Raw genomic sequence first — 109838 nt, 5'->3', positions numbered from 1 at the left:
CCCGCTGCAATCGGGCATGGTGGACGACTTCATCAACCGTAAGCACGGTCGCGCCGAACTCGCGTACCCGCACTCGGACTACCAGTACGACGGCCTCAAGCCGGTATTGGCGCCGACTTACGGCATCATCCTGTATCAGGAACAGGTGATGCAGATTGCCCAGGTCATGGCCGGTTACACCCTCGGCGGCGCGGACATGCTGCGTCGAGCCATGGGTAAGAAAAAACCCGAAGAAATGGCCAAGCAGCGCGGCGGTTTCATTGAAGGTTGCGCCACCAATAATATCGACGCCGACCTTGCCGGTAACATTTTCGACCTGGTAGAAAAATTCGCCGGTTACGGTTTCAACAAATCCCACTCCGCTGCCTACGGCCTGGTGTCGTACCAGACCGCGTGGCTGAAAGCCCACTATCCGGCGCCGTTCATGGCCGCGGTACTGTCGGCGGATATGCACAACACCGACAAGGTCGTGACCTTGATCGAAGAAGTGCGGACCATGAAGCTGCGCCTCGACGCGCCGGACGTGAACACCTCGGAGTTCAAGTTCACGGTGAACGACGAAGGCCGCATCATTTACGGCCTGGGCGCGATCAAGGGCGTGGGCGAAGGCCCGGTCGAAGCGATTACCGAGGCGCGGCAAGACGGGCCGTTCAAGGACCTGTTCGATTTTTGCGCGCGGGTCGACCTCAAGCGTATCAACAAACGCACCCTCGACGGCTTGATCCGCAGTGGTGCCCTGGACCGCCTTGGCCCGTATTTCCACGATGAGCAGAAAGCCTATCAGGCCAACATCGACCGCAACCGCGCGGTGTTGTTGACGGCCATGGAAGAGGCGATCAAGGCGGCCGAACAAACCGCTCGTACCCACGACAGTGGGCATGCCGATCTGTTTGGCGGTCTGTTCGTGGAAGAAGACGCCGACGTCTACGCCAATCACCGCAAGGCCAAGGAGCTGACCCTCAAGGAACGTCTGAAAGGCGAGAAAGACACCTTGGGCCTGTACCTCACCGGCCACCCGATCGACGAATACGAAGGCGAGATCCGTCGCTTCGCCCGTCAGCGCATCATCGACCTGAAGCCGGCTCGCGATACTCAGACGGTCGCGGGCATGATCATCGCCCTGCGAGTGATGAAGAACAAAAAGGGCGACAAGATGGGCTTCATCACTCTCGACGACCGCTCCGGGCGGATCGAAGCCTCGTTGTTCGCCGATGCGTTCCATTCCGCGCAGTCGCTGTTGCAGACCGATGCGATGGTGGTGGTCGAAGGCGAAGTCAGCAACGACGACTTCTCCGGTGGCCTGCGGTTGCGGGTCAAGCGGGTGATGAGCATGGAAGATGCGCGCACCAACCTGGCCGAAAGCCTGCGCCTGAAGTTGCATGCCAAGGACCTCAAGGGCGATCAGCTACGCTGGTTGGGTGAGTTGTTGAAGCGTCATCGCGGTGCGTGCCCGATCACCATGGACTACACCAGCCCCGATGCGAAGGCCTTGTTGCAGTTTGGCGAGACCTGGCGGATCGACCCGGCGGATGCCTTGATTCAAGCTCTGCGTGACCAGTTCGGGCGAGACAACGTCTTCCTCCAATACCGTTGACGGTCAGGCGCCATTCCTTACCATGGGAACGCGCCTGATCCCGACCCGAATTTTTAATCTCGACCTGAACGCGCCTGTCCCTTAAGGTAGGGCGCGAATAGACAACCGGCCGGCCCAAGCTCTCTTGGACGCGACCCTAGACGGACGCCTATGAACCCGAATTTTCTAGATTTCGAACAGCCGATCGCCGACCTGCAAGCCAAGATCGAAGAGTTGCGCTTGGTCGGTAATGACAATTCGCTGAATATCGGCGATGAGATCTCCCGCCTACAGGACAAGAGCAGCACGCTGACCGAAGACATCTTCGGCAAGCTGACCAGCTGGCAGATCGCGCGTCTGGCGCGTCACCCGAAACGTCCGTACACCCTGGACTACATCGAACACATCTTTACCGAGTTCGATGAGCTGCACGGCGACCGTCACTTCTCCGACGACGCTGCCATCGTTGGCGGTGTTGCCCGTCTGGACGATAAGCCGGTGATGGTTATCGGTCACCAGAAAGGCCGTGAAGTGCGCGAGAAGGTTCGCCGCAACTTCGGCATGCCGCGTCCTGAGGGCTACCGCAAGGCGTGTCGCCTGATGGAAATGGCCGAGCGTTTCAAAATGCCGATCCTGACCTTCATCGACACCCCGGGCGCTTACCCTGGCATCGACGCCGAAGAGCGCAACCAGAGCGAAGCGATTGCCTGGAACCTGCGCGTCATGGCTCGCCTGAAAACCCCAATCATCGCCACCGTGATCGGTGAGGGTGGTTCCGGTGGTGCGCTGGCAATCGGCGTTTGCGATCAGCTGAACATGTTGCAATATTCGACCTACGCGGTGATTTCGCCGGAAGGTTGCGCCTCGATTCTGTGGAAAACTTCCGAGAAAGCTCCGGATGCCGCTGAAGCGATGGGCATCACTGCCGAGCGTCTGAAGGGCCTGGGCATTGTCGATAAAGTGATCGGCGAGCCGTTGGGTGGCGCTCATCGTGATCCGGCCGCTGCCGCTGCCTCGATCCGCGCCGAGCTGAGCTCGCAACTGGCGATGCTGAAGAAGTTCGACAACGACGCGCTGCTGGCCCGTCGTTACGAGCGTCTGATGAGCTACGGTCTCTGATCTGCGGCTGACTTTTGCCCTGGGTTGCCAATCAAAAGATCGCAGCCTTCGGCAGCGCCTACATTTATCACCTGTAGGAGCTGCCGCAGGCTGCGGTCTTGGCATTCTTGTTGGCAGAGGTGTTTTAAATGATTGCCCATTCAAACAGTGGCAATGATCTGCAAACCAGGCTTTTCAAGGCGCTTGCGCCTTGGCGCAACGCCACAACCTGGCGCATCGCCTTCTCCGGTGGTCTCGACTCCACCGTCCTGCTGCACCTTCTTGCACATTTCGCAAAAACCGAATCCTTGCCGGCGTTGACCGCCATTCATGTCCACCACGGCCTGCAGGCTGCGGCTGATGCGTGGCCGGAGCATTGTCAGTCGGTCTGTGATGCGTTGGGTGTGCCGTTGGAGGTTGTGCGTGTTCAGGTTGAGCGCGGCGCGAGTCTTGAGCGTGCGGCGCGGGATGCGCGTTATGGCGCCTTCATCGCGGCGACTCACGCCGGTGAAGTGCTGCTCACTGGGCAGCACCGTGACGATCAAGCGGAAACCCTGTTGTTTCGGCTGATGCGCGGGGCAGGGGTGAGAGGCTTGTCGGGAATGCCGAGCGAGCGTCCTCTGGGGCGGGGGCATCTGTTGCGACCGTTGCTGGATGTCACACGCGCCGAGCTTGAGGCCTACGCCACTGAGCATCAGTTGAGCTGGATCGAAGATCCGTCGAATCAGGACCGACAGTTCTCGCGCAATTACCTGCGTCATCAGGTGTTCCCCGTGTTGACCGCGCGCTGGCCGCAAGCTGTGGCGACCATGGCTCGCAGCGCTGCGCATCTGAGTGAAGCGCAGGGGTTGCTCGACGACCTGGCGCAAATTGATCTGGCCCAGGCCGGTACCGTCAGTGATTTCGATTGGCTGGGGTTGCCGTCGCTGGAGTTGGCGCCCCTGGAAAATCTCTCTGATGCACGCCAGCGCAATGCGCTGAGTCATTGGCTCAAACCGCTGACATCTTTGCCGGACAGTGACCATTGGTCGGGTTGGCAGGATTTGCGCGATGCGACTGTCGATGCTCGTCCGGTCTGGCGATTGGCGGGGGGCGAACTGCATCGCGCTGGTGGGCGTCTCTGGTGGTTGTCGGGTGGATGGTTGCGCACTCCGCCATCCCCGGTGTCCTGGGCTGACCCCTCGGTATTGCTGACGTTGCCGGATAATGGTGTGCTCACGCTCACCGGTCAGATCCCCGATGGCCCGTTGCAGATCCGCTATCGTGAGGGCGGCGAAGTCATGAATTTGCCCGATCGCGGTCACCGTGACTTGAAGCGTTTGCTCAACGAAAGCGGCGTGCCGGGCTTCGTCCGTGGCAGATTGCCGCTGGTCTACAGGGACGAGCAATTGCTGGCGGTGGCGAACCTGCGGGGGCTAAATGGCAGTGAGCGCAGTGGCTGGTATTTGCATTGGCAGCCGTCGATCGAAGATCAAGGTTTGAGCTGAAAGGGGCTTTCCGGTAGACTACGCTCCCTTCTTGATACAACTTCTGTGGATTCGCCTGAATCGCAGCAGTTGCCGATTACCAAGCAGTCTTTGCTGGGCGATTCCAAAAAATGTGTAGCGAGCAACCTACCGGTGTTTCATCTTCCGGTCTGTCCCAACGCGGCGGTTTTTTTGAAAGGTGCACTGTGATTAATGCAGGTGATCGGGGGCTTCGGCCTTCCTTCGCTTTCCCCGGCGGCTCGGACCGCTTTAACGCAGACTTCTAGGGTTTTTCATGACGCGCTACATATTCGTCACGGGCGGTGTTGTTTCTTCATTGGGGAAAGGCATTGCCTCGGCTTCATTGGCGGCCATCCTGGAGGCGCGGGGACTTAAGGTCACCATGCTGAAGCTGGACCCGTACATCAACGTTGACCCGGGCACCATGAGCCCGTTCCAGCACGGTGAAGTGTTCGTCACCCATGACGGCGCCGAGACCGACCTGGACCTGGGCCACTACGAGCGGTTCATCCGCACGACCATGACCCAGAACAACAACTTCACCACTGGCCGTGTCTACGAACACGTCCTGCGCAAAGAGCGCCGTGGTGATTACCTGGGCGCAACCATTCAGGTGATCCCGCACATCACCGACGAAATCAAGCGCCGGATCATCAAGGGCGCCGGCGATGCCGACGTGGCCATGGTCGAGATCGGTGGCACCGTGGGTGACATCGAGTCGCAACCGTTCCTCGAGGCGATCCGTCAATTGCGTTTCGAAGTCGGCGCCAAGCGCGCGATGCTGATGCACCTGACACTGGTGCCGTACATCGCCACTGCCGGCGAAACCAAAACCAAGCCAACCCAGCACTCGGTCAAGGAACTGCGTTCCATCGGCCTGCAGCCTGACGTGCTGGTGTGCCGCTCCGATCACCCGATCGACATTTCTTCGCGTCGCAAGATCGCGCAGTTCACCAACGTTGAAGAACGTGCGGTGATTGCACTGGAAGACGCCGACACCATCTACAAGATCCCGGGCATTCTGCACTCCCAGGGCCTGGATGACTTCGTCGTCGAGCGTTTCGGCCTGCAATGCGACAGCGCCGATCTGTCCGAGTGGGAAGCGGTGGTTGACGCCAAGCTGAACCCGGAGCACGAAGTCACCATCGCCATGGTCGGCAAATACATGGAACTGCTGGACGCCTACAAGTCGCTGATTGAAGCGATGAGTCACGCCGGTATCAGCAACCGCACCAAGGTCAATCTGCGCTACATCGATTCCGAAGACATCGAAAACCAGGGCACTGCTCTGCTGGAAGGCGTCGACGCGATTCTGGTACCGGGCGGCTTCGGTCTGCGTGGTGTTGAAGGCAAGATCACTGCCGTTCAATACGCTCGCGAAAACAAGGTTCCATACCTGGGCATCTGCCTGGGCATGCAAGTGGCCGTTATCGAGTTCGCTCGTAACGTCATGGGCTGGAAAGATGCCAACTCCACTGAGTTCGATCGCACCAGCGGTCACCCGGTGGTAGGTCTGATCACCGAGTGGGAAGATGCCACCGGCGCCGTCGAAACCCGTACCGAATCGTCCGATCTGGGCGGCACCATGCGCCTTGGCGCTCAGGACTGCCTGCTTGAGCCAGGTTCCCTGGTGCACGATTGCTACGCCAAGGATGTGATCGTCGAGCGTCACCGTCATCGCTACGAAGTGAACAACAACCTGCTGCCGCAAATCATCGAGGCCGGCCTGAAAATCTCCGGTCGTTCCGGTGATGGCGCGCTGGTTGAAGTGGTTGAAGCACCGGATCACCCATGGTTCGTCGCTTGCCAGTTCCACCCAGAGTTCACCTCGACGCCACGCGACGGTCACCCGTTGTTCAGCGGTTTCGTTAAAGCCGCTTTGGCTCAACACCAGAAGAAGGCGTAAACCTGATGGCGCAGAAGATTATCCGAGTAGGCAATATCGAGATTGCCAACGACAAGCCAATGGTGCTGTTCGGTGGCATGAACGTGCTGGAAAGCCGTGACATGGCGATGCAGGTCTGTGAAGAGTACGTAAAGGTCACCGAAAAGCTCGGTATCCCTTACGTGTTCAAGGCCAGTTTCGACAAGGCGAACCGTTCTTCTGTGACCTCTTACCGTGGCCCTGGCCTGGAAGAGGGCATGCGGATTTTCCAGGACATCAAGCAAGCCTTTGGCGTACCGATCATCACCGACGTCCACGAGCCTGATCAGGCTGCGGTCGTCGCTGAAGTCTGCGACATCATCCAGTTGCCGGCCTTCCTGTCGCGCCAGACCGACCTCGTGGTCGCGATGGCCAAGACCGGCGCGGTGATCAACATCAAGAAAGCCCAGTTCCTCGCGCCCCAGGAAATGAAACACATCCTGAACAAATGCGTGGAAGCCGGTAACGATCAGTTGATTCTCTGCGAGCGTGGTTCGAGCTTCGGTTACAACAATCTCGTGGTCGACATGCTCGGCTTCGGCATCATGAAGCAGTTCGAGTACCCGGTGTTCTTCGACGTGACCCACGCGCTGCAAATGCCCGGCGGTCGCTCCGATTCCGCCGGCGGTCGTCGTGCCCAGGTCACTGACCTGGCCAAGGCCGGCATGAGCCAGTCGCTGGCCGGGCTGTTCCTCGAAGCCCACCCGGACCCGGACAACGCCAAATGCGACGGCCCTTGCGCCCTGCGTCTGGACAAACTGGAGCCATTCCTGGCCCAGCTCAAAGCACTGGACGAACTGGTGAAGAGTTTTCCGACGGTAGAAACCGCGTAAACCTCAATTCTCCGGTAAAGTACCGCACGGTTTAATTGCTCAGGCCCTCGGGCTTGAGCCTTATCGTCCGCAAGCCTGCCCGTTGTCTGTCACTTGCCGACGATAAAAGATTTCCTTCAGCTGCGTCGTTTTCGTCAACTTTGGAGTGTTTACAACAATGGCAAAAATCGTCGACATCAAAGGTCGTGAAGTTCTCGACTCCCGTGGCAATCCCACTGTGGAAGCAGACGTGCTTCTCGATAACGGCATCATCGGCAGCGCTTGCGCGCCATCCGGTGCTTCCACTGGCTCGCGTGAAGCGCTCGAGCTGCGTGATGGCGACAAGAGCCGTTATCTGGGCAAAGGCGTGCTCAAGGCCGTAGCCAACATCAACGGTCCGATCCGCGACCTGTTGCTGGGCAAAGACCCAAGCGACCAGAAAGCGCTGGATCACGCGATGATCAAGCTCGATGGCACTGAAAACAAAGCAACCCTGGGCGCCAACGCAATCCTCGCCGTTTCCCTGGCCGCGGCCAAGGCAGCAGCACAGGACCAGGACCTGCCGCTGTACGCTCACATTGCCAACCTGAACGGTACCCCGGGTGTCTACTCGATGCCGGTTCCGATGATGAACATCATCAACGGTGGCGAACACGCCGATAACAACGTCGACATCCAGGAATTCATGGTTCAGCCGGTTGGCGCCAAGTCTTTCTCGGAAGGCCTGCGCATGGGCACCGAGATTTTCCATCACCTCAAAGCCGTTCTGAAGGCTCGTGGCCTGAGCACTGCCGTTGGTGACGAAGGTGGTTTCGCGCCGAACCTGGCTTCCAACGAAGACGCTTTGAAAGTGATCTCCGAAGCGGTGGCCAACGCCGGTTACAAGCTGGGCACCGATGTGACCCTGGCCCTGGACTGCGCGGCCAGCGAATTCTATGAAGATGGCAAGTACAACCTGTCCGGCGAAGGCCAGGTGTTCACTGCTGAAGGTTTCGCCGACTACCTGAAAGGTCTGACCGAGCGTTACCCGATCATCTCCATCGAAGACGGTCTGGACGAGTCCGACTGGGCTGGCTGGAAAATCCTCACCGACAAGATCGGCGAGAAGACTCAGCTGGTAGGCGACGACCTGTTCGTGACCAACACCAAGATCCTGAAAGAAGGCATCGACAAAAAGATCGCCAACTCGATCCTGATCAAGTTCAACCAAATCGGTACCCTGACAGAAACCCTGGAAGCCATCCAGATGGCCAAGGCCGCTGGTTACACCGCCGTGATCTCGCACCGCTCCGGCGAAACCGAAGATTCGACCATTGCCGACCTGGCCGTGGGCACCTCGGCTGGCCAGATCAAGACCGGTTCGCTGTGCCGTTCCGACCGCGTTTCCAAGTACAACCAACTGCTGCGTATCGAAGAGCAGTTGAATGGCAAAGCCAAGTACAACGGCCGTAGCGAATTCCGCGGCTGAGTGGTAAACGATAAAAAGACACCGGATTGTGTCGGAAAAATCGCGACAGCGACGGATTTGCCACTAATCTGATGCCTTAAGAGCACAAGCCTGGTTCTTCCAGGCTTCGTGCTATCAGAAGCTTCAAAGTTTGGCATGGCTGTCTTTTTTCACTGGATACCTGATATTCGATGCGCAGTCCCAATTGGTTGTTCCTCGTCTTGCTCTTGCTGCTGGCCGGCCTGCAGTATCGCCTGTGGGTGGGTAATGGCAGTCTGGCGCAAGTGGCCGAGCTGAAGCAGCAGATTGCGGATCAACACGCCGAGAACGAGGCGTTGCTGGAGCGCAATCGGGTGATGGACGCCGAAGTCAGTGAGTTGAAAAAGGGCATGGAGACCGTTGAAGAACGGGCTCGCCATGAGTTGGGCATGGTCAAGGATGGTGAAACCCTTTACCAGTTGGCCCAATGATTGAGTCGTTACCGGCCTTCTGGGCCGTGATTCCTGCCGCGGGCGTCGGTGCCCGTATGGCCGCGGACCGTCCCAAGCAATACTTGCAACTGGGCGGGCGCACTATTCTCGAACACAGCCTTGGCTGTTTCCTCGATCATCCTGCCCTGAAGGGGTTGGTGGTCAGTCTTGCCATCGACGATCCTTACTGGCCGAACCTGGCCTGTGCTGCCGATCCGCGTATTCAGCGGGTTGAAGGTGGCGCCGAGCGTTCCGGATCAGTGCTCAACGCCTTGCTGCATCTGCATGCCCAGGGCGCTGACGATGAGGATTGGGTGTTGGTTCACGATGCCGCGCGACCGAATCTGGCGCGCGATGATCTTGATAAATTGCTCAGTGAACTGGCTGACGACCCGGTGGGCGGCCTATTGGCGGTGCCTGCGCGCGACACCCTCAAACGGGTCGACAAGCACGGGCGTGTGCTGGAAACGGTGGATCGCAGTGTGATCTGGCAGGCTTATACACCGCAGATGTTTCGCCTTGGAGCATTGCATCGGGCGCTGGCGGACAGCCTGGTGGCGGATGCTGTCATCACCGATGAAGCCTCGGCGATGGAGTGGGCAGGTATGGCACCCCGTTTGATCGAAGGTCGATCCGATAACATCAAAGTCACTCGCCCCGAAGACCTTGAGTGGTTGCGCCAGCGCTGGGCGAACCGCCGTTAAAAGATCGCCGCCTATGCAGGCTGTGATCTTTTCTCTTAAACCCGATATTCCGGCCGTTCGGCCAACCCTTCCTTCAAATAATCCACTAACTTGCGTACTTTCGGTGACAGATGCCGCTGCTGTGGATAAAGCGCCCAAACCGCTGTGTTCGGTGGTTGGTGGGCTTCCAGCAGCGAGATCAATTCGCCGTTTTTCAGGTGCTCCAGTACGTAGTAGTCCGGCAACTGACACAACCCAACCCCTTGTAGCGCGGCATCCAGCACCGCCTGCCCACTGTTGCAGCGCCAGTTTCCCTGTACTCGCTGGGAAAATTCCCGCCCGTTCTGTTCCAGTTGCCAGATATCCGAGCTGCCGATGAGGCAGTTGTGGCGACTCAGTTCCGACAAACTGTGTGGGCGACCATACCGTTCCAGGTAGGACGGCGAGGCGCACAGATACATGCGCCGTGGTGCCAAACGAGTCGCGACCAATCTTGAATCCTGCAGGCGGCCGAGGCGGATGGCCAGGTCCAGCCCTTCGTGCACCAGATCGAGCGGGCGGTTGCTCAGTTCGATGTCCACACGCAGTTGTGGATACAGCCCCATGAAGCGAGTCACCAGCGGCACAATGAATCGTTCGCCGTAGGCCACGGCGCAGGTCATGCGCAGCATGCCCTTGGGTTCGCTGGTCAGGTCGCCGACAGCGCGCAACGCTTCTTCGCGGCCGTCCTGCAAACGTTGGCAATGTTGCAGAAAGGTTTGCCCGGCTTCGGTCAGCGTGACCCGGCGGGTGCTGCGATAGAGCAAGCGGGTTTGCAGTCGCTCTTCCAGTCTTACGATTTGGCGACTGATGTGGGAGGAAGACACCCCAAGGCGTTCAGCCGCGGCGGTGAATTGGTTGCACTCTGCGACGGCGACGAACTCGTCGATGCCTTCCCAGCGGTTTTCGGACATCAGGATTATCCCTGCATGGCAATAATGTTTTGCTTTTGTCCCGATTATTCATCGTATGCGGCTGTATTACACTCCCTGTCTCGTTTTTATTCACTGGAGAGTCAGCATGATCAAGTCGCGCGCCGCCGTTGCCTTCGAGGCCAAGAAGCCCCTCGAGATCGTTGAAGTTGATGTCGCCATGCCCAAGGCGGGCGAAGTCCTGCTGCGCGTCGTCGCTTCCGGTGTCTGCCATACCGATGCCTACACCCTCTCGGGCGCGGACCCGGAAGGTATCTTCCCGTCGATCCTGGGCCACGAAGGTGGCGCGGTGGTCGAAGCGATCGGCGAGGGCGTGACCTCGGTTGCGGTGGGCGATCATGTGATCCCGCTGTACACCCCGGAATGCGGCAAGTGCAAATTCTGTCTGTCGGGCAAAACCAACCTCTGCCAGGCGATTCGTGCAACCCAGGGTAAAGGCCTGATGCCGGACGGCACTTCGCGCTTTTCCTACAAGGGCGAAACGATTTTCCACTACATGGGCACCTCGACGTTTTCCGAGTACACCGTGCTGCCGGAAATCTCTGTCGCCAAAATTCCTAAAGAAGCCCCTCTGGAAAAAGTCTGCCTGCTGGGCTGTGGCGTCACCACCGGCATCGGTGCAGTGATCAACACTGCCAAGGTCAAACCGGGTGACACCGTCGCCATCTTCGGTCTGGGCGGCATCGGACTGTCTGCCGTGATCGGCGCGGTCAAAGCCAAGGCTGGCCGGATCATCGCCATCGACATCAACCCGGCCAAGTTCGAAATCGCCAGGCAATTGGGCGCCACCGACTGTGTAAACCCGAAAGACTTCGATCGTCCGATCCAGGAAGTGATCGTCGACATGACCGATGGCGGCGTCGACTTCTCGTTCGAATGCATCGGCAACGTGCAGTTGATGCGTGCCGCACTTGAGTGCTGCCACAAGGGTTGGGGCGAGTCGGTAATCATCGGTGTGGCCGGCGCAGGCCAGGAAATCTCCACCCGTCCATTCCAGTTGGTCACTGGTCGCGTCTGGCGCGGTTCGGCGTTCGGTGGTGTGCGTGGCCGTACCGAGTTGCCAAGCTATGTCGAAATGGCCCAGACCGGCGAGATCCCGCTGGATACCTTCATCACCCACACTATGGGCCTGGAAGATATCAACAAGGCGTTTGACCTGATGCATGAAGGCAAAAGCATCCGTAGCGTCATTCATTTCTGAGGTCGCTTATGAGCCTGGAAAATATCTCCTGCCAGAAAAGCTTCGGCGGCTGGCACAAGCGCTACCGGCACCGCTCCGACGTGCTCGGTTGCGACATGGTGTTTGCCGTGTACCTGCCGCCGCAAGCGGAGCAGGGCGGCAAGCTGCCGGTGCTGTACTGGTTGTCTGGCCTGACCTGCACCGACGAAAACTTCATGCAGAAGGCCGGTGCCATGCGCATGGCCGCCGAGCTGGGGCTGATTATCGTCGCGCCGGACACCAGCCCACGCGGTCCCGAAGTGCCGGGCGATCCGGATGGCGCCTGGGACTTCGGTCTCGGTGCCGGGTTTTATCTCAATGCCACGCAGGAACCGTGGTCGCGGCACTATCGGATGCATGACTATGTCGTGCAGGAATTGCCGGCATTGGTTGAGGCGCATTTCCCGGCATCGGAAAAGCGTGGCATCAGCGGCCACTCCATGGGTGGCCACGGTGCGCTGGTCTGCGCCTTGCGTAATCCGGGGCGTTACCAATCGGTGTCGGCGTTCTCGCCGATCAACAATCCGATCGATTGCCCATGGGGGCAGAAAGCCTTTTCCCGCTACTTGGGTGAAGACCGGTCGAAATGGCGCGAGTGGGATGCCTGTGCATTGATCGCCGAAGCCGACGAGAAACTGCCGCTGCTGGTGGATCAGGGTGATCGCGACGATTTCCTCGCCACCCAGCTCAAACCTGAAGCCCTGCAACAGGCGGCGAAACTTGCTGGTCATCCGCTGACGTTGCGTTTGCAACCCGGCTACGACCACAGTTATTTCTTCATCGCGAGTTTCATCGACGACCACTTGCAGCATCACGCGCGCGCTCTAAGCGCCTAATGTCTGACAAAGCAGGTAGAATCACGCCCTGACAAAAATCGGGGCGTTTTTTTATGCGTATTGGCCACGGCTATGATGTGCACCGTTTCGGTGAAGGCGATTTCATCACGCTGGGCGGTGTGCGGATTGCACACAGCTTCGGGCTGCTTGCCCATTCCGACGGTGATGTCCTGCTGCACGCCTTGAGCGATGCGTTGCTCGGTGCTGCCGCGCTGGGTGATATCGGCAAGCATTTTCCAGACACCGATCCGCAATTCAAGGGCGCCGACAGCCGCGCGCTGTTGCGTCATGTCGTCGCACTGATCCACGCCAAAGGCTGGAAAGTCGGCAACGTCGATAACACCATTGTCGCCCAGGCCCCGAAAATGGCCCCGCATATCGAATCGATGCGCGCGCTGATTGCCGCGGATCTTCAAGTTGAGTTGGATCAAGTGAACGTGAAAGCTACCACCACCGAAAAGCTTGGCTTTGTCGGTCGCGAAGAAGGTATTGCCGTGCACTCCGTTGCCTTGTTGCTGCGCGCATGAACGAAATGCAATTGCTCGGCCCGCGGGCCTATGGTGACGCTCTCGGCAGCGCGGTGCTGAAAGCCACGGCGGAAGATTTCCAGGTCGATGAAGTCCTCGATATTCCCCTGAGCGGCGACGGCGAACACCTGTGGATCTGGGTGGAAAAGCGCGGTCTGAATACCGAAGAAGCGGCACGGCGAATTGCCAAGGCTGCGGGCGTGCCATTGCGTACTGTCAGCTACGCGGGCCTCAAGGACCGTCAGGCGTTGACTCGCCAGTGGTTCAGCGTGCAACTGCCCGGCAAGGCTGATCCAGATCTGTCGGCAGCGGAAAACGACACGCTGAAGATTCTCAAGACCGGTCGGCACAGACGCAAGCTGCAACGCGGTGCCCATTCGGCCAACGGCTTCACGTTGCGCCTGACCCAGTTCGCTGGCGACAAGGCAGCGATCGAAGAGCGTCTGCAACTGATCGCCAGGCAAGGTATTCCCAATTATTTCGGCGCCCAGCGTTTCGGGCATGACGGCGGCAACGTCGTCGACGCCCGTGCCTGGGCAGCGCGCAAGGCCCTGCCGGAACAACGCAATGTGCGTTCGCGCCTGCTCTCCACCGCGCGCAGTTTTCTGTTTAATCAGGTGCTGGCGGCACGTGTCGCCGATGGTACCTGGCAGCGTGCTCAGGTCGGCGATCTGCTGGCGTTCACCGACAGCCGCAGTTTCTTCCCGGCAGGTGAAGCCGAGTGCAGTGACCCGCGTCTGGCGATTCTCGACTTGCACCCGACCGGCCCGCAGTGGGGCGAAGGTGACTCGCCGGCGTCAGGCGCTGTCCATGAACTGGAGCAGGCAATCGCCGCGCGCGAAGCGGACCTGCGCGATTGGTTGATTAACGCCGGAATGAGCCACGAACGTCGCATCCTGCGGCTGCCCATTGGCGGGTTGACGTGGCATTATCCCGAGCCTGACATTCTGCAACTGGAATTCGTCCTCCCGGCCGGATGCTTCGCCACCGTATTGGTGCGTGAACTCGTCGATCTGGTGCCGGTGGGGCAGACGGACAGCCCATGCGTATTCTGATTTCTAACGACGATGGGGTAACCGCACCCGGTCTCGCCGCGCTTTATGCTGCGCTGGCGGATTACACCGAATGCGTGGTTATCGCCCCGGACCAGGACAAAAGCGGCGCCAGCAGCTCGTTGACGCTCGACCGTCCGTTGCACCCGCACACCCTGGCCAATGGCTTTATCAGCCTCAACGGCACACCCACCGACTGCGTGCACCTGGGCCTTAACGGCTTGTTGGAGCTCGAGCCGGACATGGTGGTTTCCGGCATCAACCTGGGCGCCAACCTGGGGGATGACGTGCTGTATTCCGGCACCGTGGCGGCGGCCCTCGAGGGACGTTTCCTTGGGCGTCCTTCGTTTGCCTTTTCGTTCGTCTCACGGCAAGTAGAGAACCTTCCCACAGCCGCTTATTTTGCGCGCAAACTGGTAGAGGCTCACGCGGACCTTGAACTGCCACCGCGCACGGTACTGAACGTGAACGTTCCCAACTTGCCGCTGGAGCACATCCGCGGTATCCAGCTGACCCGCCTCGGCCATCGCGCCCGCGCCGCGGCACCGATGAAAGTAGTCGATCCGCGCGGTAAATCCGGTTACTGGATCGCTGCGGCGGGGGACGCCGAAGATGGCGGCCCGGGCACCGATTTCCATGCGGTGATGCAAGGCTATGTTTCAATCACGCCACTGCAACTGGATCGCACCTTTAATGATGCCTTCAGAAGTCTCGATGGCTGGCTGGAGGGGCTGCGCTAATGGCTCGTGAACAAGACGATATTCTGCACCGCGGCATCGGGATGACCTCCCAGCGGACCCGTGAGCGTCTGATTCAGCGCCTCTATGAAGAAGGGGTGTCCAACGCCAAGGTGCTGGAAGTCATCCGCCGCACACCGCGTCACCTGTTCGTTGATGAGGCGCTGGCCCACCGCGCTTATGAAGATACGGCGCTACCGATTGGCCATAACCAGACCATCTCCCAGCCTTATATGGTGGCGCGCATGAGCGAGCTGCTGCTGGAAGCCGGCCCGTTGGACAAGGTGCTGGAAATCGGTACTGGTTCGGGTTACCAGACAGCGGTGCTGTCGCAACTGGTCGAGCGGGTTTTTTCCGTCGAGCGCATCAAGGTTCTGCAAGATCGAGCCAAGGAGCGCCTGGTGGAGCTGAACCTGCGCAATGTGGTATTTCGTTGGGGCGATGGCTGGGAAGGCTGGCCGGCGCTGGCGCCTTACAATGGCATCATTGTGACCGCCGTGGCCACCGACGTGCCTCAGGCGCTGCTCGATCAATTGGCACCGGGCGGGCGACTGGTGATTCCGGTCGGCTCTGGTGAAGTTCAACAATTGATGCTGATTATCCGTGAAGAACAGGGCTTTTCCAGGCGTGTTCTGGGGGCGGTGCGCTTTGTGCCACTGCTCAACGGGCCGCTGGCCTGAGCATTTGTTTCAACGTGCTGAATTCTCTTCGATTGCCCGGGTCTTACAGCGGCATCGATGGGTTAAACAGAATTCATCGTCAGGCAGCAAACGTGTGCGTGAAGCGAATCCGCTTCATTAAAGGTAAAGCCTGTTCGGCCCGTTATACTTGCGACATTTCGTGCCGAAACACGGCAATTCATATTTTTCAGCCACCACAAAGGGAGCGGCGGGTGAGTCTCACAGTCGTTGCGCAGCGAATGGGTATAACGAGCTTTCAGCGTCTGGTGACTGGTCTTGTCTTGAGTACCTTGCTGGTCGGTTGCTCCAGCACCAAATCGAGTAGCGTGGGAGTTGTCGATCGCAACAATGCGGTCGCTCAGCGTCCAGCCGTAACCACCGGCCAGTACGTGGTTCGACCCAAGGACACGTTGTTTTCCATCGCCTTTCGCTATGGCTGGGACTACAAAGCCCTCGCGGCAAGGAACAACATTCCTACGCCTTACACGATCCATCCGGGTCAGACGATTCGCTTCGACGGTCGCAACGATTCAACGCCGGCAGCGGTGGTGAGTTCGTCCAGTTCCTCGCCTTCATCGTCGAGCAAAACCACGGTAATTCGGCGCCAGGCAAATGGCACAACGACCAGTACAACGGTGCTCGCACCGTCCGTCGCCAGCAAACCGGCACCCGCTCCACTGCCTCCTGCCGGTCCGGCCCCGACGGGCTGGGGGTGGCCTTCTAGTGGCATTCTGATTGGAAAATTCTCTTCAAACGGTAGTTTGAATAAAGGAATTGATATCGCCGGAGATTTGGGACAGCCTGTTTTAGCTGCGTCTGATGGGACGGTGGTATACGCCGGGAGTGGCTTAAGGGGCTACGGCGAATTAGTCATCATCAAACACAGCGATACCTACGTCAGTGCCTACGGTCACAACCGCAGGCTGTTGGTTCGGGAGGGGCAGCAGGTCAAAGTCGGACAGACAATTGCCGAAATGGGGTCAACGGGTACAGACCGGGTGAAACTGCATTTTGAGATTCGCCGACAAGGTAAACCTGTAGATCCGCTGCAGTTCCTGCCACGTCGTTGATTTGTTAGCCAAGCCTGTTCCGTCACGTAGAGGGAACAGGCTCCAGCGTTGCCAGGGATCAAGGCGCCGCTTGAGCTTGAGGTCGAACTCACCAAAGGACTATAACAATGGCTCTCAGTAAAGAAGTGCCGGAGTTTGACATCGACGATGAGGTTCTCCTTATGGAGACCGGCATCGCTATGGATTCGATGTCGAATGATGAAGGGGATGCACCACCTTCCGTTCGTGCCAAATCCAGACACTCCGCTTCGTTAAAGCAACACAAGTACATCGACTACACCCGGGCACTCGATGCCACGCAGCTGTACCTCAACGAAATCGGCTTTTCCCCATTGCTCTCCCCGGAAGAAGAAGTTCATTTTGCGCGCCTGTCGCAAAGTGGTGATCCGGCCGGACGCAAGCGCATGATTGAAAGCAACCTGCGGCTGGTGGTGAAAATCGCCCGGCGTTACGTCAATCGTGGGCTGTCGCTGCTGGACCTGATCGAAGAGGGTAACCTCGGCTTGATCCGGGCAGTGGAAAAGTTCGATCCAGAACGCGGCTTCCGCTTTTCGACCTACGCTACTTGGTGGATTCGTCAGACCATCGAACGCGCGATCATGAATCAGACCCGGACCATCCGGCTACCTATTCATGTGGTCAAAGAGCTCAACGTGTACTTGCGGGCTGCACGGGAGCTGACTCAAAAGCTCGACCATGAACCCTCACCCGAAGAAATTGCCAACCTGCTGGAGAAACCGGTAGGCGAGGTCAAGCGCATGCTTGGCCTGAACGAGCGGGTTTCTTCGGTCGACGTCTCGCTGGGTCCGGATTCGGATAAAACCCTGCTGGACACCCTGACCGACGACCGCCCGACCGATCCATGTGAACTGTTGCAGGATGACGACCTGTCGCAGAGCATCGATCAATGGCTCTCGGAGCTGACCGACAAGCAACGCGAGGTGGTCGTACGCCGCTTCGGCTTGCGAGGTCACGAGAGCAGTACGCTTGAAGATGTCGGCCTGGAAATCGGCCTTACCCGGGAGCGGGTCAGGCAAATCCAGGTTGAAGGCCTCAAGCGTCTTCGGGAGATTCTCGAGAAAAACGGCCTGTCGAGTGAGTCGCTGTTCCAATAAGCCATTCGCTCAACCGTCAACAAAAAGCCCCGACTGGTTCGGGGCTTTTTGTTGTCGGGAAGATGAGAGCTGCGTTGGTATTGGCGCCACCTCAGGTTTGTAGTCTCGTGGTGTAAGTCTTTGCTTACTCTTTCGTAAGTGTTCATTATTTTTACACCCTGGCAGTTGTCTATTCGAAGAGTGCTTTATTTATAAGTTATTGATTTATATGTTTATTTTATTAAGTTAACAGCATATTACAGATGATTTCAGCCATAGAGGCCGATTGCTCTTGGTGGGGAATCCTCTAGTATTTGAACTGTGTCGACGGATAGACACGCCCTTCAAGGAAGAGGGGAACGGACATCGCAGGATGCGATTCATCAGGACGATGAAAAGGAACACATGGAATAGGGAAAAAATGTGGGCGGGTCAAACCGCCCCTTTTTTTTGCCTGCAGAAAAGCAAAAAGGCCCGCAAGGGGCCTTTTCGGGAACGCGAGGGAAATCAGCGTTCGAGGTGTTCGATCTTGCCTGGCTTGCCATCCCATTCAGCGGAATCGGGCAATGGATCTTTCCGTTCAGTGATGTTTGGCCATACCTCGGCCAATTCCATGTTCAGCTGAATGAAGTTTTCCATGCCGGCGGGAACTTCATCTTCAGAGAAGATGGCCACGGCAGGGCATTCTGGTTCGCACAGTGCGCAGTCGATGCACTCATCCGGGTGAATCACCAGGAAGTTCGGGCCTTCGTAAAAGCAGTCCACCGGACAGACTTCTACGCAGTCGGTGTACTTGCACTTGATGCAGTTGTCGGTGACGACGAAGGTCATTTCTAATTTTCTCCTCAGGCGGCGGCAGCGGAGCCCCTTCAGGACGGGGTCGCCAGGTTCGGGAGCGATAGTCTGCAGGCCAGGCTATGAGCCTGCAGCATCCCAAACCGCGCGAGATTCTAACAGCTTGCAGGCAAGTGCGTTAGATCCGTGTCTTTAATGTATAGAGCATTTCCAAAGCCCTGCGCGGTGTCAGGTCATCCAGATCAAGTTTGGCCAGTTCATCCAGCACCGGATGCGGCAGGCTGGCGAACATGTCGCTCTGCTGTGGCGCAACGGATTTGCCTGTGGCCGGCGTCGGCACTTCATGAGGTAGCGCCGTGGATTCCAGCCGGCTCAAGTGTTCACGGGCACGCACGATCACTTCGCTCGGCACCCCGGCCAACTGTGCAACCGCCAGGCCATAGCTCTGACTGGCAGGCCCAGGCAGCACATGGTGCAGGAACACGATGCGTTCGTTGTGCTCGGTGGCATTGAGGTGCACGTTGGCAACTAGCGGTTGGGCTTCCGGCAGCACCGTCAGCTCGAAATAATGAGTGGCGAACAGTGTATAGGCCCGCAGTTGCGCCAGACGCTCGGCCGCGGCCCACGCCAGGGACAGGCCGTCGAAGGTGCTGGTGCCGCGACCGACTTCGTCCATCAGCACCAGGCTGCGCTCGGTGGCGTTGTGCAGGATGTTCGCGGTTTCGCTCATTTCGACCATGAAGGTCGAACGCCCGCCCGCTAGGTCGTCACTGGAACCGATCCGGGTGAAGATCCGGTCGACCAGGGACAATTCGCAACTGGCCGCCGGCACGAAGCTACCGATATGCGCCAGCAGCACGATCAACGCGGTCTGGCGCATGTAGGTGGATTTACCGCCCATGTTCGGACCGGTGATTACCAGCATGCGGGTGCTGTCATCGAGGCTCAGGTCGTTGGCCACGAAGGGGGTGGTGAGTACTTGCTCGACCACCGGGTGACGACCCTGGCTGATGCGCATGCATGGCTCGTTGACGAAGCGCGGGCAGTTCAGGTCCAGATTCAGTGCGCGCTCGGCGAGGTTGCTCAGCACGTCCAGCTCGGCCAGTGCGGCAGCGGTATCCTGCAAGGGCGGCAATTGGGCGATCAGGTCTTCGAGCAGTGCTTCGTAGAGCATCTTCTCGCGCGCCAGGGCGCGGCTCTTGGCCGACAGCGCCTTGTCTTCGAACGCTTTCAGTTCCGGGGTGATGAAGCGCTCGGCGCCCTTGAGAGTCTGGCGACGGATATAGTCGGCGGGTGCCGATTCGGCCTGCTTGCTCGGCAACTCAATGAAGTAACCGTGAATGCGGTTGTAACCGACTTTCAGGTTGGCCAGGCCGGTGCGGGCCTTCTCCCGGGCTTCCAGATCGATCAGGAACTGCCCGGCGTTTTCGCTGAGCGATTGCAGCTCGTCGAGTTCGCTGTCGTAACCGGTTTTCAACACGCCGCCGTCACGGATCACCGCTGGCGGGTTGTCGATGATGGCTTTTTCCAGCAGTGCCGCCAGTTCCGGATAGGTGCTGGTGGTCGTGGCCAGTTGCATGATGTGCGGAGCTTCAAGCTCGGCCATCGCCACCTGCAACTCTGGCAGTGCACCGAGGGCATCGCGCAGGCGCGCCAGGTCACGAGGGCGGGCATTGCGCAGGCCGATCCGCGCCAGAATCCGCTCGATGTCACCGATTTCCTTGAGCTGCGGTTGCAGTCTCTCGAAGCGGTAACGGTCGAGCAGGCAGGTAATGGAAGTCTGACGTGCCAGCAGTACGGTCAGATCCCGCAGAGGCCGGTTCAGCCAGCGGGTCAGCAAACGGCTGCCCATGGCGGTCTGGCAGCGGTCGACCACCGATTGCAACGTGTTGTCGCGACCACCGGCCAGGTTGGTATCCAGTTCCAGGTTGCGACGGCTGGCGCCGTCCAGCACCACGGTGTCGTCCAGGCGTTCATGACGCAGGCTGCGCAAGTGCGGCAGGGCCGTGCGCTGGGTTTCCTTGGCGTAGCTGAGCAGGCAGCCAGCAGCGCCGATGGCCAGGGTCAGGTTCTCGCAACCGAAACCTTTCAGGTCCTGGGTGGAAAACTGCTGGCAAAGACTTTTCAGCGCCGAGTCACGCTCAAAATCCCACGGCGCACGGCGACGTACCCCACGACGTTTCTCCGCCGGCAGGTCTTTCGGCCAGTCGTCCGGGATCATCAGCTCAACCGGGTTGACCCGCTCCAGCTCCGCCAGCAGATTTTCCCAGCCCTTGATCTCCAGCACGGTGAAGTTGCCGCTGGTGATGTCCAGCACCGCCAGACCGAACAGACGCTCGTCACCCAGCACCGCCGCGATCAGGTTGTCCCGACGCTCATCCAGCAGCGCTTCATCGCTGACCGTGCCGGGCGTGATGATCCGCACCACCTGACGATCCACTGGGCCTTTGCTGGTGGCCGGGTCGCCGACCTGCTCACAGATCACCACCGATTCGCCGAGCTTCACCAGTTTCGCCAGGTAACCTTCCGCGGCGTGGTAAGGAATCCCACACATCGGAATCGCCTGACCCGCCGATTGCCCACGAGCCGTCAGGGTGATGTCCAGCAACTTGGCGGCCTTCTTCGCGTCTTCATAGAAGATCTCGTAGAAGTCGCCCATGCGATAGAACATCAGCTGGTCGGGGTGCTGGTTCTTCAGGCGCCAGTATTGCTGCATCATTGGCGTGTGGGAGGACAGATCGGAGACGGCTTTATTCATCGGATATAGGCAAATTCGTTGAAAGGTGTGGGGCAAAGGAGGGGCATCGGCCCGGCTTTTCCGCGATGGGCGCAAGGTTACCATGGGCGGTCCGCCCTACGCAGGCATGAAAGCCTCAAGGCTATTTTTCGTGGGTCTATGCACAAATTATGCAATTTGGCATTTGTCTTCCGAAAAAAGATCAAGCACTATGCGCGTTATGCAAAAACGCAATGTTTCTACCGTCTTAAGAGCGCTGCTCGATCAGCACGGGATCTCCCCCACGGAGCTTCACCGTCGCACCGGCGTGCCTCAATCCACTCTCTCGCGCATCCTCAGCGGGAAAATCGTCGATCCTTCGGATAAACATATCTCGAAGATTGCCGAATACTTTGCTGTGAGCACCGATCAATTGCGGGGCCGTGCGGATGTCGCGCCGGCCGCCAGCGCCGGGCGCGATCAATTGCATTCGGAACTCAAGGACATAAGCCTGTGGGACGACGATACGCCTGTCGATGACGACGAGGTGTCGGTCCCCTTTCTTCGCGAGGTTGAATTGGCTGCTGGATCAGGAAGATTCGTCATCGAAGAGAGCGAGCGCTCTAGCCTGCGCTTCGGCAAGCGCAGCTTGCGCCATAACGGTGTGCAGTTCGACCAGGCCAAATGCGTGACCGTGCGCGGCAACAGCATGTTGCCAGTGCTGCGCGATGGTGCCACGGTGGGGGTGAATGCCGGTAAATGCGGGATTGGCGACATCATCGACGGCGACCTGTACGCCATCAACCACAACGGCCAGTTGCGGGTGAAACAGCTTTATCGCCTGCCGACCGGGATTCGCCTGCGCAGCTTCAATCGCGATGAGCATCCGGACGAGGACTACAGCTTCCAGGAAATCCAGGAAGAGCAAATCGTCATCCTTGGTCACGTCTTCTGGTGGGGCATGTACGCCCGCTAACCTCACCGCTGTCAGATAAAACCCGTCGCCCGACGGGTTTTTTTTCGCCTGCCGAAAACCGCCAACGCCTTTGTCTGTGGGGCTTTCATGCGTCTGTGCATTTTCGATGCATAAATAAATGCATTTATGCATTGACTGTATATGCATCCATGCATATTCTTTGTCTCAAGCCGCTCAACAAAGCGGCTCGAAACGAAGCTCTTTAGTTCCACCACAAAGGCAGCGATGAACCGGCCTCAACGGTTCAGAGGGTTGGCAACTGACCCGGGTGTGCAGCGTAAAGCACCAGAAGCAGTTATCCGGCGGGCAGGGACCGCGGTCGGAAAAACAATTTGAATCGATCCGTACCGTGCCAGTAGCGCCGAAAGATCACGCAAGCGCATTACTGAAAAGCCTGGGCGACCGGGCTTTTTGGAATGCCTGCCTACATCAGGCGTATCAACCCTCATCCGGGACCGTCATCGCAGCAAACCGCTGCGTAATCCATTCATTCGACTCAATAGGTAAAACATGAACGTATTCAACAAAATCATTGGCCCGCTGATGCTGGCCATGGCTCTGTCCGGCGCAGCAGGCAGCGCTACTGCCGCGAACCTCCTGGTCAACGGCAGCTTTGAACAACCGGGTTGCAGCGACAGTTGCGTTCTGGACACGACGGCGAAAGCCAACTTCATCACCGGCTGGACGACCTTTCTGTCGGGCGCCGAATACTTCAACGTGCGCGCCTCGATTCCTGGCTCCGCCGCAGCGGAAGGCGCGGTGATTGTCGATTTGGCTAACAATGTTTATGGCAACGGCGGCGGCATTCAGCAGAACTTCGCCACCGTAGTAGGGGCCAAGTATCGATTGACCTTCAGTCTGGGCAATTCGGTGTACGCCAGCCGATCCGGTGATGGTGTCGTGCAAGTGAAGGTCGCCGGTCAGACCGTTACCTTCAACACGCCAACGGTCAAGGGTAGCGTTGTCGAGTGGAACACTGTGACTTATGACTTCACAGCGACCACGGCCCAAACCACTCTGGCCTTTTCCAATGAGCAGAACCCGTACGTCAACTTCGCTTTCATCGACAACGTGATCGTTGAAAAGCTGTAGTTCTTCATCGATCAAAACCAGGCGGCTCATTTTCGAGAGGCCCATCTCATTGATCCCAAGGAGGCGGGACATGACAAACGAGCAACAAGCGTTGCTGGACATGCCGATCTGGCTCGTCATCCTCCTCGCGGTAGCGGGTGGGGTGTCCGGCGAAATGTGGCGCGCCGACAAGGAGGGCGCCCGTGGCTGGTCACTGCTGCGGCGCCTGGCCTTGCGGTCCGGGGCCTGCATGATCTGCGGCGTCTCGGCGATCATGCTGTTGTACGCCGCGGGCCTGTCGATCTGGGCCGCCGGCGCCTTTGGCTGCCTGACGGCGATGGCCGGGGCGGACGTGGCCATCGGACTTTACGAACGTTGGGCCGCAAAGCGCATCGGCGTCTGTGACGTCCCGCCGCGTCCGGATCAACAATAAAAGGCGGCACAGGAGGGGGTCGCCAACAACGTTGACCCAAACCCAATATACCGAGTTGCAAGCGTATCGCCGCTTACCGCGCAACTGGCCAGAATCTGGCGAGTTTCCCTTGCTTCAACATCGGCCGTCCGCGCCGGAATGGCTCGCAACCCTGCCCCAATAAACGCCCCGCACCGACGGGGCGTTTTCTTATCCACTGATCAACGCCTATAGAGTCGTTGGCTATTAAATAAGGAAGAACCTATGTTTTATTCAAAATCCACAGGCGGTTTTTACGATCCCTCCATTCATACAACGATGCCAAGCGATGTGGTTGAAATCTCGCGTGAGTATTGGCTTGAGCTATTGGACGGACAGTCTAGCGGCAAGATGATTGTCGGGAATGATGAAGGCTATCCGGTGCTGATTGATCCGCCGGGGCCAACGCCTGCCGAACTGGAGGGGTATGAACGTTCATGGCGCAACATGCAGCTTGCGGCCACTGATAGCGTTGTGGCCCGTTATCGTGATGAAGTGGAGCGTTGGCCCACGTTGCTGACTCCGGCGCAATACATTGAGTTGCAGACGTATCGCCGTACGCTTCGTATCTGGCCGGTAGGCGGCGAGTTGCCCCTGAGCGAACACCGGCCATCAGCGCCGGAATGGCTCGCAACCCTGCCCCAATAAACGCCCCGCACCGACGGGGCGTTTTCTTATCCGCTAATCAACACCTACAGCCCCTTCCTAAAACAAAGGGGCTTTTTCGTCTCTGGAGAAAACCAAATGGTAGAACGCCAAACCTACACCGTCCTCGTGCCGTTCCCTGTCTGGCGCGGTCACTGGTCGACCGGAACTTGAATCCAGACCCGTAGCGACCACACCGGTAACGGCGTGGGATTAAGGAGGTTACATGGCACTGGGGTTTACGCCAGCGGTAGAAATCTACGGGGCCAACGCGGCCCTGATCAATCAGCGTCTGATGAGTTGGTAGCGCATCGATGCCGCCGGTATCGAGTGCGATCACTGACCTTGGTGCTCGATCTGGACTTGCCTTGACCCAAGTGCCGACGCCGTCACCTGATCAAAGCCGTAGCCAACATGCTGAACCCTGTGGGAGCGAGCCTGCTCGCGAAGGCGTCAACTCATTCAACACTGATGTCGTCTGACTCACCGCCATCGCGAGCAGGCTCCCACAGGTTTCTGACCGCACCTTCCATACAACTGGAGCGCCCTCATGAAGATCACGCCGATCCTCACGCAGCTGCGTGAGCAATGCCCAACCCTGGCCAATCGTGTGGCCGCGGGCATTGACCTCGCCACCCTGCAAGCCAACAACCCGCTCGCCACACCTTGCGCCTACGTCGTCCCCATCGCCGATGTGGCGAGCAAAAGCGTGGCGCAAAACCTGATGCTGCAACCGATCCGCGACCGCTTCGAAGTCACCCTGGTGCTCGACACCGCGGACGCCGTTGCAGCGCTGGATCAACTGCACGACCTGCGCGCCGAACTGTGGCGCGCACTGGTGGGTTTCAAGCCTGGCAACGACTACAGCGCCATTGCCTACGACGGCGGCGAACTGGTTTCCATCAACAGCAGCCGTGTGCTCTATCGCCTGCGCTTTTTCACCGAATTCCAGCTCGGCCGCAATTTGCCGGGGCAACCGGCGCAGAGCTGGCACGAGCGTGAACTGGACGGCTTGTCGTCCTTTACCGGGGTCACCGTGCGGGTCGATGCGATCGACCCGGCGGACCCCAATCTGCAACGCCCAGGCCCCGACGGACGCCTGGAACTGACTTTCTCTGGAGACGTAACCCCATGAGCAAACGCATCACCGTGCTGCCGGCCCCGGGCCGTGTCGTGCCGGACCCGGAAGCGGGCGATCTGTTGCCCCTCGAGGGCCGTGAAGTGCCGGACAACGCCTGGTGGCGTCGACGTCTGGCCGATGGCGATATCACTACCAAAGCCGTGAAAGCGGCGAAACCACAGGGAGCCAAATAATGGCGATCGGATTCAGCAACATCCCCGCGGACATTCGTGTTCCGCTGTTCTATGCCGAAATGGACAACTCGGCCGCCAATAGCGCGTCGTCGACCATGCGCCGCCTGATCGTCGCTCAGGTCAACGACAACATCGCGCCGGCCGATGTCGGCAAACTGGTGCTGGTGTCCAGCGTGGCGCTGGCCAAAAGCATTGGCGGGCAGGGCTCGATGCTCGCCTCGATGTATGAAACCTGGCGCAAGACTGACCCGATCGGCGAGATCTGGTGCCTGCCGCTGCACAACACTGAAGGCAGCATTGCCAAAGGCGTGCTGACCCTGACCGGTGCGGCGACCCAAAGCGGCATGCTCAACCTGTACGTCGGCGGCGTTCGTGTTCAGGCGGCCATCGTCAACGGTGCCACCGCGGCGCAAGCGGCCACCGCCCTGGCCCTGAAAATCAATGCCAGCGCCGATCTGCCAGTCACTGCGGCGGCGGTCGAAGGCGTGGTCACCCTGAGCGCCAAATGGACTGGCGACAGCGGCAACGACATCAGCCTGCAATTCAATCGACTGGGCAAGAGCAACGGCGAAGAAACCCCAGTCGGCCTGACCTCGGCGATCACCGCCATGACCGGCGGCGCCGGTGTACCGGATCAGGTGGCCGCCGTGGCGGCGCTGGGCGATGAACCGTTCGAGTTCATCTGCATGCCGTGGTCGGATCTGTCTACGCTCAACACTTGGCAAGCGGTGATGGATGACAGCACCGGTCGTTGGTCCTGGGCCAAGCAATTGTTCGGTCACGTCTACAGCGCCAAACGCGGCACCGTCGGCACTCTGGTGGCGGCGGGGCAAGCGCGTAACGACCAGCACATGACCATCCAGGCGCTGGAACCGGGCGTACCGCAACCGTTCTGGGTGCAAGCTGCTGCATTGGCCGCGCGCACTTCGGTGTTCATCTCGGCCGACGCCAGCCGTCCGACCCAAAGCGGCAGCCTGCCAGGTCTCGACCCGGCTCCGGCGAGCGAGCGGTTCACCCTGACCGAGCGTCAGTCGCTGCTCAACTACGGCATCGCCACTGCGTACTACGAAGGCGGCTACGTGCGCATCCAGCGTTCGATCACCACCTATCAGAAGAACGCCTACGGCCAGGCAGATAACTCCTACCTGGACAGCGAAACCATGCACCAGTCGGCGTTCATCGTGCGTCGTCTGCAAAGCGTGATCACCAGCAAATACGGTCGCCACAAACTGGCCTCCGACGGCACCCGTTTCGGCGCCGGCCAGCCAATCGTTACCCCGAGCACCCTTCGCGGTGAGCTGATCGCCCAGTACGCCAAGCTCGAACTGGAAGGCCATGTGGAAAACGCCGAGCTGTTCGCCGAACACCTGATCGTCGAGCGCGACACCCAGGACCCGAGCCGGGTCAACGTGTTGTTCCCGCCGGACTACATCAACGGCCTGCGCGTGTTTGCGCTGCTCAACCAGTTCCGTCTGCAGTACGACGACGCAGCCTGATCGCTGCCTTTGACTGTGTGAATTCGGCCCACCGCGCGTGGGCTTTTTATTTGAAGGGAGAAACACCATGGGTCAACTGATTGCGGGCACCTGCTACGTCAAAGTGGACGGCGCTCAACTGACCATCAACGGTGGCTGCGAAGCACCATTGATGGCCGTTAAACGGGAAACCGTCGTGCCGGGCTTCTACAAGGAAACCGACATTGCGCCGTCGTTCAAAGTGACGGCGCTGCACACCGCAGACTTCCCGCTCAAGCAACTGATCGCAGGCTCCGACATGACCGTCACCTGCGAATTCAGCAACGGCAAAGTCTATGTACTGGCCGGCGCCTACCTGGTGGAAGAGCCGGTATCCAAAGGTGATGACGCCACCATCGAACTGAAATTCGAAGGCATCAAGGGGACCTGGCAATGAGCAACGCCGTGAAGCTTCAAGTTGCGATCGAAGCCCACGGCGAGCCCTTGACCGAGCTCAACCTGCGCCGTCCGACGGTGCAGGAAGTGCGGGCGATCAAGGCGCTGCCGTACAAGATCGACAAGAGCGAAGAGGTCAGCCTCGACATGGACGTCGCGGCCAAATACATCGCCGTGTGCGCCGGCATCCCGCCGTCGTCGGTCAACCAGCTGGATCTGGCCGACCTCAACACGCTGAGTTGGGCGGTCGCGAGTTTTTTCATGAGTGCGGCGTCGGAGCCATCACCGATCTGATCGCAGTCGCCTATGACCTGGCCTGGTTCTGGAAGGTTGACCCCGAACAGATGATGGCCAGGCCACTGGATGTGCTCCGCGAATCGCTGGAGCACGCGCAACGGATCAATGCGATGCAGCAGGTGCAGTGATGGCAGACACACAAACCAAAGAGAAAACCTCGGTGCTGCTCACGGGCATCGATGAACTGTCGCCCAAGCTCGGTGCCCTTCGGGCAAAAGTCGAAGGCTTCAAGAAAAATCTGGAGCAGACTGGCCTCGGCAAACTGGACATCAGCGGCTTGTTCAAGGGCGGTAGCGTGATCACGCCGTTCATGGACGGGATCAAGGCGTCCGACGCGTTCAAAGGCAAATTGACTGAGGTCAGCGAATCGGCCGAAGGCGTTGATTTGCCGAAGGCGCCGGCAAGCGCTACACAAAGCATGAATGTGTTCAGTCGCTCGATGGAGCAGGTATCGATCGCGGCCAACACGGCCTTGCAACCTGCTGTCGCGACCGTAACGGCAGGTCTTCAACCTTTGTTGGTTGGATTTGGCAGCCTGCTCGATGACAACCCGAAATTGGTCGAAGGATTGGCGGCAGGTGCCATCGCATTTTCGGCAATGCAAACGGCTGTGACTGGCGCGACGCAAGTGTTCGATCTGATGAGCATGGTGCTCAAGACCAATCCGATCATGCTGATGGCCATGGGTATCGCCCTGGCGGCTGGTTTGATCATTGCCAACTGGGAACCGATTTCGACGTTTTTCGCCGGGCTCTGGCAAAAGGTTGTCGGTTATTGGGCGCCGATCAGCGGCGTTTTCTCGGCAATTTTTGATCAAGTAAAAGCAGTCGTGAGTGCGGGATTCGATTTCCTTAAAGCGTGGTTTGCCTGGACGCCCTACGGAATGATCCTGAACAACTGGGGGGCCGTTGTCGGTTTGTTTGCGGCGATCTGGGATCTGCTCGTGGCACTGACCGTGCCGGTAAAGGAGAAACTGCGCAGCCTGTTCGACTGGGTGCCGCTGGACGCCATTGCCGCGGCTTGGGATCAGGTGCCTGTCATGTTCTCGGGCTACTGGGAGTCAATCAAGCTTGGAGCGCAGGCGTTCTTTTCCTACCTCAGCGGGCTGTTCACTTGGTCGCCCTTGGACGCACTGAACGAAACATGGGCATCTGTGGTTCAGTTTTTCAGTGAAAAAGCGGAAAAGCTCCGGGCCATTCTGGCGCCCATCCAGGAGATGCTGGGCGGTAGCTTTGGTGGTTTTATCGCCCAAATTACCGGCAAGGTCGAAAGCTTCACCGAGGTGCAACAGAAAACCAATGCTGAAGGCAAGGGTGAGTTTGCGCCGGCGGCGGCGTTCATCAATGCCGCTTCCGAGCAGCCCTCAAACGCGCTGGCGACTCCCGGCAGTTTGCCGCTCAAGTCGTCGATGCGGCCCGGTTCTCTGACCCAAAACTCCAACACCCTGATCCAGCAGAGCGCAGCCAACAACCGCACGCAACTCGAAGGCGGCCTGACCGTGCGCTTCGAAAACGCGCCGGTCGGGCTGCGCACCGATCAACCGCAAACCAATCAACCGGGGCTGGCGCTCAACTCGCGCATCGGCTACCGCTCACTTTCCCTGGGAGGCCTCCAATGAGTTGGCGTGACCGTTTGTTGCCGGCGTCCTTTCGCGGTGTCGGTTTCTGGGTCGATCAGGCGAAAACCCCGGTCGGTAAAAAGGGCCAGTTGCACGAATATCCGCAGCGGGACTTGCCGTTTTTCGAGAGCCTTGGCCAACAGGCGAAGATCCATGATCTGACGGCGTTCATCGTCGGCCCCGATTGCCTGGAGCAGCGCGACAAGCTGCTCAAGGCGCTGGAGCAGGGCAGTGGTGAACTGGTCCATCCATGGCTGGGGCGGCTACAGGTCAAGGTCGGCGAATGCGACATGACCCACACCCGCCAGGACGGCGGGTTGGTGACCTTTGCGCTGAAGTTTTACCCCGATGAACCACTGCCGTTTCCGACGGCCACGATCAGCACGCAGAAGGTGCTACTGGCCAAGGCCGACACCTTGCTGGGCTCGGCGGTGGCGCGTTTCGAACAGGCCATGACCCTGATCAAGGCCGCGCGAATCGGCATCGCCAATCTGCGCAACAGCCTGACCGGGGTGTATGACGTGATCAAGGAACAGCTCAAACCGTTGATCGAGCAATATCGGCAGATCACCGAGCTGGTCAAAGCGGTCAAGGAATTGCCCAAGGAAGTGGCGGCGGAATTCAAGGGTTTACTCGGCGATATCAAATCGCTCAAGGACTTCGCGAAGGAGGGTTATCGTGGCGTGATTGCCGACGTGTCCCAACAGCTCGAAGCCATCCGCAAGGCCGATGCCCCAAAGCTCACCACCGGCAAGGACACCACGGCCGCAGCGCAAGCCATGGCCGATCTGGTGCAGGACACGCTGCTGGTCAAAGTGGCGCAATGGGTCGCCTCGATGCCGGTGGCGTCGACACCGGTGAAACTGTCGTCGACACCATCGCTGGAGCAGCAGGCGGACCTGCCGGTCACCCGGCAGGAAGTGCCGGTCACCGACGATTTGAAAGCGCTGCAAAAGGCGCTTGTCGAGGCGATCAATCCGATGCTGGACAAGGCCAGTCCCGCGCATTATCAGGCCATCGACGATGTGAAGCAGGCGCTGCTTGCGCATCTCAAGGCAGTGGCTTCATCGGGTGTACGACAGGTCAGCAAGTCTTTCCAGGAAAGCCTTCCGGCGCTGGTCGTGGCGTACAAGCAATTTGCCGATGCAACGCGGGTCACCGAAGTGATTCAGCGCAACGGAATTGCCCATCCAGGGTACGCGCCGAACGATGTGAAAGTCTCCGGGAAGTGAACCATGAACGAGATGGATAACCGCGTCACATTGACGGTCGGCGGCCTGGAATACGGTGGCTGGAAAAGCGTGGAAATCACGGCGGATCTGGAGCGTCAGTTCCGCACCTTTAAACTCAACATCACCTGGCAATGGCCGGGGCAGACCGTGGACAAGCGGATCCAGCCCGGTGACGCCTGTGAAGTGCGCATCGGCCAGGACCTGGTGCTGACCGGGTATGTATTCAAGGCGCCGATCAGTTATGACGGGCGGCAGATCAGCCTGAACATCGAAGGCAGTTCCTGCACCCAGGATCTGGTGGATTGCGCCGCGACCAACCGCCCGAACCAATGGCATGAGCAGTCGCTGTTGAGCATCGTCGAAGCGCTGGCGATCACCTACAAGGTCTTTGTGGTCAGTGAAATTCCCGAGACCGCCCGGCTCAGCAGTCACACCATCGTGCCGGGGGAAACGGTGTTTCAATCCATCGACCGCTTGCTGACGTTGTTCCGGGTGTTTTCTACCGATGATGCCCAGGGCCGGCTGGTGCTGGCCCGGCCAGGCAGTGGTGGCCGGGCCAGTGATGCGTTGGAATTGGGCAAAAATATTCTGTCGGCCAACGCGCCGATGGATTACAGCCAGGTGTTCTCCGAATACCGGGTCATCGGTCAGCACAAGGGCACGGACAAGAAGAGCGGGGCGGCGGTCAGTGAGGTTGAATCGGTGTCTGCCGACCTGAGCTACAAGCGTCGGCGAGTCACAGTGATCAACGAAGGCATGCAGATCAATCCCGATCTCGCCTTGCAACGGGCCAACTGGGAAAGCGCCACCCGCGTCGGCAAGGCCAAAACCACCACCTATCAGGTGCAGGGTTGGCGGCAATCGAACGGCGATCTGTGGCGCCATAACACGCAGGTCAGGGTCAAGGATCCGGTGCTGGGATTCGATGACGACATGCTGATTTCCAAGGTGACCTACTCGCTGTCGGCGCAAGGTTCGATCACCACCCTGCAAGTCGCACCGCCGCACACCTTCGATGCCAATCCCGAGCCCCCGAAGAAAACCTGATAGCCCCTTAAAAGGTAGCCCCTTAAAAGGTCGCAGCCTTCGGCCTCGCTCCTCCAAGGAATTCAACATGAGCCTACTGACACGCCTCCTGGCGCGCGGCACTGTCGTGCTCGCCAACTCGGCCACCAAGCTTCAATCGCTGCAAATGCGCCTCACCGCCGGCGAAGTGAACGACAACATGGAGCACTTCGAACCCTACGGTTTCACCAGCAATCCGCTGGCCGGCGCCGAAGGTGTCGCCACGTTTCTGGGCGGTGATCGCTCCCACGCCATCGTGCTAGTGGTCGCCGACCGTCGTTATCGCCTCCAGTCTCTGGCCCCTGGCGAAGTGGCGATCTACACCGACGAAGGCGACAAGATCCACTTCAAGCGCGGGCGGATCATCGACATCGAAACCGCCACCCTGAATATCCGCGCCAGCAGTGCGGTGAACATCGACAGCCCGGTGATCAACCAGACCGGAAAAATCGTCTCCACCGGCGATCAGATTGCCGGTGGCATCAGCCAGATCAAACACGTGCATGGCGGCGTGCAAGCGGGCAACGGCCAGACCGGTGTACCGGCGGGAGGGCAGTGATGTTGATCAGCCAATACCTCCACGCCGCACTGACCCGTTCAGTGCTGATCAGCCTGTTCACCTGGCGCCGTGCCGCCGATGACGATGCCCTCGACGACGAAGAGCGTTTCGGCTGGTGGGGCGACAGCTTTCCTACGGTGGCCGACGACCGCATCGGTTCGCGGCTGTGGCTGTTGCGCCGGGTCAAGCTGACCCGCCAGACCCAGATGGACGCCGAGTTCTACGCCCGCGAAGCCCTGCAATGGCTGATCGACGACGGCCACTGCAGCGCCATCGACATCATCAGCGAACGCCTCGACGCCCAGCGCCTGAACCTGCGCACGGTCCTGACCCTGGCCGATGGCGAACGCCTGGACATCAACCCTGATAACAGTTGGCAGGTGATCTATGCCGTTTGAAACCCCTTCGCTGCCGGTGCTGATCAAGCGCACCCAAAGCGACCTGGCCAGCGATTCGCTGCGCCAGTCCGATGCGCAAGTGCTGGCCCGCACCCTCGGTGGCGCCGCCTACGGCCTGTATGGCTACCTGGACTGGATCGCCGAGCAGATCCTTCCGGACAAGGCGGATGAGTCGACCCTGGAACGGATCGCCGCACTGCGTTTGAACCAGCCGCGCAAATCCGCACAAGCGGCCAGCGGCAGCGTCAGCTTTACCGCCAGCGCCGGTGCCGTGCTGGACGTCGACACCCTGCTGCAATCGAGCGACGGTCGCACCTATAAAGTGACCGCCGCTGGCGCCACCAGCAACGGCCTCAACAGCACCACCATCGCCGCGCTCGAGGCCGGCAGCCTGGGCAATGCCGAGGCCGGCATGACGCTGATTCCGGTACAGCCGATTGCGGGGATCGTCGGCAATAGCTTTACCGTACTGGCGCCGGGGCTCAACGGTGGTGTGGCGCGAGAAAGCCTGGAGTCGCTGCGCTCCCGGGTTATTAGTTCCTATCGCATCATTCCCCATGGCGGCTCGGCGCAAGACTACGAAACCTGGGCGCTGGAATGCCCCGGCGTGACTCGCGCGTGGTGTCTCGGCAGCTACCTTGGTCCTGGCACCGTCGGGCTGTTCATCATGCGCGATAACGACCCGGAACCCGTCCCGACCGCCGCGCAACTGGCCGAAGTTCAGGCTTACATCGAACCGCTGCGCCCGGTTACTGCCGAGTTGCACGTGCTGGCACCAGTGCAAGTGCCTGTCACTTACCGATTGAGCCTGACCCCGGACACCACCGCTGTGCGCACCACTGTCGAGGCGCAACTACGCGATCTGCATAACCGCGAGGCGGGCCTCGGCGACACGTTGCTGCTGACCCACATCGCCGAAGCCATCAGCAGCGCCACCGGCGAAAACGACCACAAACTCTTGTCGCCGATCGCCGATGTAGCAGCAGCCAACAACCAGTTGCTGACCTTTGGAGGTTGCGTATGGCAGGCATAAGAACCGCCGCGCAATACCACACCCAACTGCGCAGCCTGCTGCCCAGCGGCCCAGCCTGGGACCCCGAGCGGGTGCCGGAACTCGAAGATGTCCTTGCAGGCGTCGCCCAGGAACTGGCCCGCCTCGACGCCCGCGCCGCCGACCTGCTCAATGAAATGGACCCGGCCGGTGTCAGCGAGCTGGTGCCTGATTGGGAACGGGTAATGAACCTGCCGGACCCGTGCCTGGGCGCAACCCCTCTGTTCGACGATCGCCGTCTCGCCGTACGCCGGCGACTGCTCGCGGTCGGCAGCCAGACCATCGGCTATTTCGTCGAGATTGCCCGCACCCAAGGCTACCCGAACGCCACCATCACCGAACTCAGGGCGCCGCGTATGGGGCGCTCGCGTTTCGGTGCGGCGCACTTCGGTACCTTGCAGGCGCAGTTCATGTGGACCCTCAACACCGGCGGCCGCCTGCTGCTTGGGCGGCGTTTCGGCGCCAGCTACTGGGGCGAGCGTTTTGGCATGAACCCGGGCAATGCCTTGGAATGCTTGATACACCGCAGCGCACCAGCGCATACGCTGGTTTACATCAATTATGACTAGAGGATAGAAAAGTGGATTATCCAAAGAGTGTGCCCGGCGTTGGGCTAGTGAATGGACAGTTTGTGGATGAGAGCCCGGTCACCGGGACGCCGGGATCTTTGATTCCGTCGACATGGGGCAACGCAATCACGAGCGAGGTGTTGAATGTGATTGCAGCGGCGGGAATGGCACCCAGTGAAGTTGACCTGACGCAGTTACTGAAAGCCATCGGTACCCTTGGCCAATCTGCTGCAAGCAGCTTTGCCATCGACACCGGCACGGCCAATAACTACGTCTGCAACTTCACGCCGGCGATCACCGCCCGCGTCGAAGGCCAGCCCCTGCGCTTCAAGGTCAAGACGGCGAACACTGGTGCCTGCACGATCAACGACGGCCTGGGGGCCGTCGCTATGGTTGGGGGTGCCCATTCAGCCCTTCGAGGTGGCGAGCTGGTCGCCAACGGTGACGCATGGGTGCAGTGGAACACCTCTATCGGCGGAGGCTCATACATCCTGCTGTTCTGCACTGGCGCGGCTGAGCAAATCGCTCCAGCAACGCAAAGCCAGCACGCGGCCCAACTGGGCCAGATAACCGGCAATGTCACCAGTATCAGTGCGGATACCACGCTGACCGCCGCGCAGAGGGGGTTGGTCATTATTGACGCGACGGCGTCTAACCGGACGATCACGCTGCCTACCTCTAACACGGCACTTGGCGTGACTGACTTCATTGTTCGTCGCTTGGATAACACCACCAATACCCTTGTTGTCACTGCGTCAGGGACCGACAAAATCAAATTTCACACCCACCTGAATGCGGCTGGATATTCATTCTTGGTCCTGATGGGGGCGTGCGATTACTGGCATTTGCGCAGTGATGGCGCGGGCAACTGGTGGCCGATAAGTCGTTACGACGGTACTCCGCTGGGTCGGTCGGTACTTGAAACCACGTCCTCGTTTAATCCCGGTGGTTACGGCGCCATGAACGGCGCGCTGTTGACGCGGGCCTCCTTCCCCTGGTTGTGGGACCACGCGCAACAGTCAGGAATGCTGACCACGGAAGCCGCTCGCGCCGGCATGGAGGGTGGATGGACTTCTGGCGACGGTGCCACCACGTTCCGTTGTCCAGATGCCCGGGGTCGATTCCAGCGCCCCGCTGATGAGTCTCTCGGAATTGACCTGAATCGTGCGGCGGGTAGCTCGCAGGCCAGCCAATTCGGATCTCACAACCACTCCCTGCCTGGTGCAGGTACATTTGGCACGACAATGATGGGGGGTGGTACTAACAACTACGCGCAGTGGGTTGCCGGGGCCTCGGGGTACGCCGGAGGTTCTGAGACTCGCCCGATAAACATTGCCTACCCGGGCCGAATTAAATTGATCTGAGGTGTTTTATGTCCATTTACGTGTTTGATGCACTGGGTGTCTTGGTTGGCCCGGTTTCTCTTCCCGAAGTTCCTGGCTTGGGCTGTCAGTTGCCGAGCAATGCCGTCGAGCTGGCCGACTTGTTGCCGACGCCTGATCCGGGCAATGTTTGGGTGCTCGTCAACGCTGCGCCGGTTCAACTCGCCGATCATCGCGGGACGGTGTACAGCGTGACCACCGGCGCAGCGCAGGAGTGGTCCGAGCTTGGCGAGCTCCCCAGCGAATATACGTTGCTCCCTTGTCCCGGTGCTTACTACGTCTGGAGCGGTACTGAGTGGCTGCTTGATGCCGCTGCAGTCGCTCAGGCTCAGTGCAATGCGCTAATGTCGGCGGCCAATCAAGTCACTGCCGGCATGGTTAACGCCTACATTGCCGGGTTGCTCGATGCTGCGGATACGGCGACCTTCGAGGCCTACGCGGCCTACCAGTTAGCGCTGAAAAAGATTGAGCAGCAACCAGGTTACCCAACCACTATTGCGTGGCCGACCTCTCCATAGCCGAGAGCGCAATTCCGATGCCCGCCAAGTGCCGGATTATTTTTTCCCGGAGAAAAGTATGCCCATCACCCAGCAGCAGTTGCTGCAGATCCTCCCGAACGCCGGCCCAGTTGCCGGCGTTTTTGTTCCTGTCCTGAATACAGCCATGGTGCGGTTTCAGATCATCACGGCTAGGCGTATTGCGGCCTTCATCGCGCAGATAGGACATGAGTCCGGACAACTCACCCGCGTCGTTGAGAACTTGAACTACGATGCGCCGGGTCTGATGGCGACGTGGCCAAGCCGGTTCCCGGCTGATTTGGCAGCTGCGCGCGCGCGTCAGCCGGAGAAGATCGCGAACATTGCCTATGCCTCGCGCATGGGTAATGGCAATGCCGCGAGCAGTGATGGGTGGACATATCGCGGTCGCGGCCTGATCCAGATCACCGGCCGAGCAAACTATCAGGAGTGCGGTGATGACCTCGGTATCGACCTTATCGGCAATCCAGATCTCCTGATACAACCGCAGTACGCCGCGCTGTCTGCGGCCTGGTTCTGGGAACTGAACGGTTTGAATGAACTGGCGGACCGCGACCAGTTCAACAGCATCACTCGTCGCATCAACAGTGGGCTTAACGGCCTGCAAGATCGTCTGTTGTTGTGGGCGCGGGCGAGGGCGGTGCTATGCCAGTCCTCGGTCTGAACGGCTGGCGATTGATCGGTCTGCTGGTGCTGGCCGGTTGTTCGGCGGCGCTGGCCTGGCAGTTTCAGGATTGGCGCTACGGCCGGCAACTGGCGGAACAGGCCAGGCTGCACGCCGAGACCCTTAATCAACTGACTTTGGCGACCGCCACCGAGCAACAGGCCGAACAAAACAGGCGTCTGGCCCTGGAACAGCGACTGTCGGCCAGTGAACAAACCCATTATCGAGCGCTTAGCGATGCCGAACGTGATCAAGGTCGCCTGCGCGATCGTCTTGCCTCTGCTGATGTGCGCCTGTCAGTCCTCCTCGATGCCCATGACGCTGCCTCAACCTGTGCAGTGCCAGCCGCCTCCGGCGCCGGCGGCGTGGATCATGGCGCCGCGCGAGCCCGACTTGACCCGGCGCATGCTCAACGAATTATCGCCATCACCGACGCCGGTGACAGCGGATTGATTGCCTTGCAGGCCTGTCAGGCCTATGTCAGGGCTCTCGCTCGCTAACATTTTGATCGATCCTGAACCTTGCAAGTGCGATTCGCTCGTGTACGGTAGGCCTCATTCCGCTCGATCAGGAGAGAGCCGTGAAAGAGATCACTCATCTGGCCGATCTACTCGGCAGACGCTTGCAGCTTCTCAATGCCCACGTCACTGCCGCCGAGTCCTGCACCGGCGGCGGGATCAGCGAGGCGATCACCCGCATTCCGGGGAGTTCGGCGTGGTTCGAGGCCGGTTATGTCACGTACTCCAATCGTCAGAAAACCCAGCAATTGAATGTCCCGGTCGAGTTGTTCGAGACGGTGGGGGCGGTCAGTCGCGAGGTGGTCGAGGCCATGGTCCGAGGCGCACAGGAAAAAAGCCGGGCGCGTTTTGGCGTGGCGGTCAGCGGTGTGGCGGGGCCGGATGGCGGCTCGCCGAACAAGCCCGTGGGGACGGTGTGGCTGGCCTGGGGCATCGGTGAGCAGGTGTTCAGCGAGGTCCAGCACTTTGCCGGTAACCGTGACGAGGTCCGCCGACAAACGGTGAAGGCCGCGCTAGAGGGGCTGCTGCGGCATACCGCTGGAGAAATCTCAAATCAGGGGTAGGCGATCCTGAAACGCTGTGGAATAATACTGGCTACTTATACAGGTGTTGGCCGTCAGGCCTTATTGATTACGTGAGGACTTTAATGGACGACAACAAGAAGAAAGCCTTGGCTGCGGCCCTGGGTCAGATCGAACGTCAATTCGGCAAGGGTGCCGTAATGCGTATGGGCGATCAGGACCGTCAGGCGATCCCGGCCATTTCCACTGGCTCTCTGGGTCTGGACATCGCGCTCGGCATTGGCGGCCTGCCAAAAGGCCGTATCGTTGAAATCTACGGTCCTGAATCCTCCGGTAAAACCACCCTGACATTGTCGGTGATCGCCCAGGCTCAAAAAGCCGGTGCGACCTGCGCATTCGTCGACGCCGAACACGCTCTCGACCCTGAGTACGCCGGCAAACTGGGCGTCAACGTCGACGACCTGCTGGTTTCCCAGCCGGACACCGGCGAGCAGGCCCTGGAAATCACCGACATGCTGGTGCGTTCCAACGCCGTTGACGTGATCATCGTCGACTCCGTGGCCGCTCTGGTACCAAAGGCTGAAATCGAAGGCGAAATGGGCGACATGCACGTGGGCCTGCAAGCCCGTCTGATGTCCCAGGCGCTGCGTAAAATCACCGGTAACATCAAGAACGCCAACTGCCTGGTGATCTTCATCAACCAGATCCGCATGAAAATCGGCGTGATGTTCGGCAGCCCGGAAACCACCACCGGTGGTAACGCGCTGAAGTTCTATGCATCGGTTCGTCTGGACATCCGTCGTACTGGCGCGGTGAAAGAAGGTGATGAAGTCGTCGGTAGTGAAACCCGCGTCAAAGTCGTGAAGAACAAGGTGGCTTCGCCGTTCCGTCAGGCCGAGTTCCAGATTCTTTACGGCAAGGGCATCTACCTCAACGGTGAGATGATCGACCTGGGTGTGCTGCACGGTTTCGTCGAGAAGTCTGGTGCCTGGTATGCCTACAACGGCACCAAGATTGGTCAGGGCAAGGCTAACTCGGCCAAGTTCCTGGCAGACAATCCGGAAGTCGCCGCGGCCCTCGAGAAGCAGCTGCGCGACAAGCTGCTGACCCCGGCACCGGACGTCAAGGCTTCGGCCGTCAGAGAGACCGAAGACGACCTGGCTGACGCTGATATCTGATCGATCCGATGACCGCCGTACTCGATACACTCGTCGCGGTGCGGCGAACCGCAATGGACCTGCTCGCGCGACGCGAGCACGGTCGAGTCGAGCTGACGCGTAAACTGCGTCAGCGCGGCGCCCTCCCTGAAATGATCGACACAGCACTCGACCGCTTGACGGAAGAGGGGCTGTTGTCCGAATCCCGCTACCTCGAAAGCTTCGTTTCCTACCGTGCCCGTTCCGGTTATGGCCCTTTGCGCATTCGCGAAGAGCTGAGCCAGCGTGGCCTGCAACGTACCGACATTGAGCTCGCCTTGCGCGAGAGTGGTATCGATTGGCAGGAACAACTGGAAGACACCTGGCGGCGCAAATTTTCCGGGCATTTACCGATAGACGCCCGAGAACGTGCCAAACAGGGCAGGTTCCTGAGTTATCGGGGATATTCCATGGAAATGATCAGCCGCTTGTTCAGCGGCCGAGGGATGGACGATTGACTGAAACGGCTCGCTATTTCGATAGCGGGCCGTTTTTTTTGCATCACGTTACCTTGGACGGTTCCCGTGTGCGTTGTTGCGCCTGGGGTCTGGACTGGGCCCAGTTTTCCGGCAGGTTGATGTAATCCACCAATTCCCGCAGACGGCCATGATCACGAGCGTTGAAGGTAAAGGACAAGCGCACCAGATGGCTGAACTGCGCTTCGTCGTGCTCCTCGCCGCTGTAGGCATGCTGATGGAAATGATCGCTCAGGCACAGGTCGGCGAATGCCTCCTGCATGTGTTCAAGCGCCCGGTCGCTGAGCTTATGGTTCATGCGAATCACGAACTGATGCTTGAGCCAGCGGCTGGAGTGGAAGTTGCTGTAGAACTGATTGATCTGCTCCACGGCCTCTTCGACGCTGTAGACCAGGCTCAACAGCTTCATGTCGGTCGGCAGGATGTAGCGATTTTCCTCCAGTTGATGGTGAATGAAGTCCAGCGCGCCTTGCCAGAACGTGCCGCCTGGTGCATCCAGTAGCACCACCGGCACCAGCGGGCTTTTGCCGGTCTGGATCAGGGTCAGCACCTCCAGTGCTTCATCCAGAGTACCGAAACCGCCTGGGCACAGGACCAGCGCATCGGCTTCCTTGACGAAGAACAGCTTGCGGGTAAAGAAAAAGTGGAAGGGCAGCAGGTTGGCGCTGCCATTGACCGTGGGATTGGCATGTTGCTCGAAGGGCAGGGTGATATTGAATCCCAGGCTGTGTTCCAGGCCGGCACCTTCATGGGCTGCCGCCATGATGCCGCCACCGGCGCCGGTGATGACCATCATGTCCGAGCGCGCCAGGGCGGCGCCCAGTTCTCGGGCCTGAGCATACAGCGGGTGTTCTATCGGCGTGCGGGCCGAGCCGAAAACGGTAACTTTACGCCGTCCCTTGAACTGCTCCAGCACACGGAAAGCGTGCTCGAGTTCACGCAGGGTTTGCAGGGTGATCTTGGCATTCCAGCGGTTGTGATCTTCCTGAGCCATGCGCAGCACGGTCAGGATCATGTCGCGGTATATCGGGATGTTGGGGCTGTTGGGTGAAACCAGGTTGAGTTGTTCTTCGACCTTGCTGGTGAGGTCGTGGCCGCTTTCTTGAAAATGACGGCTCAGGAGGTCATTCGGTTGGTAAGGCATTCAACTTCTCCTTCTGCACAGAACCCTCGGCCCGACAAAACAATCGTCGGCGCCGCGACACCCCTTGTGTCGCTGTCTGCCCAAGCCCATGCCTGGGCGCTCTACCTGACTCGGTTGCAATCGAGCCATCCATACGGGCTCTGCTTATCCCTTGAATGAAAGAAACGTTCGCACAATAAGACATCGTAATGGGCAGCCCCTTTTCTGCCCTCAAAAAATCAACGTGAACACATTGAATTTAGACCCTCGCGACGATTTTCGCTGGCTTGATCATTGCGCTGCAAAGTCTTTCCTGGCAATCGCTTATTGACGATTTGCAAGGTGCTTTCACCGCTCGTCTGAACGCAAGCCGCCTGTCCTGCGCTCTGATTTACTTAGTTACAGGCGTGACACGACAACTTTGCGTCAGCGGCAGGGCGCGACGTTCAAGCAATTCAGGGATTTATCGCGTGATCAACGGCGATCAATGCATGCAGGGAGGCGGGAAACCATGCCCAGAGTGACTCTGGAGATCGATGCGCAACTGTATCGATTGCTGAAATTATCAGCCGAGACCAATCATTTGAGTCTCGAAGAGGAGTGCTGCCGACGTCTGGAGGGCGGGGAGCGACGTTCGCGCTACTTGCAGGCGTTGTTGGCAGAGCTGCGCGCCGAGGATGAACAGCGGCGCGCCAATGCCAGATAATTATTTCTTCTTCGCGGGTGTCTCTTTCGGGCAGTCCGAGTCCTGGAAGCTGGCGGAGCCGACCGGACGGTTGGTCTTCACCTCGGTGAAGTCGTAACGCATGATCGCGCCCTTGGCCATCAGTTTGCGGAACCCAGGGTTTCTGCATACGGAGGCGCCAAGCTGGAAGTACACCGCTTTGGGATCGGCGCGCATTTTTTCGGCGTGGCTGCTTTGCACGCTCAAATGGTTGATCAGCACTTTTCCTTCGGCAGTGTAGCCCTGATCAAGAATGTCTTCGTTGATCGCCCGTGGAGTGCCAACGCTGCTTTGTACGGCGACGTTTCGCAGCTCTCTGTTCAGATTCTGCTCACTCAAGGAAGCAGCCTGAGCACTGAAGGACGACGCCAGCAAAACGGCAGCGGTGGGAACGATAAGGCGCAGCATGAAACTCTCCTGGTTCAGTGACTGGTGGTTCGACCCGTCACATGACTGTGCGTTCAGTGGCGGCGAATTATAGGGGAGGAGGCCCGGACGGTACAGGCTTGCGCCGGCTGCTCTGATAAACTGCCGCGACTTTTTGTCCTTGCGAGTGTTTTTCGTGTCGATTTTCCATCCCCTGCGGTGCTGCCTGCGATGAACCCTGTCACCCCGCGCTTTGCCGCAAACGCCGTCGCCCGCTTGCGTGATCAGCGAGAGGAGGAGGGCATCAAGCCGATTCAGGCCCGTGGCTGGAGGGCGCCGCGATGCCGTGATTGCCGCGTGATTGAAAGTCATTGTCTGTGTGCCTGGCGCCCGTTGGTCGAGGCCCGCTCGGGCGTGTGCCTGATCATGACCAACAAAGAAGTGTTCAAGCCAAGCAACACCGGTTGGCTGATTGCCGATGTGGTGCGCGATAACCATGCGTTTATCTGGTCGCGTACTGAAGTCGATCAGCAACTGTTGGCGCTGTTGTCCGATCCGCAATGGCAGCCGTATCTGGTCTTTCCGGGCGAATACGTTGAGCCCGAACGCGTCACCAACAGCGTCGAGACCGATAGCACCAAGCGTCCGCTGTTCATTCTGCTGGACGCCACCTGGACCGAAGCCCGGAAGATCTTTCGCAAGAGCCCGTATTTTGATCGCTTGCCGATCTTGAGCCTGCTGCCCGAAAAACTGTCACGTTATCGACTGCGCCGTTCCACCCGTAGCGAACATTTATGCACCGCTGAAGTGGCTGCACTGTGTCTCGATCTGGCCGGTGATACCGAGGCCGCGTCAGCGCTGGACGCTTATTTTGACGTGTTCAGTCAGCATTATCTGGACGCGAAAAACCAACTGGACATGAACCTCGCCACACCGGCCCACGCCGAGCTGATGCCGTTTGTTCATAACGACGTCCCCGCCATGTTCTGATTGTCGCCCATACTGCAAAGAACTGTACCGGTTATGTATCTTGACCACCCCGGTTTCGCTGGGCATGCTTGGCGCCGACTGGGGCGCGGCCATCGTTTGATACGCCGTATTTTTACGTGAATAGCCATGTGATTGGCGTTGAACGTGCCCTGTTGGTGCATCTGCGTGGCTGCACCTGGAGTTGTTTGAAAAACAGGATCATTTGAAAAATGGCCACATACGAAATCCTGATTGCCGATGACCACCCTCTTTTTCGTAGTGCCTTGCATCAAGCATTGACCCTGGGCCTGGGCCCGGATGTCCGGCTGGTGGAAGTGGCGAGCATTGCCGAGCTGGAAAACCGTCTGACCGAAAAGGCCGATTGGGACCTGGTGTTGCTGGACCTGAACATGCCAGGGGCCTACGGTTTTTCCGGGCTGGTGCTGTTGCGCGGTCAGTACCCGCAGATTCCGGTGGTGATGGTGTCGGCTCAGGAAGAAGCGTCGATCATGGTGAAGTCCCGTGAGTTCGGTGCCAGCGGTTTCATTCCCAAGTCCAGTGACTTGAGCGTTATTCAGAAAGCCGTGCGCGCGGTGCTCGATGGTGACGTTTTCTGGCCGCCCCAGGCCTTCGAAGCCGTCAGCGTTTCCGACGAAGCCAAGGCGGCCAGCGAAGGCCTTGCCAGCCTGACGCCCCAGCAGTTCCGGGTGTTGACCATGGTCTGTGAGGGTTTGCTGAACAAGCAGATTGCTTACGAATTGAGCGTGTCCGAAGCGACGATCAAGGCCCACGTCACGGCGATTTTCCGTAAGCTGAATGTACGCACCCGCACTCAGGCGGCGCTGCTGTTGCAACAACTTGAGTCAATTTCGAGCCACTAAGGTGTTATGTATTCACGCTTTTTTGACTTTGCTTACTCTAGCTTTCCCACTCCTTTTTGGTCAGTTGCTTACTCTATGTCACCTTTCAAAGGCCAGACCGGCCTAAAACGCATCCTCAACGCCTCCGGCTATTCCCTGGACGGCCTGCGCGCGGCCTTCACTGGCGAGGCGGCCTTCCGGCAACTGGTGTTGCTCAATGCCGTCCTGATTCCGCTGTCGTTCTTCCTGAATGTCAGCCGTGTCGAGCAGGCGCTGCTGATTGCAGTCTGCCTGTTGGCGTTGATCGTCGAATTGCTCAACTCGGCGGTGGAAGCGGCCATCGACCGTATTTCCCTGGAGCGGCACCCACTGTCCAAGAACGCCAAGGACATGGGCAGTGCTGCTCAACTCGTGGCATTGAGCATGATCGCGCTGGTATGGGCGGTGATCCTGCTTTAAGCGATGGCAGGCAGAACGATCTCGTCGCTGCGCTGAACCCCGGCGGTGAAGGCGCGGCACAGCTCTAGGAATTCGCGCATCGCCGAGGTTTGGTATTTCTGTTTATGCCAGATGAAATAGAACTGCCGCGCCAGGTCCAGATCCGGTGTTTCCACCGGCACCAGGCTGCCACGACGGAACGCATCGCGCAGCGCCAGGCGCGAAATGCAGCCAATCCCCAAACCCGATTCCACCGCGCGCTTGATCGCTTCGGTGTGTTCCAGTTCCAGGCGAATGTTCAGCGCGCTGCGGTGGTGACGCATGGCCTGGTCAAAGGTCAACCGCGTGCCGGAGCCTTGTTCACGCAAGATCCACGCCTCATGACTCAGCTCCTCCATGGTGGCCATACCGCGTTGAGCCAGCGGATGCTGGGGTGCACAGAACACCACCAGTTCATCTTCGACCCAGCTCTGCACTTCGATGTCCGGATGGCTGCAGTCGCCTTCGATTAGACCCAGATCAATTTCATAGTGAGCCACCTGTTGCACGATGTTGGCGGTGTTCTGCACATGCAGCTTCACCTGGCTTTCCGGATGGCGCTGCATGAAGCTGCCGATCAGCAGGGTGGCCAGGTAATTGCCGATGGTCAGGGTCGCGCCGACCGCCAGGGAGCCGAAACCGGACTTGCCGTTGAGCAAGTCTTCGATTTCCTTGGCCTGATCGAGCAGGGCCACCGCTTGCGGCAACAGCTGTTTGCCGAGGGCGTTGAGGCTCAGCCGTTTGCCGGCGCGATCGAACAGCTGACAGCTGCACTGGCGCTCCAGCTCGGTGATCGAGGTGCTCGCCGCCGATTGCGAGAGGTTGAGCAGGCCCGCGGCACGGGATACGCTTTCCTGCTGGGCGACGGCGACGAATACTTGAAGTTGACGGAGAGTAAATCGCATATCGATATAACCGATAACCCTTATCTTAATAATCCATTTAACAGATATTGTCGCTGCCATTAGAATGCGATGCAATTGTGCACATCATTGGCGCAGGCAAAATCTCCAGGAGTCCCACGTACATGAGCAACATGAACCACGAGCGTGTCCTCAGTGTTCATCACTGGAACGACACTCTGTTCAGCTTCAAGTGCACCCGCGATCCGGGCCTGCGCTTCGAGAACGGTCAGTTCGTGATGATCGGCCTGCAACAGCCCAACGGCCGGCCGCTCATGCGCGCTTACTCGATTGCCAGCCCGAACTGGGAAGAGCATCTCGAGTTCTTCAGCATCAAAGTGCCTGATGGCCCGCTGACTTCCCAGTTGCAGCATCTGAAGGAAGGCGACGAGATCATCATCAGCAAGAAGCCTACCGGCACCCTGGTGCTGGATGACTTGAAACCTGGCAAGCATTTGTACCTGCTCAGCACCGGTACCGGTCTGGCGCCGTTCATGAGCGTCATCCAGGACCCGGAAACCTACGAGCGTTTCGAAAAGGTGATCCTGTGCCACGGCGTGCGTTACGTCAACGAAGTCGCTTACCGCGAATTCATCACCGAGCACCTGCCGCAGAACGAGTTCTTCGGCGAGGCCCTGCGTGACAAGTTGATCTACTACCCGACCGTGACCCGCGAGCCGTTCGAAAACGAAGGCCGGCTGACCGACCTGATGCGCAGCGGCAAGCTGTTCAGCGACATCGGTCTGCCACCGATCAACCCGCAGGATGACCGCGCCATGCTGTGCGGCAGCCCGAGCATGCTCGACGAGACCAGCGAAGTGTTGAACAGCTTCGGCCTGACCGTTTCGCCGCGGATGCGCGAGCCGGGTGATTACCTGATCGAGCGTGCGTTCGTCGAGAAGTAAGCACACCGCATCACTGAAAAGCCCCCATTGCCTGTGCAGGCAATGGGGGCTTTTTTATGCCGGACGCAATCGCCTACGCATTGGATACGGGGATGACTTCGAGAACGCGGATAAGCCCGGCTTCCGGGTAATGCCAGCGCACATCCAGATCCCAGAACTGCGCGCCGTATTCGCGCTCAGGCGTAGGAATCTGGTACGCCGGGCGTGGGTCTTGTGCCAGGCATTGCTCGATCAACTCGACCAGGGGCTCGCCAAGCCGCTGAGCGTGGCCGTGGGCCTGTTGCAGGGCTGAGTCCGTCCACTGCACGGGAATCAACAGCGGCGGGGCGCTGGCGATGTCGTTGGACGCCGTGTCGATAATGTCGGCGTAGGGCACGTAGGGTTTGATGTCGAGAACCGGCGTGCCGTCCAGCAAGTCGATGCCGGAGATCCACAGTCGATTGGCTTCGACCTTGTCCAGTTTGACCACCGACTGGCCGATGCCGTTAGGACGATGCGTCGCGCGGGTGGCGAACACGCCCATGGATTTGTTACCGCCCAGGCGCGGCGGGCGGACTTTGAGGCGTGGCTTTTCTTCCAGCGCTTGATGGAACAGGAACAACAGCCACACATGGCTGACCTGCTCCAGCCCCTGCACCGCATCACCCTGATCGAACGGCGCCACCAGTTCCAGCACGCCCCGAGCGGCTGGGGCCAGTTGCGGTTGACGCGGAATGGCGAACTTCTCCTTGAAGCAGGAGCGCACGAAGCCGATGGGGGAAACGCTGTAGGTCATGGTCTGGGGTCGAGGCGGGACAGGAGCTGGGCATGATAATCGATGTGAAGATCAAAAGATCGCAGCCTGCGGCAGCGCCTGCAGGGGAATGCAGCCGGTGTAGGAGCTGCCGAAGGCTGCGATCTTTTAAAGGCTGAAACCACCATCCAAAGGAATGACATTCCCGGTCATATACGCCCCGGCCGTACTCGCCAGGCTGATCGCCAGCGCCGCCATCTCTTCCTCCCGGCCCCAGCGTTTCATCGGAATCAACGCCGTGTCCTCGGCCAGCGCCTGCTCATCGTTGCCGATGTGCTGAGTCATCTTGCTCGGGAAACGTCCCGGTGCGATTACGTTGACGTTGATGTGCTGGCTCACCAGCTCTCGCGCCAGAATCCGCGACAGTTGATGCAGGGCGGCTTTGCTTGGGCCGTAGGCATACGCCTGTTCGCCGAAGGAAGAAATTCCGGCCACCGAGCCAATGTTGATGATCCGTGCCGGATTCACCGCCGAACCGGCCTTGCGCAGCAGCGGCAGACATTGCTGGATGCAGTTGAACACCGAGGTCACGTTGAGCTGCATGACTTTTTCCCAGCCCTTGACCGGGTAACTCTCCAGCGGCGCACCCCAGGTGGTACCGGCATTGTTCACCAGAATATCCAGCTGACCGATCTGTTCGCTCAATTGCGCGGCCAGTTGCTGAACGCCTTCTTCATGAGCCAGGTTGGCGGCCACGGCGTGGCAAACCCCGAAGGCACTCAGCTCATCGGCAGTTTGCTGACAGGCCTCGGCATCCCGGGCGCACACGTACACGATGGCGCCGGCCTCGACATAAGCCTTGGCGATCATTTTGCCGATACCGCGGGTGCCGCCGGTCACCAGAGCGGTGCGGCCTTGCAGAGAGAAGTAGGGATGCATGGCGAGTCCTGAGAGCTGAGGGTCAATACACCCTAGTCGTCAGCCGCCGGATGCGGAGCCACTATTTTTGCGCGGAATGAACATCTATACAGATTGGGCTGCGACCGCTCTTGTAGGAACCGGCTTGCTGGCGATGGCGTTCTCAAGATCGCCATCGCCAGCAAGCCGGCTCCTACAGGGCGCGCGGCGCGATTTACTGCGGGCGCACGCGCAGGGTCAGGCCCTTGAGGAAGTTGCGCAGCAATTGATCGCCGCACGGGCGGTAGTTGGTGTGGCCGAATTTGCGGAACAGCGCACTCAGCTCAGGCTTGGACACCGGGAACTCGGCGGCCTTGAGGATGGCGTGCATGTCGTCTTCCTTCAGTTCGAAGGCGACGCGCAGTTTCTTCAGGATGATGTTGTTGGTCACCGGCACTTCGATCGGCTGCGGCGGACGGCTTTCGTCCTTGCCACGCTTGAAGATCACCAGGCCATCGAGGAAATGCGCCATGACTTCGTCCGGGCAGCGTACGAAACCTTCCTCGTCTTCTTCTTTCTTGTCGAGGTACGTCACCAGGTCTTCCAGAGTGTCGTCCATGCCGCCGAGCTTGATGATCTCGATGACTTTCTTGTCGCTGATGTCGAGCATGTAGCGCACGCTGCGCAGTACGTCGTTATGAATCATGTGTGCAGTCCTGATATTTCGCTGTGGGCGCCGCATGAAGCTGCGGCGCCGAAATGTATGGCGGCGGGAAAAGCCTTAGAACTTCTCTTTGCCGGACAGGTAGCGCCATTGCCCCAAGGGCACTTTGCCGATGGACACGCCGCCGATGCGGATGCGACGGATGGCGACGACCTTCAGGCCGACGGCCTGGCAGAACAGGGCGATCACGCCCGGTTGTGGGTTTTTCATGGCAAAGCGCAGGCGGTTTTCGTTCTGCCAGCTGGCCTTGACCGGCGGCAGTTCCTTGCCCTTGTACGTCAGGCCGTGGTTCAGGCGGTTGAGGCCGTGAGCCACCATGTCGCCTTCGACCTCGACCACATATTCCTGCTCGATCTTGCTGGCATCGGCGGTGAGTTTGCGCAAAATCTTCCAGTCCTGGGTGAACACCAGCAGACCGCTGGCGTTGGCCTGCAGGTCGGCACTGGCGGTCAGGCGCAGGAAGTGGCCCTTGAGCGGACGTTTGCCGTAGCGGTGTTCTTCGCTCAGGGTCGCGGCGCTGAGGGTCGCCATGGCGCTGTCCGCGTCCATGCCCGCCGGGACGTTCATCAGGATGGTCACCGGCTCCGGCGCAGTGGCCTTGGCCTCTGGGTCGAGCTCGACTTTCTGGGTGTCGACCTTGAACTGCGGCTCGTCGATGACTTCACCATCGACGGTGACCCAGCCGCCCTCGATGAACAGCTCAGCCTCCCGACGGGAGCAGCCGACGAGTTCGATGAGGCGTTTGGAGAGACGAATCGGGTCAGTCATGACAGGGCCGTAACAAAAAAGGGGTGGGCATTGTACCTGCTGGGCGCCGGTTAATCGCGAGTCCATTTGCCTCATGTGTTTTTAATGTGGGAGCGAGCAAGCCCGTTCCCACATGGCTCCATGGTGTGTCAGCCATTGCGCGCCAGTTGCTGGCCCTGGCGCAAACGCATATGCAGCAACGGATAAGGCTGCCCCATGCCGTCATGCTCCGAACGACCAATCACCTCGAAGCCCTGCTTGAAGTAAAACCCCAGGGCCTGTGGGTTCTGCTCGTTGACGTCCAGCTCATCGGCGTTCAAGTGCTCCAGGGCGTAGCGCAGCAATTGCTTGCCCAGGCCTTGGCCACGGTGATCGGGGTCGATGAACAGCATTTCGATCTTGCCCGCAGCCACGCCGGCGAACCCGGTGATGCGCTGGCGCGAGTCTTTGGTGCAGATCAGCATGACGGCGTCGAGGTAGCGGGTCAGGACCAGGTTCTTCAGCAGTTCAATGTAACTGTCGGGCAGAAAGTCATGGGTGGCGCGCACCGAGGCTTCCCACACTTGGGTGAGTTCTTCGTAGTCGCTCTGTTTCGGTGTGTGAATGACCGAGTGTTGGCGCATGGCCGCTTGCTCCTTCTGTTAAGAGCCGTTCCCGTAAGGCTGCGAGTTTTTTCTCCCACAAAACGATAGACGTAAAAAAGCCCCGCATCTCGTCGAGAGAGCGGGGCTTTTTTTATTTTTTGCGTTTAGATCTGTTCAGCCCACAGGTCGTATTCGTCGGCGTCGGTCACTTTGCACCAGACCTTGTCGCCCGGCTTCAGGTTGCTGCCGTTGTCGATGAACACGTTGCCGTCGATTTCCGGGGCATCGAAGAAGCAGCGGCCGACCGCGCCTTGCTCGTCGACTTCATCGACCAGCACTTCGATCTCACGGCCGATGCGCATTTGCAGGCGTGCCGAGCTGATGGCCTGCTGGTGCGCCATGAAACGCTCCCAGCGGTCTTGCTTGACGTCGTCCGGAACGATCTCAAGGTCCAGATCGTTGGCCGGTGCGCCTTCGACCGGCGAGTACTGGAAGCAGCCGACGCGGTCCAGTTGGGCTTCGGTCAGCCAGTTCAGCAGGTATTGGAAGTCTTCTTCGGTTTCGCCGGGGAAGCCGACGATGAAGGTCGAGCGGATGATCAGGTCCGGGCAGATTTCGCGCCAGTTCTTGATCCGCGCCAGGGTCTTGTCTTCGAAGGCCGGGCGTTTCATCGCTTTGAGGACTTTCGGGCTGGCGTGCTGGAACGGGATGTCCAGATACGGCAGGATTTTCCCGGCGGCCATCAGCGGGATCAGCTCGTCGACGTGCGGGTATGGGTAAACGTAGTGCAGGCGCACCCAGACACCGAGGGTGCTCAGGGCTTCGCAGAGTTCGGTCATGCGGGTTTTCACCGGCGCGCCGTTCCAGAAACCGGTGCGGTATTTCACGTCGACGCCGTAGGCGCTGGTGTCCTGGGAAATCACCAGCAGCTCTTTGACGCCGGACTTGACCAGGCGCTGGGCCTCGTCGAGCACGTCACCGACCGGGCGGCTGACCAGTTTGCCGCGCATCGACGGGATGATGCAGAAGCTGCAGCTGTGGTTGCAGCCTTCGGAAATCTTCAGGTAGGCGTAGTGGCGCGGGGTCAGTTTGATCCCTTGCGGCGGCACCAGGTCGATCAGCGGGTTGTGATCCTGACGCGGCGGCACGACGTCGTGCACGGCGTTGACCACTTGCTCGTACTGCTGCGGACCGGTCACGGCCAGCACACTCGGGTGCACGTTACGGATATTGCCTTCTTCGATGCCCATGCAGCCGGTCACGATGACCTTGCCGTTTTCCTTGATGGCTTCGCCGATCACTTCCAGGGACTCAGCCTTGGCCGAGTCGATGAAGCCGCAGGTGTTGACCACCACGACGTCGGCGTCCTGATAAGTGGACACAACGTCATAGCCTTCCATGCGCAGCTGGGTAAGGATGCGCTCGGAGTCGACCAGTGCTTTCGGGCAACCCAGGGATACGAAGCCAACCTTTGGATTGGCCGGCGCAGGAGTGGTGGACATGTCTAACCTCGGTATTTGTGACGCCTCCAGCCGATGACGGCAAGGCGACAGACGGGCGCTATGTTGCACCCTCTGGTCAAAAAGTGCGCAATTCTAACGATGGGCGGCGCACTTGACCAGCTTTATGCAGGGAAATACGACGAGTGCTGCGCTATGCTTCGCGCCGTTACGCTTTACCGATTTTTTACAGTCAATAAATCGTCTGTAACAACAAGTAAAACAGTGCATGCTGCACCACAAATCATAGTGCTTCTTCGAAGAAGCCCGGATCTGAGTAGTAGGAGTGATGGATGGGGCAGGCAAGTAGTCAGGCGATAGCCGGCGGACATTCGGCGGCCAAGCCGATCGGCATGCTGGTTGCGGCGGTCGGAGTGGTGTACGGCGACATCGGCACGAGCCCGTTGTACACCCTCAAAGAAGTGTTTTCCGGTGGCTATGGCGTGCCCGTCAACCATGATGGCGTGCTGGGTATTCTGGCGCTGATCTTCTGGTCGTTGGTCTGGGTCGTGTCAATCAAATACATGCTGTTCGTGCTGCGCGCCGACAACCAGGGCGAGGGCGGGATCATGGCCTTGACCGCGCTGGCGCGACGAGCGGCGGGAGGGCACGCAAAATTACGCACGCTGCTGGTGGTCTGCGGGCTGATCGGCGCGGCGCTGTTCTACGGCGACAGCATGATCACCCCGGCGATTTCCGTGCTGTCGGCGATTGAAGGGCTGGGGTTGGCTTTCGAAGGCATCGACCATTGGGTGGTGCCACTGTCGCTGGTGGTGCTGGTGGCACTGTTTCTGATTCAGAGTCACGGCACGGCGCGGATCGGCATTCTGTTCGGGCCGATCATGGTCACCTGGTTTCTGGTGCTCGGCGCGCTGGGCGTGTATGGCATCAGCCAGCACCCGGAAGTGTTGCAAGCGATAAACCCGGCGTGGGGCGTACGCTTCTTCATGGACCACCCAGGCATGGGCGTTACGATTCTTGGCGCCGTGGTGCTGGCATTGACCGGCGCCGAGGCTCTGTACGCGGACATGGGCCACTTCGGTCGCAAGCCCATTGCTCGGGCCTGGTTCATTCTGGTGCTGCCCGCACTGGTACTGAACTACTTCGGTCAGGGCGCCTTGCTGCTCGGTGATCCGGAAGCCGCCCGCAACCCGTTCTATTTGTTGGCGCCAAGCTGGGCACTGATCCCGTTGGTGGCGTTGTCGACCATGGCCACGGTGATTGCCTCGCAAGCGGTCATCTCCGGTGCCTTCTCCCTGACCCGTCAAGCGATCCAGCTCGGCTACATTCCGCGCATGCGTATTCGGCACACTTCCAGTGCCGAGCAAGGGCAGATTTATATCGGCGCGGTGAACTGGGCGCTGATGGTCGGCGTAATCCTGCTGGTCCTGGGCTTCGAGTCCTCCGGCGCCCTGGCCTCGGCCTACGGCGTGGCGGTGACCGGGACCATGCTGATGACCACGATTCTGGTGTCGGCGGTGATGCTGCTGCTATGGAAATGGCCTCCGGTTCTCGCGGTTCCGGTGTTGCTCGGCTTCCTGTTGGTAGACGGTTTGTACTTCGCCGCCAACGTGCCGAAAATCGTCCAGGGCGGTGCGTTCCCGGTGATCGCCGGTATCGCACTGTTCGTGCTGATGACCACCTGGAAGCGCGGCAAGCAACTGCTGGTGGATCGCCTGGACGAAGGCGGGCTGCCGCTGCCGATCTTCATCAGCAGTATCCGCGTGCAACCGCCACATCGGGTCCAGGGCACCGCTGTGTTCCTTACCGCTCGCCCGGATGCCGTGCCCCACGCGCTGTTGCACAACCTGCTGCATAACCAGGTGCTGCACGAGCAAGTGGTGTTGCTGACAGTGGTGTACGAAGACATCCCGCGCGTCCCGCCGCAACGACGTTTCGAGGTCGATTCCTACGGCGAAGGCTTCTTCCGGGTAATCCTGCACTTCGGTTTCACCGACGAGCCGGACGTGCCGCAAGCGCTGAAGCTGTGTCATCTCGATAACCTGGACTTCAGCCCGATGCGCACCACTTACTTCCTCAGCCGCGAGACGGTCATCGCCTCCAAGCTCGAAGGCATGGCCCGCTGGCGCGAGGCGTTGTTCGCCTTCATGCTGAAGAACGCTAACGGCAACCTGCGCTTCTTCAATCTGCCGCTGAACCGGGTGATTGAACTGGGTACCCAGGTCGAGATGTAAGCCCCATGAAAAAGCCCCCGTTGCCATGAAGGTCGCGGGGGCTTTTTTGTGTCTGTGCCTTTACTTGCTTTCAGGCCGCTCTTCTTCAGATTCGGTCTTTGTTCGGGCAGGTCGCGGGGTCAGCACCTTCACCACATCATCAATCACCGCCTTACTCATCGCCGTCAAATAATGCGCGGCCCAGGCGTGGCGGTCGGTGTCTTTTGGGTAGGCTGCATCCTCGGTAAATGATCTCGCGAGGAACAGCAGGTCGGAGGCTTGTGACAAGGCATCAACGATGGGGACGCCAGCGCGGACGTTGAATAGCGCCTGATCCGAGCAGTAGATGAGCGGGGTGAAGCCGATGGTTTTTAGTTCTGAGGGGGCGGGCGAATCTGTTTTGTTCATGTCTAACTCCTTAACCCGAGGGAGCGGCCACGTTCGTTTCCAAGCGAATGGGTGGCAGCTGTGCGCAGGTTGGAAAACCGGGAGCTAAGGAACCGGCACGCCCGAAGGCGTCCCACGCACAGCCGCCATAACAGGATCGCAGCTGAAAAGACGCTGCGGTACCGATGGGGGGCGCTGTTGCACTTAACTCGACGGGTTTCCAAGCCCGATCGCTGAATGGTCAGCGACGTCCGGAGAGTATCCCGTCGAAGAAAAACGCAACAAGGCGGCAAAGTGCCCAAAAAGCGAGATTCGGAGTTTGCCTACAAGGTCTGCGGGTGTCTTCCGATATTGCGACACCTTGAGTAAACAAAACTAAACATGTCCAGTGAGCTTGAAAACACAGGTTGGCATGTTCGCGTTTCTTGCTGCTTGATGTATGGTTAATTCAACGCAATACTCTGCGTAGAACTGTGCGTTCAAATTTGCATGATAGAGAGGTGAGTATGACGGCATTACTGGAACGTGCTGACCAGGCGATTTCGGTGACTGCGATGGTCAGAGGATTCAGCGCGAGGCTCAAAGAGATCTCCAGCCGGGCCACCGAACGGCTGGTCATTTTCAAAGACAATCAGCCGGCAGCGGTCATTATCAATGTCGATGCGTATCAGGAAATGCTCGACGAGCTTGAGAATCTTCGGGTTGAAGCAGCGGCCCGGGAGCGACTGATCGGTTTTGACCAGTCCAAGGCGATCAGCCATGACGATATGCGGGCACGGTATGCCAGGAAAGACTAAAGGAGCTGGGGATGGCTTGGGGCGTTATCTATCATCCAGAGGTCCAGAAGGATCTGGATCTGCTGGGAGCTGCTGCGGCAAATCGCATTCTTGATGTTATCGAAGAGCGGATCATCAACGGCGAGCCGGACAAGAGCGGCAAGCCTCTAAGGGCCAGTCTTGCAGGGTGCCGAAGGATTCGAACAGGCGACACGCGTATTGTTTATCGAGTCGATGGAAAGGCTATTCAGGTTTTGATCGTCGCCGTCGGTGCGCGACGTGACGAAGAGGTCTACGACGCCGCAGAGCGCCGTCTCTAATGAAAAAGCCCCCGTTGCCTTGCGGTAGCAGGGGTTTTTTTGTGGGCAGACGAATGAAGCCGGTATCCCCACCTGTTTGCAAATTGGCAAACGATCTGCAGGGTTTCCCGTGAAACAATATCGAAAGGACTTGAGGGTTCGATATTTTCAATGAGGCAAGTGTCCACGTTTTATGGAATGTGGACACTCGGGGTTTCTAGCTTCATGAAGAGTCAAGACATTTTGCTTTTGTTCAAGATGGCCAGCCTGCAAGCCCAGGAAGAAAATCTTTTTGGGCAGATGGGATCTGAGTCGAATTCGAACATCGTTGAGGAATTGTTGAAGCCCCGGCAGATAAATCGAATGACGGCTGGTGGCGCTTCATGTCTGTACATGTAAAAAAGCCCCCGCAACCATAAGGTGTCGGGGGCTTTTTTGTGTCCGGGGACTCAGGTCACTCCTGAGCCGCCGTCTCCTTCGCTTGACGCTTCACGATGGCATCCACCAATCGCTGCGCCAACGCCGGGTAGTTCTCGTCGAAGTGATGGCCGCCAGGCAGTTTCATCGCTTCGCCCACGGCGGTCTTGTCGGTGCAGCCGCTTTCGTCGACTTCTTCCTCACCGTAGATGCACACCACTTTCGCCGGCGGCAGCTTGGCCATTTCCGGGCCGGTGGCGGCTTCTTTGCCGGCGTTGCCGAGCCAGCCTTCGACTTCGATCTCGAAGCTGCCGGTGCGGGCGAAGGCCAGCAGGATGATTGCGTCGACCCGCTGCTGTTCGGCTTCAGGCAGACGGTTGTAGATGGCTGGCAGAACGTCGGCGCCGAATGAGTAGCCGGTCAGGATGAAGCGCTTGGTGCCCCATTTTTGCCGGTAGTGCTGCATCAGTTCGGTCAGGTCCAGGGCGCTTTGTTCCGGGCTCTTGTGCTGCCAGTAGTAGCGCAGGGTGTCGATGCCGACCACCGGGTAGCCGATCTTGGCCATCTCGCCGGCCACGTCGCGGTCCAGGTCGCGCCAGCCGCCATCGCCGGAGAGGAACAGGGTCACGGTGTCCTTGGCCTGGCCGGCCGGCACTTCGACCACCGGGATCTGCAGGCCGCCGGCGGCTTTATCGCCACCGACGAGGGTTTTGCGCAGTTCGTTGTTCAGCACTTGCGGCAGGTTGATGTCGTAGTCGCTGATGCTGGTTTCGGCGTTGGGCTGGTCACGCACGAAGCCGGCGCTGGTGTCGTCCGGGTTGTCGTTCCAGGCCACCAGCCAGTGACCGTGGGCAGCACTTTTTGGCAACAGGTGGGTACAGCCGGGCTTTTCCAGGGCCAGGTCAACCGAAATGGCCTGGGCCTTGTCGTCCTTCTGCTCGGCCAGCCAGCGCCACGCCAGTACGGCGCCAGGGCCGATGCCGCTGACCAGGGTTGCCGGGCCTTTGAGTTCTCTGAGGCCTGCTTGCAGGGCACGACTTTGCTGGATGCAGTCCTTGGGCAGGATCACCTGGACGATCTGCGCCGAGCCGCTGCGGCTCAGGGTCATCAATTGTTTGTCGCTGAGCTTCTGTTCTTCATTGACCGCCACCAGCACCTGCGCGCGCGGGGTGGTGCCGGGGATGACGCGGGTCATCGCGGCGCCATCGGCCGGCGTCAGCAGTTCGAGGGTCGGTTCGGGTGCCGGGCGTTTGAGGTACCAGTAACCGCCACCGACAATCAGGGCCAGCACTACCAGTGTGGCCAGTACGTACCGCAGGGAGCGTTGAATCATCAGCGTTTCACCAATCCAGTCAAGCCACCCGCAATCAGGGCAGCAGTGTCGGCCAGGGCCACCAGCGGATCGAGTCCGGCGGGCACGGCCATATAACGGGGTTCCCAGTCGGGCTGGAACTTGTCTTTGAAGCGGCGCAAACCTTGGAAGTTATACAGCTGCTCACCACGGCGGAACACCATCGAGCCCAAGCGCTGGGTCAGAGGTGCGCCGCGCCGGGGTTGCAACCCCGACAATGGCACCATGCCCAGGCTGAACCGCGCGTATCCATGATTTTTATAATGTTGAATCAGACCGACCATCATGAATTCCATGGTCAGCTTCGGGGCGTCGGGGTGCGCGCGCATCAGGTCGAGGCTGGCCAGTTCATGGCCGTACGTCTCGAGCAGGTTGGCGAACGCCACCGGGCGCCCTTCGAAACGAATCACCGCGACGCGGAAGTGCTTGAGGTAGTCATCGCTGAAACGCCCGAGCGAGAAGCCTTTCTCGCGCACATTCTTGCCGGTCAGCCAGGCATCGGAAATCACCTTGAGCTCGTCCATCGGCGCTTGCCCCGGTTCGTGGATCTCCAGCGACAGACCGTCACGGGTGCCACGGTTCCAGGTGTAGCGCAGGTCCTTCATCTCTTTGCCTTTGGCCTCGAGATCGAAACGCTTGAGATCGACCCGGGCTTCTTCGCCGAGCTTGATCGCGGTCAGGCCGATGTCCATGTAGTACGGAAGGTTCTCGGCACGTACTTGATAAAACACAGGGCGGGCGTGATGGATATCGCACAGGTCACGGAACTGCCAGATCATTTCCGCCCGTTGCTGGGTCGGGCCGATCGGGTCATACAACGCCACCAGGCTGCGGCCACGGCGGGCGTACATCAGGAACGCCTCGTCGTTAGGGTGAAACAGCAGCGCCTTGTCACCGGTCAGGGCCAGGCCGCCATCCGGTTGGGAGGAGGCCATGAGGATATTAGCCGCGCGCTCCAGTTCATCGGAGGTCGGCAGGTGGATCACCGGACGCGCGGTGCGCAGCAGCCACGTCAGCGATACCACCACCAGCAGCACCGCGGCACCCAGCAACGAGCGCAAGCCTCGCGGGGCATCGGCGTCGAGGGTGAACTGCCACCAGAGTTGATGACTGTACGGAACGTCCTGGTAGGCGAACAGCAGCAACCAGATCGATGCGCCGAGTACGCAAAGACTCGACACCAGATACAGCGGCGAAAACGGCAGCTCGGTCAGGCGGCTGGGACGGTAGAACGAACGCCGGAAAACCCCCAGCAAACTTGCTGTCAGGGTCATCAGGCAAGCTTCCTCCCAGTCGAAGCCTTTGAGCAGAGAGAGCACGGCGCCGACCAACAACAGAATAGTGGTCAGCATCCACGCGGCCGACAGGCGACGACGCAAGCCCTGAGCCAGCAGCAGGCAGAGCACGCCCACCAGGCTGGCGCCGAAGTGCGAGGCGTCGACCAGTCGATGCGGGATCAGAAAACCGATGTGTTCAAGGCGCGTATCGATCTCCGGCGTTACGCCAGAGAACAGCAGCACCACGCCGGACAGGAACACCAGCACCGCCAGAATCGGCGCGGCCAGGCCTGAGGCGGCGCGTAGCGTCTGGCGTGTCTGAAACAGGCGCTGGCCTTCGTTGATCAGCAGCAGTATGCAAGCCACCAGCAGCGGCAATATCACATAGATCAGGCGGTAGAGCAGCAGGGCGGCAGCCAGTGGCGCGGCGCCGAGCTTGTCGGCGAAGGCCGCCAGCAAAATCGCTTCGAACACCCCGACACCGCCGGGTACATGGCTGAGCACGCCAGCGGCCAGCGCCAATAGATAGACCAGCAGGAACGCACCGAAGGGCGGCGCTTCCGGCAGCAATAGATAGAGCACCGTCGCGGCGGCGGCCACGTCCAGGGCGGTGATGACCAGTTGCAGGAAGGTCAGGCGGCGGCCCGGCAGGCGCAAGGTGCGGCGGCCGACCTTGACCAGCAGGTTGTCCGGGTAAGGCTGTTCCGGCAAGCGACGGCGGTAGATGCCGATCGCCAGTACCGCGGCGAGCAGCAACACGGCCACTGCAATCGCGCCCAGCAACGTCTGGGAGAACCCCAGGGCCAGCGAGGCGGCGGGCAGGTTGCTGAGGGTGGCGAGGGCGGCCAGGGGCGGGAGGGCACAGCCGAGCGAGAGGCTGGCAAACAGCGTCATGTGCGCGACTTCCGAAGCCCCCACGCCATGCCGTGCATATAGACGGTAGCGAACCGAGCCCCCCGACAATAGCGACAGGCCGATGGCGTTGCCGATAGCGAAAGCAGTGAAGCCCCCCAGCGCCACGACTCGCGGCGCCAGCGTCACACCGGCATAACGGCTGGCCGACCATTCGTAACCCAGCAGAATGATGAAGCCGACGACGGTCGCGCCCAGCGCTCCCAGCAAGGCCGGTCTCGGCACTTCCAGGATCGAGTCGTGCAGCGCGTACAGATCGAGTTCGCTCAGCAGGTGACGACAGGCAATCAGCGCGATGGCGAACAACAGCAAAGTGACCGCCAGACCGATGGGTTGACGGTATTTGCTGATTCGATCCAGCAAGCGCAGACGCTCGGCTTTGATCGGTTGTGTCGCTGTGACGGTGTCTTGTGGATCAGACGAGTTGGCGCGCATCAATCACCTCTTGGATTGTGCGCGACAGGATGGGGGTATCCAGCCAAGTTACCAATCCCTGTAGAAAAAAATAATCACAAATATTAACGCGTCTCACCGGGTATCGGCGATGGCGCATCACCAGTCGTCGAGGGTTTCCCTTGCGGTTCAGTCTCGTCTGAACTCACAGTCTGGCGACCCTGAACGGCTCACTGCACAGTGACAGATCATTGTTGCGAAAGGACTTTTTCAACAGATACAAAAAAGGCCACTCTTTCGAGTAGCCTTTTTTGATGTTTGGTTGCGGGAGCCGGATTTGAACCGACGACCTTCGGGTTATGAGCCCGACGAGCTACCAGACTGCTCCATCCCGCGTCTGTGTGGCGGCATTCTACAGGCGAACGCCGTAGTGTCAACCGTTAATCCAAGTATGGGTCAAATAAACCAGAATCAGCGGCGAACGGTTGCCGAGGAGCGCTAAGTTTCGGAATCAGAACGATTTCTCGTTTCCATGCGGCAAGGCATGGAGCGCTGATTTTTATAAAACAGGCGCGCACAAAAAAGGCCACTCTTTCGAGTAGCCTTTTTCGATGTTTGGTTGCGGGAGCCGGATTTGAACCGACGACCTTCGGGTTATGAGCCCGACGAGCTACCAGACTGCTCCATCCCGCGTCTGTGTGTCGGCATTCTACAGAGGATCGCCGGGCTGTCAACCTTCAATCTCGGTAAAATCTGTTCCTGTTCAATCGCTTAGGTGAAAGCAGGGGGTGTGGATCGGGCTGAAACGCAGGCAGGGCAAGGCTTTTGGCTCTATCGGTAGGTGGCTTTCGATTGAGAAAATAAATTCCTCCGGTACTTTTCCTACCGCTTGAAAAGAAGATTCAGACTACTGGTGCTATATACAGGTGTCAGTGAGATACTGCCGTTACGACACGCCGATACTTCATTTCTTCGCCATGAACACCGCTTTTATATGACGCAGCGAAAAATCATCCACGTCGATTGTGACTGCTTCTATGCCGCCATCGAGATGCGTGACGACCCGCGCCTGGCCGGTAAGCCTTTGGCGGTGGGCGGCTCGGCGGATCGGCGTGGGGTGATTGCTACGTGTAACTATGAAGCGCGGGCGTATGGCGTGCGCTCGGCCATGTCTTCGGGACATGCCTTGAAACTGTGTCCGGACCTGACCATCGTCAAGCCGCGCATGGAGGCCTATAGAGAGGCGTCGAAGGAAATACATACGATCTTTCGCGATTACACTGACCTGATCGAGCCGCTTTCCCTGGACGAGGCTTACCTCGATGTCTCGGACAGTGCGCATTTCGGCGGCAGCGCCACGCGAATCGCCCAGGACATTCGCCGTCGGGTGTCCAACCAGTTGCACATCACCGTATCGGCCGGCGTGGCGCCGAACAAGTTTCTTGCCAAGATCGCCAGCGACTGGAAGAAGCCCAATGGCTTGTTCGTGATCACGCCCGATCAGGTGGACGACTTTGTCAGCGGCTTGCCGGTGAGCAAGTTGCACGGTGTTGGCAAAGTGACTGCCGACAAGCTGGGCAAGCTCGGTATCGTCGATTGCCTGCAATTACGCGAGTGGAGCAAATTGGCGCTGGTGCGTGAATTCGGCAGCTTCGGCGAGCGACTCTGGAGCCTGGCCCGTGGGATCGATGAGCGGTTGGTGCACAACGACAGTCGTCGACAGTCGATCAGCGTTGAAAACACCTATGACGCGGATCTGCCGGATCTGGCGAGTTGTCTGGATAAATTGCCCGAGCTGCTGGAGTCCTTGAATGGCCGAATGGCGCGGATCGACAGCAGCTATCGGCCGGGCAAGCCGTTTGTCAAAGTGAAATTTCATGACTTTACCCAGACCACGTTGGAGCAAGCCGGGGCAGGGCGGGATCTGGGGAGTTATCAGTTGCTGCTGACCCAGGCCTTCAATCGCGGCGGGAAGCCGGTGCGGTTGTTGGGGATTGGGGTGAGGCTGGAGGATTTGCGGGGCGGGTTCGAGCAGCTGGAATTGTTTGAGCGGTGAGATTTTAAAAGCAAAAGATCGCAGCCTTCGGCAGCTCCTACGCGCCTGTGGGCGCCGCCGAAGGCTGCGATCTTTTAGTAGGCTTTAATTCGGTCCCGGATCCGCCACCAGTCGCCCGGCATCCCTGGTCAGTGACTTGAGGAATTCAGCCTGCAACTCGGGATCGTTGCGGGTCAGTTCGATCAGGCTCTGTTCCAGTTCGCTGGCTTCTTCTTCCAGACCCAGTTCCGACAGACGTTTGACCCGGTGCACCCACTGGCTCACTTCGTCGTCTTCGAGGTCGTCGTAAATCAGCCCATGGGCTTCGAGCAGCTTGCCGCGCAAGTTGTTGCTGATCGCCAGGGACGAGTCGGTGTGCACATCGTCCTTGTTGTCCTCGACACTGATCTGCAGCTTGCCCAGATGATTGAGGTCATGTTCGGCGAACGGGCTGTCCAGCAGGTTCAGACGCAACACGCCGTTGCGGTCGGTGTTCATATCGAACGTGTCCTTGCCGGCCTTGACCTGCACCGGACGCTCGCTCCATGGCAGGCTCGAATATTCCGTGCGCTTGTCGCGCTGGACTTCGTCGATGCCCGCCAGGTTCTGCTGCGCGCGACCGTGAGACTGCACGTTCATGAACGGGTTGAGCCCGGCAAAACCATAGCTGAGCCAATCCTTCGTTACGCTGTCCGGCAGATTGCCGAGGGCGAACACGTTGACCACGTTCGCACCGACGCCGGCCACTACGGCCACCGCCCCCAGCGGGATCTCATAGATCTCCCTCCAGGGTTGGTAAGGCGTGTAACGGTCATAGTGGCGTGTGACTTCGAATTCGGTGACTTCGAAGGTCTTCTGCTCGTGGATTTTCACCCGGCGTTGCGGCAGCTCCAGCACTTTGGGCTCGCCGACATCGATCTGCAGGCTGTGATCGAGCAACTTACGCTCGACCCGCTCCTCGTGCTCGCTGCGTTGTGACATGTGATTGGCACAGCCGCTGACCAGCAGGGCACCGCACAGGGCGGCACCACCGAGGCCTAAGGTGTTTCGCTTGAACATGACGTCTCTATCTGGTGTCAGCGGCGGATACGGGCCTGGAGGAAAGACAGCACGTCAGCAACCGGCAGCGCTTGCGCCTCGGCTTCGGTACGGCTCTTGTATTCCAGATTGCCGTCGGCGAGGCCGCGGTCACTGACCACGATACGGTGTGGAATGCCGATCAGCTCCATGTCCGCGAACTTGATGCCCGGGCTGGTTTTCTTGTCGCGGTCGTCCAGCAGCACGTCGAAGCCGGCGGCAGTCAGTTCTGCGTAGAGCTTGTCGGTGGCTTCGCGAACTTGTTCGGTTTCGTAGCGCAGCGGTACCAGGGCAATCTGGAATGGGGCCAGAGCGTCGCTCCAGATGATCCCGTTCTCGTCGTTGTTCTGTTCGATGGCGGCAGCTACTACGCGGGATACCCCAATGCCGTAGCAGCCCATTTCCAGGGTGACCGGTTTACCGTTCTCGCCCAGCACTTCGCACTTCATCGCTTTGCTGTACTTGTTGCCCAGCTGGAAGATGTGCCCGACTTCGATGCCGCGTTTGATTTCCAGGGTGCCTTTGCCGTCAGGGCTTGGGTCGCCGGAGACAACGTTGCGCAGGTCGGCAACGGTCGGAACTGGCAGATCGCGCTCCCAGTTCACGCCAAAGTAGTGCTTGTCGTCGATGTTGGCACCAATGCCGAAGTCGCTCATCAGTTCGACGGAACGGTCGATGATGATTGGCAGCGGCAGGTTCAGCGGGCCGAGGGAGCCGGCGCCGGCGCCAATGGCGTCGCGCAGTTCGGCTTCGGAAGCCATGACCAGCGGGCTGGCAACGCCAGGCTGGTTGGCGGCCTTGATTTCGTTCAGTTCGTGGTCGCCACGGATGATCAGGGCAATCAGCTTGCCTTTCTCTTCAGCGTGCACCACCAGGGTCTTGATGGTTTTTTCGATCGGCAGGTTGAAGCCTTCCACCAGTTGCGCGATGGTTTTGGCGTTCGGCGTGTCGACCAGACGCAGCTCTTCAGTCGGCGCGGCGCGAGAGGTTTCCCGCGGTACGGCTTCGGCTTTCTCGATGTTCGCGGCGTAGTCGGAACCGTTGCTGAAGACGATGTCGTCTTCGCCGGACTCGGCCAGCACGTGGAACTCGTGGGAACCGGCGCCACCGATGGAGCCGTTGTCAGCTTCAACCGGACGGAATTTCAGGCCCAGGCGGGTGAACACGTTGCAGTACGCCTGGTGCATGCGGTCGTACGTGATCTGCAGCGATGCCTGGTCGGCATGGAACGAGTAGGCATCCTTCATGATGAATTCGCGGCCACGCATCAAACCGAAGCGTGGGCGGATTTCGTCACGGAATTTGGTCTGGATCTGATACAGGTTGATCGGCAGCTGTTTGTAGCTGCTCAACTCGTTGCGCATCAGGTCGGTGATGACCTCTTCGTGAGTCGGGCCGGCGCAGAAGTCGCGACCGTGACGATCCTTGAAGCGCAGCAATTCAGGGCCGTATTCTTCCCAGCGACCGGATTCCTGCCACAGCTCAGCCGGTTGAGTGCTCGGCATCAACACTTCGAGAGAACCGGCGGCGTTCATTTCTTCACGCACGATGGCTTCGACCTTGCGCATCACTCGCAAGCCCATCGGCAGCCAGGTGTACAGGCCCGAGGCGAGTTTGCGGATCATGCCGGCGCGCAGCATCAGCTGATGGCTGATGACGACCGTGTCGGAAGGCGTTTCTTTCTGTGTGGCGAGCAAAAATTGACTGGTGCGCATGGTTGGCCGTTGTCGGTTGCTGATGACGAGAAATGATGGGGCATTGTACGGGCGAGATCTGCTGGCGTACAGGCGTGCGGCCGGCTGTGTGGCTGGAGGGCGAGAATCTGCTCGCCCTCTGCGCCCTGTATCACAGAGGCTGCGATTCTTCCGTGACCGGGGTCTGAGCCGGTTCAGGCGTCGGGGTCGGACCGGCACGGCGGTTTTCCTGGAACCAGTGCAGGGCGATYAGCAACAGCGTCGGAACGCCCAGCAGGGCAGTGATCAGGAAGAAGTTGTGGTAGCCGAATTTTTCCACCATGACCCCTGAATAGCCGCCGATCAGGCGAGGCAACAAGAGCATGATCGAGCTGAGCAGGGCGTACTGGGTTGCGGAGAATTTGAGGTTGGTCAGGCTCGACAGGTAAGCGACGAACGCCGAAGTCGCCAGGCCCGAGCTGAAGTTATCCAGGGAAATGGTGACGATCAGCATGTGCAGATTGGCGCCCATGTCGGTGAGCATCAGGAACAGCAGGTTGGTGGCGGCCGATGCAGCGCCGCCGATGAACAGAATCGGCAGAATGCCGAAGCGCACGATCAGCAGGCCGCCCATGCCGGCGCCGACCAAGGTCATGATCAGGCCGAAAATCTTGCTGACGCTGGCGATCTGATCCTTGGTGAACCCCTGGTCGATGTAAAACACGTTGGCCATCACGCCCATGACCGTATCCGACATCCGATAGGTGGCGATCAACCCGAGCAGCAGCAGGGCTTGCCAGCGGTAACGCAGAATGAAGTCGTTGACCGGCGTCAGCACCGGCGCCAGGCCACGGCGGCCCATGGCCGACAAGCACAGGGCGGTGAGCGTGGTATAGAGGATTGCCCGCAGGAATGCGCGGTCTTCGAGCAACAGGTCGAGCAGGCTGACGCCGTTGAACAGTACGCTGGCGAAGTCGGTGTTGTAGAGCTGGGTGAACATGGCCGGGACGGACACCAGCAGCACGATCAGCACGAACACCGACGCCAGCTGGTGCACAAAGCTGTAGCGTCCGGCCTGAAGCTGAGTGCGCAGTGGCACCGGCGGTTCGCGCATGAACAGGGAGGTCAGCAGCGCCGGGATCATCAAAACGCCGAACAGCACGTAAGTGCCGGTCCACGCCCCGTGCTTGTAGTTGAAACCGGTGGAGCCGAAGCCTTCGGCGAAGAACAGTGCGCCGGCCGTCGCCAGCAGGGCAGCAACCCTATAACCGGCCATGTAGCTGGCCGCCAGTGCAGCCTGGCGGGTGTCGTCGGCGATTTCCAGGCGATAGGCGTCGATGGCAATGTCTTGCGTTGCCGAAGCGAAGGCGACTACCACGGCAATGGCGATCAGCCAGGACAGGTGCTTTTGCGGGTCGCAGAAACCCATGCCGATCAGGCCGAGGATTACCAGTGCCTGGGCCAGCACCAGCCAGGAGCGTCGTCGGCCAAGCTTGCCGAGCAGGGGTAGGCGCCACTGGTCGAGCAGCGGGGACCAGACCCATTTAAAGGCGTAGGCCAGGCCGATCAGGCTTGCATAGCCGATGGTTTCGCGGGCAACACCGGCCTCGCGCAGCCAGACTGAAAGCGTCGAAAACACCAGCATGTAGGGCAGGCCGGCGGCGAAACCAAGCAGCAACAGCACGAGCGTTGAGGGGCTGGCATAGGCGGCGAGCGCGGCGCGCCAGGTTTTACGGGGCATGGGCTGAAGTCTGCCTCAAGAATTACGGAAACAAAGCGCGCACTCTAACCGCTGTGCTCTACCGGGCGCCAGCCATGGCGCTGAATATCAACACGATTGTTCAGAACACTGATGCCTTCCATGCGCAATCGGGCCCGCTGTTCATCCCCCGAAGGGCTGCCTGCGGGCAGGCTGATCCGACCACCGGCACCCAGCACACGATGCCAGGGCAATTTAGTGTCACCGGGCAGTTGGCTCAATGTTCGCCCGACCCAGCGGGCGGCGCGACCCAGTCCCGCCAGCTCGGCGAGCTGACCGTAACTCACGACTTTGCCCTCGGGCACTTGTGCCAGGGTCAGGTAGAGCGCCGTGCGTCGGATTTGCGCTGCGCTTTCGGTTTCAGCGGTTGAGTCGGTCACGTCCGGGTTCCTGAAAAAAATACGCATTGACCGTCTGTAGAGTAAATCCTGGATTGTCAGTTGAGAAATGAACTCAATAGAAATAGCCGGGTCAGTCCTTGCCGGGGCCTTATTTCCAGGAATGATGCCGATTTTTTTTCGCAAAGTTGAGCTTTTGATTCGCTTATGTTGTCCAGAACCTTGCTGTGCCTCGCTGTCGTCAGTGCTTCCACTCCCTTGCTCGCCGATACGGTCTGGTTGAAGAACGGTGACAAGCTGAGCGGCAAGATTACTCTCTTCGATGGCGGCAAGCTGTTGATCCAGACCCAGTATGCCGGGGCGGTCCCGATTGACTGGAAAGAGGTCAAAACCCTGGAAAGCGATCAGCAAATGTTGGTCAAGCAGGATGCTTACACTGGCGAGAAGGCCAAGTCGCTGCATGCGGCGGAGGACGGCAAGGTCACCCTGGCCAACGGCGATGGTCCCAAGACCGTAGAGTTGGCCAGTATCCAGCAGATGCTCAAGCCTAAACCGGTGGTCGAGGATTTAGTGTGGAAAGGTAATGTCGACATGGCCCTGGATTATCGGCGGGCCGAAAAAGACACCGATGATTATGATGTCGGCTTCAAAACCAGTGCGCGCCATGGTCGGTGGCGTCATACGGCGGAAGGTGAGTACAACCGCGAGTTCCAGGATAGCGTCGTTACCACTGATAACTGGCGTGCCGAGTATTCTCTGGACCGATTCCTTACCGATAAGTGGTTCTGGCAAGGTCGTTTGAATTACAAGCGCGATAAGGTCGAAGAGCTGTCCCGACAGCGCACCATCGGTACCGGCCCCGGTTATCAGTTCTGGGATGACGAACTGGGTGCCTTCTCCCTGGGGTCGCTCCTGAATAACACCGATTATGAGTATTCCAATGGCCGCAAGGAAAATTTCTATTCCTTGGCGATGAAGTGGGACTACAACCGTTATCTGGTCGGTAAGAAGGTTGAGTTCTTCACCAAGGGTGAGGTGGGTAAGCCTTTGTCGGGCGTCGCGGATTACGCCCTCGATGCCGAGGTCGGTCTGCGCTACAAAGTCACTGATTGGGCATCGTTGAATCTGAAGGCTGAGAGAGACATTATCAGCGGCAGCGATGAGGCTGACCTGAGCAAGACCCGATACACCGCAGGGTTTGGCGTGGCCTGGTAACACGCCAAAGAAGATCGCAGCCTTCGGTGGCGCCCTCAGGCGCGTAGGAGCTGCCGAAGGCTGCGATCTTTTGATCTGTTTTCTCCGCAAAAAACACTCAGGCACAAAAAAGCCCCGCTTTTAAGGGCGGGGCTTTTTACTAAAGCAGTTACAAGTTAGATAACTTGAACTTCTTCAGCTTGCATGCCTTTCTGACCGCGGGTAGCGATGAAAGAAACCTGTTGGCCTTCTTTCAGGCTTTTGAAGCCGTCGGATTGGATAGCTTTGAAGTGAACGAACAGGTCGTCACCGGATTGTGGAGTGATGAAGCCGAAGCCTTTTTCATCGTTGAACCACTTAACGGTACCGGTTTGGCGATTAGACATGGTGTAACTCCTTGAACAAAGATAACTGCGACTCAGGAAGAACCCTGGCCGAGACTGAGTGCAAAGAGCAGGAAAAATTCTTGTAGATGGTTGGATCGAAATTCAACATATCGTGTAGAGATTCTCAGTGACACAAGCAGCACAGTGGCGCCACCTTAACCCTTTTTCCGGAACGTGCCAATGGTTCTTGCGAAGGTTTCTCTTTTTTAATGACTGACGGTTAATAACATGGCGGTGAGGCCGCGGAATTCATGGGGGATCGGCGAGAATTGTCTCCCGGACTTTGAACCCGGAGCGCCTGCCCGGTAAGATGCCGGACAGAATTTTTCCACCTCGCTATTCAGGACACCCGCCATGAGCATCAAATCGGACAAGTGGATTCGCCGCATGGCGCAAGAGCACGGCATGATCGAGCCCTTCGTGGAACGTCAGATGCGCGGCAGTGACGACAGTCGTGTGATCTCCTATGGTGTGTCGAGCTACGGGTACGATGTGCGCTGCACCAATCATTTCAAGGTGTTCACCAACATCAATTCGGCCATCGTCGATCCGAAAAACTTCGACGCTGGCAGCTTCGTCGACATCCACAGCGACGTGTGCATCATCCCGCCAAACTCCTTCGCCCTGGCCAGTACCGTCGAATACTTCCGCATTCCGCGCAACGTATTGACCATCTGTCTGGGCAAGAGCACTTACGCCCGCTGCGGCATCATCGTCAACGTGACCCCGCTCGAGCCCGAGTGGGAAGGCCATGTGACCCTGGAGTTCTCGAACACCACCAACCTGCCGGCGAAGATCTATGCCAACGAAGGCGTGGCGCAGATGCTGTTCCTCGAGTCCGACGAGGAATGTGAAGTGTCCTACAAGGACCGTGGTGGCAAGTATCAGGGCCAGCGTGGCGTGACCCTGCCGCGTACCTGAGTCAACCGTCTGACAAACCGTTGGAATTCCTGGGCGGGCGTACACTCTATGGGGTGTACTGCTCCGATTCGCGCAAGGCGGATCGGGCCATCGCTCAGGAGTGCTTCATGAAGATCGATCCGCGAATAAGTGCCGAACTGGCAAGGCTCGAGCCCAATCAGGTTGGTGTGCTGGCCTGGTCCTTGTTGGCGCATCCGCCAGTCATGGCAGGGGGTATCCCTACTCAGCCGGATCCCGACACGCCCAACGAAGAGCCACAAGAACCCGGAGAGCCCACTGTGCCGGACAAGCCACCGCCCGCGCCTGTGGCCTGATATCTGTTAACGAAATCCGCTTTTGTAGGAGCGAGGCTTCCCCGCGATGAAGGCAATGCGGTCTGTATGATGACCGCGTTATCGTTCTTCGCGGGCAAGCCTCGCTCCTACGGGACGGTGGCGTTTTATTTCAGGTTGCCGCTCAAGAACTGCTTCAACCGCTCACTCTTCGGATTACCCAGCACGTCTTCCGGCGCACCTTCTTCTTCCACCAGCCCCTGATGCAGGAACAGCACCTGGCTCGACACTTTGCGGGCGAAGCTCATTTCATGGGTGACCATGATCATGGTCCGGCCTTCCTCGGCCAGGCCCTGAATTACCTTGAGCACTTCGCCTACCAGTTCCGGGTCGAGTGCCGAGGTCGGTTCGTCGAACAGCATGACTTCCGGTTCCATGGCCAGCGCACGGGCAATGGCTACCCGTTGTTGTTGACCGCCCGACAGGAACGCCGGGTACTGATCCGCCACACGCGGCGCCAGGCCAACCTTGTCGAGGTAACGTCGGGCACGGTCCTCGGCTTCTGCCTTGCTGCAACCGAGCACCCGCCGCGGGGCCATGGTGATGTTTTCCAGCACCGTCATGTGGCTCCACAGGTTGAAGTGCTGGAACACCATGGCCAGGCGGGTGCGGATCCGTTGCAGCTCATCGGGGTCGGCCACATGGATGCCGTGACGGTCCTTGGCCATGCGGATGTTCTGGCCGTCCATGCTCATGGTGCCGTCGTTGGGTTGCTCTAGAAAGTTGATGCAGCGCAAAAAGGTGCTTTTGCCCGAGCCGCTGGCGCCGATCAGGCTGATAACGTCGCCGGTTTTGGCCTTGAGCGAAACGCCTTTGAGCACCTGATGATCGCCATAGCTCTTATGCAGGCCTTCGATGGTCAGTTTGTACATGGGGCGTGCATCCTCAAGGCGAAAGTAGGTAGCCGCTGCGATAGGCTTCGGTGCCCGCGACATGGGCGATCACCATGCCCGCAGTGGCCATGCGCCGCAGCGAACGGGCATACATCAGCCCGGCGACGGTGCAATGAACAGGGGTGACGCGATCATTGATCGGGTCGATGACTTCGGCGATCAGTTGCCCGGCCTCCAGGTATTCCCCTGGCAGGGCCGTAAACACCAGCAGTCCGCCCACGGGTGTCGCCACCGGTTCGACGCCGGCCAGCGGCGTGGCGGGGTAGGGCAGTTCCGGCAAGGGCGTCGGCTCGCCGGCAATCGCGCCGAAATGAATCAGATAATCGATCAGCGCTTGGCAATCGAGGCTGGCCAACGGGTGATTAACGTCGCCCTGACCGCGCAATTCGACGGTGACCGAAAAGCTGCCCAGCGGAATATCGAAATGCTCGCCGAAGCGTTCTTTCAACTGCCACCAGAGCAGGGTGAAGCATTCATCGAACGACTGGCCGCCAGAGTCGGTGGCCAGCAGGCTGGCTTCGGCACCGATGTAGCGCGCCAATGGCTCGACCTGAGGCCAGGCCTCGGGCGTGGTGTAGAGGTGCGCGACGGCTTCGAAATCGCAATGCAGGTCCAGCACCATGTCCGCATCGCAAGCCAGCCGTTGCAGGGTAAGGCGTTGGGATTGCAGTTGCGTGCCAGCGGTCTGGCGCGCCAATACGTCACGCAGGCTGCTGCGGATCAGTTCGAGGTTTCGTTGCGGATCGTCACCCAGCAGGCCTTCGATCTCATTGCCGACTTCTTCACTCAAGTCGACGAACCAGCGATTGAAGTTCTGCCCGCTTTCCAGCTCGTAGCGGCCCAGTGGGACGTCCATCAACACTTGTTCCAGGCCGACCGGGTTGGCCACGGGCACCAGCACGATTTCGCTGCGCAGCCGGCCGGCGGCTTCCAGCTCCGCCAGACGCTGTTTGAGGTGCCAGGCCACCAGCATGCCGGGCAATTCATCGGCATGCAGGGAGGACTGGATGTAGATCTTGCCTTTGGCCGCCTGGGGGCCGAAGTGAAAGCTGTGGATCTGTCGCACGGTCCCCGGCAGTGGGGCCAGCAGGTCATGAATCTGGTGGCGCATGTACGAATTGTCCTAGTGAGTCGGCCCGAGGAAGGCCAGCCATCGGCGTTCGGCGAGGCGGAACAGGCCGACCAGCGCAAAGGTAACGGTCAGGTAGATCAGCGCGGCGATGCCGAACGACTGGAACGTCAGAAAGGTCGCAGAGTTCGCGTCGCGAGCGACTTTCAGGACATCCGGGATGGTCGCGGTGAACGCCACGGTGGTCGAGTGCAGCATCAGGATCACTTCGTTGCTGTAATAAGGCAACGAGCGACGCAGCGCCGACGGCATGATGATGTAGGCATAGAGCTTCCAGCCTGACAGGCCATAGGCCTTGGCCGCCTCGACTTCGCCATGAGCCATGCTGCGAATCGCCCCGGCGAAGATTTCCGTGGTGTAGGCGCAGGTGTTCAGGGCAAAGGCCAGGATCGTGCAGTTCATCGCATCGCGAAAGAACGCATCAAGGACGGGCTGCGCGCGTACGGCTGCCAGGCTGTAGATGCCGGTGTAACAGATCAGCAACTGAATATAGAGCGGCGTACCCCGAAACAGATAGGTGTAGAACTGCACCGGCCAGCGCAGGTAGAGCTTGGGGGAAACCCGAGCAATGGACAGCGGGATCGACACCAGAAAGCCGATGAAGATCGACGCACTGAGCAGCCACATGGTCATGGCCAGGCCGGTGATGTTGTAGCCGTCGGTATAAAGGAAGGGTTTCCAGTATTCCTGCAAGAGCTCGATCATCGTACGGCCTCCCGGGAGCCGGCGGCGTAGCGACGTTCGAGCCAGCGCAGGACGACGTTGGAGGCGCTGGTGATCAGCAGGTAAATCAGTGCGGCGAGCACCAGGAAGTAGAACAGTTGATAGGTGCTTTTACCGGCGTCCTGCGCGGCCTTGACCAGGTCGGCGAGGCCGATGATCGAGACCAGTGCGGTGGCCTTGAGCATCACCATCCAGTTGTTGCCGATACCCGGCAGGGCGAAACGCATCATTTGCGGGAACACCACGAAACGGAAACGCTGGCCACGTTTGAGGCCGTAGGCGGTGGCGGCTTCGACCTGGCCCCGTGGCACGGCGAGGATCGCCCCGCGGAACGTTTCGGTGAAGTACGCACCATAAATGAAGCCCAGGGTGATGACCCCGGCGCTGAATGGGTTGATCTCGATGTATTCCCATTCCATGTATTCGGTGAACGACGTCAGCCAGGTTTGCAGGCTGTAGAAGATCAGCAGCATCAGCACCAGGTCCGGTACGCCGCGAATCAGCGTGGTGTAGATCTGCGCCGGCACGCGCACCAGTTTCACTTTCGACAGTTTGGCACTGGCGCCCAGCAATCCGAGCAACACGGACACCAACAGCGACAACACCGATAATTTGATGGTCATCCAGGTGCCTTCCAACAGCAACGGGCCGAAGCCCTGAAGGCTGAAGGCTGAGAGCCCCAGGTTTTGTAAGAGGTTTTCGAACATAAATCAGCAACCTGATCGGATAAAAAAAGCGCCCATCGCGAGATGGGCGCCGGGCATTATTTGCCGCTGTACAGATTCAGATCGCCAAAGTGTTTCTTCTGAATGGTGGCGTAGGTGCCATCGTCGTGTAACGCTTTGATACCTTTGTCCAGAAGTGCTTTCAGCTCTTTGTTACCTTTCGAGATACCGACAGCAGTTTTGGCTGGCAGCAATTCGCTGTCGACAGGCTTGCTGACTTCGTAATCGGCGCCTTTTGGCGACTTCAGGAAGCCCAGTTCGGCTTGCAGCATGTCCTGGATGGCGGCATCGAGACGGCCGGAGGTCAGGTCGGAATACACCTGATCCTGGTTCTGATAGGCCTGGGTTTTCACACCGGCCTTGTCCAGCACGGCTTTGGCATAGGCTTCCTGAATGGTGCCTTGCTCGTAACCGACGGTTTTACCCTTCAACGAAGCGACGTCTGTGCTCAGGCCGGAGCCTTTCTTGAACACGTAGGCAGTAGGGCCGGAGAACAGTTCGCTGGAGAAGTCGATGACTTTTTCGCGGGCTGGAGTGACGGTCATCGAAGAGATCACACCGTCGAATTTATTGGCCTTGAGGCCTGGAATCATGCCGTCGAAATCGCTTTCGACCCATTTGCACTTGACCTTCAGCTCGGCGCAAATTGCATTGCCCAGGTCGATGTCGAAGCCCACCAGGCTGCCGTCGGCTGCCTTGGACTCGAACGGCGCGTAGGAAGGGTCAACGCCAAAACGCAATTCTTTGTATTCCTTTGCCAGCGCGGAGCCGGCAGCCATGCACAACGCCAGTGCAGAAAGGGTCAGCAATGCTTTTTTCATTATTCAATCCCTAAGAACCAATATGAGCGCTTGTGGCGCAGAAGTACTGTTACTGAAAAGCGTAAGACCTATTAAAAGTAGCAATTTCCGAACCAGAGTCCCGAACAAGCGTTTTAAAAGGTGACACAGGAAATGGCAAAGCGCGATTTGTGCACGAAAACGGGCATCGCCAGATTCTTGCGCCTGGATGGTGCGTAGTGTGGCGAGGGGCAAGCCTCGCTCCTAAGATTCTGTGTCTGACTTACCGGCATCAGGGATCAGGTCAACAAATCCTGCAATGTCGCCAGGCTGTCGGCTTCTTCCACCGACTTGTCCTGCCGCCAGCGCAATATCCGCGGAAACCGCACCGCAATCCCGCTCGGGTGCCGTTTCGACGGGGCAATGCTCTCGAATCCCAGCTCAAACACCAGGCTTGGTTTCACACGGATCACGGATCCGGATTTTTCCACCATGGTCTTGCGTATGATGCTGTCGATCTGGCGGATTTCTTCGTGGGTCAACCCGGAGTAGGCCTTGGCGAAAGGCACCAGTGTCCGCTGGCGGGCGTCGGGTGAGCCGTCCCACACGGCGAAAGTGTAATCAGTGTAGAGACTGGCCTGGCGGCCATGACCCTGCTGCGCATGGATCAGCACTGCATCGACACTGAACGGGTCGACTTTCCATTTCCACCACCCGCCCGTGTCTTTGTTCCGTCCGACGCCATACTGCGCATCGCGGGCCTTGAGCATCATCCCTTCGACCTTCAGTTTGCGAGAGGCTTCCCGTTGGCGGGCGAGGTCGAACCAGTCTTCGCCGATCAACATGGGCGAGGCAAGTAACACCGGGTTTGCGCAGGTGGTGACGAGGTGTTCCAACTGAGTGCGGCGCATGGCCTGAGTCTGGTTGCGCAAATCCTGGCCCTGCCATTCGAGCAGGTCAAAGGCCTGAATGACCACGGGCACCTCATTGAGGATTTGCTTGTCCAGCGTGTGACGGCTGCTGCGTTTTTGCAGCAGGGCGAAAGGCTGCACCGCCAGCGAGGTAGGCGATGGCCGCTCGCAAGCGCTCCTAGAGCCCGAGGGCGTGGTTTTCCAGGCGACTATTTCACCGTCGATCACCGTGCCGTCGGGCAAGTCGTGAATCAGGCTGCCCAGTTCGGGGAACCGTTCGGTCACCAGTTCTTCGCCTCGCGACCAGACCCACAAGTGCCCATCGCGCTTGACCACTTGGGCGCGGATGCCGTCCCATTTCCACTCCACTTGCCATTGGCTGGCCGGGCCGAGCAGGGCTTCGAACTGCTCAACCGGTTGCGACAACGCCTGGGCAAGGAAAAACGGGTAGGGCTGGCCATCCCGTTGGGCGTGTTCATCGGGTGCTTCGGGGGCAATCAGCTTCAGGTAACTGGCGGCATTCGGGCGGTGCGACGGGTCGGTGTAACCCACCAGCCGCTGGGCCACGCGTTTGCCGTCGAGCCCGGCCGTAGCTGCCACGGCGCGGGTGACCAGCGATTTGGAGACACCGACACGGAAACTGCCGGTGATCAGTTTGATGCATAGCATCAGGCCCTGGCGATCCAGTTGCGCCCACAGCGCGGGCAGGCGTTCAGCGAGAACCCGCGGGGGCGCGCTGCGCAGTGGCAACAGTTTGTCCTCAATCCACACCGTCAGTCCGTCGGTAGACGTGTGAGGCGTTTCGGGCAGCACCAGCGAAATGGTTTCCGCCAGATCACCCACCGCCTGGTAGCTTTCCTCGAACAACCAGGGCGAGAGCCCGGAACACGCGATTGCCATGTCGCGCAGCACCCGAACCGGCACCCATTGCCGAGGTCGCCCGCCGGCCAGCAAATACACCGCCCAGGCGGCATCTTCGGGCGTGGCCTGGGCGAAGTAATGCTGCATCGCCGCCAGTTTGGCGTTGCTTGAGGTGGTGACATCGAGTTCGGCATACAGCTCGGCGAAGGCTTTCATGCCTGCACCTCGGCGCTCTCGGGTTCGAAGGCTGCGTTGTTCTCGTCGTCGCTGTATTCGGTGCTCAATCCCATGGCATCGAGGCCCTGTTCGCGCAGATGCCGCACCAGCACTCCGATCGATCCATGGGTGACCATCACCCGCTCGGCCCCGGACTGTTCGATGGCCCAGAGCAGGCCGGGCCAATCGGCGTGATCGGACAGCACGAAACCACGGTCCACGCCATGCCGCCGCTGCGTGCCGCGCAAACGCACCCAACCGCTGGCGAGGGCATCGCTGTAGTCGCCGAAGCGCCGTACCCAATTGCTGGTACCCGTTGCAGGCGGCGCGAGGACCAGAGCTTTGCGCATCATCGGATCCTGCTTTTTTACTTCGCTGGCATAGATCGTTGGTGGTAAATGAATGCCGCTCTGACGATAAAACTGATTGATCGGTTCAACCGCGCCATGCACCAGGATGGGGCCCAGGCTGGCATCGAGGCCATGAAGAATCCGCTGAGCCTTGCCGAAAGCATGGCAGAGCAGCACGCTGGTTTTATCGATTGCGGCGTTGGCCTGCCACCACTGATTGATCTCGGCAAGGATCTGCGCCTGGGGTTGCCAGCGGTAAATCGGCAGGCCGAACGTCGATTCTGTGATGAAGGTGTGACAGTGCACCGGTTCGAACGGTGCACAGGTGCCGTCGGGCTCTGTTTTGTAATCACCGGAGGCGACCCAGACCTCACCGCCGCATTCCAGCCGCACCTGGGCTGAGCCGAGCATGTGGCCTGCGGGGTGAAAACTCAGTTTTACGCCATGGTGCAGCAATTGCTCGCCATAGGGCAGCGTTTGCAGGTTGATGTGCTGGCCCAGCTGCGCGCGCAGAATGCCCGCACCCGGTGCCGCCGCCAGATAGTGTTGGTTGCCACGGCGAGCATGGTCGCTATGAGCGTGGGTGATGACTGAACGCTCGACGGGGCGCCACGGGTCGATATAGAAATCCCCGGGCGGGCAGTACAAACCTTCAGGACGTGCGATAACAAGGTCCATATTGTTACCAGAATGGAAAGGCCTGTTAGCTAGGAGGTTCGCCCGAAACGGGAAGTTCTATTTATTTTCACAGAGATTAATAACAAAAGATCGCAGCCTGCGGTAGCGCTTACAGATGGGGGCGAATCCCCTGTAGGCGTTGCCGCAGGCTGCGATCTTTTGATGTTACTTGCCAGGCGTCAGCGTCAACCGCGTCTTGCCATACACCTTGTCAAAGTTCTGCGGCTGCATCGGCAGGCTCATGTATTGACCCTTGAGCCATGGATCGACGCTGTCGAGATTGTGCGGGCTGGCCGGGTTGCCGGATTGGCCGGTAGCGTTCTGGCCCATCAGCGGTTCGGCCTGGCCGAAGTCGACAATAAAGCGCATGGCCGGGGCCTGCGTGGTGTTGAAGTCCTGACCCCAGGCGAACGAGGCGGTGTTGAGCGTGGTGTGATCGCCGCCGGCCGCCAGTGGACCGCGCACGGTCTGGCCGCTGGCGTTTTTCCACTCGTAGCGGTGCAGTTTGCCCCACTGCCAGGCTTTGTGATCGCCGCCCAACTGGCTGTCACCCGCGCTGATCGCAGCCGCCAGGCTACGGGCCAGGATCGCCGGTTTGTCTTCTTTCTGCGCAGTGCGCACGTCATCCCAGAACGGACTGTCCTCACGCCCAAGCAGGTGATCGGCCTGAGCTGCATAAGACAACTTGCCGTTGGCGATAAAAGCTTTCCATGCCGGGCTGCTTTCCGGCCCCAGTTCGTCGAGGAAAATCTGTTTGGTGCTTTCCTGCAGGAACAACTCGTAAATCGCCGCGTCGGCGGAAGTCGGGCTGAGTTTGCCGTCGAAGGCCATCAAGCGGGTATACGCCTCGCGAGCCTTGCCACGATCGGCCACCGGCAACGCTTCGATGGCCTGCTTGAGCGGCTGGGCCATGCCTGGCGCTTCAAACATCTTCTTCAGCTTGGCGGCGAAGGTGGTGGTCTGGTCGTATTGCATGGCGATCAGGCTGCGGGTGTCGTGTTTGCCCACGCCCGCCAGTTCGGCCATGCGTTCGCCACGCTCCGGTGCCGCCCAGGAATTGGACAGCTGCATGCCGTAGCCATGGGGAATGACCCGCTGGTTGGCGGTGCCGAGCCAGCCCTGCGCCGGGTCCTGGTCATACGGATGGAGCATCGGGTCGGCGTAACCGTCCCAGTCGTAGCGACCTTCCCAGCCCGGCGACGGCAGCAAGCCTTCGCCTTCGCGACGGTTCGGGTAGCGACCGGTGACTTGCCAGCCGATATTGCTGGCATCGGCAAACACCAGATTCAGGGCGATGGCGCGGATTTCACGGCTAGCGTCCGACGCTCTCTCGGTACTCTGCGCCCGGGACAGGTCGAAAAAGGCGTCCAGGGTTTTGTCATCGGTGAAGTCCGGCGCCTGCAAGGCCAGGCCGAAACCATTCGCCAGCGCAGTACCTTGGGCGCTGTTGAGCAGCGGTCCGTGGCGGGTTTCGTACACCGCTTCGCGAATCGGCCGCTGGCCTTTGACGAAATAGGTTTCGTTGCGCACGATCGCCGGCTGCCATTTGCCGCCCACTTCGTAGGAAAGGCCATTGCCCTGGCGTTTGATTTTTTCCAGGAACAGGTCCTGGTTGTCGCCCATGACCGTGGTCATGCTCCACGCCACTTTGCCGTTGAAACCAGCGAGCACCATCGGTAACCCGGCAATGGTTACGCCGGAGGCCTGGTATTTCGGCGCGCGAATCTGCACGTAACTGAATAACGACGGCACCCCCAGCGGCCCATGGCTGTCGCTGGCCAGCAGGCTTTTGCCGCTGCGGCTGCGTTGCGGGGCGATCGCCCAGTTGTTCGAGGAGGTAGCGCCCAGCAGATTCAGATCCGACAGTTGACCGGTGGCTTTGCTGATTTCGCTCAGCCCCGGGATTTGCCCGGTGAGTTTGATGCCCTGAAGTTTTTCAGCTTCAGCCACCGGCAGTTTTTCATCCGGGGCGGAAGGTGTCAGCCACGCCAGTTTGTCGGTGCTGACGGTTTGGGCCAGCATCAGCGAAGAAATTTCTTCCGGCAGGTTCGCCGACTGGCTGAAGTTCAGCAGGCAGAACATCAGCGCCGAATCTTCCGGCTTCCAGTATTCAGGCTTGTAGCCGGTGGCCGCGAGGTCCGCAGGCAGTTTGTCGCGATAGCGGAACAGGTAAGCGTTGACCCCGCGGGCATAGACCTCGAAGAATCGCTTGAGGCGTGGCGACGAGGCCTTATACAGCTCATCCGCGCTTTTCTTCAGATTGACCGCTCGCATGTAGCGGTCGGCATCGAGCAGGTCTGCGCCGGACATCTCCGCCAGACGGCCCTGGGCCAGCAGACGCAGAGTGACCATTTGGCTGATGCGGTCGCTGGCGTGCACGTAGCCGAGGGTGAACAGGGCATCGTGGAAACTGTTGCTCTCGATCAGCGGCATGCCCATGGCATTGCGGCGGACTGAAACGTTTTGCGCCAGGCCCTTCAGCGCTTGCACGCCGGAGGTGGGCGGGAGGGTGTCCTGGGCGTTCCAGGTCTGACAACCGGTCAGGCTCAAAACACCGGCCACTGCTGCGGCAACGCCGAACCGGGGAAGAAAATGTGTAAGGGCTGGCGAGGCCATGGCAAAGCTCCTGCGGGGGTAGTGACGCGACAAAGGCGCTACGTTAGTGAGCAGGAGGTGGCCGCGCAAGCGGCGGCTGGGTTATTTCTTTTCGGTGATCGCCGGCATCAGGTCATCCTGTTTGCGTTTGATGGCTTGCCAGTAGCAAGAGGCGATGCTGAAGTGCGGCAAATTCAATGACCTCGCATGGGGAAAGTCGGCATGGAGCTTAAGACAAACGCGGCGCTGATCATCATCGATCAACAAAAAGGCATCCTGCATCCCAAGTTGGGCCGTCGAAACAACCCTCAGGCCGAAGAACGCATCCTGGAATTGCTGGGGCATTGGCGTCGCACCGGGCGGCCGGTGATTCATGTGCAGCACCTGTCCCGCTCAGCGGATTCGGTGTTCTGGCCACAGCAGTCGGGGGTGGAGTTTCAGGAACGTTTTCAACCCTTGAGCGGCGAGCAAGTGGTTCAGAAGCAGGTGCCGGATGCATTCTGTTCGACCGGGCTGGAAGCGAGTTTGCGCGAGGCGGGGATCGATCAGCTGATTATCGTTGGCGTGGCGACCAACAATTCGGTGGAGTCCACGGCGCGAACGGCTGGCAACCTGGGGTTTGAGGCGTGGGTTGTGGAGGATGCGTGCTTTACCTTCGACAAGGCGGATTATTTCGGCAATGCCCATTGCGCTGAAGAAGTGCATGCGATGTCGCTGGGGAATCTGCATGGGGAATATGCGACGGTCGTCAGCACTGTACAGATCTTGAAATGAGGTGACTGTCAGTCCGTCTTCGCGAGCAAGCCCGCTCCACATTGGATCTGCTGTATACGCACAATTTGTGGCTGACGCAGTTCAAATGTGGGAGCGGGGAAGGCGATTCAACAGGCGAAGAAGTTATTCGCCCGAAGCCTCAAGCGCCGTGGCACTTCTTGAATTTCTTGCCGTTGCCGCACGGGCAAGGGTCGTTGCGGCCGACGTCTTTCAGGGCGTTGCGCACCGGTTCCTGGTGGGCGTGGCCGCAGTTCGGGCCGTGAACGTGGCCATGGTCGTGATCATGGTGGTCGTGATGGTCATGATCGTGGTTGCAGTCAGGGCCATGGACGTGGGGTTGCTGGGTCATCGGGGTCGCTCCGGAATTAAATCGGCGGCGATTATCACGCCATTGCGCGCCAGGTGCACGTAGTGCGCGATGAATAAACCGGTTTCAAGCGTTCCTTCCAGACGATAGGGAATCGGTTGCTCAGGTTTTTTCAGCAGTTTCACCACGTCCCGAACCCTGGACCACAGGTTGGTGCGGATCGGCACCTTGAAGTAGGCACTGTGCTTGGGGCCGACGGTGAACCAATGTTCGTGCTCGCCTTCGGTCAGCAGGATGTCCCCCAGGTGAATGCGATATTCCAGGGCGCGCACCGTCAGGTCTTCGTCATTGGGGTTGTCGACGCGAAAATGCAGCAGGAATTTCTGCTCCAGCAACTTGGCCCGGACCACCTCGACCTTGACCAGATGCACCTGCGGATCAGGCAGGTCGTTGCTGAACCATGAGGCGCAGCCGCCGAGTCCTGAAAACAGCAGCAGGGTGAACAGATAGAGCGCGAGTCGTCGGGTGGTCATGGTCGTGTTTCTCCTTGACCCCCAGTCTAGCCCCAAAAGATCGCAGCCTTCGGCAGCGCCTACACCTACAGATGTACGCCGATCACTCTGTAGGTGCTGCCGAAGGCTGCGATCTTTTAGGCATCACCTCAAACGCCGAAATAACTCGCGCAACACTTCTTGAACTTCTGCCCGCTGGCGCACGGGCACGCATCGTTGCGCCCGGCCTTGAGTGGCACGGTAGGGTCGATGAAGTACCAGCGGCCGGCGTTCTGCACGAATGACGAGCGTTCGCGGTGACTGTGTTCGCCGCTGCCGTCGTGCCAGCGAGCGGTGAAGGTGACGAAGGCGTGCTCCGGCTGGCCGCCGAAGACCTCGGCGCTTTCCACTTCCAGGCCCAGCCAGGTGCTTTGGGCGCTCCAGTCGCTGATCGATTGGCGATCCAGGACGGCCTGTTGCGCGGGCAGGGTGGTGGCCACCAGATAGTCGACGAGCCCCAGCACATAGGCGCTGTAGCGCGAACGCATCAGGACTTCGGCGCTAGGGGCCGGATGGCCGGCATGGTAATGACCGCAGCAGGCGTCGAGCAGCGTGCCGCTGCCGCAAGGGCAAATGGATGTACTCATTGCGTTACCACCAGTATTTCCCGAAGTTTTCCGGATTGGCCCAGAAGCGTGAGTTGAGCCAGTCGGGCACCTGTTTGTAGTCAAGCAGATCGTAGGTAAACAACGTCAACACTTGATCGTCGCGCTGGAAGCGTTCGCTGGCTTGCAAGGCCAGGGAGAAAAAATCCGTCTCCTGCCAACCGCTGGCGGGCAAGTCGGCAAGCACCGCAATGCGACTGGCATTGAGGTTGCGTATCCCGCCGAGCAGATTCAGGCCGTCGCGCTTGGGCAAGTGTTCGAGGCAATCGACCACCAGCGCCAGATCAAACCGCTGCGCCGCCAGTTCGGCCGGCAATGCTCCGGGTGCGGCAAAAGCCACGATGCTGTCCGGGTGCGCGAGTTTGAATGCCTCGAGCGCGGGGAACTCACTGGCGCCAATCAGCAACAGACGCGCCGGGGCGTAACGATCAAGCAAAGCGGCCAACGCCTGCTGGGGCGTGCGCGAAGAAATACCTGCAATCATCGAAAATCCTCAATCAGAACACCAAGACTAACTTGTCTTGCAGAGCGGGTTTAAGCAAAAAGCAGCGATCTTCCGTGAACATAGGGCGAAACAGCAATGGCCTATTGCTGGCGGAGATTAAAACTCCGGTCTTTACTCCCTGAATCGGTTATTAGCCGATCCCTCAGGAGAAACTAGATGAGCATAGTTCGGACAGCATTACCTTTGGTTCTGCTAACCAGTGTGTTGACTGGTTGCGCAGGTTTGCAGAAAACCGACTGGCCGACCTGTGCGGCGGTCGGTGGTGTCGTCGGTGCGGGGCTCGGTGCGACCGAGAGCTCTTCATGGGCGGGGTACGGCGCGCTGCTGGTCGGCGGCACGGCAGCGGCGTATTGCTGGGTGCATGGCGATGGCGACGAAGACGGCGATGGCGTGCCGGACAGCCGCGACAAGTGCCCGCACACACCTAGAGGCGTGCGGGTCGATGCCGACGGCTGTCCTCCACCCGCGCCTGCGCCAGTGGTCGAAGAGAAGGCGGTGGTCAAGGAAGAAGTCATCGTTATCCGTGATGTTCACTTCCAGTTCGACTCGGCCAAGCTCACCCCTTCCGATAAAGAGGTACTCAACACCGTTGCCACGCGCCTGAAACAGGAATCCGCCAGTACCAGGCTGACCGTCACCGGTCATACCGACAGCGTCGGCAGCGATAAATACAACCAGAAACTGTCGGACAGACGCGCCCATTCGGTGGTGGAATACCTGATTTCCCAAGGCGTGCCACGCAGCAGTTTCGTGTCTGTGACCGGTGCTGGTGAAAGCCAGCCGGTGGCCGATAACAAAACCGCTGACGGCCGTGCGCTGAACCGGCGTACGGAAATCAAAATCGACCGCTAGGCCCCTCGCGCTCCGCGGCTTGTACAGTCGCGGATGCGGGTCTTTACTCCTGTGTGACCGGTATGGGCCGGTGACACAGGAGCATTCACAATGAGCGTTCTCACAAGGACCGTCTTGCCGGTTCTGCTGCTTGGCAGCCTTCTGACCGGTTGCGCGACTCACAGCGATGGCACTGCCCCCTTGAATCAACGAACCTGGCCGATCTGCAGTGTCATTGGCGGACTGGTGGGCGGAGGTTTGGGCGCGATCGAAAGTGGCGGTTGGGCGGCGGGAGGCGCGGCGCTCGGGATCTTGACCGGTGGCTTGATCTGTTACGCCCAGGATGGCGATGAAGACGGTGACGGTGTCTTCGATCGACGGGATCGCTGCCCCGATACGCCCGCCAATACACCTGTCGATCATCACGGTTGTCCGCTACCGCAGTACCCGGCCAGCGTGAAACCTGCCGAACCCGAAGCCGCGAAATCCGAAGTCATCACCCTGAGCAGTAGCGTGTTGTTCGCGTACAACAAGTCCGAGCTGACGCCCGCCGCGCGCACTGAGCTGGATTCGCTGATGCCCAAATTGCAGAGCGCCGATGTGGTGAGCGTCAAAGTCGTCGGCCATACCGACAGCCAGGGTTCGGACGCCTATAACCAGAAACTGTCGGAACGGCGTGCCAGCAGCGTGGCGGCCTACCTGTTGAGTCGTGGCCTGGCGCCGAACAAACTCACCAGCGAAGGCAAGGGTGAAAGCCAGCCGGTGGCCGACAACGACACGGAAGAAGGGCGGGCGCAGAACCGTCGCGTGGAGTTGCACATCAATCGCTAGGCTCGGCGATCAAGAGGCCCGTGATAGAGCCGTCGGAGGACCATCAAGGTGGGTCCGGCGGCCATTCGATGCCTTTCGGAAGAATTTTCTGTTGCCCTCTGGCTTATCCCGCGTGTAAGCCGTTACTGTGCGCGCAAAGAATAATTCTCGACGGGGGAGCGTATGAAGGTGTTTTGGGGGCTGGGGAAGTTGTTGACCCTGCTGTTCTGGTTGGTGGCGCTGGTCAATCTGCTCATTCCGTTTGTTCATCCACTGCATCTGTTGGTCAACCTGGCCGGCAGCCTGCTGGTGCTGACTCATCTTCTGGAGCTGGTGTTCTGCAATCGCAGCCTCAAAGGTCGAGCCCACCCCTGGCGTGATCGCCTGAAGATTGTCTTTTTCGGCGTTTTCCACCTGCAAACCATTCCGGCCCCGGCCACTGCGAAGGCTTCCCATGCGTAAACTCTGTCTGCTCGCCGCACTCATCAGCCCATTGGCCTGCGCTCAGGTGGTGAGTGTTGAAACCAACTCGCTGATGCGTTTGCCCAATACCGCCAGTTCCCTGCAACTGGAACGACTGGAAGTCGCCGATTACGGCACCTTGCTGATTCCCTCGAACGTGACCGAAGTGACGGTCGGCGAGCTGCACCTGGGGCGCGAAGCGCGGATCGCCATTGTGCCGAGCGAACAGGCTCTGGCGTTGAAGGTCAGCCGGGCCGAGTTGGCCGAAGGCAGCCAGATCACCGCGCGGGGCGCCCCCGGGACTTATCTCAAGGCTGCCCGCTCCGGGCGCAATCTGAATTTGCAGATCAAAGCGCTGAAGGCGCCGCAATTGTTGGTAGACGCTCGCGGTGGCGCGGGCGCCCCGGGTTTTGTCGGCCTTGACGGGGCCAACGGCCAAGCGCCGGGTTGCACCTGGGGCCAGGCCGGTCGCGGCTCCGATGGCAGTGACGGCAGCGACGGCCAACCCGGTGCGCCGGGGGCGCTGGTTCGGCTGGAAGTACCGCGTGACTATCCGGCGCAGCAGATCAAGGTCGAGGTGGCGGGCGGAGTCGGTGGCGCGGCCGGACCCGGTGGCAAACCGGGGGCGGGCGGCAAGGCCAAGGGCTGCATTGTCTATAAAGCCGATGGCGGCAAGAGCGGTCGCCCCGGTGCCGATGGCCAGCCTGGGCCTGCCGGGGCGGCAGGTTCGGTGAGCATTCAGCGGTTGTAAGCAGTTTCTGAAACGATTGTTCCCACGCTCTGCGTGGGAACGCAGCCCGTGACGCTCCGCGTCACTGGACGCGGAGCGTCCCTTGAGGCATTCCCACGCAGAGCGTGGGAACGATCACGGCCGAGCCGCAGCAATCGCCACCAGCACCAACCCGACTATCAGGTTAATCCCCACCAACCGGCGAATCTTGCCCAGCGTCGCCGCCCCCGTCGGCCAATCCTGAGCCGCTACCGCCGTGCGCAGTTCCGGCAGCAGCAGCGCCTGAATCCGGATAAACAACGCGGTCATCACCACATACAGTCCCATCATCACCTGCACATACCGCGGTGCCGCTTCAAACCCGGTGAACTGCAAATGAATCATGCCCACACCGCTGATCGGCAACAGCACCACCGCGACCCAGACCCAGCGGAAAAAACCTTGAAACACTTCCACCCACAGCTTCAACCGGCCAGGGCCTTCCAGCGCCTTCATCGCCGCGGGGCGCAGGACCATCCAGGCGAAAAACATGCCGCCGACCCATACCAGGGCAGCCAGGACATGCAGGGTATAAACGATGCCAAAAGGTGTCATTGGGGTACTCCGTTCTGCGCGGGATTAATTAGCGGGGTATGATAGCGGCCGATCCGAACCACTGAAAATTTATCCAGCCTTTTTTGCGCCCGACAATCCATGATCAGCACTGAACTCAAAACCACGATCCAGGGCGCCTACTCGCGTTTTCTCGAAGCCAAGAGCCTCAAGCCGCGCTACGGCCAACGCCTGATGATCGCCGAAATCGCCAAGGTCCTCGGTGACATCGACACCGACGACGAAGGCCGGCGCAGTGGCGACCCCGCGATTGTCGCGGTGGAAGCCGGCACCGGTACCGGCAAAACCGTCGCCTACAGCCTGGCGGCCATCCCCGCCGCCAAGGCCGCCGGCAAGCGTCTGGTGATCGCCACGGCCACCGTGGCCCTGCAAGAGCAGATCGTCTACAAGGACTTGCCCGACCTGATGCGCAATAGCGGGCTGAATTTCAGCTTCGCCCTGGCCAAGGGCCGGGGGCGCTACATGTGCCTGTCCAAGCTCGACATGTTGCTCCAGGAAGGTCACGCGCAAACCGCCACCGCGCAGCTGTTCGAAGAAGAAGGCTTCAAGATCGAGGTCGATGAGGCCAGTCAGAAGCTGTTCACCAGTATGATCGAGAAACTTGCCGGCAATAAGTGGGACGGCGACCGCGACAGTTGGTCCACCGCGCTCGAAGACGCCGATTGGGCGCGCCTGACCACCGATCACAGCCAGTGCACCAACCGCCATTGCCCCAACTTCGGCCAGTGCGCCTTCTACAAGGCCCGCGAAGGCATGGGTAAGGTCGACGTGATCGTCACCAACCACGACATGGTCCTGGCCGACCTGGCCCTGGGCGGCGGCGCGGTTCTGCCGGACCCGCGCGATACGATCTACGTGTTCGACGAAGGCCATCACCTGCCGGACAAGGCCATCGGCCACTTCGCCCATTACACACGCCTGCGCTCCACCGCCGACTGGCTGGAAACCACCGCCAAGAACCTCACCAAACTGCTGGCCCAACACCCGCTGCCGGGGGATCTGGGCAAGTTGATCGAGCAGGTGCCGGAGCTGGCGCGGGAGATCAAGACCCAACAGCAGTTCATGTTCAGCGCCTGTGAGCAGGTCGCCGACTTCAAGCCCGGCGAAGACGTCGAAGGCCGCGAACGGCCGCGTCACCGTTTCGTCGGCGGGGTGATTCCCGAACATATGCGTGAAATGGGCATCGAGCTGAAAAAGGGCTTCGCCCGGCTGACCGACCTGTTCACCCGGCTTACCGAACTGCTCAAGGAAGGCATGGACGGCGAGGTCAACATCGGCATCGCCAGCAACCAGGCCGAAGAGTGGTATCCGCTGTTCGGTAGCCTGCTGTCGCGTTCTTCGGGCAACTGGGAGTTGTGGACCGCCTTCACCGTCGAAGACCCGGAAGACAGCCCGCCCATGGCCCGCTGGCTGACCCTGGCCGAAAGCGGTTCGCTGTTCGACATCGAGGTCAATGCCAGCCCGATCCTCGCGGCGGAAATGCTCCGGCGCAACCTGTGGAACGTGGCTTACGGGGCGCTGGTGACCTCGGCGACCCTGACCGCTCTTGGCACCTTCGACCGTTTCCGCATGCGCGCCGGCCTGCCTAAAACCGCCGTGACTGCCGTGGTCCCGAGCCCGTTCCATCATGCCGACGCCGGTGTGCTGCGGGTGCCGGACCTGAAAGCCGACCCACGCGATGCACCGGCGCACACCGCGGCGATCATTCGTGACTTGCCGGAACTGGTCGAGGGTTCCCGCGGCACCCTGGTGCTGTTCTCCTCGCGCAAACAGATGCAGGACGTGTTCGACGGGCTGGATCGCGACTGGCGCAAGCAAGTGTTCATTCAAGGCAACCTGTCGAAACAGGAAACCTTGAACAAGCACAAGGCGCGGGTCGATGGCGGGGATTCCAGCGTGCTGTTCGGCCTGGCGAGTTTCGCCGAAGGCGTGGATTTGCCCGGTGCTTACTGCGAGCACGTGGTGATCGCCAAGATCCCGTTCTCGGTGCCCGACGATCCGGTCGAAGCCGCGCTGGCTGAGTGGATCGAAGCCCGTGGCGGTAATCCGTTCATGGAAATCTCCGTGCCGGACGCCTCGCTGAAACTGGTCCAGGCCTGCGGTCGCCTGCTGCGAACCGAAGAAGACCGCGGCACCATCACCTTGCTTGACCGTCGTTTGGTCACGCAGCGCTACGGCAAAGCTATTCTCAATGCATTGCCGCCATTTCGTCGTGAAATTTCCTGATGCTCCGGTGGGCAAATTTGCCCACCGCGTTGTCTACCTCACTGCCACTGCCTTTCCACTGGCCCATTGATGGTCGTTAGGGAGAACCACGTTCTTATGATTCGCCGTTCGTTGCCCGCCGTTTTTGCCTTGATGTTCGCAGCCCCTTTACTGGCGGCCCCCGCCGGCCAGCAGACGCTGTTCAACTTTGTGCGTCCCGCCGACGTGGTTCAGGTGGCGACCCAGGACGCCAGCCTTCCGCAATCCAACGCGGAGCAAACGGCCGAAGGCGAAGTGTTGCGTCGCGTGACCTTCAACCCGGCTGCCCAGCCGACCTTGCGCCTGACACCGCAGACCGGTGCCTGGGACTGGTCGCAGTCGGGCGTCATGAGCCTGCGGATCCAGAGCGCGATGAGCTGGGCCGTGACCTTGTACGTGAAAATCCAGAGTAACGACGGCAAAACTCTGGTCAGCCGTATCGATCTGCCGGCCGGCCCGGCGCAGACTCTGCTGGTACCGCTGCAGCCGAGTTCGCCGCTGAGCCTGGGCATGAAAGCCGGCCCGCCGATGCCGATGAGCTTCGAAGGGCAGCGTGTATTGCTGGCCAGCAGTACCGGTGAACTGGATCGCAGCCAGGTGGTGTCGGTGACCTTGTCGATGGATCAGCCGAAAGTCGCCCAAAGCATTCTGCTCGAGCGCTTCGGCGTGCAGGACGGCGAGGCCGCTACCAAAGCTGCATATGGCGGTCTGGTGGACGCTTACGGTCAATCGACCCGGGCCAAGTGGCCGGAGAAGATCAGCAGCGACGAGCAACTGAAATCCGCCGCTGGCAAAGAACAGCAACAACTGAAAACCTGGCTGGTGGAGCGCGAGAAGGCGCCTCTGGACAAGTTCGGCGGCTTGAACAAAGGTCCGGTGTTCAAGGCTAGCGGCTTTTTCCGCACCGAAAAGCGTGATGGCCGCTGGTACCTGGTGACTCCGGAGGGGCATCCGTTCTATTCCCTCGGCGTCAACACCGTGACCCCGAGCGTCAACCAGACCTACGTCGCCGGGCGCGAGTGGATGTTCGAGTCACTGCCCAAACCCGACGAGCCCCTGGCCAGCCACTATGGCGAAGGCGACAACCGTGGCGGCAACGGTGCCGATCAGGGCCGAGCCTACAACGCCGGTCGTTGGTACGATTTCTATGGCGCCAACCTGCAACGCCTGTATGGCGACCCTTGCGCACCGGGCCGCGACACCAAGGCCGGTGTTGCCGAAGCCGCCAAGGCCGAGGCGGTTGAGGCGACGGTCGATAAGACCGCCGAGCAATCAGCCGCTCCTGCGTCTACTGAATCCAGCGCCGGTGTGGCCGAAGCGGCCAAGACCGGCGCGGTTGAAGCGACAGTCGAAAAAACGGCCGTCGAACCCTGCAAAGTAACTGTCGACGAACAACGCTGGGCCAGTCATACCCTCGATCGCCTGCAAGCCTGGGGTTTCAACACCCTCGGCAACTGGAGCGCACCGGTGTTGGGCAACGCTGACCGTGTGCCGTACACCTTGCCGCTATCGATCGTCGGCGATTACGCCAGCATCAGCACCGGCACCGATTGGTGGGGCGGCATGCCTGACCCGTTCGACCCGCGTTTCGCCATGGCCACCGAACGCGCCGTGGCCATCGCCGCCCGCGACCATCGCGACGATCCGTGGTTGATCGGTTACTTCGTCGACAACGAGCTGGCCTGGGCCGGTCCCGGCGACGACCCGAAGGCCCGTTATGCGCTGGCCTACGGCACCTTGAAAATGACTACCGACGTTCCGGCCAAACGCGCCTTCCTCAAGCAACTGCGCGACAAGTACCGCAACCAGGCGGGGCTGTCGAAAGCCTGGGGCATTGATCTGCCGGCCTGGGAATTGATGGAAGACCCAGGCTTCGTGCCGCCGGAGCCGAGCGCCGAACACCCGGAAATCGAAGCCGATTTCAAATACTTCCAGAAGGTCTTCGCCGACACCTACTTCAAGACTGTTTCCGACTCGCTCAAATGGCATGCGCCGAATCAGTTGTTGCTCGGTGGCCGCTTTGCCATCAGCACCCCTGAAGCGGTCGAGTCCTGCGCGCAATACTGCGACGTATTGAGCTTCAACATGTACACCCTGCAACCCCAGGACGGTTATGACTTCGCCAAACTGCGCAGCCTGGACAAACCGGTGCTGATCACCGAATTCAACTTCGGCTCGGCGGATCGCGGTCCGTTCTGGGGCGGCGTGACGCAACTGGCGAAGGAAGAAGACCGCGGCACGGCTTATGCTCACTTCCTTAAACAGGCGATGAGCGAACCGTCGATTGTCGGGGTGCACTGGTTCCAGTACCTCGACCAGCCGGTGACCGGTCGTCTGCTGGATGGCGAGAACGGGCACTTCGGTCTGGTGGGCATTACCGATTTGCCGTTCCAGGGCTTTGTCGACAGTGTGCGTAAAAGCAATGTGCAGATCATCGATCAGCTTGGCAAAGAGGCGGAGAAGGCCAGCGCTGAGGCGGATAAAGCCAGTCACGATGTCGAGGGCGGCAGGAAGGGCGAGGCAGGCAAAGGCCCGGGCAAGGGCGCTGGCCATGCGGGTGGGCATTCTGCTAATGGCCATTGATTCCTGAGATCRCCAAGATCGCAGCCTTCGGCAGCTCCTACAGGGTGTACTCAAGCTCATTGTAGGAGCTGCCGCAGGCTGCGATCTTTTGATCTTGATCTTGAGTTGACCGCCCGGCCCGGCCCTGTTCCCAAATCCCTCAAGGGCTGGAACAATGCGGGCCACTTTGTAGAGCGTTTTTCCGGGAGAGTTGCGGGTGCAGATTCAGGGTCATTACGAGCTTAAGTTCGAAGCGGTGCGTGAAGCGTTTGCAGCACTGTTCGACGATCCTCAGGAACGTGGCGCGGCGTTGTGCATCCGGATCGGTGGTGAAACCGTCCTCGACCTTTGGGCCGGTACCGCCGACAAGGACGGCCATGAGGCCTGGCACAGCGATACCATCGCCAACCTGTTCTCCTGCACCAAAACCTTCACCGCCGTCACGGCGCTGCAATTGGTGGCTGAAGGCAAGCTGCAACTCGATGCCCCGGTCGCCCGCTACTGGCCCGAATTTGCCGCCGCCGGTAAAGAATCCGTGACGCTGCGCCACTTGCTCTGCCATCAGGCTGGTCTGCCGGCCCTGCGCGAGTTGCTGCCCCCCGAAGCGCTTTACGACTGGCAGACCATGGTCGATGCCCTGGCCGCCGAAGCGCCGTGGTGGACGCCGGGTGAAGGTCACGGTTATGCGGCGATCACCTATGGCTGGCTCGTCGGTGAGTTGCTGCGTCGCGCCGACGGTCGTGGGCCGGGCGAGTCCATCGTGGCGCGGGTTGCCAAGCCTTTGGGGCTGGATTTCCACGTCGGCCTTGCCGACAAAGAGTTCCATCGTGTGGCGCACATCGCCCGTGGTAAAGGCAACGTCGGCGATGCCGCGGCCCAGCGCTTGCTGCAGGTGACCATGCGCGAACCGACGGCCATGACCACCCGGGCCTTCACCAACCCGCCTTCAATCATGACCAGCACCAACAAGCCGGAATGGCGGCGCATGCAGCAGCCGGCCGCCAATGGCCATGGCAACGCCCGCAGCCTGGCCGGTTTCTACGCCGGACTGCTCGATGGCAGCCTGCTGGAAAGCGAAATGCTCGACGAGCTGACCCGCGAACACAGCGTCGGCGAAGACAAGACTTTATTGACCCGGACCCGCTTCGGCCTGGGTTGCATGCTCGATCAACCGGATGTTCCCAACGCCACCTACGGCCTCGGCCCTCGGGCGTTCGGTCACCCGGGCGCTGGCGGCTCCATCGGTTTTGCTGATCCGGAGCATGATGTGGCTTTCGGCTTTGTGACAAATACCCTGGGGCCGTACGTCTTGATGGATCCACGAGCCCAAAAACTTGTGCGAGTACTGGCCACTTGTCTGTAAATCACGCTTAAGGGGGCCAGGGCCGGAACCCGAAAGCTTTTGTGGTTTCAAAGCGTCTGTTTAACCGGGGGCAACTCCGGTCTGACTTTTCATTACCTCATTTTGTGGATACCCAATGTCGTCCAATAAAACCCTCGCCCTGGCCCTGTGCTTCGCTATCACCGGTTGTGCACAAACCCCACAAAATGATGCCGCAGGTGGCAGCAGTTGGTGGCCATTCGGTTCTTCCGACAAGGTCGCGACTAAAGAACCCGCCCCGGCCCCGGCGCCCCTGAAACCTGCTGCCACGGCACCCGTCACCAAAGCTGAAGCCGATGCCGGTGGCAAATGGTGGTGGCCGTTCGGTGGCAAGGAGCAGAGCACCGCCAAAGTCGTGCCGATGCCTGACCCGAAAGTCACCCAGGCTTGGCTCGACGACTACGAACCGCGCCTGCGCGAAGCGATCAAGGGCAGCAACCTGCAACTCGAACGCCGTGAAAACGTGCTGGTCGTCACGGCGCCGGTAGACAGCTCGTTCAACCCTGACCGCCCGGCCATGCTGCTGCCGGTGACCCTCGGCCCATTCACCCATGTCGCGAAAATCCTCGAAGCCGACCCAAAGACTGCCGTGCTGGTACTCGGCCACAGCGATACGTCGGGTTCCGCACCGGCCAACGTGAAACTGAGCCAGGAGCGCGCCCAGGCAGTGGCGGCGATCTTCCGTCTCAGCGGTCTGCAGCGTGATCGCCTGATGCTGCGCGGCATGGGTGGTGAGGCACCGCGTGCCGCCAACGACAGTGCTGAAGGTCGTGCCTTGAACCGTCGTGTCGAGTTGCTGGTGACGCCGGCAAACACCATGGTCGCGTTGTTGAGCAAGTACAACATGCCGGCGCCGGCGCCGCTGACCAAGGTCGTCGCGCAAGACGTCAAGCCAGTGGCCACGCCTGTGACCCCGGCACCTGCTGCGAAAAAAGCGGCTGCCCCGGCGAAGAAAAAGGCACCGGCCAAGAAAGCGGCCACCAAGGCTCCAGCCAAAAAGGCACCCGCGAAAAAGACCGCGCCGGCCAAAGCTGCTGCCGATTCGAAGAGCGCCACCGCCACCGATGCCACAAAGCAGTGATTCGTTAACCAAAAGGAATGCGCCATGACCCGGCCCTTGGCAGATATGCGTCGCGACTACACCCGAGATGGCCTGACCGAGGCGCAAGCCCCGGCCGAGCCGTTCGCGCTGTTCCATCAGTGGTTTGCCGATGCGGTGAAAACCGAGCAGGCGCCGGTGGAGGCGAATGCCATGACGTTGGCCACCGTCGATCAGGACGGGCGGCCACATTGCCGCATTCTGCTGCTCAAGGGCCTGGACGAGCAGGGCTTCACCTTCTTCACCAACTACGAGAGCGACAAGGGTCAGCAATTGGCAGCCAATCCATTTGCAGCCATGACGTTCTTCTGGCCTGCCCTGGAGCGCCAGGTGCGCATCGAAGGGCGGGTGGTGAAGGTCACGCCTGAAGAGTCCGACGCCTACTATCAGGTTCGCCCTCTGGGCAGTCGTCTCGGTGCCTGGGCGTCGCCCCAGAGCCGGGTGATCGCCGATCGCGGCGAACTGGAAGCGCTGCTCAAGGACACCGAGCAGCGTTTCAGCGACGCTCAGCCTCACTGCCCCGAACACTGGGGCGGCTATCGCTTGCTACCGGAGCGCATCGAATTCTGGCAGGGCCGTCCGAGCCGTCTGCACGATCGCCTCAACTACCGCTTGCAGGGCGCCGACTGGGTTCGTGAGCGGCTGGCCCCGTAAACGGTCTACCGATCGGGATACCCTGCCGCAGCGGCCTCAAGCCACTGTGGCAGGTCCCGGCGCTTGATCTTCTGCGCTTGAGCGTTCGCCAGTTGCTGGAGCATGAAGGCTCTTTTTTGTTGGTCTTTACCCGCCAGTGACAACGCCAGATCGCGGTCCACCCAGCGTTTGATCCGCACGTACAACCACCAATGGAAGTACAAACCGGCGACGGTCGTGACGACAATGATGAAGTAATCCATGATAATCCTTGGGTCAGCGGCGCAGATTTTGTAATTTGACGCTACTGTGGTGAGTTCGAGAAGTGCCTGTACCAGGCCTGAATGAAACCAATTTTATCCGGGCGATGCCGTGACAGGCGTCAAGCAGCGGGTTTTAATGGATACCTGTCCTATGGAGTTTGATGCTATGCGTAAGTCTGTTTTGCTGGTTGCTTCCTTTTCCACGATGGCGATGTTGCTCTCCGGTTGCCAATCGAGCCTGACCGGTGACTCCTACTCCCGTGACGAAGCGCGTCGCGTGCAGACGATTCGCATGGGCACCATCGAATCCCTGCGTCCGGTGAAAATCGAAGGCACCAAGACCCCAATCGGCAGCGCTGCCGGCGCAGTCGTGGGTGGTGTCGGTGGTAGCGCCGTCGGCGGCGGTCGCGGCAGCATCGTTGCAGCGGTCATCGGCGCTGTAGCGGGCGGCCTGGTGGGCTCGGCTGCCGAAGAAGGCCTGACCCGTACTCAAGGCGTTGAAATCACCGTACGCGAAGACGATGGCAGCATGCGCGCCTACGTGCAGGAAGTTCAGCCAAACGAAGTGTTCCGTGTGGGTGAGCGTGTGCGGATTTCCACTGTGGGTGGGACCAGCCGCGTTTCGCACTAAGCGGGAATGTAGGATGAAAGAAAACCCCGATCGGGTGACTGGTCGGGGTTTTGTGTTTTTTGGAAATTACCATACTTGCCGATATCGGAATGCAACCTGGTAATCATAAGCGGCACTATTGATTTTATGCGCGAACAGAGGCTGGAGTTCAGGTATCCAAGCCGGTAAAACATCAAATCCGCCGTCGTAGATTTCGCTTTCCGCCATCAGACCTAATGCATCGATTATTGATCCGTCATCACCGAGGTCAGCGGAGTATTCTTTTCCGGCTCCTATTTCCGTTTCTTTGTCATACCAGTCCAATCTGACCTTCAGTCCCATCTTGCCCTCACAAATACTTTTTAATGCTGCGGTTTTTTTTAGGTGGGTCTATTTGCTCGCCTGTTAGGTGGTCGAACGAGCCTAGGTGGCTTCCATCGCTTGCGCGATAAGCTTCCAGCTCCCCATGCAAAGAGTCCCATTCATAAATTATTCGACCTTTGGCGTCAGTCCAACGTTCTCGAAGTCCACCGCCCCCTTGTTTTGGGGTTTTCTTTTTTGCTTCTTTCAAACCCGAGAAACCAGTGATTTCCTCTGTTTCAGGTGCAGAGTGATAGTCGTGATCGGGATTAGGAACCCGTCTTCCTGTAACACTCACCACAATATAAACCGGCAACACCCCCGAATCCGCCGGAAACACCAGAATGAAGTCTTTGTACTCCGGCGGATAAACCGGGTTCACGATGATGCTGTCAGCCGCCTTCGTCGGCGGGTAAACCCAGATGTGCGGCGCTTGTGGCGCAGATTCCAAAGCGGGGATGCCGAGAATTTCTGAACCGTCCTCGGCTGGTGTCCATATCAGCTCAACGCCGTCCCCGAGGTCCGCCACTTGCTGACTGCCGCGCAAGCTGAATTGCACGACATCAACCATTTCCCAGTCACGGTTTTTGCCAGTGTAGAAACCGTATCCCTTGAGGCGGCCATCAGCCTGTTGCTCGACCCGCAGACGCACACGAGTACGGGCCTGTTTAAGGGATCGCAGTTGTTCTTCGGTGTAGAGAGAGCTGTCGCCAAGGCTCGACGGTATGACCAGGGCCACCAGGCCTGCCAAGGTGGCCGCGGCGGTGCTGGCGGCGATGGCGGGTAATGCGGCGAATGCTGAGCCACTCAGGGCGAAGCTGCCGAAACCCACCGGAATGGCCGTACCACTGATTTTCTTCAGCGGCACCACACCGCTTTCATCGGCCTCGCGAGCGCCGAGCAGAACCAGTTCGCCGTAGTCTTTCAGGCTGTCGGTCGGAACAACGCCGGAGGGGTTCGTATAGTCGATGATCGCATCGGGCAATTTGCAGGACTTGGCGAACACGCATCCCGCGCGGACAACGTCGTCCTTTTTCGCCGCAACTTGAAGGCTGTCTTCGAAGGCTTGCTGCCTCGCGAGCATGGCGTCGTAGGCGTTTTGCCTGGCATCACGCTCGGCCAGTTCGGTGGCCGTCATGTAACGGTGGGTGACGTGATGCCCGTCGCCCGACGGTGCATTTTGCACCCGGGGAATGTCCTTGTGGCCAGCCACTGATTGTCCTTTCGCTCGTCCATCGGCAACCCCCGAAAGAGGGGCTGCACGACGTTAACGAACGTGGCTAATCGTGGCTGTAGGACGAATCCTCAATGCTGCTAAGAGTGTTCTCTATCGCTCAGGAAGGCAGCGCAGCGCTCTTGCGACTCGCCGCCGCTGTCACTGCATAACCAATCAATGCCGCCAGTATCGAGCCGGTCAGAATCCCCATGCGGTCCATCCCGGCATATTCACTGGCGCCCGGAACGAAGGCCAGGGAACCGACGAACAGGCTCATGGTGAAGCCGATGCCGCAAAGGATCGCCACCCCCAAAATCTGGCCCCAGTTGGCGCCTTGGGGCAGGGCGGCGATGCCGATTTTTACCGCCAGCCAGGTCAGGCCGAAGACACCGACGGTCTTGCCCAGCAGCAGGCCGACGGCGATGCCCATCGGCACGTGGTGGGTGAAGCTTTCGATGGTCACGCCGCTCAGGGACAGGCCGGCGTTGGCGAAGGCGAACAGTGGCAGGATGCCGTAGGCCACCCACGGATGCAGGGCATGTTCCAGGGTCAGCAGCGGCGACGGCTCGGCGTTTTTCGTACGCAGCGGAATGCAGAAGGCCAGAGTCACACCGGCCAGCGTGGCATGCACGCCGCTTTTGAGCACGCACACCCAGAGGATCAGCCCGATGATCATGTACGGCCCGAGCTTCACCACACCCAGTCGGTTCATCCCGATCAAGGCCGCGATGCAGGCTGCGGCCAGCGCCAGGGACAGGGTCGACAGTGCGCCGGAATAGAAGATCGCGATGATGATGATCGCGCCCAGGTCGTCGATGATCGCCAGGGTCATCAGGAACAGTTTCAGCGACACTGGCACGCGTTTACCCAGCAGGGCCAGCACGCCAAGGGCGAAGGCAATGTCGGTAGCCGTCGGGATGGCCCAGCCGCTCAGGGCGGACGGGTTATCGCGGTTGAGGAACCAGTAGATCAGCGCCGGCACCACCATGCCGCCAATTGCGGCCGCGCCGGGCAGGACGATCTGCGACGGTTTCGACAGTTGGCCGTCGAGGACTTCGCGCTTCACTTCCAGGCCGATCAACAGGAAGAACAGGGCCATCAGGCCGTCGTTGATCCACAGCAGCAATGGCTTGGCGATTTTCAGCGCGCCGATCTGAGCCACCACGGGGGTGTCCAGCAGGCCGTTATAGAGCCACGACAGCGATGAGTTGTTGATGATCAGGGCCAGGACAGCTGCGGCGATCAATAGCAGACCGCTGGCAGCTTCCAACTGAAAGAAACGCGTGAACGTGCTACGCAGAGGCAAGGTCGCTCTCCATCGATGAATTCAAAAGGTGGGACACCCTAACCCGTACCGTTAGTTGTTAAAACAAAAGTTATATTCTTTTTTGTTATATGTCGTTACAACGTGGGCGGTCAGTAAAGGCCTGAGCCTAGCAGTTGCCGGACGTATTGGACCCCAGCTGTATCTGTGCTTGATGTAGGTTTTTTCCTAAGCTTGTGGACTGAGCCTTGCGACAAGGCCGACTCTTGCCCGATTCAACGAGAAAACCACCATGAGCGACAACCGACAGTGGGCCCGCGAAGCCATCCGGATCATCGAAGCCGACTTCCAGCGCAGCGCTGATACCCACCTGATCCCCTTGCCGCTGCCGGGGTTGCCGGGCATCGAGTTGTACTTCAAGGATGAGTCGAGCCATCCCACCGGCAGCCTGAAACATCGGTTGGCCCGCTCATTGTTCCTCTATGCGCTGTGTAACGGCTGGCTCAAACCCGGCGCGCCGGTGATCGAAGCCTCCAGCGGTTCGACGGCGATTTCCGAGGCGTACTTCGCCCGTTTGCTGGGGTTGCCGTTCATTGCGGTGATGCCTGCGAGCACATCCAGGGAAAAGATCGCGCAAATCGCTTTCTACGGTGGCAAGAGCCATCTGGTGGACGATCCGACGCAGATTTACGCTGAGTCCGAACGCCTGGCTCGCGAACACGACGGGCATTTCATCGACCAGTTCACCTACGCTGAACGCGCCACTGACTGGCGGGCGAACAACAACATCGCCGAATCGATCTTCCAGCAGATGCGCTTCGAGCAGCACCCGGAACCGAGCTGGCTGATTTCCAGCCCCGGCACCGGCGGCACCACCGCGACACTGGGCCGTTACGTGCGCTATCGCCAGCATTGCACCCGCGTGCTGTGTGCCGATGCCGAGCGTTCGGTGTTCTTCGATTACTACAAGACCGGCGACGCCAGTCTGCGCCTGGATCACGGTTCACGGATTGAAGGCATTGGCCGGCCGCGTGTCGAAGCGTCGTTCTTGCCCAAAGTCATCGATGCAATGGTCAAGGTGCCGGACGCGTTGTCGCTGGCGGCCATGCATTATCTGGCGCAACGTTTGGGGCGACGGGTGGGCGGATCGAGCGGGACCAACCTGATCGGCGCCTTGATGGCCGCCCAGCAGATGGTGGCGGCGGGGGAGTCGGGGTCGATCGTGGCGATTCTGTGCGATGGCGGCGAGCGCTATGCCGACACCTATTACGATCAGGCCTGGCTCAAGGCCCAAGGGTATGAGTTGAGTGGTCTGATGGATGCCGTGGCGGCCAGCGTTGAGCGCGGCGAGCCGCTGCCGGCCAGCGTGTTGCGCGCCAATATCTGAGGAAAGCTAAAAGATCGCAGCCTTCGGCAGCTCCTACGTGGGATGGTGAACTCCCTGTAGGAGCTGCCGAAGGCTGCGATCTTTTGATGTTAAGGCTTAAGCCTCAAGGCCAAGAATGTCTCGGGCAACCGCTTCAGCAATCCGAATCCCGTCGACACCCGCCGACAGAATCCCGCCCGCATAACCCGCGCCTTCACCCGCCGGGAACAAACCCTTCACGTTCAGGCTCTGCATCGACTCGTTACGGGTAATGCGCAGTGGCGATGAGGTGCGCGTCTCGATCCCGGTCAACACGGCGTCGTGCAGCGAGTAGCCACGAATCTGCTTCTCGAATGCCGGCAAGGCTTCGCGAATCGCTTCGATGGCGAACGCTGGCAGGGCCAGGGCCAAGTCACCCAAGGCAACGCCCGGTTTGTAGGACGGCTCGACGCTGCCCAATTCGGTGGACGGCTTGCCGGCAATGAAGTCGCCGACCAGTTGCGCCGGTGCTTCGTAGTTGCTGCCGCCCAGCACAAAGGCGTGGGATTCCAGGCGTTCCTGCAACTCGATGCCGGCCAGTGGGCCGCCCGGATAATCGACTTCCGGGGTGATGCCGACGACGATCCCGGAGTTGGCGTTGCGCTCGTTGCGCGAGTACTGGCTCATGCCGTTGGTGACCACGCGGTTCGGCTCGGAGGTCGCCGCCACTACGGTGCCGCCCGGGCACATGCAGAAGCTGTAGACCGATCGACCGTTTTTGGCGTGGTGCACCAGTTTGTAATCGGCAGCGCCGAGTTTCGGGTGGCCGGCGTATTTGCCCAGGCGCGCGCGGTCGATCAGTGACTGCGGGTGCTCGATGCGGAAACCCACCGAGAACGGCTTGGCTTCCATGTACACGCCACGGCCGTGCAGCATGCGGAAGGTGTCCCGGGCGCTGTGGCCGAGGGCCAGAATCACGTGCTTCGAATGGATCTGTTCGCCGCCATGGAGTTCGACGCCCACCAGTTGGCCGTCGTCGATCAGCACATCGGTAACCCGCTGCTGGAAGCGCACTTCGCCGCCCAGGGCGCGAATCTGCTCACGCATGTTTTCCACCACGCCGGTCAGACGGAACGTCCCGATGTGTGGCTTGCTGACATAGAGGATTTCTTCTGGCGCGCCGGCTTTGACGAACTCGTGCAGCACCTTGCGACCGAGGAATTTCGGGTCTTTGATCTGGCTGTAGAGTTTGCCGTCGGAGAACGTTCCCGCGCCGCCTTCACCGAATTGCACGTTGGATTCGGGGTTGAGCACACTTTTACGCCACAGGCCCCAGGTGTCTTTGGTGCGCTGGCGCACTTCGGTGCCGCGTTCGAGGATGATCGGCTTGAAGCCCATCTGCGCCAGCACCAGGCCGGCGAAGATCCCGCACGGGCCGAAGCCGACCACGATCGGACGCTGGCTCAGGTCGGCCGGCGCCTGGCCGACCACTTTGTAGCTGACATCCGGCGCCACGTTGACGTTACGGTCATCGGCGAACGTGCGCAGCACCGCCGCCTCATCGCGAACGTTGAGGTCGATGGTGTAGATGAAGCACAGTTCGGAGGATTTTTTGCGCGCATCGTAGCTGCGCTTGAACAAGGTGAAATCGAGCAGGTCATCACTGGCGATGCCCAGGCGCTGCACGATGGCAGGGCGCAGGTCTTCATCGGGATGGTCGATCGGCAACTTGAGTTCGGTGATTCGTAACATGGCGGGATCCGGTTCGCGGGGCGCACAACTGCGCCAAGGCGTTTGAAGCCCGCGATTATAAGCCTCAAAGGATGATTCCCGTGAGGCTAAAACGATCAGTCGTTACGCGATCCGCCGAAATACCCGCAGCCGCGTTGCACCTGGCCGTCGATACGCAACTCGGCGCTCATGTGCTGCACGCTGCCGGTGCTGCTGTCGACGCAACGTTGCGGCGCGACCCAGAGCTCGATGCGCTGATTATTGGCTTCAGTGCTGAGGTTGAAGCGGCCATCGCCCAGTTGTTCTTCAACGTACGGCAGGGCCAGGGGCGGCTGACCAGCGCGGTCGATGACCATGCCCTTGCCACTGACCTTGACGTTCCACTCCGGGCCATGGCCGGCGGCGCGCAGGATCAGCTGCTTGAAATTGGGATCGTCGCACGCCGTGCCCGAGCGCTCGACGCGGTACAGCTGCGTAAGGTCGAGTTGGCTGTCAGCACCACTGGCAACGATCCGGCCACGCACGTCGGCGAACAGCTTGCCCTGATCATCGGCCAGGGTCGCGGCCTCTTGCAGGATGCTGGTGCCACCGATGTCATTGACCACAAAGCTGCGCTGCTCATTACACGGCTGGAACAACAGCTGGCCGTCGGCCGCCGTCAATTGGCCCTGCATGCGGGTCTGGCCCACATGGGAAGCACTTTGCCGTTGGCCATCGAGCAATTGGCAAGCGGCGAACAGCGGAAGCAGGGCAACAAGCACTAAGGAACGGGCAACACGCATCTTTGAGTCTCCAGACAAGTGTCGCCACGTTACTCAGCCTGACTGTTCATCACAACCCTGCAATGCCCTCGCTTTTCCGAAATCAAGATCAAAAGATCGCAGCCTGCGGCAGCTCCTACGGGGGGGACGCCGGGCCTTTTGTAGGAGCTGGCGAAGCCTGCGATCTTTTGATTCTGGCGGTTTAGCCGACGCGGTAGGTCTGGCCGGTCTGCAGGCCTTCCACGCTTTTGGCATAGGCCAGCGCCACGTCGGCGGCGGGAACCGGTTTGAAACCACGGAAGTACGGGGCATAGCTGCCCATGGCTTCGACCAGCACGTTCGGGCTGACCGAGTTGATACGCAGGCCGCGCGGCAGTTCGATCGCCGCCGCACGGACGAAGGCGTCGAGGGCGCCGTTGACCAGGGACGCGGAGCTGCCGGTACGAATCGGATCGTGGCTGAGGATGCCGGTGGTGAAGGTGAAAGACGCACCGTCATTGGCGAATTCCCGGCCGATCAGAAGCAGGTTGACCTGGCCCATCAGCTTGTCGCGCAAGCCGAGTTCGAAATCTTGTGCGGTCATGGTGGCCAGCGGCACGAAGTTGACACTGCCGGCGGCGCAGATCAACGCATCGAAGTTGCCGGTCTGTTCGAACAGTTTGCGGATCGAGGCGCTGTCACTGATGTCGACCTGGAAATCACCGCTTTTGCGACCGATACGGATGATTTTGTGGCGCTGGGACAGTTCATGGTCAATGGCCGAACCGACGGTGCCGGAGGCGCCAATCAACAGAATTTTCATCGTGCAGTTCCTCAAGTGGGTTGGATTTAAAGTTAAGTCTAGTGTGGATTTTTTTATTAATAAGCGTGCTAATGGGCAACCTTTGTTTTTCAAATGGAAACAATCCATGAGCGAAATGGACGACCTGGCAGCGTTCGCGGTGTTGATCGAGGCGGGCAGTTTCACCCTGGCCGCCCAGCAATTGGGTTGCAGCAAAGGGCAACTCTCCAAGCGCATCAGCCTGCTGGAAACACGCTTTGGCGTGGTGTTGCTGCAGCGCACCACGCGCCGCTTGAGCCTGACGGCGGCGGGCGCGGCGTTGTTACCGCAAGCCCAGGCACTGGTGGTGCAAGTGGAGCGTGCGCGTCAGGCGTTGGCGCGGCTGAAAGACGACATGGCCGGCCCTGTGCGGATGACGGTGCCGGTTTCACTGGGGGAAACGTTCTTTGACGGCGCACTGCTGGAATTTTCCCGGCAGTACCCCGAGGTGCAGATCGAGCTGGAACTCAACAACCACTACCGTGATCTGTCCCGGGACGGGTTCGACCTGGCGATCCGCTCGGAAGTGGCCAACGACGAACGCCTGGTCGCCCGACCGCTGCTGGCCTGGCACGAGATGACTTGCGCCAGCCCCACGTATCTTGAGCGATTCGGTGAGCCGCTGACGCCTCAGGCCTTGGCCGAACACCGCTGCCTGCTCAACAGCCATTACAGCGGTCGCGAAGAATGGCTCTATCACCAACAGCACGAATTAACGCGGGTGCGAGTGTCGGGTCCGTTTGCCAGCAACCATTACAACCTCTTGAAGAAAGCTGCACTGACCGGTGCCGGCATTGCGCGTTTGCCGTCCTATCTGCTGCAGGAGGAATTGGCCGACGGGCGTTTGCGCTGGCTGCTGCGCGATTATCAAACCCGCAGCATGCCGATGTATCTGGTGCATCCGTATCAGGGTGGTTTGCCCAAGCGCACCCAAGTATTGGCCGATTATTTGATCGGTTGGTTCAAGCGCAGTGGTGAGGCGTTGGATCGGCTTCAACGATAACGTCTCACCACACAACCTTTATGGGAGTTCTGAGGTTGGTATCAGCGGGCGTAACGCCGGGCAATCAGGTGATCGATCGACAACTTGCCAGGTCCAGTCGCCATCAAGTACAGCAACACCGCCGCCCAGGTGCCGTGGGTCGGATACGCATCGGGGTACACGAACAGTTGAATGGTCAGGGTCATGCCCAGCAGCGCCAGGGCCGAAAAGCGCGTGGCGAAGCCGATCAGGATCAGTATCGGAAAGAAATGCTCGGCGAAGGCCGCCAGGTGCGCCGCCAGTTCCGGGGAGAGCAACGGCACATGGTATTCGCTCTGGAACAACGGAATGGTCGAGTCCGCCAGCCTTGGCACGCCGAGTTCAAAGGTGCCGTCGATCAAGTCAATGGCCAGGCCTTCCACCTTGGTTTGCCCGGACTTCCAGAACACCGCAGCAATCGAAAAACGCGCGATAAAGGCGATCAGGCTGTGGGGGATTTTTTCCAGCAGCGTGATGGCGCGGGTAGTGGGGTTTGTGTTCATGGCGATACCTGGTTGTGGTGTAAATGAGTGATGGCGTTGTGGCTGATCAGCAGCGCCAGGGTTTGGCTGAGATCGAAGGCCGGCGCGTTTTCCAGCGCTTGGCTCAGGGGCTGGCCGAGTCGCAGGCTCTGAATGAAGGTGCTGGCGCCGTGGTCGATGGCGAAGACCTCAACCTCCAGTTCGTTACGCAGCACCAGCGCGTTTTGCCCGTGGCCGAGGTCGATCCCGGCCAGCGTCGCGTCCTGTTGATGCGCCGCCCAGATGGCGACCACGGCGAAGGCTGAAGTCAGCAGATCGAGGGAGGGATGAAGCCCAAGCGTCAGCTCGCTCAGTGCCTGTGGGTCCGACAGCACGGCGGCGATTTGCTCATGGCCCAAAGGCTGCGCATCAGCGGCGTGATAGGCCTGAACGCGCAAGCGCTCCAGCCGCGCCACATCGGCCAGATAAGGCACGCTGGCTGCCGGTTCAAAATTGTCGATGAACTCGGCGAAGTCCTTGCCGTAGTCGTTGATGAGCGGGCTTTGCGGTGGGCAACTGTGCACATACAACCCTGCCATCGCCCGGAAAAACTCATCACCGACCAACTGCATAGCCACCGGATAACTGTCGGCCAAGGCGTCGATCAGCGAACTCTGCACATTGTTGCGATACACCGCGAAACGGCTGGCCGGATCGGCGCCGTTGGCACTGAACACACCCTCGGGGCAGGGCCGTTGCGGATCGAGCAGGGCGGCGGTAAAAGCGGCTTGAGTGCTCATGGCCGGCTCCCCGCGCGGTGCAGCAACTCATCGGCATGACGGGCTTCGGCGTGCAGTACGTTGAAGGCCGGTAAGCGGTTGTCGCGTTCGATCAACGTGGCGATCGGGCCGACCCGCTCCAGCACCTGCGAGTACAGCGCCCACACCGCGTTATCGACGGGTGCACCGTGATCGTCGATCAGCAGTCGGTCACCAAGGCTGTCGGCGTCTTCGGCAAACCCCGCCAGATGAATCTCTCCCACCGCGTGCAGCGGCAGGGCGTCGATGTAGGCCAGTGGATCTTTTTGGTGATTGATGCAGGAAACGTAAACGTTGTTGACGTCCAGCAGCAGGCCGCAGCCGGTGCGGTGAATGACGTCACTGATGAAGTCGGCTTCATCGATTGTCGAGTTCTGGAACGCCAGGTATGTCGCCGGGTTTTCCAGCAGCATCGGGCGTTTGAGGGTGTTCTGCACCTGATCGATGTGCTCGCAGACGCGGTTCAGTGTCGGCGCATCGTAGGCCAGGGGCAGCAGGTCATTGAGAAACACCGGGCCATGGCTGGACCAGGCCAGGTGTTCGGAAAAGGAGTGGGGTTGATAGCGCTCGATCAGCGCGGCGAGCCTTTGCAGGTGCTGACCATCCAGCGGACCTTCGGCACCGATGGACAGGCCAACGCCGTGCAGCGACAGCGGATACTGCTCGCGGATCAACCCCAGAAAATGATGAAACGGGCCGCCGGCCACCATGTAGTTTTCGGCGTGGACTTCGAAGAAACCGATGTCCGGTTGTGCACCGAGCACTTCACGAAAGTGCTCGGTCTTGAGCCCCAGCCCGGAGCGGGGCGGGAGCCCGGAGAATGAATGGTTCATGGTCGACACTCAGGCTGGGGGCTGATTACGACTTGGCTTTGTAGGCTTCCAACTGGCCGAAACCGGTTGGCGAAGTCTTGCTCTCGGTGGTCATGCAGGTGCCTTTCGGGACGAGTTTCCAGGCATTGGCCTGGTGATCCATTTTGGCGGTGCCGGCGCAAGTGGTGCCGGCGCCTGCGGCGCAATCGTTATGACCTTTCATGGCCACGCCGAAGCATTTTTCCATGTTGGCGTCAGCGGCATGGGCCGTGGAGACCGCGGCGATGCTCAAGGCAGAACCAAGGGCCAGAACCAGGGCGGTGGCGGACAGGGTGCGGGTGGTAGCAGTCATGATGTTTCTCCGAAATTGAGCTTGATATGGCAAGCGTTTGTGCTTGCTTACCGCTCTAGAGAAACGACAACGCGGGGTGTTACAGCTGACAGAGATTTTTTTTTCAGGAATCCTCAAAACACCACGAATCTCCTGTGTGATCTTTATTGTTGTGAGGTTTGTGCCAGGCACAAAAAAACGGCCCGAAGGCCGTTTTTCGTTTGCCGCAAAGGCTTAACCGCCGAGGTACGCTTCGCGCACTTTCGGGTCGGTCAACAGCGCTTCACCGGTCCCGCTCATCACCACCCGGCCGTTTTCCAGCACGTAGGCACGGTCGGCGATTTTCAGGGCCTGGTTGGCGTTCTGCTCCACCAGGAACACCGTCACACCGTCCTTGCGCAGTTGTTCGATGATGTCGAAGATCTGCTGGATGATGATCGGTGCCAGGCCCAGCGATGGCTCGTCGAGCAGCAACAGCTTGGGCTTGCTCATCAGCGCGCGGCCGATGGCGAGCATTTGCTGTTCGCCGCCGGACATGGTGCCGCCGCGTTGGGCAAAGCGTTCTTTCAGGCGTGGGAAAAGTCCCAGAACCTTGTCCATCTGTTCCTGATAATCGCCCTTGTCGGTGAAGAACCCGCCCATGGCGAGGTTTTCTTCCACGGTCAGGCGGGCAAACACCCGACGGCCTTCCGGAACCACGGCGATGCTTTTACGCATGATGTGCGACGAGTCCTGGCCAACGAGCTCTTCGCCCATGTAGCGGATGCTGCCGCTGTGGGCTTGCGGCGAACCGCAGAGGGTCATCAGCAGGGTCGACTTGCCGGCACCGTTGGCGCCGATCAGGGTCACGATCTCGCCCTGGCGGACTTCGACGTTGACGCTGTGCAGCGCCTGGATCTTGCCGTAGAAGGTGGAAACGTTTTCGAACTGCAGCATTTACGCTTCCCCCAGGTAGGCTTTGATCACTTCAGGATTGTCGCGGATCTGCTCCGGCGTGCCGTTGGCCAGCGGTGTGCCCTGGTTGATCACGAAGATATGGTCGGAAATGCTCATGACCAGTTTCATGTCGTGCTCGATCAACAGCACCGTCACATTATGCTCTTCACGCAGCGTGCCGATCAGCGCCTTGAGGTCCTCGGTTTCCCGCGGGTTGAGGCCGGCGGCCGGCTCGTCGAGCATGAGGATGCTTGGACGGGTCATCATGCAGCGGGCGATTTCCAGGCGGCGCTGCTGACCATAAGCCAGGGTGCCGGCCGGGCGGTTGGCGAACTCCTTGAGGTTGACCTTGTCGAGCCAGAACTCGGCGTATTCCATGGCCTCGCGTTCGCTTCTGCGGAACGACGGGGTCTTGAACAGACCGGCCAGGAAGTTGGTGTTCAGGTGGCGGTGCTGGGCGATCAGCAGGTTTTCCACGGCGGTCATGTCCTTGAACAGCCGCACGTTCTGGAAAGTCCGCACCACGCCTTTGCCGGCGATCTTGTGGCCGGGCAGGCCTTCGATCGCTTCACCGTTGAGCTGGATAGTGCCGGCGGTGGGTTTGTAGAACCCGGTCAGGCAGTTGAATACAGTGGTCTTGCCGGCGCCGTTGGGGCCGATCATCGAGACCACTTGTTTCTCTTTGACGCTCAAGGCTACGCCATTGACCGCCAACAGGCCGCCGAAGCGCATGCTCAGGCCATCTACTTTCAGGATCTCTCTGCTCATTTACGCAGCTCCATGTGAGGACGTTGCATGGGCAGCAGACCTTGAGGACGCCAGATCATCATCAGCACCATCAAGGCGCCGAACATCAACATGCGGTATTCGCTGAAGTCACGCATCAGTTCGGGCAACAGGATCATCACGACAGCCGCGAGAACCACGCCCAACTGCGAGCCCATGCCGCCCAACACCACGATGGCGAGGATGGTGGCCGACTCGATGAAGGTGAACGACTCCGGCGTGACCAGACCCTGACGCGCGGCGAAGAAGCTACCGGCGAAACCGGCGAAGCAGGCACCCAGGGTAAAGGCCGACAGCTTGATCACGGTCGGGTTCAGGCCCAGGGCGCGGCAGGCGATTTCGTCTTCGCGCAAGGCTTCCCAGGCACGGCCGATCGGCATGCGCAGCAGGCGGTTGATCACGAACAGCGCGAACAGTGCCAGCAACAGCGCCACCAGGTACAGGAAAACCACCTTGCTCACCGGGTTGTACGTCAGGCCGAAGAACTCGTGGAAGGTCTGCATGCCTTCGGCGGCCGTTCTTTCGAAGGTCAGGCCGAACAGCGACGGTTTGGGAATGTTGCTGATGCCGTTCGGTCCACCGGTGAGGCCCGTCAGGTTGCGCAGGAACAGACGGATGATCTCACCGAAGCCCAGGGTCACGATCGCCAGATAGTCACCACGCAGGCGCAGCACCGGGAAACCGAGCAGGAAGCCGAATGTGGCCGCCATCAGGCCGGCGATTGGCAGGCAGATCCAGAAGCTCAGGCCGTAGTAGTGCGACAGCAGCGCATAGCTGTAGGCGCCCACGGCGTAGAAGCCGACGTAACCGAGGTCGAGCAGGCCGGCCAGACCGACCACGATGTTCAGGCCCAGGCCGAGCAGCACGTAGATCAGGATCAGCGTGGCGATGTCCACTGCACCGCGTGAACCGAAGAACGGCCACACCAGTGCCACGACGATCAACGCCATGATGATCCAGCGCTGGGTGGTCGGCAGGGTCAGGAAGTGGCTCGCGCTGGCCGGGATCAGTTTGCCCTTGGGCACGGAGCGCATGGCCGCCGAGTATTCGCGGTCGAACAGCACACGCAGGAACATCAGCACCGAGCAGGTGGCGATGATGATCAGCGTGGAGGTGCTGGCGCCTTCCACTTCGAGGTTGATTCCGGCGATGGACAGTTTCAGGCCGAGTACCGGATAGGCTACGGCCCATACCAGCAGGGCGCTGAACAGCGCCTGTTTGAGATTCCTAGTCATACTTTTTCAACCTCCGGACGGCCCAGCAGGCCGGTTGGCCGGAATAACAGCACCAGGACCAGAAGGCCGAAAGCCACCACGTCCTTGTACTGGTCACCGAATATATCGGCGCCGAATGCTTCGGCTACCCCCAGCACCAGACCACCGAGCATGGCGCCCGGAATGCTGCCGATGCCACCCAGCACCGCCGCGGTAAAGGCTTTGAGGCCTACCAGGAATCCGGCGTTAGGGTTGATCACGCCGTACTGCATGCTCAGCAGTACTGCCGCCACGGCTGCCAGGGCGGCACCGATGACGAAGGTCAGGGCGATGATGTTGTTGGTGTTGATGCCCAGCAGGTTGGCCATCTTGATGTCTTCGGCACAGGCCCGACAGGCGCGTCCCAGACGTGAACGCGAGATGAACTGGGTGAGACAGAGCATCACCACCAGGGTCACCACGAACACCAGGATCTGCATGTAGGAGATCAGCACTTCCTGTGCGCCGCCGGGACCGAAGCTGAAGCTGCCCGGAATCAGGTTGGGGATCGATTTGTCCTTGGAGTCCTGCGAGAGCAGAACGGAGTTCTGCAGGAAGATCGACATGCCGATGGCGGAGATCAGCGGGATCAGGCGGTTACTGCCCCGCAGAGGGCGGTAGGCGATCCGTTCGATACTGTAGCCGTAGGCACTGGTCACTACGATGGTCGCCAGGAAAGCGGCGGTCATCAACAACGGCAGAGAATGGATACCCAGCATGGCCAGTCCGGCAAGGACGATGAAGGCCACGTAGGAACCGATCATGTAGACCTCGCCATGGGCGAAGTTAATCATTCCAATAATGCCGTAAACCATTGTGTAGCCAATGGCTATAAGGGCATAGGTGCTGCCAATGGTCATCCCATTAACCAGCTGTTGGAAGAAGTGATAGATCTCAGGCATTACAGCGCTCCTAAAAACCTGATACGCATTTCACTGGTGGAGTCATGTTCCGGCCCGGGCTGTGTGGTCTGTGGCCACCTTCGCACGAGCGTTTGCCAGCGAACCGCTGGTGACGGTTTTAAGATTTTCAGGTAAGCCAACTCCCGGATCGCGGGACTCTGACTCATTAATCTCGTAAAACAAAGCCCACTGCTTGCGCAGTGGGCTTTATTAATCATGGAGCCAACTTACTGAGGGGAAACTTCGGTCTTTGGTTTACCGAAATGCCACTGATAGACCACGAACTTGAAGTCTTTCAGGTCGCCCTTGTCGTCGAACGACAGGTCGCCAGTCGGAGTCTTGAAGGTGCCTTTGTGAATGGCTTCAGCCACCTTGGCGGTGTCTTCGCTCTTGGCTGCCTTGATACCTTCGGCAATCACTTCGACAGCCGAGTAGGCCGGGAACACGAACGGACCGCTTGGGTCCTGCTTCTTGTCGGCAAAGGCTTGTACCAGTGCTTTGTTGGCTGGGTCCTGGTCGAAGGATTTCGGCAGGGTGACCAACAGGCCTTCGGAAGCATTCTGGGCAATTTGCGAGATGGAGTCGTTGCCGACGCCTTCAGGCCCCATGAACTTGGCTTTCAGGCCTTTTTCCTGGGACTGACGCAGGATCAGGCCCAGCTCCGGGTGGTAGCCGCCGTAGTAGACGAAGTCGACGTTGGCTTGCTTGAGCTTCTGGATGATCGAGGAGAAGTCCTTGTCACCGGCGTTGAGGCCTTCGAACACGGCAACCTTGACGCCTTTCTTCTCAAGGGTCTGTTTCACGGCGGTGGCGATGCCTTCACCGTATTGCTGTTTGTCGTGCAGCACGGCAACGATTTTCGGTTTTACGTGATCGGCAATGTAGTTACCGGCGGCAGGGCCCTGGGCGCTGTCCAGGCCGATGGTGCGGAACACCAGCTTGTAACCACGGGTGGTGATGTCCGGGTTGGTGGCGGCCGGGGTGATCATGATCACGCCTTCGTCTTCGTAGATGTCCGAAGCTGGCTGGGTGGAGCTGGAGCACAGGTGACCGACAACGAATTTCACACCATCGTTGACCACTTTGTTGGCGACGGCCACGGCTTGTTTAGGGTCGCACGCGTCGTCGTATTCCTTGGCTTCGAGCATCTTGCCGTCGACGCCGCCCTTCGCGTTGATCTGCTCGATGGCCATCTTGGCGCCGATGAACTGCATGTCACCGTATTGAGTCACCGGGCCGGTTTTAGGGCCGGCGATGCCGATCTTGATGGTGTCGGCGGCGAACGAATGGCTGGCAACCCCGGCCAGAACCATAGCGGCAAACAGTTTTGA

113 protein-coding genes, 2 tRNA genes and 1 pseudogene (2 of these 116 running past the window's edge) are annotated in these 109838 nt (G+C 59.8%); 65 read left to right on the top strand and 51 right to left on the bottom strand.

Annotated elements, in window-relative coordinates; all coding sequences use genetic code 11:
- From dnaE to ispD, 8 genes are all read left to right on the top strand, one after another.
- Positions 1 to 1594, top strand: partial view of a DNA polymerase III subunit alpha gene (gene dnaE / locus AC1D2Q_RS08510; protein ID WP_477812908.1) — the 3' end only. Its footprint begins 1928 nt before the window's first position; the window shows 1594 of its 3522 coding nt (coding positions 1929–3522); the start codon falls outside the window, past its left edge; it ends in the stop codon at positions 1592 to 1594.
- A gap of 150 nt (positions 1595 to 1744) precedes the next feature.
- Entirely contained in the window at positions 1745 to 2692 is a 948-nt protein-coding gene (locus AC1D2Q_RS08505) for an acetyl-CoA carboxylase carboxyltransferase subunit alpha (protein ID WP_019581016.1), read from the top strand.
- 128 nt (positions 2693 to 2820) lie between these two features.
- Entirely contained in the window at positions 2821 to 4158 is a 1338-nt protein-coding gene (gene tilS, locus AC1D2Q_RS08500) for a tRNA lysidine(34) synthetase TilS (RefSeq protein WP_477812907.1), read from the top strand.
- A 274-nt stretch (positions 4159 to 4432) separates the two neighbouring features.
- A complete protein-coding gene (locus AC1D2Q_RS08495; RefSeq protein ID WP_258671050.1) occupies positions 4433 to 6064 on the top strand; it encodes a CTP synthase in 1632 nt (543 codons plus the stop codon).
- A 5-nt stretch (positions 6065 to 6069) separates the two neighbouring features.
- A complete protein-coding gene (gene kdsA, locus AC1D2Q_RS08490; protein ID WP_258697350.1) occupies positions 6070 to 6915 on the top strand; it encodes a 3-deoxy-8-phosphooctulonate synthase in 846 nt (281 codons plus the stop codon).
- A gap of 157 nt (positions 6916 to 7072) precedes the next feature.
- Positions 7073 to 8362, top strand: coding sequence for a phosphopyruvate hydratase (eno, locus tag AC1D2Q_RS08485; RefSeq protein WP_007940523.1), 1290 nt, complete (start codon positions 7073 to 7075; stop codon positions 8360 to 8362).
- 170 nt (positions 8363 to 8532) lie between these two features.
- Entirely contained in the window at positions 8533 to 8811 is a 279-nt protein-coding gene (ftsB, locus tag AC1D2Q_RS08480) for a cell division protein FtsB (protein ID WP_007907178.1), read from the top strand.
- On the top strand, positions 8808 to 9515 hold the full coding sequence (gene ispD / locus AC1D2Q_RS08475; RefSeq protein WP_019581012.1) for a 2-C-methyl-D-erythritol 4-phosphate cytidylyltransferase: 708 nt from the start codon (positions 8808 to 8810) through the stop codon (positions 9513 to 9515). Before ftsB ends, ispD begins: the two co-directional genes overlap by 4 nt.
- Positions 9516 to 9550: 35 nt before the next feature.
- On the opposite strand, the gene AC1D2Q_RS08470 is transcribed toward ispD, so the two are convergent.
- Positions 9551 to 10447 (bottom strand): LysR substrate-binding domain-containing protein, encoded by an 897-nt coding sequence (locus tag AC1D2Q_RS08470; RefSeq protein WP_018927003.1) that lies wholly within the window; start codon positions 10445 to 10447, stop codon positions 9551 to 9553.
- A 106-nt stretch (positions 10448 to 10553) separates the two neighbouring features.
- Between AC1D2Q_RS08470 and AC1D2Q_RS08465 the strand changes: the two genes are divergently transcribed.
- From AC1D2Q_RS08465 to rpoS, 8 genes are all read left to right on the top strand, one after another.
- Entirely contained in the window at positions 10554 to 11666 is a 1113-nt protein-coding gene (locus AC1D2Q_RS08465) for an S-(hydroxymethyl)glutathione dehydrogenase/class III alcohol dehydrogenase (protein WP_018927002.1), read from the top strand.
- Positions 11667 to 11674: 8 nt separating this feature from the next.
- Positions 11675 to 12520 (top strand): S-formylglutathione hydrolase, encoded by an 846-nt coding sequence (gene fghA / locus AC1D2Q_RS08460; RefSeq protein ID WP_064620040.1) that lies wholly within the window; start codon positions 11675 to 11677, stop codon positions 12518 to 12520.
- 53 nt (positions 12521 to 12573) lie between these two features.
- On the top strand, positions 12574 to 13047 hold the full coding sequence (gene ispF, locus AC1D2Q_RS08455; protein WP_018927000.1) for a 2-C-methyl-D-erythritol 2,4-cyclodiphosphate synthase: 474 nt from the start codon (positions 12574 to 12576) through the stop codon (positions 13045 to 13047).
- Complete coding sequence (gene truD, locus AC1D2Q_RS08450; protein ID WP_477812906.1) at positions 13044 to 14102, top strand: tRNA pseudouridine(13) synthase TruD; 1059 nt, start codon at positions 13044 to 13046, stop codon at positions 14100 to 14102. Before ispF ends, truD begins: the two co-directional genes overlap by 4 nt.
- Entirely contained in the window at positions 14090 to 14839 is a 750-nt protein-coding gene (gene surE / locus AC1D2Q_RS08445) for a 5'/3'-nucleotidase SurE (protein ID WP_477812905.1), read from the top strand. Before truD ends, surE begins: the two co-directional genes overlap by 13 nt.
- Before the next feature lie 41 nt (positions 14840 to 14880).
- Positions 14881 to 15516 carry a protein-L-isoaspartate(D-aspartate) O-methyltransferase gene (locus AC1D2Q_RS08440; RefSeq protein WP_173861137.1) on the top strand — a complete coding sequence of 212 codons (636 nt, stop codon included), beginning with the start codon at positions 14881 to 14883 and terminating at the stop codon, positions 15514 to 15516.
- Between the two features lie 212 nt (positions 15517 to 15728).
- On the top strand, positions 15729 to 16586 hold the full coding sequence (locus AC1D2Q_RS08435; RefSeq protein WP_477812904.1) for a peptidoglycan DD-metalloendopeptidase family protein: 858 nt from the start codon (positions 15729 to 15731) through the stop codon (positions 16584 to 16586).
- A 107-nt stretch (positions 16587 to 16693) separates the two neighbouring features.
- Positions 16694 to 17701: an RNA polymerase sigma factor RpoS gene (gene rpoS / locus AC1D2Q_RS08430; RefSeq protein ID WP_007940534.1), complete on the top strand. Its 1008-nt coding sequence runs from the start codon at positions 16694 to 16696 to the stop codon at positions 17699 to 17701.
- 486 nt (positions 17702 to 18187) lie between these two features.
- Here rpoS and fdxA read toward each other — a convergent pair whose 3' ends face one another.
- Positions 18188 to 18511 (bottom strand): ferredoxin FdxA, encoded by a 324-nt coding sequence (gene fdxA / locus AC1D2Q_RS08425; RefSeq protein ID WP_007940535.1) that lies wholly within the window; start codon positions 18509 to 18511, stop codon positions 18188 to 18190.
- A gap of 142 nt (positions 18512 to 18653) precedes the next feature.
- A complete protein-coding gene (gene mutS / locus AC1D2Q_RS08420; RefSeq protein ID WP_477812903.1) occupies positions 18654 to 21233 on the bottom strand; it encodes a DNA mismatch repair protein MutS in 2580 nt (859 codons plus the stop codon).
- A gap of 199 nt (positions 21234 to 21432) precedes the next feature.
- On the opposite strand from mutS, the gene AC1D2Q_RS08415 reads away from it, so the two are divergent.
- The 23 genes from AC1D2Q_RS08415 to recX all read left to right on the top strand — a co-directional run bounded on the left by AC1D2Q_RS08415 (position 21433) and on the right by recX (position 39622).
- A complete protein-coding gene (locus AC1D2Q_RS08415; protein WP_026331839.1) occupies positions 21433 to 22167 on the top strand; it encodes an XRE family transcriptional regulator in 735 nt (244 codons plus the stop codon).
- 510 nt (positions 22168 to 22677) lie between these two features.
- Positions 22678 to 23259 (top strand): DUF642 domain-containing protein, encoded by a 582-nt coding sequence (locus tag AC1D2Q_RS08410; RefSeq protein WP_477812902.1) that lies wholly within the window; start codon positions 22678 to 22680, stop codon positions 23257 to 23259.
- A gap of 70 nt (positions 23260 to 23329) precedes the next feature.
- Positions 23330 to 23671 (top strand): phage holin family protein, encoded by a 342-nt coding sequence (locus AC1D2Q_RS08405; RefSeq protein ID WP_428632510.1) that lies wholly within the window; start codon positions 23330 to 23332, stop codon positions 23669 to 23671.
- A 243-nt stretch (positions 23672 to 23914) separates the two neighbouring features.
- Positions 23915 to 24337, top strand: coding sequence for a phage tail protein (locus AC1D2Q_RS08400; RefSeq protein WP_428632512.1), 423 nt, complete (start codon positions 23915 to 23917; stop codon positions 24335 to 24337).
- Between the two features lie 547 nt (positions 24338 to 24884).
- The gene (locus tag AC1D2Q_RS08395; RefSeq protein ID WP_477812901.1) at positions 24885 to 25469 is read left to right on the top strand and encodes a phage tail terminator protein; all 585 of its coding nucleotides are present in this window, start codon (positions 24885 to 24887) and stop codon (positions 25467 to 25469) included.
- Positions 25466 to 25648 (top strand): DUF2635 domain-containing protein, encoded by a 183-nt coding sequence (locus AC1D2Q_RS08390; RefSeq protein ID WP_007907211.1) that lies wholly within the window; start codon positions 25466 to 25468, stop codon positions 25646 to 25648. Before AC1D2Q_RS08395 ends, AC1D2Q_RS08390 begins: the two co-directional genes overlap by 4 nt.
- The gene (locus tag AC1D2Q_RS08385; protein WP_477812900.1) at positions 25648 to 27144 is read left to right on the top strand and encodes a phage tail sheath subtilisin-like domain-containing protein; all 1497 of its coding nucleotides are present in this window, start codon (positions 25648 to 25650) and stop codon (positions 27142 to 27144) included. Before AC1D2Q_RS08390 ends, AC1D2Q_RS08385 begins: the two co-directional genes overlap by 1 nt.
- Before the next feature lie 67 nt (positions 27145 to 27211).
- A complete protein-coding gene (locus tag AC1D2Q_RS08380; protein ID WP_018926973.1) occupies positions 27212 to 27559 on the top strand; it encodes a phage tail tube protein in 348 nt (115 codons plus the stop codon).
- Entirely contained in the window at positions 27556 to 27852 is a 297-nt protein-coding gene (locus AC1D2Q_RS08375; protein WP_477812899.1) for a phage tail assembly protein, read from the top strand. The genes AC1D2Q_RS08380 and AC1D2Q_RS08375 overlap by 4 nt, the downstream gene beginning before the upstream one ends.
- Positions 27853 to 27982: 130 nt before the next feature.
- Positions 27983 to 29473, top strand: coding sequence for a phage tail protein (locus AC1D2Q_RS08370; protein WP_477812898.1), 1491 nt, complete (start codon positions 27983 to 27985; stop codon positions 29471 to 29473).
- On the top strand, positions 29470 to 30705 hold the full coding sequence (locus AC1D2Q_RS08365) for a DNA circularization protein (protein WP_477812897.1): 1236 nt from the start codon (positions 29470 to 29472) through the stop codon (positions 30703 to 30705). The genes AC1D2Q_RS08370 and AC1D2Q_RS08365 overlap by 4 nt, the downstream gene beginning before the upstream one ends.
- Positions 30706 to 30708: 3 nt before the next feature.
- Positions 30709 to 31752: a phage baseplate assembly protein gene (locus AC1D2Q_RS08360; protein ID WP_477812896.1), complete on the top strand. Its 1044-nt coding sequence runs from the start codon at positions 30709 to 30711 to the stop codon at positions 31750 to 31752.
- 67 nt (positions 31753 to 31819) lie between these two features.
- The gene (locus tag AC1D2Q_RS08355) at positions 31820 to 32329 is read left to right on the top strand and encodes a phage baseplate assembly protein V (protein ID WP_477812895.1); all 510 of its coding nucleotides are present in this window, start codon (positions 31820 to 31822) and stop codon (positions 32327 to 32329) included.
- A complete protein-coding gene (locus AC1D2Q_RS08350) occupies positions 32329 to 32727 on the top strand; it encodes a phage GP46 family protein (RefSeq protein ID WP_477812894.1) in 399 nt (132 codons plus the stop codon). Before AC1D2Q_RS08355 ends, AC1D2Q_RS08350 begins: the two co-directional genes overlap by 1 nt.
- A complete protein-coding gene (locus AC1D2Q_RS08345) occupies positions 32717 to 33760 on the top strand; it encodes a baseplate J/gp47 family protein (protein ID WP_477812893.1) in 1044 nt (347 codons plus the stop codon). The genes AC1D2Q_RS08350 and AC1D2Q_RS08345 overlap by 11 nt, the downstream gene beginning before the upstream one ends.
- Positions 33748 to 34347, top strand: coding sequence for a YmfQ family protein (locus tag AC1D2Q_RS08340; RefSeq protein ID WP_018926965.1), 600 nt, complete (start codon positions 33748 to 33750; stop codon positions 34345 to 34347). Before AC1D2Q_RS08345 ends, AC1D2Q_RS08340 begins: the two co-directional genes overlap by 13 nt.
- A gap of 11 nt (positions 34348 to 34358) precedes the next feature.
- Positions 34359 to 35711, top strand: a complete 1353-nt coding sequence (locus AC1D2Q_RS08335) for a phage tail protein (protein WP_018926964.1) — start codon at positions 34359 to 34361, stop codon at positions 35709 to 35711.
- 8 nt (positions 35712 to 35719) lie between these two features.
- Positions 35720 to 36247 carry a tail fiber assembly protein gene (locus tag AC1D2Q_RS08330; protein ID WP_018926963.1) on the top strand — a complete coding sequence of 176 codons (528 nt, stop codon included), beginning with the start codon at positions 35720 to 35722 and terminating at the stop codon, positions 36245 to 36247.
- Between the two features lie 58 nt (positions 36248 to 36305).
- A complete protein-coding gene (locus tag AC1D2Q_RS08325; RefSeq protein ID WP_018926962.1) occupies positions 36306 to 36929 on the top strand; it encodes a glycoside hydrolase family 19 protein in 624 nt (207 codons plus the stop codon).
- Positions 36911 to 37429 (top strand): lysis system i-spanin subunit Rz, encoded by a 519-nt coding sequence (locus tag AC1D2Q_RS08320; RefSeq protein ID WP_477812892.1) that lies wholly within the window; start codon positions 36911 to 36913, stop codon positions 37427 to 37429. Before AC1D2Q_RS08325 ends, AC1D2Q_RS08320 begins: the two co-directional genes overlap by 19 nt.
- An 80-nt stretch (positions 37430 to 37509) precedes the next feature.
- Positions 37510 to 38010, top strand: coding sequence for a CinA family protein (locus AC1D2Q_RS08315; RefSeq protein ID WP_477812891.1), 501 nt, complete (start codon positions 37510 to 37512; stop codon positions 38008 to 38010).
- Between the two features lie 83 nt (positions 38011 to 38093).
- Positions 38094 to 39146, top strand: coding sequence for a recombinase RecA (recA, locus tag AC1D2Q_RS08310; RefSeq protein WP_258671023.1), 1053 nt, complete (start codon positions 38094 to 38096; stop codon positions 39144 to 39146).
- Between the two features lie 8 nt (positions 39147 to 39154).
- On the top strand, positions 39155 to 39622 hold the full coding sequence (gene recX, locus AC1D2Q_RS08305; RefSeq protein ID WP_007940560.1) for a recombination regulator RecX: 468 nt from the start codon (positions 39155 to 39157) through the stop codon (positions 39620 to 39622).
- 43 nt (positions 39623 to 39665) lie between these two features.
- Here the strand turns inward: recX and AC1D2Q_RS08300 are convergent, their stop codons facing one another.
- On the bottom strand, positions 39666 to 40784 hold the full coding sequence (locus AC1D2Q_RS08300) for an LOG family protein (RefSeq protein WP_477812890.1): 1119 nt from the start codon (positions 40782 to 40784) through the stop codon (positions 39666 to 39668).
- A gap of 490 nt (positions 40785 to 41274) precedes the next feature.
- On the opposite strand from AC1D2Q_RS08300, the gene AC1D2Q_RS08295 reads away from it, so the two are divergent.
- Complete coding sequence (locus AC1D2Q_RS08295) at positions 41275 to 41469, top strand: hypothetical protein (protein WP_349745679.1); 195 nt, start codon at positions 41275 to 41277, stop codon at positions 41467 to 41469.
- Here the strand turns inward: AC1D2Q_RS08295 and AC1D2Q_RS08290 are convergent, their stop codons facing one another.
- On the bottom strand, positions 41470 to 41895 hold the full coding sequence (locus AC1D2Q_RS08290; protein WP_019580983.1) for a PA3611 family quorum-sensing-regulated virulence factor: 426 nt from the start codon (positions 41893 to 41895) through the stop codon (positions 41470 to 41472).
- 189 nt (positions 41896 to 42084) lie between these two features.
- Between AC1D2Q_RS08290 and AC1D2Q_RS08285 the strand changes: the two genes are divergently transcribed.
- The 3 genes from AC1D2Q_RS08285 (at position 42085) to AC1D2Q_RS08275 (ending at position 44141) form a co-directional block, all read left to right on the top strand.
- Positions 42085 to 42843, top strand: coding sequence for a tRNA-uridine aminocarboxypropyltransferase (locus AC1D2Q_RS08285; RefSeq protein ID WP_477812889.1), 759 nt, complete (start codon positions 42085 to 42087; stop codon positions 42841 to 42843).
- A gap of 209 nt (positions 42844 to 43052) precedes the next feature.
- Positions 43053 to 43703 (top strand): response regulator transcription factor ErdR, encoded by a 651-nt coding sequence (gene erdR / locus AC1D2Q_RS08280; RefSeq protein ID WP_019647846.1) that lies wholly within the window; start codon positions 43053 to 43055, stop codon positions 43701 to 43703.
- Positions 43704 to 43778: 75 nt separating this feature from the next.
- Complete coding sequence (locus tag AC1D2Q_RS08275; RefSeq protein ID WP_477812888.1) at positions 43779 to 44141, top strand: diacylglycerol kinase; 363 nt, start codon at positions 43779 to 43781, stop codon at positions 44139 to 44141.
- On the opposite strand, the gene AC1D2Q_RS08270 is transcribed toward AC1D2Q_RS08275, so the two are convergent.
- On the bottom strand, positions 44138 to 45064 hold the full coding sequence (locus AC1D2Q_RS08270) for a LysR family transcriptional regulator (protein ID WP_477812887.1): 927 nt from the start codon (positions 45062 to 45064) through the stop codon (positions 44138 to 44140). The two genes, AC1D2Q_RS08275 and AC1D2Q_RS08270, sit on opposite strands and share 4 nt — an antisense overlap.
- A gap of 122 nt (positions 45065 to 45186) precedes the next feature.
- Between AC1D2Q_RS08270 and fpr the strand changes: the two genes are divergently transcribed.
- The gene (gene fpr, locus AC1D2Q_RS08265) at positions 45187 to 45966 is read left to right on the top strand and encodes a ferredoxin-NADP reductase (RefSeq protein WP_002554680.1); all 780 of its coding nucleotides are present in this window, start codon (positions 45187 to 45189) and stop codon (positions 45964 to 45966) included.
- 73 nt (positions 45967 to 46039) lie between these two features.
- Here the strand turns inward: fpr and tsaA are convergent, their stop codons facing one another.
- The 6 genes from tsaA to rimO form a co-directional block, all read right to left on the bottom strand.
- Entirely contained in the window at positions 46040 to 46741 is a 702-nt protein-coding gene (gene tsaA, locus AC1D2Q_RS08260; RefSeq protein ID WP_477812886.1) for a tRNA (N6-threonylcarbamoyladenosine(37)-N6)-methyltransferase TrmO, read from the bottom strand.
- A 126-nt stretch (positions 46742 to 46867) separates the two neighbouring features.
- On the bottom strand, positions 46868 to 47638 hold the full coding sequence (locus tag AC1D2Q_RS08255) for an SDR family oxidoreductase (RefSeq protein ID WP_477812885.1): 771 nt from the start codon (positions 47636 to 47638) through the stop codon (positions 46868 to 46870).
- A gap of 193 nt (positions 47639 to 47831) precedes the next feature.
- A complete protein-coding gene (locus AC1D2Q_RS08250; RefSeq protein WP_477812884.1) occupies positions 47832 to 48302 on the bottom strand; it encodes a YehS family protein in 471 nt (156 codons plus the stop codon).
- 75 nt (positions 48303 to 48377) lie between these two features.
- Positions 48378 to 49088, bottom strand: coding sequence for an rRNA pseudouridine synthase (locus AC1D2Q_RS08245; protein ID WP_019580978.1), 711 nt, complete (start codon positions 49086 to 49088; stop codon positions 48378 to 48380).
- A 128-nt stretch (positions 49089 to 49216) separates the two neighbouring features.
- The gene (locus tag AC1D2Q_RS08240) at positions 49217 to 49690 is read right to left on the bottom strand and encodes an acetyltransferase (RefSeq protein ID WP_477812883.1); all 474 of its coding nucleotides are present in this window, start codon (positions 49688 to 49690) and stop codon (positions 49217 to 49219) included.
- Positions 49691 to 49815: 125 nt separating this feature from the next.
- Positions 49816 to 51153, bottom strand: a complete 1338-nt coding sequence (rimO, locus tag AC1D2Q_RS08235) for a 30S ribosomal protein S12 methylthiotransferase RimO (protein WP_477812882.1) — start codon at positions 51151 to 51153, stop codon at positions 49816 to 49818.
- A gap of 290 nt (positions 51154 to 51443) precedes the next feature.
- Here rimO and AC1D2Q_RS08230 point away from each other — a divergent pair, with 290 nt between their 5' ends.
- Positions 51444 to 53345 (top strand): potassium transporter Kup, encoded by a 1902-nt coding sequence (locus AC1D2Q_RS08230; protein WP_477812881.1) that lies wholly within the window; start codon positions 51444 to 51446, stop codon positions 53343 to 53345.
- A 60-nt stretch (positions 53346 to 53405) separates the two neighbouring features.
- On the opposite strand, the gene AC1D2Q_RS08225 is transcribed toward AC1D2Q_RS08230, so the two are convergent.
- Positions 53406 to 53732, bottom strand: a complete 327-nt coding sequence (locus AC1D2Q_RS08225) for a DUF3077 domain-containing protein (RefSeq protein ID WP_477812880.1) — start codon at positions 53730 to 53732, stop codon at positions 53406 to 53408.
- Positions 53733 to 54217: 485 nt separating this feature from the next.
- Between AC1D2Q_RS08225 and AC1D2Q_RS08220 the strand changes: the two genes are divergently transcribed.
- The 3 genes and pseudogenes from AC1D2Q_RS08220 to AC1D2Q_RS08210 all read left to right on the top strand — a co-directional run.
- Entirely contained in the window at positions 54218 to 54508 is a 291-nt protein-coding gene (locus AC1D2Q_RS08220) for a type II toxin-antitoxin system Phd/YefM family antitoxin (RefSeq protein WP_310660513.1), read from the top strand.
- An 11-nt stretch (positions 54509 to 54519) separates the two neighbouring features.
- Positions 54520 to 54807 carry a type II toxin-antitoxin system RelE family toxin gene (locus tag AC1D2Q_RS08215; RefSeq protein ID WP_477812879.1) on the top strand — a complete coding sequence of 96 codons (288 nt, stop codon included), beginning with the start codon at positions 54520 to 54522 and terminating at the stop codon, positions 54805 to 54807.
- A 204-nt stretch (positions 54808 to 55011) separates the two neighbouring features.
- Positions 55012 to 55164 (top strand): annotated as a pseudogene (locus AC1D2Q_RS08210) (MarR family transcriptional regulator); the annotation flags it as partial.
- A 76-nt stretch (positions 55165 to 55240) separates the two neighbouring features.
- Here AC1D2Q_RS08210 and AC1D2Q_RS08205 read toward each other — a convergent pair.
- From AC1D2Q_RS08205 to AC1D2Q_RS08190, 4 genes are all read right to left on the bottom strand, one after another.
- Positions 55241 to 56536, bottom strand: coding sequence for a virulence factor family protein (locus AC1D2Q_RS08205; protein ID WP_477812878.1), 1296 nt, complete (start codon positions 56534 to 56536; stop codon positions 55241 to 55243).
- On the bottom strand, positions 56536 to 59178 hold the full coding sequence (gene mprF / locus AC1D2Q_RS08200) for a bifunctional lysylphosphatidylglycerol flippase/synthetase MprF (protein WP_477812877.1): 2643 nt from the start codon (positions 59176 to 59178) through the stop codon (positions 56536 to 56538). Before mprF ends, AC1D2Q_RS08205 begins: the two co-directional genes overlap by 1 nt.
- Before the next feature lie 277 nt (positions 59179 to 59455).
- Positions 59456 to 59532, bottom strand: a tRNA-Met gene (locus tag AC1D2Q_RS08195).
- Positions 59533 to 59752: 220 nt separating this feature from the next.
- Positions 59753 to 59829, bottom strand: a tRNA-Met gene (locus AC1D2Q_RS08190).
- 301 nt (positions 59830 to 60130) lie between these two features.
- Here AC1D2Q_RS08190 and dinB point away from each other — a divergent pair.
- The gene (gene dinB, locus AC1D2Q_RS08185; RefSeq protein WP_477812876.1) at positions 60131 to 61192 is read left to right on the top strand and encodes a DNA polymerase IV; all 1062 of its coding nucleotides are present in this window, start codon (positions 60131 to 60133) and stop codon (positions 61190 to 61192) included.
- 84 nt (positions 61193 to 61276) lie between these two features.
- Here the strand turns inward: dinB and AC1D2Q_RS08180 are convergent, their stop codons facing one another.
- The 4 genes from AC1D2Q_RS08180 to AC1D2Q_RS08165 all read right to left on the bottom strand — a co-directional run bounded on the left by AC1D2Q_RS08180 (position 61277) and on the right by AC1D2Q_RS08165 (position 66087).
- Positions 61277 to 62230 (bottom strand): hypothetical protein, encoded by a 954-nt coding sequence (locus AC1D2Q_RS08180; RefSeq protein ID WP_477812875.1) that lies wholly within the window; start codon positions 62228 to 62230, stop codon positions 61277 to 61279.
- Between the two features lie 17 nt (positions 62231 to 62247).
- Complete coding sequence (locus AC1D2Q_RS08175; protein ID WP_477812874.1) at positions 62248 to 63963, bottom strand: proline--tRNA ligase; 1716 nt, start codon at positions 63961 to 63963, stop codon at positions 62248 to 62250.
- A 130-nt stretch (positions 63964 to 64093) separates the two neighbouring features.
- The gene (locus AC1D2Q_RS08170) at positions 64094 to 65662 is read right to left on the bottom strand and encodes an AmpG family muropeptide MFS transporter (protein WP_477812873.1); all 1569 of its coding nucleotides are present in this window, start codon (positions 65660 to 65662) and stop codon (positions 64094 to 64096) included.
- A gap of 44 nt (positions 65663 to 65706) precedes the next feature.
- On the bottom strand, positions 65707 to 66087 hold the full coding sequence (locus tag AC1D2Q_RS08165; protein ID WP_219731186.1) for an MGMT family protein: 381 nt from the start codon (positions 66085 to 66087) through the stop codon (positions 65707 to 65709).
- A 138-nt stretch (positions 66088 to 66225) separates the two neighbouring features.
- Between AC1D2Q_RS08165 and AC1D2Q_RS08160 the strand changes: the two genes are divergently transcribed.
- The gene (locus AC1D2Q_RS08160) at positions 66226 to 67233 is read left to right on the top strand and encodes a DUF481 domain-containing protein (RefSeq protein ID WP_477812872.1); all 1008 of its coding nucleotides are present in this window, start codon (positions 66226 to 66228) and stop codon (positions 67231 to 67233) included.
- A 155-nt stretch (positions 67234 to 67388) separates the two neighbouring features.
- On the opposite strand, the gene AC1D2Q_RS08155 is transcribed toward AC1D2Q_RS08160, so the two are convergent.
- Positions 67389 to 67598 carry a cold-shock protein gene (locus AC1D2Q_RS08155; protein WP_002554837.1) on the bottom strand — a complete coding sequence of 70 codons (210 nt, stop codon included), beginning with the start codon at positions 67596 to 67598 and terminating at the stop codon, positions 67389 to 67391.
- 354 nt (positions 67599 to 67952) lie between these two features.
- Here AC1D2Q_RS08155 and dcd point away from each other — a divergent pair, with 354 nt between their 5' ends.
- Positions 67953 to 68519, top strand: coding sequence for a dCTP deaminase (gene dcd / locus AC1D2Q_RS08150; protein WP_007940589.1), 567 nt, complete (start codon positions 67953 to 67955; stop codon positions 68517 to 68519).
- A gap of 107 nt (positions 68520 to 68626) precedes the next feature.
- Positions 68627 to 68833 carry a hypothetical protein gene (locus AC1D2Q_RS08145; protein WP_253419370.1) on the top strand — a complete coding sequence of 69 codons (207 nt, stop codon included), beginning with the start codon at positions 68627 to 68629 and terminating at the stop codon, positions 68831 to 68833.
- A 125-nt stretch (positions 68834 to 68958) separates the two neighbouring features.
- Here AC1D2Q_RS08145 and AC1D2Q_RS08140 read toward each other — a convergent pair whose 3' ends face one another.
- From AC1D2Q_RS08140 to AC1D2Q_RS08105, 8 genes are all read right to left on the bottom strand, one after another.
- A complete protein-coding gene (locus AC1D2Q_RS08140) occupies positions 68959 to 69723 on the bottom strand; it encodes an ABC transporter ATP-binding protein (protein WP_007940591.1) in 765 nt (254 codons plus the stop codon).
- Between the two features lie 13 nt (positions 69724 to 69736).
- Positions 69737 to 70855 (bottom strand): succinylglutamate desuccinylase/aspartoacylase family protein, encoded by a 1119-nt coding sequence (locus AC1D2Q_RS08135; RefSeq protein WP_477812871.1) that lies wholly within the window; start codon positions 70853 to 70855, stop codon positions 69737 to 69739.
- A 12-nt stretch (positions 70856 to 70867) separates the two neighbouring features.
- Entirely contained in the window at positions 70868 to 71578 is a 711-nt protein-coding gene (locus AC1D2Q_RS08130) for an ABC transporter permease (protein ID WP_204125325.1), read from the bottom strand.
- Complete coding sequence (locus tag AC1D2Q_RS08125; protein ID WP_477812870.1) at positions 71575 to 72303, bottom strand: ABC transporter permease; 729 nt, start codon at positions 72301 to 72303, stop codon at positions 71575 to 71577. The genes AC1D2Q_RS08130 and AC1D2Q_RS08125 overlap by 4 nt, the downstream gene beginning before the upstream one ends.
- Positions 72304 to 72359: 56 nt before the next feature.
- Entirely contained in the window at positions 72360 to 73142 is a 783-nt protein-coding gene (locus tag AC1D2Q_RS08120) for a transporter substrate-binding domain-containing protein (RefSeq protein ID WP_105348507.1), read from the bottom strand.
- 257 nt (positions 73143 to 73399) lie between these two features.
- Positions 73400 to 75088 carry an ATP-dependent DNA ligase gene (locus AC1D2Q_RS08115; RefSeq protein ID WP_477812869.1) on the bottom strand — a complete coding sequence of 563 codons (1689 nt, stop codon included), beginning with the start codon at positions 75086 to 75088 and terminating at the stop codon, positions 73400 to 73402.
- The gene (locus AC1D2Q_RS08110; RefSeq protein WP_477812868.1) at positions 75085 to 76116 is read right to left on the bottom strand and encodes a ligase-associated DNA damage response exonuclease; all 1032 of its coding nucleotides are present in this window, start codon (positions 76114 to 76116) and stop codon (positions 75085 to 75087) included. The genes AC1D2Q_RS08115 and AC1D2Q_RS08110 overlap by 4 nt, the downstream gene beginning before the upstream one ends.
- Positions 76117 to 76281: 165 nt before the next feature.
- Positions 76282 to 78732, bottom strand: a complete 2451-nt coding sequence (locus tag AC1D2Q_RS08105) for a penicillin acylase family protein (protein WP_477812867.1) — start codon at positions 78730 to 78732, stop codon at positions 76282 to 76284.
- 201 nt (positions 78733 to 78933) lie between these two features.
- Here AC1D2Q_RS08105 and AC1D2Q_RS08100 point away from each other — a divergent pair, with 201 nt between their 5' ends.
- Positions 78934 to 79485, top strand: coding sequence for a cysteine hydrolase family protein (locus AC1D2Q_RS08100; RefSeq protein ID WP_477812866.1), 552 nt, complete (start codon positions 78934 to 78936; stop codon positions 79483 to 79485).
- 139 nt (positions 79486 to 79624) lie between these two features.
- Here the strand turns inward: AC1D2Q_RS08100 and AC1D2Q_RS08095 are convergent, their stop codons facing one another.
- The 4 genes from AC1D2Q_RS08095 to AC1D2Q_RS08080 form a co-directional block, all read right to left on the bottom strand.
- The gene (locus AC1D2Q_RS08095) at positions 79625 to 79834 is read right to left on the bottom strand and encodes an SEC-C metal-binding domain-containing protein (RefSeq protein ID WP_007906737.1); all 210 of its coding nucleotides are present in this window, start codon (positions 79832 to 79834) and stop codon (positions 79625 to 79627) included.
- A complete protein-coding gene (locus AC1D2Q_RS08090; RefSeq protein WP_477812865.1) occupies positions 79831 to 80325 on the bottom strand; it encodes an LEA/WHy family protein in 495 nt (164 codons plus the stop codon). The genes AC1D2Q_RS08095 and AC1D2Q_RS08090 overlap by 4 nt, the downstream gene beginning before the upstream one ends.
- 128 nt (positions 80326 to 80453) lie before the next feature.
- Positions 80454 to 80930 carry a YchJ family protein gene (locus AC1D2Q_RS08085; RefSeq protein WP_477812864.1) on the bottom strand — a complete coding sequence of 159 codons (477 nt, stop codon included), beginning with the start codon at positions 80928 to 80930 and terminating at the stop codon, positions 80454 to 80456.
- A gap of 4 nt (positions 80931 to 80934) precedes the next feature.
- A complete protein-coding gene (locus AC1D2Q_RS08080) occupies positions 80935 to 81432 on the bottom strand; it encodes a DUF6231 family protein (RefSeq protein WP_477812863.1) in 498 nt (165 codons plus the stop codon).
- Between the two features lie 177 nt (positions 81433 to 81609).
- Between AC1D2Q_RS08080 and AC1D2Q_RS08075 the strand changes: the two genes are divergently transcribed.
- From AC1D2Q_RS08075 to AC1D2Q_RS08060, 4 genes are all read left to right on the top strand, one after another.
- Positions 81610 to 82305 carry a PA1041 family peptidoglycan-binding anchor lipoprotein gene (locus tag AC1D2Q_RS08075; protein ID WP_477812862.1) on the top strand — a complete coding sequence of 232 codons (696 nt, stop codon included), beginning with the start codon at positions 81610 to 81612 and terminating at the stop codon, positions 82303 to 82305.
- 90 nt (positions 82306 to 82395) lie between these two features.
- A complete protein-coding gene (locus tag AC1D2Q_RS08070) occupies positions 82396 to 83115 on the top strand; it encodes a PA1041 family peptidoglycan-binding anchor lipoprotein (protein ID WP_477812861.1) in 720 nt (239 codons plus the stop codon).
- Between the two features lie 162 nt (positions 83116 to 83277).
- Positions 83278 to 83556, top strand: coding sequence for a DUF1145 domain-containing protein (locus AC1D2Q_RS08065; protein ID WP_477812860.1), 279 nt, complete (start codon positions 83278 to 83280; stop codon positions 83554 to 83556).
- A complete protein-coding gene (locus AC1D2Q_RS08060) occupies positions 83549 to 84307 on the top strand; it encodes a collagen-like protein (RefSeq protein WP_477812859.1) in 759 nt (252 codons plus the stop codon). Before AC1D2Q_RS08065 ends, AC1D2Q_RS08060 begins: the two co-directional genes overlap by 8 nt.
- A 114-nt stretch (positions 84308 to 84421) precedes the next feature.
- Here the strand turns inward: AC1D2Q_RS08060 and AC1D2Q_RS08055 are convergent, their stop codons facing one another.
- The gene (locus AC1D2Q_RS08055; protein WP_477812858.1) at positions 84422 to 84880 is read right to left on the bottom strand and encodes a CopD family protein; all 459 of its coding nucleotides are present in this window, start codon (positions 84878 to 84880) and stop codon (positions 84422 to 84424) included.
- A 99-nt stretch (positions 84881 to 84979) separates the two neighbouring features.
- Here AC1D2Q_RS08055 and dinG point away from each other — a divergent pair, with 99 nt between their 5' ends.
- The 5 genes from dinG to pdxH all read left to right on the top strand — a co-directional run bounded on the left by dinG (position 84980) and on the right by pdxH (position 92838).
- On the top strand, positions 84980 to 87124 hold the full coding sequence (gene dinG / locus AC1D2Q_RS08050) for an ATP-dependent DNA helicase DinG (RefSeq protein ID WP_477812857.1): 2145 nt from the start codon (positions 84980 to 84982) through the stop codon (positions 87122 to 87124).
- A gap of 96 nt (positions 87125 to 87220) precedes the next feature.
- Positions 87221 to 89725 (top strand): beta-galactosidase, encoded by a 2505-nt coding sequence (locus AC1D2Q_RS08045; protein WP_477812856.1) that lies wholly within the window; start codon positions 87221 to 87223, stop codon positions 89723 to 89725.
- 196 nt (positions 89726 to 89921) lie between these two features.
- On the top strand, positions 89922 to 91067 hold the full coding sequence (locus AC1D2Q_RS08040; RefSeq protein WP_258670995.1) for a serine hydrolase domain-containing protein: 1146 nt from the start codon (positions 89922 to 89924) through the stop codon (positions 91065 to 91067).
- A gap of 115 nt (positions 91068 to 91182) precedes the next feature.
- Complete coding sequence (locus AC1D2Q_RS08035; protein ID WP_477812855.1) at positions 91183 to 92166, top strand: OmpA family protein; 984 nt, start codon at positions 91183 to 91185, stop codon at positions 92164 to 92166.
- Between the two features lie 24 nt (positions 92167 to 92190).
- Entirely contained in the window at positions 92191 to 92838 is a 648-nt protein-coding gene (pdxH, locus tag AC1D2Q_RS08030) for a pyridoxamine 5'-phosphate oxidase (protein ID WP_477812854.1), read from the top strand.
- Positions 92839 to 92843: 5 nt separating this feature from the next.
- On the opposite strand, the gene AC1D2Q_RS08025 is transcribed toward pdxH, so the two are convergent.
- Positions 92844 to 93080, bottom strand: a complete 237-nt coding sequence (locus AC1D2Q_RS08025) for a hypothetical protein (protein WP_477812853.1) — start codon at positions 93078 to 93080, stop codon at positions 92844 to 92846.
- Between the two features lie 166 nt (positions 93081 to 93246).
- Between AC1D2Q_RS08025 and AC1D2Q_RS08020 the strand changes: the two genes are divergently transcribed.
- Complete coding sequence (locus AC1D2Q_RS08020; RefSeq protein WP_018926911.1) at positions 93247 to 93711, top strand: outer membrane lipoprotein; 465 nt, start codon at positions 93247 to 93249, stop codon at positions 93709 to 93711.
- Between the two features lie 66 nt (positions 93712 to 93777).
- Here the strand turns inward: AC1D2Q_RS08020 and AC1D2Q_RS08015 are convergent, their stop codons facing one another.
- The 3 genes from AC1D2Q_RS08015 to nhaA all read right to left on the bottom strand — a co-directional run bounded on the left by AC1D2Q_RS08015 (position 93778) and on the right by nhaA (position 96572).
- A complete protein-coding gene (locus AC1D2Q_RS08015; RefSeq protein WP_258612613.1) occupies positions 93778 to 94032 on the bottom strand; it encodes a cloacin immunity family protein in 255 nt (84 codons plus the stop codon).
- A 7-nt stretch (positions 94033 to 94039) separates the two neighbouring features.
- A complete protein-coding gene (locus AC1D2Q_RS08010) occupies positions 94040 to 95263 on the bottom strand; it encodes a colicin E3/pyocin S6 family cytotoxin (protein WP_477812852.1) in 1224 nt (407 codons plus the stop codon).
- Between the two features lie 121 nt (positions 95264 to 95384).
- Positions 95385 to 96572, bottom strand: a complete 1188-nt coding sequence (gene nhaA / locus AC1D2Q_RS08005) for a Na+/H+ antiporter NhaA (RefSeq protein ID WP_477812851.1) — start codon at positions 96570 to 96572, stop codon at positions 95385 to 95387.
- 250 nt (positions 96573 to 96822) lie between these two features.
- On the opposite strand from nhaA, the gene AC1D2Q_RS08000 reads away from it, so the two are divergent.
- Positions 96823 to 97917 (top strand): PLP-dependent cysteine synthase family protein, encoded by a 1095-nt coding sequence (locus AC1D2Q_RS08000; protein WP_477812850.1) that lies wholly within the window; start codon positions 96823 to 96825, stop codon positions 97915 to 97917.
- Between the two features lie 96 nt (positions 97918 to 98013).
- Here the strand turns inward: AC1D2Q_RS08000 and AC1D2Q_RS07995 are convergent, their stop codons facing one another.
- From AC1D2Q_RS07995 to AC1D2Q_RS07985, 3 genes are all read right to left on the bottom strand, one after another.
- Positions 98014 to 99627: an NAD(P)/FAD-dependent oxidoreductase gene (locus AC1D2Q_RS07995; protein WP_305411385.1), complete on the bottom strand. Its 1614-nt coding sequence runs from the start codon at positions 99625 to 99627 to the stop codon at positions 98014 to 98016.
- 95 nt (positions 99628 to 99722) lie between these two features.
- Positions 99723 to 100388, bottom strand: a complete 666-nt coding sequence (locus AC1D2Q_RS07990) for a COG3650 family protein (RefSeq protein WP_477812849.1) — start codon at positions 100386 to 100388, stop codon at positions 99723 to 99725.
- Positions 100389 to 100569: 181 nt separating this feature from the next.
- Positions 100570 to 101169, bottom strand: a complete 600-nt coding sequence (locus AC1D2Q_RS07985; protein ID WP_007935868.1) for a short chain dehydrogenase — start codon at positions 101167 to 101169, stop codon at positions 100570 to 100572.
- Positions 101170 to 101275: 106 nt separating this feature from the next.
- On the opposite strand from AC1D2Q_RS07985, the gene AC1D2Q_RS07980 reads away from it, so the two are divergent.
- Positions 101276 to 102190, top strand: a complete 915-nt coding sequence (locus tag AC1D2Q_RS07980) for a LysR family transcriptional regulator (protein WP_477812848.1) — start codon at positions 101276 to 101278, stop codon at positions 102188 to 102190.
- Between the two features lie 41 nt (positions 102191 to 102231).
- On the opposite strand, the gene AC1D2Q_RS07975 is transcribed toward AC1D2Q_RS07980, so the two are convergent.
- The 9 genes from AC1D2Q_RS07975 to AC1D2Q_RS07935 all read right to left on the bottom strand — a co-directional run.
- Entirely contained in the window at positions 102232 to 102711 is a 480-nt protein-coding gene (locus AC1D2Q_RS07975; protein ID WP_477812847.1) for a DoxX family protein, read from the bottom strand.
- Positions 102708 to 103469, bottom strand: coding sequence for an HvfC/BufC N-terminal domain-containing protein (locus tag AC1D2Q_RS07970; RefSeq protein ID WP_477812846.1), 762 nt, complete (start codon positions 103467 to 103469; stop codon positions 102708 to 102710). Before AC1D2Q_RS07970 ends, AC1D2Q_RS07975 begins: the two co-directional genes overlap by 4 nt.
- A complete protein-coding gene (gene bufB / locus AC1D2Q_RS07965; RefSeq protein WP_477812845.1) occupies positions 103466 to 104320 on the bottom strand; it encodes an MNIO family bufferin maturase in 855 nt (284 codons plus the stop codon). Before bufB ends, AC1D2Q_RS07970 begins: the two co-directional genes overlap by 4 nt.
- 25 nt (positions 104321 to 104345) lie before the next feature.
- On the bottom strand, positions 104346 to 104651 hold the full coding sequence (locus AC1D2Q_RS07960) for a BufA1 family periplasmic bufferin-type metallophore (RefSeq protein WP_105348420.1): 306 nt from the start codon (positions 104649 to 104651) through the stop codon (positions 104346 to 104348).
- Positions 104652 to 104864: 213 nt separating this feature from the next.
- Entirely contained in the window at positions 104865 to 105566 is a 702-nt protein-coding gene (locus AC1D2Q_RS07955) for an ABC transporter ATP-binding protein (protein WP_007935860.1), read from the bottom strand.
- The gene (gene livG, locus AC1D2Q_RS07950; RefSeq protein WP_305411391.1) at positions 105567 to 106334 is read right to left on the bottom strand and encodes a high-affinity branched-chain amino acid ABC transporter ATP-binding protein LivG; all 768 of its coding nucleotides are present in this window, start codon (positions 106332 to 106334) and stop codon (positions 105567 to 105569) included. It lies immediately after the preceding gene.
- On the bottom strand, positions 106331 to 107587 hold the full coding sequence (locus tag AC1D2Q_RS07945) for a high-affinity branched-chain amino acid ABC transporter permease LivM (protein WP_019580927.1): 1257 nt from the start codon (positions 107585 to 107587) through the stop codon (positions 106331 to 106333). Before AC1D2Q_RS07945 ends, livG begins: the two co-directional genes overlap by 4 nt.
- Positions 107584 to 108507: a high-affinity branched-chain amino acid ABC transporter permease LivH gene (gene livH / locus AC1D2Q_RS07940; RefSeq protein WP_018926893.1), complete on the bottom strand. Its 924-nt coding sequence runs from the start codon at positions 108505 to 108507 to the stop codon at positions 107584 to 107586. The genes AC1D2Q_RS07945 and livH overlap by 4 nt, the downstream gene beginning before the upstream one ends.
- Positions 108508 to 108734: 227 nt before the next feature.
- Positions 108735 to 109838: the 3' portion of a branched-chain amino acid ABC transporter substrate-binding protein gene (locus tag AC1D2Q_RS07935; protein WP_477812844.1), read on the bottom strand. Its footprint extends 24 nt past the window's final position; 1104 of the gene's 1128 nt are visible here — the last part of the coding sequence; the start codon falls outside the window, past its right edge; it ends in the stop codon at positions 108735 to 108737.

Source organism: Pseudomonas sp. P1_A1, assembly GCF_056406935.1.
This window is presented reverse-complemented; position numbering and strand designations above follow the sequence as displayed.

Excerpts from the sequence above, each read along its gene's own strand:
- AC1D2Q_RS08125 (WP_477812870.1), bottom strand. The coding sequence starts at position 72,303 with ATGTTCGAAAACCTCTTACAAAACCTGGGGCTCTCAGCCTTCAGCCTT.
- AC1D2Q_RS08395 (WP_477812901.1), top strand. The coding sequence starts at position 24,885 with ATGAAGATCACGCCGATCCTCACGCAGCTGCGTGAGCAATGCCCAACC.
- ftsB (WP_007907178.1), top strand. The coding sequence starts at position 8,533 with ATGCGCAGTCCCAATTGGTTGTTCCTCGTCTTGCTCTTGCTGCTGGCC.
- AC1D2Q_RS08400 (WP_428632512.1), top strand. The coding sequence starts at position 23,915 with ATGTTTTATTCAAAATCCACAGGCGGTTTTTACGATCCCTCCATTCAT.
- AC1D2Q_RS08340 (WP_018926965.1), top strand. The coding sequence starts at position 33,748 with ATGGCAGGCATAAGAACCGCCGCGCAATACCACACCCAACTGCGCAGC.
- AC1D2Q_RS08000 (WP_477812850.1), top strand. The coding sequence starts at position 96,823 with ATGAGCGACAACCGACAGTGGGCCCGCGAAGCCATCCGGATCATCGAA.
- livG (WP_305411391.1), bottom strand. The coding sequence starts at position 106,334 with ATGAGCAGAGAGATCCTGAAAGTAGATGGCCTGAGCATGCGCTTCGGC.
- AC1D2Q_RS08025 (WP_477812853.1), bottom strand. The coding sequence starts at position 93,080 with ATGGATTACTTCATCATTGTCGTCACGACCGTCGCCGGTTTGTACTTC.
- AC1D2Q_RS07975 (WP_477812847.1), bottom strand. The coding sequence starts at position 102,711 with ATGAACACAAACCCCACTACCCGCGCCATCACGCTGCTGGAAAAAATC.
- rimO (WP_477812882.1), bottom strand. The coding sequence starts at position 51,153 with ATGTCCACCACTCCTGCGCCGGCCAATCCAAAGGTTGGCTTCGTATCC.
- AC1D2Q_RS07995 (WP_305411385.1), bottom strand. The coding sequence starts at position 99,627 with ATGTTACGAATCACCGAACTCAAGTTGCCGATCGACCATCCCGATGAA.
- rpoS (WP_007940534.1), top strand. The coding sequence starts at position 16,694 with ATGGCTCTCAGTAAAGAAGTGCCGGAGTTTGACATCGACGATGAGGTT.
- AC1D2Q_RS07970 (WP_477812846.1), bottom strand. The coding sequence starts at position 103,469 with ATGAGCACTCAAGCCGCTTTTACCGCCGCCCTGCTCGATCCGCAACGG.
- AC1D2Q_RS08175 (WP_477812874.1), bottom strand. The coding sequence starts at position 63,963 with ATGCGCACCAGTCAATTTTTGCTCGCCACACAGAAAGAAACGCCTTCC.
- fpr (WP_002554680.1), top strand. The coding sequence starts at position 45,187 with ATGAGCAACATGAACCACGAGCGTGTCCTCAGTGTTCATCACTGGAAC.
- AC1D2Q_RS08440 (WP_173861137.1), top strand. The coding sequence starts at position 14,881 with ATGACCTCCCAGCGGACCCGTGAGCGTCTGATTCAGCGCCTCTATGAA.
- AC1D2Q_RS08055 (WP_477812858.1), bottom strand. The coding sequence starts at position 84,880 with ATGACACCTTTTGGCATCGTTTATACCCTGCATGTCCTGGCTGCCCTG.
- AC1D2Q_RS08160 (WP_477812872.1), top strand. The coding sequence starts at position 66,226 with ATGTTGTCCAGAACCTTGCTGTGCCTCGCTGTCGTCAGTGCTTCCACT.
- AC1D2Q_RS07985 (WP_007935868.1), bottom strand. The coding sequence starts at position 101,169 with ATGAAAATTCTGTTGATTGGCGCCTCCGGCACCGTCGGTTCGGCCATT.
- ispD (WP_019581012.1), top strand. The coding sequence starts at position 8,808 with ATGATTGAGTCGTTACCGGCCTTCTGGGCCGTGATTCCTGCCGCGGGC.
- AC1D2Q_RS08385 (WP_477812900.1), top strand. The coding sequence starts at position 25,648 with ATGGCGATCGGATTCAGCAACATCCCCGCGGACATTCGTGTTCCGCTG.
- AC1D2Q_RS08035 (WP_477812855.1), top strand. The coding sequence starts at position 91,183 with ATGTCGTCCAATAAAACCCTCGCCCTGGCCCTGTGCTTCGCTATCACC.
- fdxA (WP_007940535.1), bottom strand. The coding sequence starts at position 18,511 with ATGACCTTCGTCGTCACCGACAACTGCATCAAGTGCAAGTACACCGAC.
- AC1D2Q_RS08250 (WP_477812884.1), bottom strand. The coding sequence starts at position 48,302 with ATGATTCATAACGACGTACTGCGCAGCGTGCGCTACATGCTCGACATC.
- AC1D2Q_RS08075 (WP_477812862.1), top strand. The coding sequence starts at position 81,610 with ATGAGCATAGTTCGGACAGCATTACCTTTGGTTCTGCTAACCAGTGTG.
- AC1D2Q_RS08415 (WP_026331839.1), top strand. The coding sequence starts at position 21,433 with ATGCAAAAACGCAATGTTTCTACCGTCTTAAGAGCGCTGCTCGATCAG.
- AC1D2Q_RS08130 (WP_204125325.1), bottom strand. The coding sequence starts at position 71,578 with ATGATCGAGCTCTTGCAGGAATACTGGAAACCCTTCCTTTATACCGAC.
- AC1D2Q_RS08465 (WP_018927002.1), top strand. The coding sequence starts at position 10,554 with ATGATCAAGTCGCGCGCCGCCGTTGCCTTCGAGGCCAAGAAGCCCCTC.
- AC1D2Q_RS08120 (WP_105348507.1), bottom strand. The coding sequence starts at position 73,142 with ATGAAAAAAGCATTGCTGACCCTTTCTGCACTGGCGTTGTGCATGGCT.
- erdR (WP_019647846.1), top strand. The coding sequence starts at position 43,053 with ATGGCCACATACGAAATCCTGATTGCCGATGACCACCCTCTTTTTCGT.
- AC1D2Q_RS08330 (WP_018926963.1), top strand. The coding sequence starts at position 35,720 with ATGTCCATTTACGTGTTTGATGCACTGGGTGTCTTGGTTGGCCCGGTT.
- AC1D2Q_RS08355 (WP_477812895.1), top strand. The coding sequence starts at position 31,820 with ATGAGCCTACTGACACGCCTCCTGGCGCGCGGCACTGTCGTGCTCGCC.
- tsaA (WP_477812886.1), bottom strand. The coding sequence starts at position 46,741 with ATGACCTACAGCGTTTCCCCCATCGGCTTCGTGCGCTCCTGCTTCAAG.
- AC1D2Q_RS08080 (WP_477812863.1), bottom strand. The coding sequence starts at position 81,432 with ATGATTGCAGGTATTTCTTCGCGCACGCCCCAGCAGGCGTTGGCCGCT.
- AC1D2Q_RS07955 (WP_007935860.1), bottom strand. The coding sequence starts at position 105,566 with ATGCTGCAGTTCGAAAACGTTTCCACCTTCTACGGCAAGATCCAGGCG.
- AC1D2Q_RS08495 (WP_258671050.1), top strand. The coding sequence starts at position 4,433 with ATGACGCGCTACATATTCGTCACGGGCGGTGTTGTTTCTTCATTGGGG.
- AC1D2Q_RS08470 (WP_018927003.1), bottom strand. The coding sequence starts at position 10,447 with ATGTCCGAAAACCGCTGGGAAGGCATCGACGAGTTCGTCGCCGTCGCA.
- AC1D2Q_RS07945 (WP_019580927.1), bottom strand. The coding sequence starts at position 107,587 with ATGACTAGGAATCTCAAACAGGCGCTGTTCAGCGCCCTGCTGGTATGG.
- AC1D2Q_RS08380 (WP_018926973.1), top strand. The coding sequence starts at position 27,212 with ATGGGTCAACTGATTGCGGGCACCTGCTACGTCAAAGTGGACGGCGCT.
- eno (WP_007940523.1), top strand. The coding sequence starts at position 7,073 with ATGGCAAAAATCGTCGACATCAAAGGTCGTGAAGTTCTCGACTCCCGT.
- AC1D2Q_RS08270 (WP_477812887.1), bottom strand. The coding sequence starts at position 45,064 with ATGCGATTTACTCTCCGTCAACTTCAAGTATTCGTCGCCGTCGCCCAG.
- AC1D2Q_RS08285 (WP_477812889.1), top strand. The coding sequence starts at position 42,085 with ATGAACCCTGTCACCCCGCGCTTTGCCGCAAACGCCGTCGCCCGCTTG.
- AC1D2Q_RS08255 (WP_477812885.1), bottom strand. The coding sequence starts at position 47,638 with ATGCATCCCTACTTCTCTCTGCAAGGCCGCACCGCTCTGGTGACCGGC.
- AC1D2Q_RS08390 (WP_007907211.1), top strand. The coding sequence starts at position 25,466 with ATGAGCAAACGCATCACCGTGCTGCCGGCCCCGGGCCGTGTCGTGCCG.
- mprF (WP_477812877.1), bottom strand. The coding sequence starts at position 59,178 with ATGCGCGCCAACTCGTCTGATCCACAAGACACCGTCACAGCGACACAA.
- AC1D2Q_RS08220 (WP_310660513.1), top strand. The coding sequence starts at position 54,218 with ATGACGGCATTACTGGAACGTGCTGACCAGGCGATTTCGGTGACTGCG.
- AC1D2Q_RS08295 (WP_349745679.1), top strand. The coding sequence starts at position 41,275 with ATGCCCAGAGTGACTCTGGAGATCGATGCGCAACTGTATCGATTGCTG.
- AC1D2Q_RS08145 (WP_253419370.1), top strand. The coding sequence starts at position 68,627 with ATGAAGATCGATCCGCGAATAAGTGCCGAACTGGCAAGGCTCGAGCCC.
- AC1D2Q_RS08320 (WP_477812892.1), top strand. The coding sequence starts at position 36,911 with ATGCCAGTCCTCGGTCTGAACGGCTGGCGATTGATCGGTCTGCTGGTG.
- AC1D2Q_RS08275 (WP_477812888.1), top strand. The coding sequence starts at position 43,779 with ATGTCACCTTTCAAAGGCCAGACCGGCCTAAAACGCATCCTCAACGCC.
- AC1D2Q_RS08020 (WP_018926911.1), top strand. The coding sequence starts at position 93,247 with ATGCGTAAGTCTGTTTTGCTGGTTGCTTCCTTTTCCACGATGGCGATG.
- AC1D2Q_RS08135 (WP_477812871.1), bottom strand. The coding sequence starts at position 70,855 with ATGCGCCACCAGATTCATGACCTGCTGGCCCCACTGCCGGGGACCGTG.
- AC1D2Q_RS08155 (WP_002554837.1), bottom strand. The coding sequence starts at position 67,598 with ATGTCTAATCGCCAAACCGGTACCGTTAAGTGGTTCAACGATGAAAAA.
- AC1D2Q_RS08110 (WP_477812868.1), bottom strand. The coding sequence starts at position 76,116 with ATGGACCTTGTTATCGCACGTCCTGAAGGTTTGTACTGCCCGCCCGGG.
- AC1D2Q_RS08215 (WP_477812879.1), top strand. The coding sequence starts at position 54,520 with ATGGCTTGGGGCGTTATCTATCATCCAGAGGTCCAGAAGGATCTGGAT.
- AC1D2Q_RS08345 (WP_477812893.1), top strand. The coding sequence starts at position 32,717 with ATGCCGTTTGAAACCCCTTCGCTGCCGGTGCTGATCAAGCGCACCCAA.
- recA (WP_258671023.1), top strand. The coding sequence starts at position 38,094 with ATGGACGACAACAAGAAGAAAGCCTTGGCTGCGGCCCTGGGTCAGATC.
- AC1D2Q_RS08370 (WP_477812898.1), top strand. The coding sequence starts at position 27,983 with ATGGCAGACACACAAACCAAAGAGAAAACCTCGGTGCTGCTCACGGGC.
- AC1D2Q_RS08360 (WP_477812896.1), top strand. The coding sequence starts at position 30,709 with ATGAACGAGATGGATAACCGCGTCACATTGACGGTCGGCGGCCTGGAA.
- AC1D2Q_RS08015 (WP_258612613.1), bottom strand. The coding sequence starts at position 94,032 with ATGGGACTGAAGGTCAGATTGGACTGGTATGACAAAGAAACGGAAATA.
- AC1D2Q_RS08065 (WP_477812860.1), top strand. The coding sequence starts at position 83,278 with ATGAAGGTGTTTTGGGGGCTGGGGAAGTTGTTGACCCTGCTGTTCTGG.
- AC1D2Q_RS07960 (WP_105348420.1), bottom strand. The coding sequence starts at position 104,651 with ATGACTGCTACCACCCGCACCCTGTCCGCCACCGCCCTGGTTCTGGCC.
- kdsA (WP_258697350.1), top strand. The coding sequence starts at position 6,070 with ATGGCGCAGAAGATTATCCGAGTAGGCAATATCGAGATTGCCAACGAC.
- AC1D2Q_RS08245 (WP_019580978.1), bottom strand. The coding sequence starts at position 49,088 with ATGACTGACCCGATTCGTCTCTCCAAACGCCTCATCGAACTCGTCGGC.
- dinB (WP_477812876.1), top strand. The coding sequence starts at position 60,131 with ATGACGCAGCGAAAAATCATCCACGTCGATTGTGACTGCTTCTATGCC.
- AC1D2Q_RS08230 (WP_477812881.1), top strand. The coding sequence starts at position 51,444 with ATGGGGCAGGCAAGTAGTCAGGCGATAGCCGGCGGACATTCGGCGGCC.
- pdxH (WP_477812854.1), top strand. The coding sequence starts at position 92,191 with ATGACCCGGCCCTTGGCAGATATGCGTCGCGACTACACCCGAGATGGC.
- AC1D2Q_RS08115 (WP_477812869.1), bottom strand. The coding sequence starts at position 75,088 with ATGAAAGCCTTCGCCGAGCTGTATGCCGAACTCGATGTCACCACCTCA.
- mutS (WP_477812903.1), bottom strand. The coding sequence starts at position 21,233 with ATGAATAAAGCCGTCTCCGATCTGTCCTCCCACACGCCAATGATGCAG.
- AC1D2Q_RS08410 (WP_477812902.1), top strand. The coding sequence starts at position 22,678 with ATGAACGTATTCAACAAAATCATTGGCCCGCTGATGCTGGCCATGGCT.
- AC1D2Q_RS08325 (WP_018926962.1), top strand. The coding sequence starts at position 36,306 with ATGCCCATCACCCAGCAGCAGTTGCTGCAGATCCTCCCGAACGCCGGC.
- fghA (WP_064620040.1), top strand. The coding sequence starts at position 11,675 with ATGAGCCTGGAAAATATCTCCTGCCAGAAAAGCTTCGGCGGCTGGCAC.
- AC1D2Q_RS07990 (WP_477812849.1), bottom strand. The coding sequence starts at position 100,388 with ATGCGTGTTGCCCGTTCCTTAGTGCTTGTTGCCCTGCTTCCGCTGTTC.
- AC1D2Q_RS08365 (WP_477812897.1), top strand. The coding sequence starts at position 29,470 with ATGAGTTGGCGTGACCGTTTGTTGCCGGCGTCCTTTCGCGGTGTCGGT.
- AC1D2Q_RS08085 (WP_477812864.1), bottom strand. The coding sequence starts at position 80,930 with ATGAGTACATCCATTTGCCCTTGCGGCAGCGGCACGCTGCTCGACGCC.
- AC1D2Q_RS08290 (WP_019580983.1), bottom strand. The coding sequence starts at position 41,895 with ATGCTGCGCCTTATCGTTCCCACCGCTGCCGTTTTGCTGGCGTCGTCC.
- AC1D2Q_RS08240 (WP_477812883.1), bottom strand. The coding sequence starts at position 49,690 with ATGCGCCAACACTCGGTCATTCACACACCGAAACAGAGCGACTACGAA.
- dinG (WP_477812857.1), top strand. The coding sequence starts at position 84,980 with ATGATCAGCACTGAACTCAAAACCACGATCCAGGGCGCCTACTCGCGT.
- AC1D2Q_RS08405 (WP_428632510.1), top strand. The coding sequence starts at position 23,330 with ATGACAAACGAGCAACAAGCGTTGCTGGACATGCCGATCTGGCTCGTC.
- AC1D2Q_RS08180 (WP_477812875.1), bottom strand. The coding sequence starts at position 62,230 with ATGTTCAAGCGAAACACCTTAGGCCTCGGTGGTGCCGCCCTGTGCGGT.
- AC1D2Q_RS08060 (WP_477812859.1), top strand. The coding sequence starts at position 83,549 with ATGCGTAAACTCTGTCTGCTCGCCGCACTCATCAGCCCATTGGCCTGC.
- ispF (WP_018927000.1), top strand. The coding sequence starts at position 12,574 with ATGCGTATTGGCCACGGCTATGATGTGCACCGTTTCGGTGAAGGCGAT.
- AC1D2Q_RS07980 (WP_477812848.1), top strand. The coding sequence starts at position 101,276 with ATGAGCGAAATGGACGACCTGGCAGCGTTCGCGGTGTTGATCGAGGCG.
- AC1D2Q_RS08350 (WP_477812894.1), top strand. The coding sequence starts at position 32,329 with ATGTTGATCAGCCAATACCTCCACGCCGCACTGACCCGTTCAGTGCTG.
- AC1D2Q_RS08070 (WP_477812861.1), top strand. The coding sequence starts at position 82,396 with ATGAGCGTTCTCACAAGGACCGTCTTGCCGGTTCTGCTGCTTGGCAGC.
- bufB (WP_477812845.1), bottom strand. The coding sequence starts at position 104,320 with ATGAACCATTCATTCTCCGGGCTCCCGCCCCGCTCCGGGCTGGGGCTC.
- livH (WP_018926893.1), bottom strand. The coding sequence starts at position 108,507 with ATGCCTGAGATCTATCACTTCTTCCAACAGCTGGTTAATGGGATGACC.
- AC1D2Q_RS08375 (WP_477812899.1), top strand. The coding sequence starts at position 27,556 with ATGAGCAACGCCGTGAAGCTTCAAGTTGCGATCGAAGCCCACGGCGAG.
- AC1D2Q_RS08140 (WP_007940591.1), bottom strand. The coding sequence starts at position 69,723 with ATGTACAAACTGACCATCGAAGGCCTGCATAAGAGCTATGGCGATCAT.
- recX (WP_007940560.1), top strand. The coding sequence starts at position 39,155 with ATGACCGCCGTACTCGATACACTCGTCGCGGTGCGGCGAACCGCAATG.
- AC1D2Q_RS08095 (WP_007906737.1), bottom strand. The coding sequence starts at position 79,834 with ATGACCCAGCAACCCCACGTCCATGGCCCTGACTGCAACCACGATCAT.
- AC1D2Q_RS08045 (WP_477812856.1), top strand. The coding sequence starts at position 87,221 with ATGATTCGCCGTTCGTTGCCCGCCGTTTTTGCCTTGATGTTCGCAGCC.
- AC1D2Q_RS08225 (WP_477812880.1), bottom strand. The coding sequence starts at position 53,732 with ATGAACAAAACAGATTCGCCCGCCCCCTCAGAACTAAAAACCATCGGC.
- AC1D2Q_RS08090 (WP_477812865.1), bottom strand. The coding sequence starts at position 80,325 with ATGACCACCCGACGACTCGCGCTCTATCTGTTCACCCTGCTGCTGTTT.
- truD (WP_477812906.1), top strand. The coding sequence starts at position 13,044 with ATGAACGAAATGCAATTGCTCGGCCCGCGGGCCTATGGTGACGCTCTC.
- surE (WP_477812905.1), top strand. The coding sequence starts at position 14,090 with ATGCGTATTCTGATTTCTAACGACGATGGGGTAACCGCACCCGGTCTC.
- AC1D2Q_RS08505 (WP_019581016.1), top strand. The coding sequence starts at position 1,745 with ATGAACCCGAATTTTCTAGATTTCGAACAGCCGATCGCCGACCTGCAA.
- tilS (WP_477812907.1), top strand. The coding sequence starts at position 2,821 with ATGATTGCCCATTCAAACAGTGGCAATGATCTGCAAACCAGGCTTTTC.
- AC1D2Q_RS08105 (WP_477812867.1), bottom strand. The coding sequence starts at position 78,732 with ATGGCCTCGCCAGCCCTTACACATTTTCTTCCCCGGTTCGGCGTTGCC.
- AC1D2Q_RS08300 (WP_477812890.1), bottom strand. The coding sequence starts at position 40,784 with ATGCCTTACCAACCGAATGACCTCCTGAGCCGTCATTTTCAAGAAAGC.
- AC1D2Q_RS08100 (WP_477812866.1), top strand. The coding sequence starts at position 78,934 with ATGGAGCTTAAGACAAACGCGGCGCTGATCATCATCGATCAACAAAAA.
- dcd (WP_007940589.1), top strand. The coding sequence starts at position 67,953 with ATGAGCATCAAATCGGACAAGTGGATTCGCCGCATGGCGCAAGAGCAC.
- AC1D2Q_RS08165 (WP_219731186.1), bottom strand. The coding sequence starts at position 66,087 with ATGCGTATTTTTTTCAGGAACCCGGACGTGACCGACTCAACCGCTGAA.
- AC1D2Q_RS08205 (WP_477812878.1), bottom strand. The coding sequence starts at position 56,536 with ATGATTCAACGCTCCCTGCGGTACGTACTGGCCACACTGGTAGTGCTG.